At 34.5% G+C, this 115,343-nt stretch carries 99 protein-coding genes, 2 pseudogenes and 2 riboswitches (2 of these 103 cut by a window edge); of the genes and pseudogenes, 81 read left to right on the top strand and 20 right to left on the bottom strand.

The features are described from left to right. Nucleotides 1-445 carry the 5' portion of an AmmeMemoRadiSam system radical SAM enzyme gene (gene amrS / locus QE109_RS06255; RefSeq protein WP_281093562.1) on the bottom strand. It extends 395 nt beyond the left edge of the window, so 445 of the gene's 840 nt are visible here — the first part of the coding sequence; it begins with the start codon at nucleotides 443-445; its stop codon lies off the left edge, out of view. A gap of 134 nt (nucleotides 446-579) precedes the next feature. Here amrS and QE109_RS06250 point away from each other — a divergent pair, with 134 nt between their 5' ends. From QE109_RS06250 to QE109_RS06215, 8 genes are all read left to right on the top strand, one after another. Next, nucleotides 580-2,067, top strand: a complete 1,488-nt coding sequence (locus QE109_RS06250) for a UDP-N-acetylmuramoyl-L-alanyl-D-glutamate--2,6-diaminopimelate ligase (protein ID WP_281093561.1) — start codon at nucleotides 580-582, stop codon at nucleotides 2,065-2,067. A gap of 12 nt (nucleotides 2,068-2,079) precedes the next feature. After that, on the top strand, nucleotides 2,080-3,942 hold the full coding sequence (asnB, locus tag QE109_RS06245) for an asparagine synthase (glutamine-hydrolyzing) (protein WP_281093560.1): 1,863 nt from the start codon (nucleotides 2,080-2,082) through the stop codon (nucleotides 3,940-3,942). Beyond that, nucleotides 3,939-5,171 carry a carboxylate--amine ligase gene (locus QE109_RS06240; protein ID WP_281093559.1) on the top strand — a complete coding sequence of 411 codons (1,233 nt, stop codon included), beginning with the start codon at nucleotides 3,939-3,941 and terminating at the stop codon, nucleotides 5,169-5,171. Before asnB ends, QE109_RS06240 begins: the two co-directional genes overlap by 4 nt. A gap of 54 nt (nucleotides 5,172-5,225) precedes the next feature. Continuing rightward, nucleotides 5,226-6,269, top strand: coding sequence for a lipid II:glycine glycyltransferase FemX (locus QE109_RS06235; protein ID WP_281093558.1), 1,044 nt, complete (start codon nucleotides 5,226-5,228; stop codon nucleotides 6,267-6,269). A gap of 27 nt (nucleotides 6,270-6,296) precedes the next feature. Beyond that, a complete protein-coding gene (locus QE109_RS06230; protein WP_281093557.1) occupies nucleotides 6,297-7,484 on the top strand; it encodes a C39 family peptidase in 1,188 nt (395 codons plus the stop codon). Next, the gene (gene cuyB, locus QE109_RS06225) at nucleotides 7,477-8,184 is read left to right on the top strand and encodes a cysteate racemase (protein WP_281093556.1); all 708 of its coding nucleotides are present in this window, start codon (nucleotides 7,477-7,479) and stop codon (nucleotides 8,182-8,184) included. Before QE109_RS06230 ends, cuyB begins: the two co-directional genes overlap by 8 nt. Nucleotides 8,185-8,262: 78 nt before the next feature. Next, on the top strand, nucleotides 8,263-9,222 hold the full coding sequence (locus QE109_RS06220; RefSeq protein ID WP_281093555.1) for a D-2-hydroxyacid dehydrogenase: 960 nt from the start codon (nucleotides 8,263-8,265) through the stop codon (nucleotides 9,220-9,222). 64 nt (nucleotides 9,223-9,286) lie between these two features. Continuing rightward, nucleotides 9,287-10,648 carry an aldehyde dehydrogenase gene (locus tag QE109_RS06215; protein ID WP_281093554.1) on the top strand — a complete coding sequence of 454 codons (1,362 nt, stop codon included), beginning with the start codon at nucleotides 9,287-9,289 and terminating at the stop codon, nucleotides 10,646-10,648. Between the two features lie 68 nt (nucleotides 10,649-10,716). Here the strand turns inward: QE109_RS06215 and QE109_RS06210 are convergent, their stop codons facing one another. The 3 genes from QE109_RS06210 to QE109_RS06200 form a co-directional block, all read right to left on the bottom strand. Next, on the bottom strand, nucleotides 10,717-11,169 hold the full coding sequence (locus QE109_RS06210; protein ID WP_281093553.1) for a MarR family winged helix-turn-helix transcriptional regulator: 453 nt from the start codon (nucleotides 11,167-11,169) through the stop codon (nucleotides 10,717-10,719). 63 nt (nucleotides 11,170-11,232) lie between these two features. After that, nucleotides 11,233-11,925: a response regulator transcription factor gene (locus QE109_RS06205; protein ID WP_281093552.1), complete on the bottom strand. Its 693-nt coding sequence runs from the start codon at nucleotides 11,923-11,925 to the stop codon at nucleotides 11,233-11,235. 26 nt (nucleotides 11,926-11,951) lie between these two features. Next, entirely contained in the window at nucleotides 11,952-13,391 is a 1,440-nt protein-coding gene (locus QE109_RS06200; RefSeq protein WP_281093551.1) for a sensor histidine kinase, read from the bottom strand. Between the two features lie 235 nt (nucleotides 13,392-13,626). Between QE109_RS06200 and QE109_RS06195 the strand changes: the two genes are divergently transcribed. After that, nucleotides 13,627-16,329, top strand: coding sequence for a phosphodiester glycosidase family protein (locus QE109_RS06195; protein WP_281093550.1), 2,703 nt, complete (start codon nucleotides 13,627-13,629; stop codon nucleotides 16,327-16,329). A gap of 83 nt (nucleotides 16,330-16,412) precedes the next feature. Here the strand turns inward: QE109_RS06195 and QE109_RS06190 are convergent, their stop codons facing one another. The 3 genes from QE109_RS06190 to QE109_RS06180 are packed head-to-tail and all read right to left on the bottom strand — an operon-like array spanning nucleotide 16,413 to nucleotide 20,718. Next, the gene (locus tag QE109_RS06190) at nucleotides 16,413-18,818 is read right to left on the bottom strand and encodes a glycoside hydrolase family 2 protein (protein ID WP_281093549.1); all 2,406 of its coding nucleotides are present in this window, start codon (nucleotides 18,816-18,818) and stop codon (nucleotides 16,413-16,415) included. Further along, nucleotides 18,815-20,161 carry a glycoside-pentoside-hexuronide (GPH):cation symporter gene (locus tag QE109_RS06185; RefSeq protein WP_281093548.1) on the bottom strand — a complete coding sequence of 449 codons (1,347 nt, stop codon included), beginning with the start codon at nucleotides 20,159-20,161 and terminating at the stop codon, nucleotides 18,815-18,817. The genes QE109_RS06190 and QE109_RS06185 overlap by 4 nt, the downstream gene beginning before the upstream one ends. 14 nt (nucleotides 20,162-20,175) lie before the next feature. Then, nucleotides 20,176-20,718 (bottom strand): TetR/AcrR family transcriptional regulator, encoded by a 543-nt coding sequence (locus QE109_RS06180; protein ID WP_281093547.1) that lies wholly within the window; start codon nucleotides 20,716-20,718, stop codon nucleotides 20,176-20,178. A gap of 126 nt (nucleotides 20,719-20,844) precedes the next feature. On the opposite strand from QE109_RS06180, the gene QE109_RS06175 reads away from it, so the two are divergent. The 9 genes from QE109_RS06175 to QE109_RS06135 all read left to right on the top strand — a co-directional run bounded on the left by QE109_RS06175 (nucleotide 20,845) and on the right by QE109_RS06135 (nucleotide 30,807). Beyond that, nucleotides 20,845-21,942: a hypothetical protein gene (locus tag QE109_RS06175; protein WP_281093545.1), complete on the top strand. Its 1,098-nt coding sequence runs from the start codon at nucleotides 20,845-20,847 to the stop codon at nucleotides 21,940-21,942. 2 nt (nucleotides 21,943-21,944) lie between these two features. Beyond that, a complete protein-coding gene (locus tag QE109_RS06170) occupies nucleotides 21,945-23,378 on the top strand; it encodes a protein kinase domain-containing protein (RefSeq protein ID WP_281093544.1) in 1,434 nt (477 codons plus the stop codon). 13 nt (nucleotides 23,379-23,391) lie between these two features. Continuing rightward, nucleotides 23,392-24,066 carry a vWA domain-containing protein gene (locus tag QE109_RS06165; RefSeq protein ID WP_281093542.1) on the top strand — a complete coding sequence of 225 codons (675 nt, stop codon included), beginning with the start codon at nucleotides 23,392-23,394 and terminating at the stop codon, nucleotides 24,064-24,066. Between the two features lie 5 nt (nucleotides 24,067-24,071). Further along, nucleotides 24,072-25,520: a PP2C family serine/threonine-protein phosphatase gene (locus QE109_RS06160; protein ID WP_281093541.1), complete on the top strand. Its 1,449-nt coding sequence runs from the start codon at nucleotides 24,072-24,074 to the stop codon at nucleotides 25,518-25,520. Between the two features lie 162 nt (nucleotides 25,521-25,682). Beyond that, nucleotides 25,683-26,135: a MarR family winged helix-turn-helix transcriptional regulator gene (locus QE109_RS06155; protein WP_281093540.1), complete on the top strand. Its 453-nt coding sequence runs from the start codon at nucleotides 25,683-25,685 to the stop codon at nucleotides 26,133-26,135. A gap of 88 nt (nucleotides 26,136-26,223) precedes the next feature. Then, nucleotides 26,224-27,453 (top strand): aminopeptidase, encoded by a 1,230-nt coding sequence (locus QE109_RS06150; protein WP_281093539.1) that lies wholly within the window; start codon nucleotides 26,224-26,226, stop codon nucleotides 27,451-27,453. A gap of 22 nt (nucleotides 27,454-27,475) precedes the next feature. After that, on the top strand, nucleotides 27,476-28,042 hold the full coding sequence (locus tag QE109_RS06145) for a hypothetical protein (RefSeq protein ID WP_281093538.1): 567 nt from the start codon (nucleotides 27,476-27,478) through the stop codon (nucleotides 28,040-28,042). A 220-nt stretch (nucleotides 28,043-28,262) separates the two neighbouring features. Continuing rightward, entirely contained in the window at nucleotides 28,263-29,939 is a 1,677-nt protein-coding gene (locus QE109_RS06140; RefSeq protein WP_281093537.1) for a 2-oxoacid:acceptor oxidoreductase subunit alpha, read from the top strand. Beyond that, nucleotides 29,926-30,807 carry a thiamine pyrophosphate-dependent enzyme gene (locus tag QE109_RS06135; RefSeq protein WP_281093536.1) on the top strand — a complete coding sequence of 294 codons (882 nt, stop codon included), beginning with the start codon at nucleotides 29,926-29,928 and terminating at the stop codon, nucleotides 30,805-30,807. The genes QE109_RS06140 and QE109_RS06135 overlap by 14 nt, the downstream gene beginning before the upstream one ends. A gap of 7 nt (nucleotides 30,808-30,814) precedes the next feature. Here QE109_RS06135 and QE109_RS06130 read toward each other — a convergent pair whose 3' ends face one another. The 3 genes from QE109_RS06130 to htpG form a co-directional block, all read right to left on the bottom strand. Next, the gene (locus QE109_RS06130) at nucleotides 30,815-31,510 is read right to left on the bottom strand and encodes an LrgB family protein (RefSeq protein ID WP_281093535.1); all 696 of its coding nucleotides are present in this window, start codon (nucleotides 31,508-31,510) and stop codon (nucleotides 30,815-30,817) included. A gap of 2 nt (nucleotides 31,511-31,512) precedes the next feature. Beyond that, nucleotides 31,513-31,875 (bottom strand): CidA/LrgA family protein, encoded by a 363-nt coding sequence (locus QE109_RS06125; protein ID WP_281093534.1) that lies wholly within the window; start codon nucleotides 31,873-31,875, stop codon nucleotides 31,513-31,515. 135 nt (nucleotides 31,876-32,010) lie between these two features. Beyond that, nucleotides 32,011-33,888 carry a molecular chaperone HtpG gene (htpG, locus tag QE109_RS06120; protein WP_281093533.1) on the bottom strand — a complete coding sequence of 626 codons (1,878 nt, stop codon included), beginning with the start codon at nucleotides 33,886-33,888 and terminating at the stop codon, nucleotides 32,011-32,013. Between the two features lie 250 nt (nucleotides 33,889-34,138). Between htpG and QE109_RS06115 the strand changes: the two genes are divergently transcribed. The 3 genes from QE109_RS06115 to QE109_RS06105 all read left to right on the top strand — a co-directional run bounded on the left by QE109_RS06115 (nucleotide 34,139) and on the right by QE109_RS06105 (nucleotide 37,085). Beyond that, entirely contained in the window at nucleotides 34,139-34,765 is a 627-nt protein-coding gene (locus QE109_RS06115) for a CBS domain-containing protein (RefSeq protein ID WP_281093532.1), read from the top strand. 112 nt (nucleotides 34,766-34,877) lie between these two features. Further along, nucleotides 34,878-35,825, top strand: coding sequence for a YbgA family protein (locus QE109_RS06110; protein ID WP_281093531.1), 948 nt, complete (start codon nucleotides 34,878-34,880; stop codon nucleotides 35,823-35,825). 105 nt (nucleotides 35,826-35,930) lie between these two features. Then, entirely contained in the window at nucleotides 35,931-37,085 is a 1,155-nt protein-coding gene (locus QE109_RS06105) for a GGDEF domain-containing protein (protein WP_281093530.1), read from the top strand. Nucleotides 37,086-37,198: 113 nt separating this feature from the next. Here QE109_RS06105 and QE109_RS06100 read toward each other — a convergent pair whose 3' ends face one another. Continuing rightward, complete coding sequence (locus QE109_RS06100) at nucleotides 37,199-37,894, bottom strand: TIGR01906 family membrane protein (RefSeq protein ID WP_281093529.1); 696 nt, start codon at nucleotides 37,892-37,894, stop codon at nucleotides 37,199-37,201. 146 nt (nucleotides 37,895-38,040) lie between these two features. Here QE109_RS06100 and QE109_RS06095 point away from each other — a divergent pair, with 146 nt between their 5' ends. The 5 genes from QE109_RS06095 to QE109_RS06075 all read left to right on the top strand — a co-directional run bounded on the left by QE109_RS06095 (nucleotide 38,041) and on the right by QE109_RS06075 (nucleotide 47,241). Then, on the top strand, nucleotides 38,041-41,361 hold the full coding sequence (locus QE109_RS06095) for a PD-(D/E)XK nuclease family protein (protein ID WP_281093528.1): 3,321 nt from the start codon (nucleotides 38,041-38,043) through the stop codon (nucleotides 41,359-41,361). Nucleotides 41,362-41,363: 2 nt separating this feature from the next. After that, nucleotides 41,364-45,014 carry a UvrD-helicase domain-containing protein gene (locus tag QE109_RS06090; protein ID WP_281093527.1) on the top strand — a complete coding sequence of 1,217 codons (3,651 nt, stop codon included), beginning with the start codon at nucleotides 41,364-41,366 and terminating at the stop codon, nucleotides 45,012-45,014. A gap of 13 nt (nucleotides 45,015-45,027) precedes the next feature. Next, nucleotides 45,028-45,813: a 3'(2'),5'-bisphosphate nucleotidase CysQ family protein gene (locus QE109_RS06085; protein WP_281093526.1), complete on the top strand. Its 786-nt coding sequence runs from the start codon at nucleotides 45,028-45,030 to the stop codon at nucleotides 45,811-45,813. A 22-nt stretch (nucleotides 45,814-45,835) separates the two neighbouring features. Next, entirely contained in the window at nucleotides 45,836-46,528 is a 693-nt protein-coding gene (locus tag QE109_RS06080) for a YjjG family noncanonical pyrimidine nucleotidase (protein WP_281093525.1), read from the top strand. A 62-nt stretch (nucleotides 46,529-46,590) separates the two neighbouring features. Next, nucleotides 46,591-47,241 (top strand): HutD family protein, encoded by a 651-nt coding sequence (locus QE109_RS06075; RefSeq protein WP_281093524.1) that lies wholly within the window; start codon nucleotides 46,591-46,593, stop codon nucleotides 47,239-47,241. 85 nt (nucleotides 47,242-47,326) lie between these two features. Here the strand turns inward: QE109_RS06075 and QE109_RS06070 are convergent, their stop codons facing one another. The 4 genes from QE109_RS06070 to QE109_RS06055 all read right to left on the bottom strand — a co-directional run bounded on the left by QE109_RS06070 (nucleotide 47,327) and on the right by QE109_RS06055 (nucleotide 50,973). Beyond that, nucleotides 47,327-49,090 (bottom strand): ATP-binding protein, encoded by a 1,764-nt coding sequence (locus QE109_RS06070; RefSeq protein ID WP_281093523.1) that lies wholly within the window; start codon nucleotides 49,088-49,090, stop codon nucleotides 47,327-47,329. Beyond that, nucleotides 49,074-49,763: a response regulator transcription factor gene (locus QE109_RS06065; RefSeq protein ID WP_281093522.1), complete on the bottom strand. Its 690-nt coding sequence runs from the start codon at nucleotides 49,761-49,763 to the stop codon at nucleotides 49,074-49,076. The genes QE109_RS06070 and QE109_RS06065 overlap by 17 nt, the downstream gene beginning before the upstream one ends. 120 nt (nucleotides 49,764-49,883) lie before the next feature. Continuing rightward, on the bottom strand, nucleotides 49,884-50,393 hold the full coding sequence (locus QE109_RS06060; protein ID WP_281093521.1) for a DUF4342 domain-containing protein: 510 nt from the start codon (nucleotides 50,391-50,393) through the stop codon (nucleotides 49,884-49,886). A gap of 103 nt (nucleotides 50,394-50,496) precedes the next feature. Further along, nucleotides 50,497-50,973, bottom strand: a complete 477-nt coding sequence (locus QE109_RS06055) for a UBA domain-containing protein (RefSeq protein WP_281093520.1) — start codon at nucleotides 50,971-50,973, stop codon at nucleotides 50,497-50,499. A 440-nt stretch (nucleotides 50,974-51,413) separates the two neighbouring features. On the opposite strand from QE109_RS06055, the gene QE109_RS06050 reads away from it, so the two are divergent. Continuing rightward, nucleotides 51,414-52,559, top strand: coding sequence for an MFS transporter (locus QE109_RS06050; protein ID WP_281093519.1), 1,146 nt, complete (start codon nucleotides 51,414-51,416; stop codon nucleotides 52,557-52,559). A 14-nt stretch (nucleotides 52,560-52,573) separates the two neighbouring features. Here QE109_RS06050 and QE109_RS06045 read toward each other — a convergent pair whose 3' ends face one another. Then, the gene (locus QE109_RS06045) at nucleotides 52,574-53,110 is read right to left on the bottom strand and encodes an HD domain-containing protein (protein ID WP_281093518.1); all 537 of its coding nucleotides are present in this window, start codon (nucleotides 53,108-53,110) and stop codon (nucleotides 52,574-52,576) included. 78 nt (nucleotides 53,111-53,188) lie between these two features. Between QE109_RS06045 and acpS the strand changes: the two genes are divergently transcribed. From acpS to QE109_RS06005, 8 genes are all read left to right on the top strand, one after another. Then, a complete protein-coding gene (gene acpS, locus QE109_RS06040; RefSeq protein WP_281093517.1) occupies nucleotides 53,189-53,563 on the top strand; it encodes a holo-ACP synthase in 375 nt (124 codons plus the stop codon). A gap of 140 nt (nucleotides 53,564-53,703) precedes the next feature. After that, complete coding sequence (gene alr, locus QE109_RS06035) at nucleotides 53,704-54,876, top strand: alanine racemase (RefSeq protein ID WP_281093516.1); 1,173 nt, start codon at nucleotides 53,704-53,706, stop codon at nucleotides 54,874-54,876. 111 nt (nucleotides 54,877-54,987) lie between these two features. Continuing rightward, entirely contained in the window at nucleotides 54,988-55,344 is a 357-nt protein-coding gene (locus tag QE109_RS06030; protein WP_281093515.1) for a type II toxin-antitoxin system PemK/MazF family toxin, read from the top strand. A gap of 58 nt (nucleotides 55,345-55,402) precedes the next feature. Beyond that, on the top strand, nucleotides 55,403-57,568 hold the full coding sequence (locus QE109_RS06025; RefSeq protein ID WP_281093514.1) for a DUF5693 family protein: 2,166 nt from the start codon (nucleotides 55,403-55,405) through the stop codon (nucleotides 57,566-57,568). Further along, a complete protein-coding gene (csaB, locus tag QE109_RS06020) occupies nucleotides 57,561-58,646 on the top strand; it encodes a polysaccharide pyruvyl transferase CsaB (RefSeq protein WP_281093513.1) in 1,086 nt (361 codons plus the stop codon). The genes QE109_RS06025 and csaB overlap by 8 nt, the downstream gene beginning before the upstream one ends. A 10-nt stretch (nucleotides 58,647-58,656) precedes the next feature. Further along, complete coding sequence (locus QE109_RS06015; protein WP_281093512.1) at nucleotides 58,657-59,406, top strand: WecB/TagA/CpsF family glycosyltransferase; 750 nt, start codon at nucleotides 58,657-58,659, stop codon at nucleotides 59,404-59,406. A 42-nt stretch (nucleotides 59,407-59,448) separates the two neighbouring features. Further along, nucleotides 59,449-60,600: a 30S ribosomal protein S1 gene (gene rpsA, locus QE109_RS06010; protein WP_281093511.1), complete on the top strand. Its 1,152-nt coding sequence runs from the start codon at nucleotides 59,449-59,451 to the stop codon at nucleotides 60,598-60,600. A 171-nt stretch (nucleotides 60,601-60,771) separates the two neighbouring features. After that, nucleotides 60,772-63,240 (top strand): Lon protease family protein, encoded by a 2,469-nt coding sequence (locus tag QE109_RS06005; protein ID WP_281093510.1) that lies wholly within the window; start codon nucleotides 60,772-60,774, stop codon nucleotides 63,238-63,240. 29 nt (nucleotides 63,241-63,269) lie between these two features. Here QE109_RS06005 and QE109_RS06000 read toward each other — a convergent pair whose 3' ends face one another. Beyond that, on the bottom strand, nucleotides 63,270-63,842 hold the full coding sequence (locus QE109_RS06000) for a 5-formyltetrahydrofolate cyclo-ligase (protein ID WP_281093509.1): 573 nt from the start codon (nucleotides 63,840-63,842) through the stop codon (nucleotides 63,270-63,272). Nucleotides 63,843-64,030: 188 nt separating this feature from the next. On the opposite strand from QE109_RS06000, the gene ftsE reads away from it, so the two are divergent. The 43 genes and pseudogenes from ftsE (at nucleotide 64,031) to QE109_RS05785 (ending at nucleotide 110,181) form a co-directional block, all read left to right on the top strand. Then, a complete protein-coding gene (ftsE, locus tag QE109_RS05995; RefSeq protein WP_281093508.1) occupies nucleotides 64,031-64,717 on the top strand; it encodes a cell division ATP-binding protein FtsE in 687 nt (228 codons plus the stop codon). Next, nucleotides 64,701-65,600: a permease-like cell division protein FtsX gene (gene ftsX, locus QE109_RS05990; protein ID WP_281093507.1), complete on the top strand. Its 900-nt coding sequence runs from the start codon at nucleotides 64,701-64,703 to the stop codon at nucleotides 65,598-65,600. Before ftsE ends, ftsX begins: the two co-directional genes overlap by 17 nt. A gap of 10 nt (nucleotides 65,601-65,610) precedes the next feature. Beyond that, on the top strand, nucleotides 65,611-66,750 hold the full coding sequence (locus tag QE109_RS05985; protein ID WP_281093506.1) for a murein hydrolase activator EnvC family protein: 1,140 nt from the start codon (nucleotides 65,611-65,613) through the stop codon (nucleotides 66,748-66,750). 10 nt (nucleotides 66,751-66,760) lie between these two features. Beyond that, nucleotides 66,761-67,975 carry a S41 family peptidase gene (locus tag QE109_RS05980; RefSeq protein ID WP_281093505.1) on the top strand — a complete coding sequence of 405 codons (1,215 nt, stop codon included), beginning with the start codon at nucleotides 66,761-66,763 and terminating at the stop codon, nucleotides 67,973-67,975. A gap of 62 nt (nucleotides 67,976-68,037) precedes the next feature. Beyond that, entirely contained in the window at nucleotides 68,038-68,253 is a 216-nt protein-coding gene (locus QE109_RS05975; RefSeq protein WP_281093504.1) for a hypothetical protein, read from the top strand. 139 nt (nucleotides 68,254-68,392) lie between these two features. Next, nucleotides 68,393-70,375: an excinuclease ABC subunit UvrB gene (uvrB, locus tag QE109_RS05970; protein WP_281093503.1), complete on the top strand. Its 1,983-nt coding sequence runs from the start codon at nucleotides 68,393-68,395 to the stop codon at nucleotides 70,373-70,375. Between the two features lie 36 nt (nucleotides 70,376-70,411). After that, nucleotides 70,412-73,228: pseudogene (gene uvrA / locus QE109_RS05965) on the top strand (excinuclease ABC subunit UvrA); the annotation flags it as partial. 382 nt (nucleotides 73,229-73,610) lie between these two features. After that, a complete protein-coding gene (uvrC, locus tag QE109_RS05960) occupies nucleotides 73,611-75,527 on the top strand; it encodes an excinuclease ABC subunit UvrC (RefSeq protein WP_281093501.1) in 1,917 nt (638 codons plus the stop codon). Between the two features lie 238 nt (nucleotides 75,528-75,765). Next, nucleotides 75,766-76,251 (top strand): annotated as a pseudogene (locus tag QE109_RS05955) (NADH-quinone oxidoreductase subunit NuoE family protein). A 9-nt stretch (nucleotides 76,252-76,260) separates the two neighbouring features. Further along, a complete protein-coding gene (locus QE109_RS05950; RefSeq protein WP_281093500.1) occupies nucleotides 76,261-76,626 on the top strand; it encodes a (2Fe-2S) ferredoxin domain-containing protein in 366 nt (121 codons plus the stop codon). A gap of 31 nt (nucleotides 76,627-76,657) precedes the next feature. Next, entirely contained in the window at nucleotides 76,658-78,454 is a 1,797-nt protein-coding gene (gene nuoF / locus QE109_RS05945) for an NADH-quinone oxidoreductase subunit NuoF (protein ID WP_281093499.1), read from the top strand. A gap of 41 nt (nucleotides 78,455-78,495) precedes the next feature. Next, entirely contained in the window at nucleotides 78,496-80,244 is a 1,749-nt protein-coding gene (locus QE109_RS05940) for an NADH-dependent [FeFe] hydrogenase, group A6 (protein WP_281093498.1), read from the top strand. A gap of 222 nt (nucleotides 80,245-80,466) precedes the next feature. Then, nucleotides 80,467-81,099 (top strand): dTMP kinase, encoded by a 633-nt coding sequence (gene tmk, locus QE109_RS05935; protein ID WP_281093497.1) that lies wholly within the window; start codon nucleotides 80,467-80,469, stop codon nucleotides 81,097-81,099. A gap of 64 nt (nucleotides 81,100-81,163) precedes the next feature. Further along, complete coding sequence (locus QE109_RS05930; RefSeq protein WP_281093496.1) at nucleotides 81,164-81,511, top strand: DRTGG domain-containing protein; 348 nt, start codon at nucleotides 81,164-81,166, stop codon at nucleotides 81,509-81,511. A gap of 38 nt (nucleotides 81,512-81,549) precedes the next feature. Beyond that, nucleotides 81,550-81,996, top strand: coding sequence for an ATP-binding protein (locus QE109_RS05925; RefSeq protein WP_281093495.1), 447 nt, complete (start codon nucleotides 81,550-81,552; stop codon nucleotides 81,994-81,996). 24 nt (nucleotides 81,997-82,020) lie between these two features. Further along, complete coding sequence (locus tag QE109_RS05920; protein ID WP_281093494.1) at nucleotides 82,021-83,256, top strand: [Fe-Fe] hydrogenase large subunit C-terminal domain-containing protein; 1,236 nt, start codon at nucleotides 82,021-82,023, stop codon at nucleotides 83,254-83,256. A 12-nt stretch (nucleotides 83,257-83,268) separates the two neighbouring features. Beyond that, the gene (locus QE109_RS05915) at nucleotides 83,269-83,601 is read left to right on the top strand and encodes a DRTGG domain-containing protein (RefSeq protein WP_281093493.1); all 333 of its coding nucleotides are present in this window, start codon (nucleotides 83,269-83,271) and stop codon (nucleotides 83,599-83,601) included. Then, a complete protein-coding gene (locus QE109_RS05910; protein WP_281093492.1) occupies nucleotides 83,601-84,302 on the top strand; it encodes a PHP domain-containing protein in 702 nt (233 codons plus the stop codon). The genes QE109_RS05915 and QE109_RS05910 overlap by 1 nt, the downstream gene beginning before the upstream one ends. 2 nt (nucleotides 84,303-84,304) lie before the next feature. Next, nucleotides 84,305-84,853, top strand: a complete 549-nt coding sequence (locus QE109_RS05905) for an ATP-binding protein (protein WP_342637114.1) — start codon at nucleotides 84,305-84,307, stop codon at nucleotides 84,851-84,853. Between the two features lie 70 nt (nucleotides 84,854-84,923). Beyond that, on the top strand, nucleotides 84,924-85,094 hold the full coding sequence (locus QE109_RS05900; protein ID WP_281093491.1) for a hypothetical protein: 171 nt from the start codon (nucleotides 84,924-84,926) through the stop codon (nucleotides 85,092-85,094). A gap of 22 nt (nucleotides 85,095-85,116) precedes the next feature. Further along, complete coding sequence (locus QE109_RS05895; RefSeq protein WP_281093490.1) at nucleotides 85,117-85,845, top strand: class D sortase; 729 nt, start codon at nucleotides 85,117-85,119, stop codon at nucleotides 85,843-85,845. Nucleotides 85,846-85,935: 90 nt separating this feature from the next. Then, nucleotides 85,936-86,017, top strand: a riboswitch (cyclic di-GMP riboswitch). Between the two features lie 60 nt (nucleotides 86,018-86,077). Then, nucleotides 86,078-86,158: riboswitch (cyclic di-GMP riboswitch) on the top strand. Nucleotides 86,159-86,170: 12 nt separating this feature from the next. Then, a complete protein-coding gene (locus QE109_RS05890) occupies nucleotides 86,171-86,962 on the top strand; it encodes a transglutaminase-like domain-containing protein (protein ID WP_281093489.1) in 792 nt (263 codons plus the stop codon). Nucleotides 86,963-87,149: 187 nt separating this feature from the next. Then, entirely contained in the window at nucleotides 87,150-88,997 is a 1,848-nt protein-coding gene (typA, locus tag QE109_RS05885; protein ID WP_281093488.1) for a translational GTPase TypA, read from the top strand. Nucleotides 88,998-89,132: 135 nt separating this feature from the next. Beyond that, nucleotides 89,133-89,516 carry a hypothetical protein gene (locus QE109_RS05880; RefSeq protein ID WP_281093487.1) on the top strand — a complete coding sequence of 128 codons (384 nt, stop codon included), beginning with the start codon at nucleotides 89,133-89,135 and terminating at the stop codon, nucleotides 89,514-89,516. A 3-nt stretch (nucleotides 89,517-89,519) separates the two neighbouring features. After that, nucleotides 89,520-91,451, top strand: coding sequence for a DUF5702 domain-containing protein (locus tag QE109_RS05875; RefSeq protein WP_281093486.1), 1,932 nt, complete (start codon nucleotides 89,520-89,522; stop codon nucleotides 91,449-91,451). A gap of 131 nt (nucleotides 91,452-91,582) precedes the next feature. Then, nucleotides 91,583-92,176, top strand: a complete 594-nt coding sequence (locus QE109_RS05870) for a hypothetical protein (protein WP_281093485.1) — start codon at nucleotides 91,583-91,585, stop codon at nucleotides 92,174-92,176. Between the two features lie 76 nt (nucleotides 92,177-92,252). Then, entirely contained in the window at nucleotides 92,253-92,963 is a 711-nt protein-coding gene (locus QE109_RS05865) for a protein kinase domain-containing protein (RefSeq protein ID WP_281093484.1), read from the top strand. A 70-nt stretch (nucleotides 92,964-93,033) separates the two neighbouring features. Then, the gene (locus QE109_RS05860) at nucleotides 93,034-93,189 is read left to right on the top strand and encodes a hypothetical protein (protein ID WP_281093483.1); all 156 of its coding nucleotides are present in this window, start codon (nucleotides 93,034-93,036) and stop codon (nucleotides 93,187-93,189) included. A gap of 296 nt (nucleotides 93,190-93,485) precedes the next feature. After that, nucleotides 93,486-94,343, top strand: a complete 858-nt coding sequence (locus QE109_RS05855) for a Rossmann-like and DUF2520 domain-containing protein (protein ID WP_281093482.1) — start codon at nucleotides 93,486-93,488, stop codon at nucleotides 94,341-94,343. Next, on the top strand, nucleotides 94,315-95,145 hold the full coding sequence (panB, locus tag QE109_RS05850; RefSeq protein ID WP_281093481.1) for a 3-methyl-2-oxobutanoate hydroxymethyltransferase: 831 nt from the start codon (nucleotides 94,315-94,317) through the stop codon (nucleotides 95,143-95,145). The genes QE109_RS05855 and panB overlap by 29 nt, the downstream gene beginning before the upstream one ends. An 8-nt stretch (nucleotides 95,146-95,153) precedes the next feature. Beyond that, nucleotides 95,154-96,011, top strand: a complete 858-nt coding sequence (gene panC, locus QE109_RS05845; RefSeq protein WP_281093480.1) for a pantoate--beta-alanine ligase — start codon at nucleotides 95,154-95,156, stop codon at nucleotides 96,009-96,011. 3 nt (nucleotides 96,012-96,014) lie between these two features. Next, nucleotides 96,015-96,398, top strand: a complete 384-nt coding sequence (gene panD, locus QE109_RS05840; protein ID WP_281093479.1) for an aspartate 1-decarboxylase — start codon at nucleotides 96,015-96,017, stop codon at nucleotides 96,396-96,398. A 72-nt stretch (nucleotides 96,399-96,470) separates the two neighbouring features. Continuing rightward, the gene (gene murB, locus QE109_RS05835; protein ID WP_281093478.1) at nucleotides 96,471-97,373 is read left to right on the top strand and encodes a UDP-N-acetylmuramate dehydrogenase; all 903 of its coding nucleotides are present in this window, start codon (nucleotides 96,471-96,473) and stop codon (nucleotides 97,371-97,373) included. Between the two features lie 198 nt (nucleotides 97,374-97,571). Continuing rightward, nucleotides 97,572-98,294 carry a PHP domain-containing protein gene (locus QE109_RS05830; RefSeq protein ID WP_281093477.1) on the top strand — a complete coding sequence of 241 codons (723 nt, stop codon included), beginning with the start codon at nucleotides 97,572-97,574 and terminating at the stop codon, nucleotides 98,292-98,294. Nucleotides 98,295-98,305: 11 nt separating this feature from the next. Beyond that, the gene (rapZ, locus tag QE109_RS05825) at nucleotides 98,306-99,166 is read left to right on the top strand and encodes an RNase adapter RapZ (protein WP_281093476.1); all 861 of its coding nucleotides are present in this window, start codon (nucleotides 98,306-98,308) and stop codon (nucleotides 99,164-99,166) included. A gap of 3 nt (nucleotides 99,167-99,169) precedes the next feature. After that, complete coding sequence (locus tag QE109_RS05820; protein WP_281093475.1) at nucleotides 99,170-100,141, top strand: gluconeogenesis factor YvcK family protein; 972 nt, start codon at nucleotides 99,170-99,172, stop codon at nucleotides 100,139-100,141. Between the two features lie 146 nt (nucleotides 100,142-100,287). After that, complete coding sequence (locus QE109_RS05815) at nucleotides 100,288-100,710, top strand: NUDIX hydrolase (RefSeq protein WP_281093474.1); 423 nt, start codon at nucleotides 100,288-100,290, stop codon at nucleotides 100,708-100,710. After that, nucleotides 100,711-101,658 (top strand): DNA-binding protein WhiA, encoded by a 948-nt coding sequence (whiA, locus tag QE109_RS05810; protein WP_281093473.1) that lies wholly within the window; start codon nucleotides 100,711-100,713, stop codon nucleotides 101,656-101,658. Between the two features lies 1 nt (nucleotide 101,659). Beyond that, nucleotides 101,660-102,874 (top strand): ABC transporter substrate-binding protein, encoded by a 1,215-nt coding sequence (locus QE109_RS05805; RefSeq protein ID WP_281093472.1) that lies wholly within the window; start codon nucleotides 101,660-101,662, stop codon nucleotides 102,872-102,874. A gap of 9 nt (nucleotides 102,875-102,883) precedes the next feature. Further along, nucleotides 102,884-106,357 (top strand): DNA polymerase III subunit alpha, encoded by a 3,474-nt coding sequence (locus QE109_RS05800; RefSeq protein WP_281093471.1) that lies wholly within the window; start codon nucleotides 102,884-102,886, stop codon nucleotides 106,355-106,357. Between the two features lie 20 nt (nucleotides 106,358-106,377). Next, on the top strand, nucleotides 106,378-107,337 hold the full coding sequence (gene pfkA, locus QE109_RS05795; protein WP_281093470.1) for a 6-phosphofructokinase: 960 nt from the start codon (nucleotides 106,378-106,380) through the stop codon (nucleotides 107,335-107,337). A gap of 39 nt (nucleotides 107,338-107,376) precedes the next feature. Beyond that, the gene (pyk, locus tag QE109_RS05790) at nucleotides 107,377-109,137 is read left to right on the top strand and encodes a pyruvate kinase (protein WP_281093469.1); all 1,761 of its coding nucleotides are present in this window, start codon (nucleotides 107,377-107,379) and stop codon (nucleotides 109,135-109,137) included. Nucleotides 109,138-109,152: 15 nt separating this feature from the next. After that, nucleotides 109,153-110,181: an aldo/keto reductase gene (locus QE109_RS05785; protein WP_281093468.1), complete on the top strand. Its 1,029-nt coding sequence runs from the start codon at nucleotides 109,153-109,155 to the stop codon at nucleotides 110,179-110,181. A gap of 152 nt (nucleotides 110,182-110,333) precedes the next feature. Here QE109_RS05785 and QE109_RS05780 read toward each other — a convergent pair whose 3' ends face one another. Then, nucleotides 110,334-110,795: a DMT family transporter gene (locus tag QE109_RS05780; RefSeq protein WP_281093467.1), complete on the bottom strand. Its 462-nt coding sequence runs from the start codon at nucleotides 110,793-110,795 to the stop codon at nucleotides 110,334-110,336. 9 nt (nucleotides 110,796-110,804) lie between these two features. Then, complete coding sequence (locus QE109_RS05775) at nucleotides 110,805-111,221, bottom strand: DMT family transporter (RefSeq protein ID WP_281093466.1); 417 nt, start codon at nucleotides 111,219-111,221, stop codon at nucleotides 110,805-110,807. A 146-nt stretch (nucleotides 111,222-111,367) separates the two neighbouring features. Here QE109_RS05775 and QE109_RS05770 point away from each other — a divergent pair, with 146 nt between their 5' ends. Further along, nucleotides 111,368-112,054, top strand: coding sequence for a Crp/Fnr family transcriptional regulator (locus tag QE109_RS05770; RefSeq protein WP_281093465.1), 687 nt, complete (start codon nucleotides 111,368-111,370; stop codon nucleotides 112,052-112,054). A gap of 70 nt (nucleotides 112,055-112,124) precedes the next feature. On the opposite strand, the gene QE109_RS05765 is transcribed toward QE109_RS05770, so the two are convergent. Further along, on the bottom strand, nucleotides 112,125-113,432 hold the full coding sequence (locus QE109_RS05765; RefSeq protein WP_281093464.1) for a GerMN domain-containing protein: 1,308 nt from the start codon (nucleotides 113,430-113,432) through the stop codon (nucleotides 112,125-112,127). A gap of 192 nt (nucleotides 113,433-113,624) precedes the next feature. On the opposite strand from QE109_RS05765, the gene QE109_RS05760 reads away from it, so the two are divergent. Together QE109_RS05760 and QE109_RS05755 are read left to right on the top strand one after the other, a co-directional pair. Next, nucleotides 113,625-114,740, top strand: coding sequence for a coiled-coil domain-containing protein (locus QE109_RS05760; protein ID WP_281093463.1), 1,116 nt, complete (start codon nucleotides 113,625-113,627; stop codon nucleotides 114,738-114,740). 5 nt (nucleotides 114,741-114,745) lie between these two features. Then, on the top strand, nucleotides 114,746-115,343 hold the 5' portion of the coding sequence (locus QE109_RS05755) for a cell division ATP-binding protein FtsE (protein WP_281093462.1). It continues 77 nt past the right edge of the window; only the first 598 of its 675 coding nucleotides appear in the window; its start codon is at nucleotides 114,746-114,748; its stop codon lies off the right edge, out of view.

Raw genomic sequence — 115,343 nt, 5'->3', positions numbered from 1 at the left:
TCACCATGACATTGATAAGGCCCTCGGTTTTTGCAAGTTTACATGTTTCAAGCATGTACTCATACCAGATGGTGGGTTCGTTGTAAGTGTAGGCGATGCCTATAGACCCGTTTTGTTTTGCAAGCGTGACAATTTCCTTTGGAGATGTAGTCCTGACATTCCCATCAAAGCTAACGAGGCTGTGATTTTGGCAAAAGGAGCATGTAAGGTTACATTTGGATGTCCCAATTGAAAATATCGTAGAGTCGGGATGAAAGTGTGCAAGGGGCTTTTTTTCGATAGGATCGTAAGCATAAGAAACGACTTTTCCATAGCTTAGCGTATATAGTATGCCCCCATGATTGACCCTAGCTTGGCATTTTCCCAACTTACCATTTTCTATAATACACAGATGCGGACAAAGTTCGCATTTTATACGCATATGACCTAAAGATTTCCAATACATTGCGGTCGGATTGGTTTGCATAATTATAACCCCTTTTAATAGTGTAAAATGTTATTTTAACTTGCATTTTCAAGGCTTCTATGACAAGATATATGTATTGATTGACTTTTGAATACAAAGGTATGGAGGTGCAAATGAGATTACTTTCTTGTGTGCAAGGACTTGAATATAAAATTATAAAAGGTGACATAGATAATGATGTAACGGGTGTAGCTTTTGATTCGAGAGAGGTAAAACCTGGTTATATTTTTGTAGCGGTTAAGGGGTTCAAAGTTGATGGCCATGACTATGTGAAAAAGGCAATAGAAAATGGTGCATCTACAGTTATTATTTCAAGGCCTATCGATATTGATTATATCACCCATCAAGCGATAATTGAAGTAGCTGACACGAGAGTTGCACTAGCATATATTGCATCAAGATACTATGGTGAACCCACTAAAAAGATGAATGTGATTGGAATTACAGGTACAAATGGTAAAACTTCTATAAGTTATTTTATAAAGAGTCTATTAGATACCCTGTCAGCAAAGACAGGCGTTATAGGAACAATGGGAACTTGGATCGGGAATCAAAAGATTGATACCCCCAATACAACACCAGAATCATTAACCCTTCAACAGATTGCCTCGCAGATGGTTGAAGCTGATGTAGAGTATTGTATCATGGAAGTTTCGTCTCATGCGCTTGATTTGCATAGAGTATCTTTTTGTCACTTTGATAGTGGTATTTTTACAAATTTAACGCCAGATCATCTTGAACTCCATAAAGATATGACGCAATATTATAGAGCAAAAGAAAAGTTGTTTTATATGACGGAGAAAACAAATATTATCAATATAGATGATCTTTATGGTAAAAAAATGTATGATACTTTGCAAGAAAAAAGTGATGTTCAGTGTCTTTCTTACGGCCTTAAGTCAAATGCTGATGTTTGGGCAAAGGATATCGAATATACTGCAGAGTACTCACTTTATACAGCAGTTACACCTCAAGGTGAAATTCCCATTAGAGTGAATATTCCAGGTGAAATCTATATTTACAATACGCTCGCTGTAGTAGCGTGGGCTATTTCAGAAGGGATTGAACAAAAGGTTATATCTAGTGGGATTGAAGCACTAAAAGGTGTAAAAGGTAGATTTGAAACCGTATATCAAGACAATGATTATAAAGTTGTAGTGGATTTTGCACATACTGAAGATGGACTCGAAAAAGCACTAGATACACTAAGACAATTTGTTAAAGGAAGATTACTACTCGTATTTGGCGTATATGCAGCTCCAGGATTGATTGGTCTTGATAAGAGAACTGCAATGGGTAAAGTCGCAGCGCAAAAATCAGATTTTGCTTTTATTACTTCAGATAACCCTAAAGAGCAAGATCCAGTACAGATTATAGAAGATGTAGTGACATCGTTTAAACAGTATAGTAAAAACTATGTAACTGTAGTTGATCGCAAAGTTGCCATCGAAGAAGCACTTGAATCGATGAAACCTGGTGATGTATTGTTGATTGCTGGAAAAGGACACGAAACTTCACAAGTTGTAGGAAAAGAAGATATCCCTTTCAATGAAGCAGAAATCGTAAAAAGTAAAATGAAAGTTATTCGTAAAGATAAATAGGAAGGTGAATATATGTGCGGTTTTGTAGGATATACACATGTTGATAAGATAGATGGCGTTGAAGTACTTAGAAAAATGACAGATGCAATATCTCATCGTGGGCCAGATAGTGATGGCGCTTATAGCGATGGTAACGTATCACTTGGTTTTAGAAGATTGAGTATTATTGATTTATCTGACGTAGCAAAACAACCAATGTTTAACGAAAATGAAGATATAGTACTTGTTTTTAATGGTGAAATCTATAATTATCAATCTCTTAGAGAGACACTTGTTGAAAAAGGGCATCAATTTCATAGCCATACAGATAGTGAAGTAATATTACATGGCTATGAAGAATATGGTGTAGAAATTCTCAACAAGCTCAGAGGGATGTTTGCATTTTCAATTTGGGATACTAAGAAAAAGAAGTTGTTTATAGCAAGAGATTACTTTGGGATAAAACCACTTTATTATACGCAAAATACTAAAGATGGTTCATTAATATTTGGTTCAGAGATTAAATCGTTTTTAGAGCATCCGAAGTTTATCAAAACATTAAATAAAAATGCCTTAAGACCCTATTTGACTTTTCAATACTCTTCTATGGAAGAAACTTTTTTTGAAGGTGTGTACAAGTTGAAACCAGCTCATTACTTAGTCTTTGAAGGTGATCAGCTCTCAGTAGAAAAGTATTGGCACAATGATTTTAAGGTTGTTGAAAATGACTTGAAATCAAATGTTGAACAGATTAAGCAGATTCTTAAAGAATCAGTAGAATACCATAAAATCAGCGATGTTAAGGTGGGTTCTTTTTTATCAGGCGGTGTAGACTCTAGCTATATTACAGCGCTACTTAAACCCAATAAAACGTTTTCAGTAGGTTTTCAGGAGTATGAAGCGATGTTCAACGAAACCAAATTGGCCGCAGAACTATCAGAGATGCTTGGTATCGAAAATCACAGTAAAATTATTACAGCAGATGAGTGTTTTGATGCATTGCCTAAGATCCAATACCATATGGATGAACCACAGTCGAATCCATCTTCTGTGCCGTTATATTTTTTAGCAGAGCTTGCAAGAGAGCATGTTACAGTAGTACTTTCAGGTGAAGGTGCAGATGAGATTTTTGGTGGCTATCCTTGGTATCAAAATTCACCAGCAATTGATACCTATGAAAAAGTGCCTTTTGGGGTAAGGAAGGCTGTTTCTGGAATCACTAGAAAATTACCACAAAATAAAGTGACCCGATTTTTAACAAATGGTGGCTTATCAGTTGAGGAAAAATTTATCGGAGAAGCAAAAGTCTTTGCAGTAGAAGATGCTATGGCAGTGTTAAAACCTGCTTATAGAGGTGGTCCTACTGTTAGAAGTATTACTCAGAATGTCTACGATGAAGTGAAAAATGAAGATGATCTAACAAAGATGCAATATTTAGATTTACATTTGTGGTTACCTGGGGACATCCTTTTAAAAGCAGATAAGATGAGTATGGCGCATTCGTTAGAATTAAGAGTGCCATTTTTGGACAAAGAAGTTATGGAATTTGCCTCGACGCTTCCAAGCAACCAACGTGTAAATAAAGAAAACACTAAGTTTGCACTTAGAGTTGCTGCCAATGAAGTGTTGCCTGAGGCGTGGGCAAAACGACCTAAACTTGGTTTTCCAGTTCCAATTAAATATTGGATGAAGGAAGAAAAGTATTATCAGATGATCAAAGAAGAATTCTTAAATCCTGACACGGCTGAGTTTTTTGATGTAGATTTGTTACTTCACTATTTAGAATCACATTACAAAGGCGAGAAAAACTATCAAAGATACATCTGGACTGTTTATGTATTTTTAATTTGGTATAAACAATTTTTCGGCAAAACTAATTTAGGAGTAAAATCATGATGAAAGATTTTCTACCCGTGATCTTAGGAACCGATAGCAATGCATATGGTATGGCTAAAGCTTTTCATATGGCATACGGCATAAAGAGTTTAGTTGTTGGCAAAGGAGAATTGTTTACTACTTTTGGTTCGCAGATCTTAGATCTAAAGATTGTTAAGGAACTTGGTGAGCCAGATAAGTTCGCGGAGGTACTAAACGAACTTGCTGCAGATCTAAAAAAACAATATAAAAACTTGATACTCGTTGCAAGTAGTGATGGGTATGTTGAGTTAATTGTGCATCATAAAAAGCAACTTGAAGGCAATTTTATCGTTCCGTTTATTGATGAAGATTTGATGTTAACTTTAAATTCAAAAGCTGGTTTTTACGAAACATGTGAGGCCCAAGGTCTAAATTACCCGAAAACGAAAGTGATTGGTAAATCTCAACTGCCTCAAATGAGTAAAATTATAAGTTCATTAGACTTAGGATTTCCAGTAGTGCTTAAACCCTCGGATAGCATGCGTTATTTTGAGGCAAAGTTTCAGGGCAAGCAAAAAGCATATATAATTGAAAATGAAGCAATTTTAGCGGATACGATTAAGAGCATTTATCAGTCGACGTATGATGCTGAGTTAATCTTACAAGAGTATATCTCTGGAGATGATTCCTCTATGCGCGTACTCAATTGCTTATCAGGTCCTGATGGAAAAGTAAGACTTATGTGTTTAGGTCAACCACTACTTGAAGATCCAACGCCAACTTTAATCGGAAATTACACTGCAATTATTGATGCCTTTGATACTGAGATTTTTGCAGAGTATAAATCATTTTTAGAAGGCATTGGTTATATTGGATTTTCTAATTTCGATATGAAATATGATCCTAAAACTGGAAAATATAAAGTGTTTGAAATCAATTTAAGGCAGGGAAGAAGTAGTTTCTTCGTAACAGGAAGTGGTTATAATCAAGCCGCGTACCTTGTGGATGCTTTTGTTTATCAGTCAAAGTATGAAACCGTTTATGCTGATAAACCTCATCTTTGGTTGGGGATTCCTAAACGTGTACTTAGAAAATATTTGGATCACGCCAGTCTTAAGCATGAAGTGAACAAAAGAATTGATAACAATCAAACAAGCAGTACACTATATTATGCAAAAGATAGAGACATAAAAAGAAATCTAAGAGTTTTTAGATATTATAGACGTTATATCAAAACTTTTGAAACCTATTTTGTAAAAAAAATATAATTTCAATTAGTAGATAACTATAGTTAAATGATAAAGCAATAAAGGAGGCAGTGAATGCCCATATTAGATTACACTGATTCAAAAGCTGTTGAAAAGTATAATCGCTTTGTAAGAGAATCAGACTATGCAACAGCAACTCAAGATATTAACTGGGCAACTATTAAAACAGGTTGGGACAGTGCACAAATATATATCGAAAAAGAAGGTGAGATTGTAGGTGCTTTCTCACTTGTTATCAAAAAAATGCTTGGATTTTCTCTTCTTTACGCGACGAGAGGTCCTGTTTGCGATCCCTATGATTTGGAAACCTTACAGTTACTTATCAATGAGACAAAAGCTTTTGCCAAACGGAAAAGAGCTTTTGTTTTACGTTTTGACCCAGAAGTGAAATATGATAAAGCACTAATCGAAAGTTATGAGGAACTTGGTTTAAAAGTACGCGGTCGAGGAGTCGATAAGAATGCCTTGGTTCAGCCGATTTATAACATGATTCTCAATCTTGAAAATGATACTGAGGAAACATTGTTGGCAAGATTTAGTCAAAAGACGAGATATAATATCAATTTGTCAAGGCGCAAAGGGGTCGAAGTATCCTATCATACTTCAGATGAAGCGCTTAAGATTTTTTATGAATTATATGAAATAATGTCAGTAAGAAATCGATTGGTGATTAGAAGCTATGCCTATTTTCAAAATATGATGAGGGCTTTTGAAGGCAACATAAGAATTTATCTAACAAAGCATGAAGACGATTATCTATCAGGTGCTATTGGCATCATGTATGGTGATAAACTTTGGTATATATATGGTGCGAGTTCCAATGTGAAAAGAAATTTGATGCCCAATTATCTCATGCAGTGGGAGATGATTCGCTGGGCTCTTGAGAACAATATCACTAAGTATGACTTTGGTGGTGTTTTTGAACTTGATAATGAGGATGGGCTCTATAAGTTTAAAGAAGGGTTCTGTAGAGAAGAAGGTGTAACAGAGTTAATTGGTGAAGTAGATAAGATTTATAACCCAATTATTTATAATTTGTTTACAGAGGTTTATCCGAAATTACAAAAAATTAAGATCAAATTACTTCGAAAAGGCTAGTTTGAGTATTGACAAGGAGATTGAAAAATGAGAAGAAGAAAAAGTAGGCTGCCAATAAAACCTATTTTGTTAATAGCAGTTTTGATAGTTGTAGGAATGATGATCTTTAACAGTGGTCTACTTGTGGATATTGGACTACTAAAGGGAAATATACCTGATGATATTGGAATTGATCCAAATGATCCGCGTGTAATTGCAAAAGTTGATGAAAGTATAGACCGAAATGCGGTGAGAGATGTTGTCAATAAATTAGTTGACCTAATTACAGGTCGTGTGGAGCAAGGAAGGGTAACTGTAGTTGCTGAAGATACCAGTAGAGATTTTAAACTAGCTGGGTTTAAATTTGAACTTCAAGATGCAATAACAAAAGAAGTATTAGAGACGCTTGTGACCGGTGAAGATGGAACTGCAACGTCTCAGCTTATTGATTTTAAGCAAGCCTATAAAGTTGTACAAATAGAGGCGAGTGCACCATATGTAGAGAATAACAGTGAGATTATCATCGAGATGTCATCACCAATTATGGAGCTACATTATGATCAAGTTGTTGAACCTTTTGTATTAAATTATTCATTAAATCAAGAGGGTATTGTAAAAATTGATGAATTAAAATTAGATGTTCCAGTTTTACTTCAAAAACCAGAACTTCCAAATGGATGCGAGATAACAGCGTTGACTTCACTTTTAAACTTCGCAGGTTATGCCATAGATAAAGTGACTTTATCTGACAATTATTTACCAATGGAGCCATTTTATAAAAAAGACAATAAATTATATGGTGCAGATCCTAACGTTGCGTTTTCAGGAGATCCTAAAGATCCGGGTGGTTGGTTTGTTTATGCAGCACCAACTGTGAAAGCAGGTGAAGATTACATTAGGTCAGTAGCGGGGAATCACGAAGTTTTGGATTTAACTGGAAGTACCAAGGAAATGATTATGTCATATGTTGAACAAGGAAAACCAATTGGAATATGGGCAACACGTGATTTGAGTTTGGCAAATTTTGGTTATGGCTGGTATTTAGAAAGTACAGATACATTTTTTAATGCAGCAACTAATTTACATTGTATGGTAATCTATGGCTACGTTGGAGATAAGCTTTATGTGATGGACCCACTTGAAGGAAGCATGATATATGATGCAGATACACTTTTTAAAAGTTATGAAAGTTTGGGAAGTAGAGCGATGTTTGTTAAGGAGCTAAGAAATGAGTAAATATGATCTTGGTGTTATTGGAGGCATGGGCCCAATGGCCACGTCGATGTTTTATGAACGTATTATCGAAAGAACACAGGCAAATTGTGATCAAGAGCATCTAAATTTGATTATTTTCAATCATGCCACCATGCCAGATCGAACTAAAGCAATTTTATCTGGCGAACACCAGTTATTTTTAGAACAAATTGCATCTGATTTACATGCAATGGAGTCCTTAGGTGTTAAACATATTGCAATTCCATGTAACACATCCCATTATTTCATGAAGCAGATGAAAGCGATGACGCATCTCAATATTATAGATATGGTGGAAGAGACCGTATGTGCTATAAAGGAGAAATTTGGAACCGGGGCCAGAGTTGGCATATTAGCAACACATGGTACTATCTTTACAGGCACATATGAAAAAGCATGTATTGCAAACAATCTCATTTATGTTAAACCTAATCCTAAGATGCAAGACCAAGTGATGAAAGTGATCTATGATATAAAAGCTGGTAGTTTTGCAAATGTACATGACTTTGAATCTATAGTGATGTCAATGGTGGAAGATGGCAATTGTGACGCAGTTATTTTAGCCTGTACCGAGTTATCTATAATTCAGTTAGGTGAAATTGCTTCTACTTACTGTGTGGATGCAATGGATGTACTTGTAGAAAAGTCAATAGAGTATTCTGGAAAACAATACAAACGATAAGTTGTGACAATTTGAATGAGACATTATACAAACCCTGGCAGCTTGTCAGGGTTTGCTGTATATAAGAAAGGAGCTATTATGAAAATTGTAGTACTTGATGGTTTTGCACTTAACCCGGGTGATTTATCTTGGGATGCCCTCATGCCACTTGGAGATGTGACGGTTTATGAACGTACCCATAAGGATGAAGTTCTTGAACATGCAAAGGATGCTGACATACTTTTTACGAATAAAACACTATTGAGGGAATCTCAAATAGAAGCACTCCCAAATCTAAAGTATATTGGTGTGCTTGCAACAGGATATAATATTGTTGATGTAGACTATGCAAAAACGAAAGGAATTGTTGTAACGAATATTCCGACATATGGTACTAAATCAGTCGCTCAGTTTGTCTTTGCACATCTTCTTGAGATTTGTCATCATGTAGCAGAACATTCAGAATCCGTAAGACGAGGAAAGTGGAACAGAAATGAAGATTTTTGTTATTGGAACCATCCCCTTATTGAACTAGATGGCAAAGTAATGGGGATTATTGGTACAGGTAGAATAGGACTTGAAACAGCTAAAATTGCCAGCGCTTTTGGAATGAAAGTTATCGCTTATACACCTCGTCCTAAAACTGAACTAGAGGGTGACTTATTTAAATATGTCTCACTTGATGTTTTATTGAGTCAATCAGATGTGATCAGTTTACATTGCCCCCTAAATGATGAAACAAGGGGTATGTTAGATGAAAATGCGTTTAAGAAAATGAAAGAGGGAGTTATCATCATCAATACTTCTAGAGGACCATTAATTGATGAAAATGCTTTACTAAATGCGCTTAATAGTGGCAAAGTATATGCTGCAGGGTTAGATGTACTGGCTAAAGAGCCGCCAAAGGATCATAATCCTCTTTTTGAACTCAATAATTGCAACATCACACCTCACATTGCTTGGGCACCACGAGCTGCTAGAGAGCGTCTCTTAAACTCAGCAATTGAAAATTTGAAGTCTTTCTTAGATGGAATTCCTTTAAATCAGGTTAACTTGTAGAAATTAGGGCATATATTGATTAGAATCTCTAGTCTAACTGGACTTAATCATAAGGAGGCAAATTGTGCAAAAATTACTAAAGAAACAAAAGGAATTATTTAGAAGTGGTAGGACAAGACCCATTCCTTTTAGGATTGAACAATTAAATAAACTAAAACAAGCAGTTATCCAATATGATGAAGCATTAGTCGTTGCTTTAAAAAAAGATCTCAACAAGCCTGAATTTGAAGCCTATACAACAGAAATTGGATATGTATTACAAAGCATAGATCATACTGTAAAACATTTAGAAAAATGGTCAAAAGAGAAACATGTTAAGGTTCCTTTTTTTGTGTTGCCAAGCACGAGTAGTATCCGTTATGAGCCTTATGGAACTGTGCTTGTAATTGCGCCATTTAACTATCCATTTCAATTGCTAATTGAACCACTAATAGGTGCAATAGCAGCAGGCAATACCGCTGTTTTAAAACCTTCAGAATATACACAAAATGTAGAAGCTGTAATTCTTAAAATGTTTAGTGAATTTTTCGATGAGGATTATATTGCAGTTGTAACTGGAGGTCGCGAAGTAACAACTGAATTAATTCACTCTAAATTCGATTATATCTTTTTCACCGGCAGTCAAAACGTAGGAAAAGTAGTGATGAAAGCAGCAGCTGAGAATTTAGTGCCAGTTACACTTGAATTAGGGGGAAAAAGCCCCGTAATCGTGCATGAAGATGCCAATATACAAGTTGCTGTTAAACGAATCGTATGGGGAAAATATATCAATGCAGGACAAGTATGCGTCGCTCCTGACTATATCTATGTTCACAAATCAATTGAAGCTGAATTTATCTCGGAGGTTTTAAAAACAATTATTGAATATTATGGTCCATTACCACAGAATAGTCCTGATTACTGCCGAATCATTTCACAAAAACAGCTAAGCAGATTGATCGATATCATTGATCAGAACAAAGTAATTCATGGTGGACAGTATGATCTTGAACAATTATATCTGGCACCAACTGTTATGACTGGTGTGACTTGGGATGATGCTATCATGCAAGATGAAATTTTTGGACCTGTTATGCCGATTATGACTTATGATTCAATCGAAGAAGTCGTGGACATTATTACCTCTAAAGATAAACCTTTAGCCTTCTATGTATTTTCAGAGTCTGAAATAGTACAAAATTATTTGATAGACCAAATTCCATTTGGAGGTGGTTGTATCAACGACACGATTCTTCATGTAGCATCACCTCATTTACCTTTTGGTGGAATTGGTACATCGGGAATGGGGAGCTATCATGGTGAAGATAGTTTTAGAACTTTTTCACATCAAAAATCAATACTAAAACACAACACTAAAATTAACCATGGGTTGATGTTTCCGCCATATGGGAAGAAAATCAATCTAATCAGAAAGATATTCAAGTAGAATTCTAGTTACGCAAAAACGAGCAGTTTAAATGTGAATTTCACACTTTAAAACTGCTCGTTTATAGTTTAGACTTTCTTTTCTTTCGGCGCTGTGATGCCTTCATCAAGTATTTTATTAAGAACTTTATAAAGCACATGTGCATCTTCTGGATCTACATGAAGACATTGTATCAATTGTTCAGGAACTTTAATGGCTTCATCTCGAAGTGCCCAGCCTTTATCTGTTAAAGTAATAAAGACATTGCGTTCATTATCTTTACTCCTGGTTCTATTGATTAGACCATGTGATTCTAGTTTTTTCAAAAGTGGCGTTAGTGTACCAGAATCAAGATAAAGGCGTTCGCCTAATGATTTTACATTGATGCCATCACTTTCCCAAAGTGCCATCATTGTGATATATTGCGTATAAGTTAATCCGAGTGGATCGAGGAAAGGTTTATATAAACGAGTGACTTCTTTTGAGACTGCATATAGTGGAAAACATAATTGGTTTTTTAATTTAAGCGCATCATAATTCATAGTATACTCCTTCTGTAAGAGACCTTACATAAAAATTGTACACAATTTAATTGCGACTGTCAATCATATGATTTTATAACCAACACCCCAAACGGTTTCAATTAATGGCGTATTAGGTGATAAAGCTTCAATTTTTTCACGAATTCGTTTTACATGGACTGTGACTGTAAAAGCATCTCCTAAAGAATCGAATTTCCAAACGCGTTCATATATTTCCTCCTTAGCAAAAACTCGGCCTCGATGTCTAGAAAGTAGGAGTATAATATCAAATTCTTTTGGCGTAAGCTCTAATGTTTCACCTGCAACTGAAAATGTTTTGGTCATTTCGTTGATCATAAAATCACGAATGATAATATTACTATCTTCAAAATTTGAAGAAGCTGCATTTTTCATTTTGCTATAGCGACGGAGTTGTGCTTTTACTCTAGCGATGAGTTCATTGGTACTGAATGGCTTAGTCATATAGTCATCTGCTCCAACACCTAATCCTAGTACGATATCCATATCTTGATTTTTAGCGGAGACGATGATGATCGGGATGTCTTTTAAAGATTGAATCTTCTTGCAAATATCAATCCCATTTCCATTTGGAAGCATTAAATCGAGAATTATGAGTGAAACACCATCAAGTAACGGTATGATACGTGTGATATCTCCAGTATTTTCTATGACAACTTCATAGCCGTTGATTTCTAAATAATCGCGCTGCAACCTAGCGATACTTTTATCATCTTCTATAACTAGTATTTTTTCCATGAGAACCTCTTTCCAAAATTGTTTTGTTAATGTATGTTTTCATCATATGCCTTTAATCTAAGTGATATCGTTAGACCGTTTGAATCATTACCAGAGGCACTTATTTTTCCGCCGTGCGAAGCGATGATTTCTCTACATATGCTCAGGCCAATACCACTTCCTTTTATATCTAAGTTTCTAGATAAATCTGATCTAAAAAAACGATCAAAGATTTTGGTTAAATCCTCATCGGTTACACCAATCCCATTGTCAGAAATGTTGATAAAAACACCATCATCGTCTTGATTTGCTAAAATGATGACTTCAAGCGGCTTATTGCTTCTATACTTAATCGAGTTTTCAATAACGTTGATAAAAACGCGCATGAGTTTTTCAGGATCAACATGTATCTGAGTATCCTTAATAATGAAATGTAACGACAGTTTGCCACCAATTTTTGCAACATCACGTTCTAGTTCATCTACACAATCCGTTAAGAAGTCTTTTAAGTTGACGACTTGTTTATTAAGTTTGATGCTATTGGTATCAAAACGTGTAATATCAAATAAGTCGTTGAGTAAACTTTCAATCATATATGTCTTAGAATCTATGGTTTCGAGGTATTCTCTTTGAGTTTCTTCTGTCCGAGCCACACCATCCTTCAATCCTTGTACATAACCTCTGATGGAGGTTATGGGTGTCCTCAAATCATGAGAGATATTAGCGATCAATTCTTTTTTTTCAAGTTCTAAGATGTGTTGCTTTTCCATAGAGTTCGCAAGTGATTGACGCATACTTTCTATACTTTTAGCCAAATCATGAAAATCGTCTTCATCTTCATATGATAATTTCGAGTTAAGATTACCGCGTCTTATCTCGTTTGTTGTGTAAGTGAGTCGTCTGATTGCTCTTTTGATTGGGTTTGATATCCAAGCGAGTAAAATGGTTAACAATAATAGATTAAAAGCGCCATATAGGAAAAAAAACACTTTTTCAAACCCTTTATATGCAACTTCAAGTCTTGAGCTATCTATTTTCAACATCACATCAATTGTGCCTGTTCCTGGTATTTCATAGTGATGATGATTTAATGCATACTGAATCTTTGGTTGATCAGTGGTCATACTTCTAAAGAGTAATCTCTCAAGAAAACTTAGGTTTTCGATCTCATCATTGTATGTTGTAAATTGTACTATACTGTTGTCTTTAACTTCAACGCTTAGAAAGGTTGAACTGAAGTGATCTAATGCATCCTTTTGAAAGTTTTCAGTTAGAAAGTACTCGGGCGAATTATTGTATGGATCAACATAATTTTCAAAATCAGCTGATATATTAGAAAAATTGTCGAAAATGTCATAGTAAGTATCAAAAAAATGAACGAAGTTAAAGTTTTCACTTAAAAAATTATTTGTGATAAATAAAGTGAAAATTGCAGGTAATAAAACCAATAGAATTAAAGAAATGATAAATTTTGTTCTAATTTTCATTCTAAACCTCATAATATTTGTTCATCAAAAAAATTCGTTTTAATTTGATGTTAGTACTATTATAACGTATATCCTGTTAAAATGTGAAATAACGTTTTTATAAAGAAATATGAATGGATTGTATTAGATTTGTCATGTTATTTTAATTCAATTATCATTGTGATGCAATCTGGTTGGTGTATAATGATGTGGAATATGGCACATTATGTATTGATTAGACAGATAGGAGCGCATCATGAAGAGAAATTTCAAAAGGAAAGTTAGTATAGCACTATTGGCCATGTCTATGGTGCTAACAACAGTACCAAGTGCTGCATACAATAAAATAACAGAGATAAAATCTGCCCCAGAAGCATATGCAGACGGCGTGACACATGAAAATATAAGGGTTTTTACAGATGAAGGTTGGATCAACATGAATGTCCTTAGGATTGACTTGGATAAAAATGTTGAAATGAATGTTTTAACAGATACAGTGCTATCTAGTCGTGATACGTTGACTAACTTAGTTAAGAAGAATAACTCGGACAAGACTGTTGTCGCTGCAATCAATAGTGACTTTTTTGATACTAACAACAGCACAACTATGGGTAACTTGGTTAAAGACAATCAACTATTAAGTACTAGCGTTGGATATGCTGATTTTGCTTCATTCAGTATCAGCTCTTCGGGAGTCCCTTATGTTGCTTATGTTAATACACCAACCAACACAGTGAGTAATGGTACTTATACTAAAAAACTTAGCTATATTAATAAACCTTATTTGGCTTATAATAGAACAATTATGTTTGACAAGTATTTTTCTCCAGTCTCATACGGAAAATATTTGGGCGTCGATATTCTTGAAATATTAGTCGTTAATGATGTGATTAAAGAAATTAGAAGAGCAGGCGAAAATTTCAAAATGCCTGAAAATGGTTATGTTTTAGCATCAGTGGGAACTGACATAGCTGAAATGAGCAAAAATTTTAAAGTTGGCGATGTGCTATCTTTGAAAAAAGATGTAAACTTTAGATTCGTTGACCTTAGTATCGGAGGAGGTGCACAGCTTGTTAAAGATGGTAAAGTTGTAAGCGCTTTTTCTCAGAATATTACGGGTTTGCACCCAAGGACGGGGTTAGGGATTACTAAAGATAGAAATCATCTTATCTTAGTGACAATTGATGGAAGAACAAATTCTTATCGCGGTGTATCACAGACTGAATTTGCCAACATACTAATCGGTCTTGGCGCATATGAAGCGATTAATCTCGACGGTGGCGGTTCAACTCAAATGGTTACTACTTCACCTTGGACGACGCAGATTAAAACGATGAATTATCCTTCAGACAAAGTAGAGAGAAAGATGTATACAGGTCTTGCAATAGAAAAAGTTTTAGTTGATAGCCCAACGTTAAGGGCTACAAAGATTAATTTATCTAATTCAAAAATGCTCATAGGTTCAAAAGTTTCTGTAGCACTAAATGGAAGTGACACGAACTATAATCCTGTAACACCAAAAGTTTCTGATGTCGTGTGGTCAGTAAGTGGCGTTACTGGTACTTTTGAAAATGGTTATTTTATACCATCAAGTGCTGGTAAGGGCATAATTACGGCTATTTATAATGGCATGTCAACAACTCAAAGTATAACGGTTAATAACAATGGTGTAAAATTAGTTGTGTCTCCTAGTATTTTGAAAATTGATGCAGGTCAAGAGAAAACGATGACTTTCTCTGTGATCACAGAAGAAGGTAACACAATAGCGTTATCACCGCAAGCTGTGAAATCGACAGTTCCAACATCAATTGGCACATATGACGCTTTGAAAGGTACTGTAAAGGCGGGAATTGAAGTCACTCAAGGGTATATGACTTTTGAATTTGACGGATTGGTAACTTATGTTCCAGTAGGTGTGGGCATTGATAAACAGTTATATTACGATTTTGAAACACCAACAGCAACGTTTTCAGGTTATCCTGCTTCAGTAGTAGGAGCCTATAGCGAAACCGTCAATAATGCCAAGTTTAATAAATCGGCTTTTATGTCATATGATTTTAGTAAATCTACTGATACTCGGGCTGCTTATATGATTTTTAACAAACCGGCTATTCTACCAGTGGATACACAAGGTATAGGGGTTTGGGTCAACGGAGATGGTGGCAATAGTCACTGGCTACGTGCTAAAGTGATTGATAGTGAAGGTGTTGCAACTAATATCACATTAGCAAGTAGTGTTAATTGGCAAGGTTGGAAATATGTGTCGGCAGATTTGCCTTCTGGTTTAAAAGCACCGTTTACACTTGAAAGAATATACTTGGTTGAGACAGAAGCAACTAAGCAAGATAGTGGTTATATCATGTTTGATAATGTGGAAGCAATAACAAGTGACGCTTTGACAGTAAGTACACCACAAGAAATCAATCGCGTCAAACAAGCGCTTGACTATAAGTTACCTGCAGATTTAGCCAATTCACCTGCCCAGTTAACAAGTTATATTTATAAAGCAGATAACTCTAAAACAATCGATGCAATAATGAAAGCTAGTAAATTGACATGGAGTACCAATAGTGGGGCGTTCTCAATTGCTGAAAAATCAGATGCTTTTGTTATAAAAGTTAACAATAAAAATGGTTATATTCGTAAAAATGACTATTCACAATGGATCAAAATATTAGATTTTGTCAAAAAATACGAAGGCAAGAAACCTGTTGTGTTCATGATGAATGATGTGTATATATTCAACGATTCACTTGAGTTAGACTTATTTATGACACAACTTCAAACCATAAGTGATAAAGGGAAAGATGTTGCGGTAATTTTTCCAACTGCAAATGCTACTTTTAATGTTGGGAAAACAAATGGTGCATATTTTATTAAAGTACCAAAATCATCTGAAAAAGCTTTGTATTTAAATCTAGGCATAAAAGATGGAAAAATTTATTTTGAAGCGAAGTAAAAATAATTAAAAGAGCGATGAAAGACAGTTTGTGAATATTTCACTTTACTGTCTTTCATCGCTTTTTCTTATGATAAATTCATTTAGTTTACGATTAGATCTAAGTTTGCTTTTAAGCCATTGTCAAGAGCTACTTCTATTTGCGCAACCCCGCTTGAACCGGTTGTTTTAACCCAGAAGGCTCTACTTCCAGCAATTAAAGGAAAGGTAGAGGGTCCAATAAGCTCGAGTGGGCCCTTAATATTACAGGTTGCAATATGATTGGCATAAGAAAGTGTAGAACCGTGCTGATCAACAAAAGCAAGTGAGATTCGTGTGACATCATATGTTTCGTCTTCATAGAGCTCTGTTTTGTCAGCAGTGATCTTAAGCTCGAACACATCAGAGGATGATTTTATGACCTTAGTAACAACTTCTTCATCAATGATACCGTCAAAACGGTAAGTTTTTGATTTTTCTCCCCATCCAGCAATATATTTACCATACAAATCTGCTGCATCAGCAAATGACATTTTATATTTAACAAATAACATCCCCATTTGTAGTTTGTCAATAATAGGAAGCTGCCCGCCGTATTTTAAAAAATGAAGTAGTATTCTCTTGATGGTTTTAGCATCTTTTTCTGAGAATCTTTCATTTTCATACAGTAAGTTGCCAATAAGATCATCTACTATTATAGGCGGATGTGGCAATGCGCTAAATTCATCTTTATCTGGATAAAATGTATTGATGTAAATATCATTTCTATACACCTTTACACTGTCACAGTTTGTTAAAACTACAATTTTGCCTAATTCGGATGCATCATAATCGCCAATTGAGAAATTTGATGCAACTGTTAAATAAGGCATCTTGCTTTGCTGTGACGCATAGACCCCAGCAGCATATTTGGGGTTCCTAAACATATCTAAGACGCCGTGATAGCAGATTTTATCACCGCTACCAAAGTCTTTATGAGTATTGTAATCGAACATACACCATCCGATAGCACCACTTATACCAGTCGTGCTATATGCTGCATTTAGAACACGTGCATGTCTTAACGCATGTTCAATTTTTTTTGCTTCAGAATCAAAAGATTTTGTGGGGAACATATGACCGTTGTGCTCAGTAACAAGGTATGGCATTTTGCGCTTTGCAATTTTTTGTGGTTGATCTAGTGCTTGATTGTTACCTCGGTGCAAAAAGTCGTTATAGGTGTAAACATCTTCAAGAATCTCACTCCCAGCAAAGTTACGGACGCCACCAGTTGCACGTGTAGCATCAAGTTTTTTCGCTAGTGAACTGGTACTTGAGTAAAATTGATGATTATCTTTAGACTCATTTATGCGAGTCCCCCATAAAATGACGCTAGGATGGTTCCAATCTCTACGGATCATTTCTTCGAGACTATCTACAGCAAGTTTTTGCCAAGCAGTGTCTCCGATATGCTGCCATCCTGGTAGTTCTTCTACGACTAAAAGTCCTATTTCATCGCAACGATTCAGAAAATGTCTAGAGGGTGGATAATGAGATGATCTTACGACATTTACCCCAAGCTCAAATTTCAACATATCTGCATCGGCATACTGTGCGCCTTGCGGCATGGCATAACCAACATATGGATAGGACTGATGGCGATTAAGCCCTCTCAGTTTTATTTTATTACCATTGAGATAGAAACCATCGTTTTCAAATACAGCGGTTCTAAATCCGACTTTTGTAGTGAATGAATAGGTAGGTACTTGTTTTGAAGATAAAGTTATTTTTAGCTCATAGAGCTTGGGTGTTTCTAAAGACCACTTTGTGATCTGCTTTTGTACGCCAAGATGTACTTGGTTATCAACGAGTTTTAGCTCTGAAACCGTATGTTTACTTAGGCACTGTTTCTGATCATATAGTTCAATTGTTACTTCATCCGTTGGCACTGTTGACTGTGTAACATCAAAATAAACATCCAAGTTAAAATTTTGTTCAAGTAATGGCGTTTCCACTTTGATATTTCTAAGTCTTTTTTTATGCTGAACCTGGAGCTGCACTTCTCGATAGATGCCACCATAAGTAAGGTAATCTACAACATATCCAAAAGGTGGAATATCATCACGTTCTCTAGAATCAACTTTTAGAAAAAGCCAATTATCTTGCCCTACAAGACCAGCAGCTTGTAAATGCAATAATCCTTTGGGTAGATTTATTTCAAAAGGAGTGTATCCACCGAAATGTTCTCCCAAAAAAGTCCCGTTAAGATAGATTTCTGTATATGCCATTACACCTTCAAAATAAACGGATATTTCTTCATCAGTATCAAATTCGAGGTGTGGTAATTTGATTTTATAGCTACTCACAAACTGATAGCTGTTTTCATCAAAATAATGGTAGGGCAGTTCTTTATTGGTGTGTGGAATACGAATTGATTCAAAAGAATTGATATCCTCAATATTGATTAAGTCATTTTCTTCAAAACTAGGTTTAAAAAGCCAATGATTGTTTAATGGAATTCTTTGTATCATACTTCCTCCAAATTATTTTTAAGTTTAATCTCAGAAACGATTCTTGCGTAGAATGCACTGTCGATTTTATACATTTTCATATAGACAAATAAGCTTGCCATCAAACCAAATATTGGCAAGAGGAACATCAAAAAACGCAATCCGTTTAAAGTAGAGAGGGTTTGAACTTGATCTCTTTGAAAATTAATCACATTTAATCCAATCCCGACAATAAATGCACTGAGTGCCGATGCGGATTTTACAACAAAAGTTTGTACTGAAAAAACAACACTTTCACTTCGAATCCCTAGCTTCCATTCACCATATTCCACAGTATCAGCTAGCATAGCAGTTGTTAAGATGTTCATAAGACCTAGTCCTACAAAGATAAAGAAACCACTTCCGAATAAAAATGGAATTGAGAAAAAGCCTAGTTGACCGGCTAAATAGAGTCCGAGGTACCCCATGGTTGATGCAATAACACTAAGACCAAAGATTTTTTTTCGTGTGAGAAAGCGGCTCAAAAGTGGGAAAGAAAGCATAGCTAGAATTTGTGCGATACCAGCAACACCAGCAAATACACTATATAAAACTTCATTTTTCACGTCATACTTAAAAAAGTATATGCCAAGTGTTGTGGTGATATACATTGAGATATTGAAGCAGACAACAGTAATCATAACCACAAGCAATTGGTCATTTTGTATCAATAAGTGAAATAGTCCTTTGATGGTTAATTTTTCTTGCTCTACACTGATGTGTTCTTTAACGTTATTAACCATTAAACCAATTAGTAACACAAATATTACAGATATACCAATAGCAACTAAACTATAGCCCTTTTGGTCGTTACCAGCACCAAGTAATTTAACAAGTGGTACAGTGCCAACAGTTATTAGAGTAAAGCCAATACCAGCACATACTCTTGCAACAACAGCTGTATTTTCCCTTTCTTTTTGATCTATGGATAAAGCGGGAATCATGGACCAGTAAGGAATATCCATAAGTGTATAAGTTATACCCCATAGGATATAAAGTGCACTTACATAAAGTTTCAACATTTGAGGCGATAAGTCAGGAACTGTAAATAGGAGTACAATAACACTTGCATTGAGTATTGTACCAATTAAGATCCAAGGTCTAAATTTTCCAAACTTAGATCTTGTATTTTCTACAATCATCCCCATGATAGGATCGTTGAAGGCGTCGAAAGCCCGAGCAAATAGAAACAAGGTTCCTAAAAATAAAGCGTCAATCCCCATGATATCGTTTAAAAAAAATAAAATGTACCCTGCAACAAAACCGTAAACCAAATCCTTTCCTAGCGCACCTGCGCCATAAAACACACGTTCTTTTGTTTTCATAAGTCCCCCATCATTTATTTATTTAATAAACCATTAAAAACCACTTCTATACATGCTCTCATCTGCTCTTGTGGATACGGATCATCAGTGAGTAGCAACTGCTTGTAAATCCCCAAAAAAATAGTTTTAAATAAAGATTTTTCAATAGGTTTTACGTAACCTTTAGAGATACAAATCTCTAATAAATCTATAGTTTGTTCCCAATTGTTTTCAAGATGGCTTTCTATTTTAAGATACTGTTCTGGATAGACCATCTTGATATCAGCAAAATGATGATAATTGAAAACTTCAAAATCAGGATAGACTTCAAGAATCGCAAGTAATTTCTCTACATCATTTAAATCTGATCGATAAAAGACTTCATTTTCTTTTACTTTTATTGAGTTGAAAACACTTTCAATAATCGCGCTAAAAATAGCTTCCTTGCCACTGTAGTGCTTATAAAGTGTCTTTTTGCTAATTTTCAAGTCTTTGGCGATGTCATCGAGTTTAAATGAAATTCCTTCAAGGTTGAAACGCCGTATTGCATAATGCATAATTTGTTCTTTTTGATCCATTGGTAGTCCTACCTTTCAATTGTTTGGAAACTCAAAACTGTTTTTCAGTTTCCATCGTATCAGAAAATTCTATCAAATTCAATTGTAAAGTAAGGATTTGATTAAAAAACTGTAAGAAAATATTAAGTGAATACTAAACTAAACCATGTGGAAGCAAAGTCAGTTATTGCATATAGTAGAGATAGAAAGATAAAGCGAGGTGATCAAGTGCTAAGTTTAAAACCTAAACAGATGACAGATGATGAAATTGTCCAGAAACTGAAACAGGTACTAAATGAATGCGATGCAATAGAATTAAAAACTAAAAAATTCGTCGGTTTACTAAATGATTTCATACCGTATAATAACGGACTTAAAATTAGATTAGAGTTACTTGGAAAAGGCGGCTATATTGAGAGGCTTCAAAAATTAAGTATAGAAGCCAATAATCAAGCTAAGATCGAAAAACTTGCTCTAGGCTTTACTAAAGAGTATGGCTTTATATATGACGAAACACTCGAAACTTTTGAGTTATTGATTAGAGCGATGGCATTCAAAGCGACAAAATTAAATAATTCTGGATTAAAGATCGTAAGTTCAGTACAAAATGCACAAGGAAATTTTTCTAAAAAGCACCTTGCAAATGAAATGCCAAGATCAGTAGTTACTAGTGATTTAACTCTGGAAAAGTCACAAAGTCATAATATAAATAATAAAACTCCACAACCAACAAAACAGCTTAGAAAAAGAAAGTTTGTAAGAAATAAAATGAATTTAGGATTGTATTTAATGCTGCTTTTAGCAATACCTGTAGGGTATTATATCGTGCAGTCTAAATTTGGTAACGTAAAAGAAATCATGGCAATTTTGAATCAATATTTTACTTGGCCAATTTACAACAATTCTAATACGATTACAATATTTTCTATTATAGCGGTAGTGAGCATAGTTCCATTTATTGCTAAGCGATTTTTTAAATTAAATATTCTTGGTTTTTATCCTTTGATTATGTTGCTGATTCAAGTCGTTTTAATCACTGTACAACCAAGAGTCCCCGAGCTCTATTTGTATCTTCAATTGATTCTTGGTGTAATCGTGTTTATATCTTATGCAATTTTAGGTTTCTATAGTATGAGGCTACCTAAAGGTGCGAGGGAATATACAGCAAGTAGAGCAATCATTCCATATTACTTAGTGACGGGAATATGGTTTGTCAGTCAATATATCGTATTAACGAAGGTGTAAAGATGAAAATTATCGATCAATCTAATAGCTATTATAAAAGTAAAAAAACAAATGCTAAAAAGCAAAGTGAATCAAAACAGAAAACAGAGGAGGTAAGAATGTCTGATGTACTTATAAGTGGCGACTATGTCTCAAATGGCGAAAGAAAACTAAGAGTCTTAAAAGAATTAGGAGGAGGTGGACAAGGAAATGTCTATCTTGTAACCGACAACGGCGAGCAATTTGCATTAAAATGGTATAACAAGCAATCTTCAACTACTGAGCAGTACCATGCCATTGAGATGTTAGTTGAAAAAGGTGCACCAAGTGATAAATTTGTTTGGCCTTTAGCAATTGTAGAGGGTGAATCAAAAGATAATTTTGGCTATATCATGCCTGTTATTGATACGAAGCGGTATACTAAGCTATCTCATTACTTTAGTGGTGAGATAAAGTCGAAAAGATTTGAGCCAATTATAGATGCTTGCATCAGAATGGCACATGGTTTTTATGAGCTACATTTATCTGGACTGTGTTATCGCGATATTTCTTTTGGTAATCTCTTCGTTGATTTTGAAAATGGCGAAGTTAAGATTTGTGACAACGACAATGTCACTTTTGACAACTTGACAAGTTCTGAAGATATATGGGGAACACATGGTTTTATGGCACCTGAAGTTGTAAGAGGTGAAAAACCTCCTAGTTCACAAACAGATTTGTTTTCATTATCAGTTGTACTTTTTAGGATGTTACACTTGCAACACCCGCTTCAAGGTCAGAAAGAATACGACATTGAGATTGTAGACTATGATGCACTTGTAGATTTATATGGACATAATCCTATATTTATATATGATCCAATTGATGAAACCAACAGGCCAGTAAAAGGAAAAAAAGATATGGCCCAGGCTTACTGGCCATATTATCCAAATTTTATTAAAGAACGTTTTATTGAAGCTTTTACCAGTGGATTACACGATCCCAATCAACGGATCGTAGAAAGCATATGGGTAAAAGAGTTAGCGACACTACGCGCTTCGTTGATGTATTGTTATAACTGCGGGGAACAACTTTTTTATGATAAGACAAGATTAAGTTATGCAGACCACTGTCCAAAGTGTGGTAGCGTAGTTGACACCCTACCACCTCGTATGAAAATTGGAGATAAAATTGTGATGCTTAACCATGACACAGTCTTATACAATAGCCAGATTAGCAATCTAGACCCGATGGATTATGAGAAACCATATCTTAAAGTTGAGGTTCATCCGAGACATCCAGAAGTGTGGGGAATAAGAAATTTATCAGATGATGTTTGGCGATATGAATTAAACGACGAATCTATCAAAGAAGTTTTTAAAGAGGGTATAATCCCTATTAAAGATGGGCTTGAAATATATTTCGGAAATCAAATAGGACAACTTAAAACGGGTACAAAACTCGCAATTAAAAAATAAGGAGGCAATAAAAATGGTTGAAAGAGATGGAAAAATGGGAAATAGAGATTTACACTTGTTCTTTTTAATAGACGCTTCAGATTCAATGAGTTATGGCGGTAAGGTGGAAACTTTAAATAATGCCATCAGAGAAGCGATTCCACATATAAGAGAAATTGCCAGAGAGGCAGAAGGTGCAATCAAAGTGCATGCTCTCTCTTTCTCTACAGGAGCAAGATGGGTGACTAAGAACGTAGATGTGAGAGATTTTACTTGGGACAATATCACGACTAAAGGCGTGACTGATATGGGCCGTGGGTTTGAATTACTTGCTGAGAAGCTTTCAAGTGATTTTCAAGGAGAAAGGGGTTATCAGCCAGTGATGATCTTATTGTCGGATGGTATGCCAACAGATGACTATGAAGCTGGGCTGAAAAAGCTTAAAGCAACTAAGTGGGGAAGCAAAGCTATTAGAATCTCGATTGCAATAGGATCAGAGACAGATATGGACGTACTCCAAGATTTTATAGGCGATAGTTTTAGAGGAGAGTTAAAACCTTTAAAAGCAAAAAATGCAGCTGAACTAAAAAATTATATTCGCTGGGCCTCAACAGCTGCATCAAATGCTTCCATTAACCCCACAAAAGGAATGTTACCTCCACCACCTACTGTAGAGAGTCAAGTTGAAGTTGAAGAGATTGATTGGTGATGATGATGCGTTTTATGAATTATGGTGCCAGTGTAACTGGCACCAAACACATAAAAATGAATAAAGTAAATCAAGATGCGTTTATATATAAAGATATTGATAGTGGTATCCAAATGATGGCGCTTAGTGATGGACACGGGGCGCCACAGCATATGTATAGCGATGAAGGCGCAAAGTATGCAGTAGAAGTTGCTCTTGATGCAATTGGAGGGTATTTCGAGTTTTGTCACGGGGACATCACATTATCTGAACTAAAATATGATTTTGAGGAGCGCTTATCAATTGAGATTCAGACAAGATGGTTAAACAAAATCATGCAAGATCCAAAGTTTGAAACACCAATCCAGTATGGATGTACCTTGCTTGTTGCTATAAGAACAAATGATTATCTTATTTTTTTACAAATAGGAGACGGAAAAATAGCAATGGTTTATGAAGATGGCGTTGTTTATTTTCCAATGCAAAGAGACTTAAGATATGAAGGTAATGTAACTGCATCATTGGTTCAAGAAAATGCTTGGCTAGAGATGAAAGTTAAAGTGTTACCCATAGAAAAAAGTTTGAATATGATTATTTTAGCTTCTGATGGTGTTGAAAATGCATATCCACATGGCTATTATGATGATGCAGACTTTTATCTTAATCTGGCAAAAGAGCAAGATCTAGCGAACAATCTTGTGTCGCACCTGCAAAAAGCAGCATATTTTTCAAAGGATGATACCACTGTTGTTATTTGGAAAAGTGTTGAAAATCAACTTTTGGAAATTGATCCTGAACAGCAAAACATTTGGATTGATGCGAGTCCAGAAGATTGGATCCCCCTTTCTAACTTGGTGACCAATGAGCTTCACAAAAGAATAGAAGTGGGTTTGAAATTGGTTGATTTTTTTGATGAACAACAGGATGTTCTACCTGCAGGTGCAACACTAAAAACTTTTTTGTATGATCAGAAAGAAAATAAATTTCAGTTTATACCCAATAGTGATATGGAAAAAATAGGTTTTGTCAGAATCAAAAAAATACTATCACTCGTAACAGGTGTCCAGATAGAATGTAACAATAGAGCCGATTTAAAGCGTACGCTCATTGAGCTTCAAAAAAAAATAAGATATGATCTAAAACAGAGCAAATTTCTAATCGATAAAAATGATGCCTTAATGCCAGTAGTTTCTCTTAGTGGTGCAAATGAAAAATTTGAAATTTTTTACAACTCTGAGATTAGACTGCATCAGATTATGCCAATTGTAAGCCAATATGATCCAATTATTGGTAAGATTGTTCAGCATCCTAAGCGGCAAGCTGTTTGGGGAATCGTCAATGAAACAGGTCATACCTGGGAAGTTTACAGTCAAAAGTATGAGTTAATTCCCCCTGGAAAAACAGTAACTTTAAGAAGCCAAATGACAGTGTTTATCAACGGCATACCAGTTCAGTTTTGTATTCATTACCAATAACTTGTGTTTTTTAGCCATTTTTGCTGAAAATACAAGTTTTTTTGTGTTTTTTTAAAAAAAAGTGATTATTATTATTGAATAACGGATATCTTGGTATATATATAAAAACCGACAGAATAAATAGTGTGCATAGGAGAGCTAATTATTAAATAAGTGGAAGGAGTGAAAAAATTGAGAGAGGAAATCGTGGAGCGTATATTGAGTGATTTTTTAATTTTGATACCGTTGCTTAACAAAAAACTACTCAGGGAGAATGAGCTATATAAACTAGATGATTTGTACCCATCACATGTTCAAATTCTTCTACTATTATCAAAAAACAAGCAATTAACGATGTCAGAGATCAGTAAAGAAATACACGTTATTAACTCAAATTTGACACCATTGGTGGATAAGTTAATTAAGCTTGGGTACTTAAAGAGACAACCATCAAAAAAAGATAGAAGAGTGGTGCATATTTCATTGACAGCAAGTGGAAAAAAACAAGTTGAAAAACACAAGGTTTATGCAGTAGGATTCTTGGAAGAACAGTTCGAAAAGTTAGATGAAGATAAACTAAAAGCTTTAGAAGCTCACTTAAATGGGATTAACGATATCTTGGAGATTCAACTTTAACAAACTTTTAATTTGTAAAAAATGGATATTGTGTGATACGATGAATTAGGATGAAGTTGTCCTAATTCTTTTTTTATGAGGTGGTACTATGCAAGACTTAAAATTGAAAAAATACGCAGAGTTATTAGTAAAAACAGGCATTAATCTAAAGAAAGATCAAATTTTAGTAGTACGTTCACCAATTGAATGTGCTGAGTTTGCACGCGAAATAGCTGAAATTGGTTTTGAAGCGGGTGCAAAAGATGTAGTGATCAGCTGGAGTGATGAAATTTATTCTAGAATAAGATATTTAAAAGCATCAGAAGAATTATTTGATGAGTTTCCATCTTGGCAAAAAGAATTTTACTTATCTTATGTAAGACAAGACGCTGCTTTTTTAAGCATATCAGCATCTGATCCGGAAAATTTTAAAGATGTAGATCCAGTTAGAATTCAAAAATTTTCGCGTGCTTTTAATGCCGAAGTGTCAGAATATAGAGATAGATTAATGAACAATGAAAACGTATGGTGTGTTGCATCAGTGCCAACGCCTGCGTGGGCAAAAAAAGTATTTCCTGATTTGAGCGAGTCTGAAGCAGTAGACAAACTTTGGGATGCAATTTACGCTTCAGTTAGGGTCAATGAAGAAGACCCTGTAGCAGCTTGGAACGAACATAAATTAGCGCTTAAAAAGCAAATGAATTATTTAAATCAAATGAATTTTAAATCTCTCCACTATACAAACGATTTAGGAACTGATTTGCATATAGAACTTCCAGAGGGCCATTTATGGCTTGGAGGATCTGACTTAACACCCGATGGACATGAGTTTATCGCCAACATGCCTACAGAAGAAGTCTTTACTGCGCCAAAACGAGATGGTGTTAACGGAAGAGTTGTTAGTTCAATGCCTCTTAATTTTAATGGTAGCCTAATTGATGGCTTTGAATTAACATTTAAAGATGGAAAAGTAGTTGATTTTAGCGCAAAAGTAGGATACGAACAGTTGAAGAGACTACTAGAAACGGATGAGGGTTCAAGTTATCTCGGTGAAGTAGCACTTGTTCAATATGATAGCCCGATTTCTAATATGGGGATACTATTTTATAATACACTATTTGATGAAAATGCATCGTGTCACTTGGCTTTAGGTAAAGCCTATCCTGTATGTTTAAAGGGTGGCGAGAATATGGATGCTGATAGTTTATCTGCGCACGGCATTAACAATTCTATGACACATGAAGACTTTATGGTAGGCACCCAAGATTTATCAATAGTTGGAATCACACAGACAGGTGAAAAAATTCAAATTTTTAAAGATGGTAATTTTGCTTTATAAAGTAAACAGTTGAGAGGTTTTAATGAAGCGTCTAAGAAAGTACTATCAAGATATTTATAAGTACGAAGAAGCAGACAAATCATATGTTATCAATGTGTCTTTAGATGCATATGAAGATGTTTATGATGAATGGGATGCTTCTCCATTTAAAAAAAGAGATATTGAAGATGAGTTTGATGACTTTATAAGAGATTCATCTTCTGATATACCTTTGAAATATGGTTTGTTTATTGATCTTTTTTTACCTCAAGGAGAATACAGCGAAAAAAAAGAAAAAATGCTAATTGAAGCATATGAAAACTTTTACCAATTTAAGTTTAGACGTGAATTGAAAATCAAACAAGGGTTACACCGTAAAGTAATTAACTACTTAGTTTTAGCAATCATATTTTTGTTTTTTGGCTATTTTTATAGCCCAAGTATGGAAAATATATTTTTAAAGATAGTAAAAGAAGGTATTTTTATAGGAGGCTGGGTATTTCTGTGGGAAGTTTTTACGTTGCTTTTTATAACGATTTTTGAGGAAAATAGGGAAGTTCGAATGATTAAGAGGCTTTTGTTAGCTCAACTGCGATTTATTTATAGGTAACTTAATATCTCTTATAGCTGGTTTTTAATAAAATTCTACCTGAGTTTTTTAAAAACCAGTTTTTTATTTACAGGAATTTCAAGGTATTTATGAGTTGGATTACATATTAAATATGAACATTTCGTAAAGCATGTGTTTTTTTATGTTTTTATGGTATATATGCAATATCAATATTATTAAAGGATGGGAAGTGCATAAAAGCCACCCAGAAGGTGAAACTATGAAAAAAACAATTATTGTCGCTGGCGCAGCAGGTGAAGGCATCAATACTGTTGAGCTATTTATCGAAAAAATACTCAAAAAATCAGGGTATGAAATATTTTCTTATAAAAATTACATGTCTCGCGTCAGAGGTGGATACAATTATTCTACCATTGTCGTGAGCGATGAGCGTGTATTCGCAACTGTAGAGGAAGCGGATATTTTTATCGCATTAAATCAAGAAGCACATAACAGTGCGCAGGTACAACTTGCTAAAGGTGGTTTGTTAATCACTGAAGAAGAAATTTCAGATCAAGCTAAAATAGAAAATGTCCTTAGTTTTACAAAAGAGAAGTTTCCAGAAGAAATTAAGGGGAAAAATGCTTTTTCTATGGCAGCAGTTGGGGTTGTATTAAAACATTTTGGTGTTGAAGCAGATTTGTTTGAAGATGTGAGCAATAAAAAATGGAAAGATGAAGTTAATCGCGAAAATCAAAAGGCGGTAGCTTGGGGATATGAGCAAATCAAATCGGAGTTAGTGCCAAAAGTAAATCACCAAAAGCGCATGCTCGTCGGTGGTAATCAAGCGGTAGCTTTAGGTGCTTTAAGTGCTGGTTTAAGTTTTTATTCTGCTTATCCAATGGCACCGTCAACTGGAATTATGACTTTTTTATCAACCTATGAAAAAGAGATGAACATTATTGTTGAACAAACAGAAGACGAAATAGCGGGAATTATGGCAGCAGTTGGTGCTTCTTCAAATGGCGTTAGAGCCATGACAGGTACTTCTGGTGGTGGCTTTGCACTTATGGTTGAGACTATAGGTTTTGCTGCAGTAAGTGAAACCCCTATCGTTATCTGCAATGTTCAAAGACCAGGTCCTGCAACTGGTTTGCCAACTAGAACTGAACAAGCAGATTTAGCTTTTGTTGTAACGGCTTCACAAGGAGAGTTTTCGAGAATTGTATTAGCACCATTAACGGTAGAAGATGCTTTCTATGTTACACATAGGGCATTTAATCTTGCAGATAAATATCAAGTACCTGTAATTATATTAACAGATCAACTTTTAGCGGATTCAACACAAAGTATTCCAAGTTTCGAAACTAAGGATTTAACGATTGACCGTTATCTTAAGACCGAGATAGAAGCAGATTATAAGCGATATGATTTTGATAACGTATTTGGAAATCGAAAATATCCTGGTATAGATGCTGAGACACTTGTTATGACAGATTCTCATGTTCATGATCCTTATGGACATGTTACTGAGGAAGAAACTGCAACGATTGCACTCAAACAAAAATTTCTAAAAAGAACAGAGGCAATCAAAGCAGAAAGTAAAGCCCCTCTTTTTAAGGGCGTAGAGGATTATAAAACATTATTTATTACTTGGGGGTCAACTTATGGTGCACTGAGTGAAGCTGTTGATGCGCTGATTCTCAAAGGCGAAAAAGTTGCACTTTTGGCATTTTCAGATGTATTTCCAATTAAGAAAGATGTTTTAACGCCTTATATTAAATCAGATACTATGATCATCAATGTTGAGGGAAATGCAATGAATCAATTTGGGATGCTACTGAGAATGGAAACTGGTGTTATGTTTAACCAATCTATTAACAAGTATGATGGGCGCCCATTTACTGCAAAATTTATAGAATTAGAATATGAGGTGATCAAAAATGGTCAACGTTAATTTAAATGTCGTAAAAAATGAAAATCCATTTGTAACAAACAATCCAACAAGCTGGTGTCCAGGGTGTGGTAACTTTAGTATCTTAGATAGCATCAATCAAGTTTTACATGATGGGGGGTTAACTCCACAACAAGTATTGATGGTCTCTGGTATTGGACAAGCTGCCAAATTGCCGCATTATATTAATGCGCATGGCTTAAATACTTTGCATGGTAGAGCAGTGCCTGCAGCTATGGGAGCGCAAGCTGCAAATAATAGCTTTAAAATGATTATTACTTCTGGAGATGGTGACACTTACGGTGAAGGTGGTAACCATTTTATGCACAATATCAGAAGAAATTTAGATTTAGTACACATAGTCCATGACAATCAAGTTTATGGCTTAACAAAAGGACAGGGATCACCAACTACTGCTCTTGGTCAGAAGACAAGGCTACAATTTGATGGTATGAGACATGAACCACTTAATCCTGTTGCACTTGCAATCTCTCTCGGATGTAGTTTTGTCGCAAGAAGTTTCTCAGGTAATCCTAAACATCTTCAAGAAATGATAAAAGCTGCAATGCAACATAAGGGTTATGCCCTTATAGATGTAATGCAGCCATGTGTTTCATTTAATCATGTAAATACTTTTAAATGGTACAAAGATAGGGTATTCAACATTCCAGAGTCTCACGATCCAAGAGATAAAACAAAAGCGTTTGAACTCGCACAAACATTTGGTGATGAAGGTATACCAATTGGAATTCTTTATACCAGTGATAAACCTACTTTTATGGATCAATGTCCTCATATCACTAAACCACTGGTTTCATATGAGAGAACGCCACATGATGTGGATTGGTTAGTAAATCGCATGTCAGAGTAGTTGCAAATCAAAAAAACAAAGCAAATAACGGGGGCACAAGTATGATTGTTAGAAGACCAGCAAGTCCGATAGCAGTACTGCTTAGTGCCCCTTCTGTTTCACCAAGTTCAATTGCTTTAGATGTACCAACGCCATGCGAAGAGGTACCAATGCCTACACCAACAGCGATTTTGTCAAAACTAGGAAACCATTTAACAAATAGCGGTGCGACGAGTGCGCCAACAATTCCAGTGATGATTACCATAACTACTGTAATCACTGGATTTCCGCCATTGATTTCTACAAGTGATAATGCCATAGGTGTCGTAATGGATTTTGGCACTAACGAACGCATCATCATTTCATCTAGTCCAAGCCATTTACTTAAAAATATTATTGTAAAAAATGATGTGAGAACACCGCTGGTAATCCCCACTAATAGGCTGATAAAGTTAGTTCTTATGATATGTCTTTGTCTATAAAGCATCATACCTAAGGCAACTGTTAATGGGCCAAGAAAATAGTGGATCCCATCGCCTCCGATTTTATAGTGTTCATAAGGGATATCAAAAATAATTAGAAAGGCGACGATAAATATAACTGCTATAAGAATTGGATTGGCAAGGACACTTTTTGTTTTGTTTTTTACAAAGCCCCCCAGTGCATAACCTAAGATACTGATGAGTATCCCAAATGCCGGTGTTTCTGTTATATTGAGCAACATATTTAGACCCTCTTTTTCTTTCTTTTAATGAGTGCGTGAGTAACCCACATGGTCACAAACATTGTAACGATAGTGGAAACGATAGCGATGGCGATGACTTTAAACATGATGTTTGCAGTCATTCCTGAAATTGCAAGGATACCAACACTTGCAGGAACAAAAAAGAATGAAATGTTATTGAGAAGTAAATCGCTGATTTCTTTAACTTGTTGTTCTTTTATAACACCTGTTGTAAGAGCGATGGCAAACAAGACCATCCCCATAATTGCACTTGGAATCTGAACAAAAGATGAAATCAATCGACTTAGCAAATCTCCTGTAATCCAAAATCCCATTATAATACCGAGTTGATTAATAATTTTCATTTTAAAACCTCTTCTTTTTTGATGGTTTTACATTAAACTAGTTTTTATCATAAATGAAACTGATTATTTGTGCAAGAGATTACATAAAAAAAGTGGATACTCTTTTTAGAGTATCCACTTTTTAAGACTATTTTTTTAGATAAGTTTTAGGAGCAAAGTGTTGCTTCTGTTGATGAATTTTGTCATCGCTTCACTAGACAGTGGTGCATGGCTGATCATTGCAAGATCATATAACTGTTCGCAAATTAATGATTTTGTTGATGCTTCAATTTTATCATTTTCAATGAGATGCTTAACTAAAGAATGCTTTGTGTTAAGAATCAATGTCGTTTCTGTCTTAAACATATTTGGATCAAGTCCATTCATGCCATACATACGCATCATATCTTGCATTCTTCTTGATTCTTCAGAAAGTACGATCATAGCGGACAAAGATTCAGACTTCATTGGCTCAAGCTTCATTTTTAAGTTTTCTTGTCCAAGTGCTTTGACAAACATCTCTTGTAATTTCTCAGTCGCTTCTTTTTTCTCTTCTTCATTCATTGTTTCTGCTTCTACTAGGTGTTCATTAATATCAGCATCTATACGGACAAAAGAAACACCTTCTTTTTTTGACTCAATCATAGACATAAATGCAGAATCAATACCATGCGAGAGTATAACTGCATCGAGGTCATGATCTTTAAAAAGTTTGATATACTGTGCTTGTTGAAGTACGTCAGACACATAAAATACCTTGTTTTCATGCTTATCGGCTGCAGCAGCGAGATATTCGTCAAGTGTAACATATTGATCGTCTAGATTCTTGTAAAGGTAAATGTTTTCTACAGTTTCAAAGAATTTTTCATCTTTTAACCCACCAAATTTAATGAAAGGACTGATATCATCCCAGAAGTTTTGGAAAGTTTCACGTTCAGTTTTAAATAGACCAGTAATTTTGTCAGCAACTTTTTTACTAATGTAATTAGAAATTTTTCTTACAAAGCCATCATTTTGAAGAAAACTTCTTGAAACATTCAAGGGAAGATCTGGACAATCAATGACACCTTTAAGTAAAAGTAAAAACTCTGGTATCACTTCTTTGATATTATCTGCAATGAAAACCTGTGAATTGTATAGTTTAATTTGACCTTCAATAGTATCAAACTCTGTATTTAATTTTGGGAAGTATAAGATCCCCTTTAAATTAAATGGATAATCCATATTGAGATGAATCCAAAATAAAGGTTCTTTATAATCCTTAAATGTGCTTTTATAGAATTCTTTGTATTCTTCGTCAGTACACTCTGATGGAGATTTTACATACAAAGGTGTCGTAGTATTAAGTGGTTTAGGTTCTTCGATGATAACGTTGCCTTCGTCGTCTTTAGACGGTTCTTTACCTACGACAGTTAAATAGATTTCATAAGGCATAAATGAACAATATTTTTGAATGGTACTTCTAAGTGTATATTCGTTAAGAAATTCTTTTCCATCATCACTGATATGGAGTGTGATTTCAGTTCCTCTTGTCTGTCTATGTCCTTTTTCAAGTTCAAACTCCGTACCACCATCACATCTCCATATAGCAGGTTCAGCATTTTTTTGATGAGATAGAGTATGGATTTCAACGGTTTCAGCCACCATAAATGAAGAATAGAAACCTAAACCAAAATGTCCAATAATTTGTTCTTTATCGGATTTATCTTTATATTGAGCAAGAAAATCCTCTGCTCCTGAAAAAGCGATTTGGTTGATGTATTTTTTGATTTCTTCATCCGTCATACCGATACCGTTATCGCTAAATGTAATGGTTTTAGCTTGCTCATCCAAAACGACATCAATTTGGAATTTTGTGTTTTCATCAATAGTCGCTTCATTCATCATGCTAAGTTGCTTTAACTTTGTGATTGCATCGCTTGCATTTGAGATGAGTTCTCTAGCAAAAATATCATGATCAGAATACAACCATTTTTTTATGATAGGGAAAATATTTTCGCTATGGATAGATAAGTTACCTTTTTCAATTGACATATGCTCACTCCTTTATAGTATTAATTATTATGAACTTGATTAATTGTACTTACAAAAATATGATAATTCTGGGGTGACAAAAAGTCAAGGATAAATTAGCACTCAACGCAAAAGAGTGCTAACAAATGCTGTTTTCATTTATTTTTTATAGAAAGAATGATATAATTGTTATGGTATAAATAATTTGGGCATATATATTAATGAGTAATGCTAAGTTAGTAAAATATCATATTTTGAAAGGGGAAACAACATGAGAGTAAGAGCAATCATGACACCTGCTAAAGAATTAAAAGTTCTTCAACCAACTGATTCTGCCAAAGATGCGATTCAACTTATTGAAGATAATGGATTTCTGTCATTACCAGTTGTGGAGAACAAAATATTCGTTGGATTTTTGTCGAAACAATTTATCTATGACACCTTTTTCAAATCAGGAAACAATGATATCCAAACATTTTTAGAAAAACCAGTGGGCGAATTTTTATTTAATAAAGTTGATGCAGTGACACCAGATTTACTCATCGAAGAAGCAGCAGATATATTTTTCAAAAACAAGAGAAGATTTATCCCCGTTGTAGGTGATCAGAATGAGTTCTTGGGCATTGTTACTCAAAACTCATTGTTTGGCATTTTGACTAAAATTTATGGATTACACGACCCTAAAATCTCTATACTCACTGACGATTTCAAGGGTGTTTTAACTAAAATCGCAGAAACAATCTCTAAAAATGATGGCAACATCACCAATATTGCGCTACTTGACACTGAAGTTATGGGAATTCAAGAAATTTCTATTAGGCTAGAAGGAAAAGATATTGATAGGATTGTAAAAAAACTTGAAGAAAAAGGTTTTAAAGTAAGGGAATTTGTAAAGTAAAATAAAATGGACACTTTAGAGGCAGTCGTAACAATCGTATACGTTTCTAGATCTTGTATCTAAGAGCGTACAAGTTATGACGCCTTTTTTTTAGTTGTGAGCAGGAGGCGTTATGAAAGCGAAAATTTTATGTAGTGCATGCCTTACATTTTGTAATTGTAGATACGATGGCAGTGTAATTAACAACAAATTGATAGATGCATTAAAACCTTATGTGGATTTCGAGATGGTTTGTCCTGAGATGGCAATTGGTTTACCCTCTCCAAGAGAGACCATAAGAATCGTTACCACTAAAGGTGAAAAGCAATTGATGAGTTCTTACGCTGGTATAGATTACACTGAGAAAATGAATGAATTTGTTGATAATTATATCGAAAAACTTGATGTTACTAATTATGATGGCGTTATCTTAAAGTGCAAATCACCAACTTGTGGTATAAAAGATGTCAAACATTATGGATCTGTTGGCAAGACGCCTATGCTTCAAACAAAAACCAGTGGTTTTTTTGGAGGTGCTTTAAAAAGTCAGTTTAAAAGTCTTGTAATTGAAGATGAAGGTAGATTGAATAATATAGACATTAGAAATCATTTTTTAACCAGTGTTTTTTTACACTATACATTGAGAAATGTATCTAAAAAACCATCTCTGTTAGCCGGCTTGGTTAAGTTTCATAGTCAAAACAAGTACTTGTTAATGGCCTATAATCAAAATGCACTGAAAAAACTAGGTAAAATCGTGGCAAATCATGATCACTTAAAAGATGAAGAGGTATACTTAGCATATGTAGAAGAAATGAGTTCAATTTATAAATCTTCACTTAATCCAGGAAAAAATATCAATATGTTATTGCATGTCTACGGCTATTTTAAAAATGATCTAAATGAAGATGAAAAACAATTTTTTCTTAAACAATTAGAATACTATAAAGAAGGTTTTGTTGGATTTGATTCCATATTGTTACTATTGAAATCATGGGTTATAAGATTTGAAAATGCATACTTAATGGAGCAGACTGTTTTCAATACGTTTCCACTTGAGCTTACAGCAGGAAATGACTAAATAAAAAAATAGGACTTTTGGCTTATTTTTTAGAAACGACGTAGCTATTTTGACTCATTGATGTATAATTAAAAATAGCGTGTTATCTGAAAATGAGGTGAATTTGTGACTAAGTTTTTAAAGCCATACATCATACTATTGTCTTTATTTGCAGCTGCTTTAGTGTATAGTAGTGCAATGGGGGCAACTGAATTTACAAGTCCTAGTTTTCTGGTCTTATTAGCTGCACTGATTTATTCTGAAGTAGGCTATATTAGCTATGGTGGTTCGTATAAAGCGACATTGACGATGCCACTAGTTACATATGGCATGTGGTCTCACAATGCTATTAGTATTTATTTGGCAATAATAATTTATAATTTTGCCTATCGATTGCTTGTAAAATTTAAAGAAAAAAATGAAGAACAGCTCATAAATTTAAAATATGTATTCAATACAGCATTGCAAATTATAATGGCATTTTTTACTTTAAAACTAAGCCTTCTATTTCATTTTGATGCAAATTTGAAATCTTTAGTTTTGCTTTGGACAATGAATTTTATTTTAATAATTTCTAATAGTTTAGCAACGACAGCAGTAGTTTATTTTTCAGGTGCAAAAACAGCTTTTAAAGAGTTCAAGCCTTTATCATATCTTCATCTTGTGCATTATTATACTTTGATCACTGCGACCGTTTACTTGTTTTCAGTAGCATATGGATTAGAAGGCTTGCTACTCGGTCTGGTACTTGTGCTTTTTACACAGACGACTACATTATCTAGAAGTAGTTCAAAGGCAATCAATGATAGATTGATTTTAGATAAACTAACCGGTGCATATAATAGAGCTTATATGGAAGAAGTGATTTCTGGAAATATAAATAAGAAAAAGCCTTTTACTTTAACTTTTATTGATTTAGATGATTTTAAAAGTGTGAATGATGCATATGGTCATATCATTGGTGATAATTTGCTAGTAGATTTTGCCGCAATTATTAAATCGATGATGGGAAAAGATGAAATGCTATTTAGGTATGGAGGAGATGAATTTTGTGTTTGCTCACCGGGTTCAAATTCCATTAAGCAGATGAAAAAAAATGTTGATGAACTCGTATTTGTCTTTAAGATAGAATCTCAAGAGACGATGATCCAATATCATATTTCTTCAGGAGAATACTACTATACTGGTAAGGATGAATTGTCATTTCAAGATGTTATCACATATGTTGACCAACATATGTACCGTAAGAAAAAAAATAAACAAAGTAAACAAATCGTATAATGCGATTTAAACGTAAAAGAAAGGAGCAGTTCATATCTAATTAGATTTGAACTGCTCCTTTCGCTATTTAGTTATAGTATTTCATTGACTGTAAATCGGTGTGAATTAATAATTCAACGATTCAATAAATTTCTAGGCGCAAAATAACCAGCTGTAAAATATACGGCTAAGATGATACTAACACTGGTTAACCACTTTGACACAAAAGTTATGAAGAACTCAAGTGGCATAAGCATAATAAGGCGGTCTGTCTTTGGGTCTAATAGCCATAAATCATTTGTAAAGAAGATTTCATGAAATTTTCTAAAAGCCCAATCAAAATCAATAAAGTAAAGAGAAATTAAACCACATAAAGCTACGATAGTCATAAAGAATGCATACTTAAAGGGTCTAAACAAATCTTTTATCAAATGAGTGGCATTATCTCTACCATTCCACCAAAGCAAAATGATACAGAGTAGCATAAGGATATTCATCCAGACTAAAAAGCTTCTAGCCGCCTTAACAAGAACCTGAATATCATGTAAATGCTGTATTTCTTTGTCGTTATAAAATTGAACCTCATTTCCGTTAACTGATTCTTTTAATGTGATGTCTCCACTGCCATTATCAATATAAGAAACCAAAGCTTGTGTTATACGATTTAAAGCAGCATCGTCAATTCCAATTTGTTCATGTACTTTTAGCTCGCTGAAAAGTTTATAATAATAACCTTCATCAAAAGCAAGAAATTGAAACGGCAATAAAAAAGCATCTAACATAAGGACTATGCCTATAATAACAATTAGTGTGGTCTTAAATATCTTCATAATTCCCTCCACATATGTGATAGTTAGATTATAACGGATACATCACTTAAAGTATAGTCATAATGCGTATTTTCAACGCTTTATCGCCTTGATGTATCGTTCCTTTAGTGGTAAAATATAGTAATTAAGCGGATTCTGGAGGTCATATGATTCGAATTCTTTATGGAAAAGCCAAAAGTGGTAAAACGCATCATATTTACAATGAAATCGCAAACGCACACCAAAAAAAACAAAAAATAATATTGATTGTTCCTGAGCAGTTTACATTAGAAGCAGAAAAGCAACTTATAATGCATATGCAAAGTGAAGGTTTTATTGGTATAGAGATTGTAAGTTTTAAAAGAATAACACATAAAATCATACAAGAAGTTGGTCGGCCCAAAGGGATCGCAATTGACGACGTTGGGAAACTAATGTTATTACGACGCATCTTTATTAAAAATCAAAACCAGTTGGTGCTTTACAAACAAGCTAATACAAAAATGGGTTTTTTGACGAAATTTCACGATTTAATCAAAGAGTTAAAGCAAAATAGAGTAACACCAGAACTTTTGCAAGAAACGACTAAAGGTTTTGAAGAATATCCAATTTTAAAAAACAAATTAGAAGATATAAGGGTTATATATCAAGCATATGAAGCTCTTAAGTCTGATCAATATCAAGATGAAGAGGATTTTTTTGAATTTGCACTTGAACATATTGAGCAATCCGATCTGCTTAGAGATGCTGAGGTGTGGATTGATGGTTTTGATAGCTTTACGCAGCAAGAGTTTGAACTTATGGAACGTATGAGTTTTGTTTGTAACAATATTACACTATCATTATGTTCTGACGGTGATATGTCCTCACAAGTTTTTAGGCATACCAATTATGCCTTCTCGAAATTTGTGGCAATTGCGGAAAGAAGCAAAGTAGCACTTCAAACAGTTTTGTGTGAAAGAAAACCGGCCTCAGTGGCAATTAATCATATTGCAGAAAATATCCAAGCATACCCTTATAAAAAACTTGAAGGCAAAGTTGATAATATTCAAATTTTTGCAGCTGAGAATCAGATGTCAGAAGTAGAGTTTTGTGGCGCCCAGATATTAGAATTATTACGTACGGGTCAGTACCAATGGAAGGATATTGCCGTTATATCAAATGACATTGAGGGGTATAAAACTAATATTAAGCGCATTTTCGATGAAATGGACCTGCCATATTTTATCGATGATAAAGTCAATGTTTCAAGTAATCCACTTATCCATACAATTAAGGCCTATGTAAAATTGTTCGCTGAGGGGGTAAAGCCTGAAACTTTAATTGCTTTCGTAAAACCTGGATTTATTTCAAATGATAATTTGCTATCAGCCGATTTTGAACTTTATCTCACTGCGAAAGGGATGAATTTGTCTAAACTTCAAAATCAAATAATGGATGACGAGGATCAAGTTCTGTTAATTGACCAAATTAGAGAACGTATTTTTAATGTTATTTACCCGGAGCTAAGGCATCAAAAAGTTAGAGTGCGCACAGTTGTAGAGAAAATTTATATGATGTTATGTGCATTTGAAATTCCAGAGAAAATTGAACAATTTATTTCAAAATTCACATCGGATAGAAAAATAAATGAAGCGCAGCAATTTACACAGATTTGGAACAAGACCATGGATCTATTTGATCAACTTATTGAACTCATGGGAGATGAAGTTGTCATTTGGGATGATCTCTATGAGATGCTTGAAGCTGGATTTGATGCTATAGAAGTAGGGATACTCCCACTAGAAGAAAATCAAGTGTTGGTAGGTTCCTTAGACCGATCAAGATCACATCCAATTAAAGTGATGTTCTTCCTAGGATTTAATGATGGTATAATCCCTGAACTTGCAAATGATCAACAGTTATTACTAGACGCTGAAAAGGCACTCTTTAACGAAAAGGGTGTTAAGATCGTAGCTGATAGTATTATTTTTGCAGATAAAGAGATTTTCAATATATATTTTGGATTAACAAGGCCAATGGATCGGATCACATTTAGTTATGCAAGGGCCAATGCAGAGGGTAATGCACTTAGGCCGTCTTATCTCATCACAAAGTTGTTAAAGATTACAACCAATCTTAAAGTGATTGATGAACGCGTTATGAATGTTGATGTTCCGTATACCATTTCTGGAAAAAAAGCAACGCTTAAGCATTTGTCGATGTCATTACGCCGACAGTTAGATGGATATCCAGTTGATTCAATTTGGTCAAGTGTTTTTCTATGGTATTGTTCAAATGAGAATAGATATGCTCAGTTAATTGTAGAAGGTCTTGCACACTCCAATGCCGTGTCACAGTTAAGCCGCGAGATGGTTGAAAGAGTATATGATTTACCTATTAAATCAAGTGTTTCAAAACTTGAAGAGTTTGTTCAATGTCCTTTCAAATATTTTGTTGATGCAGGCCTTAAACCAATAGAAAACAGACGATTTGAATTAGGGGCACCTGATATTGGTGTTTTATTTCATAGTGCACTTGAAAAATTTGGTAAGGAAATTTTTGCAAAGCATCTGGATTGGCAAACGCTATTGCAGCCTGAAGTCAATGAGTTGATGACCAATATTATAGATGATATGACAAACTATGAAATTTATCATTCTAGATTTCAATATCAATACCTGATTCAGAAGTTAAAACGCGTCTCTCGAAAAGCTGGCTGGTTATTGACCCAACAACTGCAAAGTGGTTTATTTGAGCCAACAGCTTTTGAAGTTGCATTTGGCAATCGCGCTGGGGCTGTACCACCGATAGTAGTCCAGCTACAAAATAATGAAACGTTGTTAATACAAGGTGTAATCGACCGAGTTGATAAAGTTACTATAGATGATGAACACTATATAAAGATTATTGATTATAAATCTGGTAGGAAAGCACTATCGCTTTCTGATATTTATAATGGTCTACAAATGCAACTTATGGTTTATCTAAAAGCATGCCTTGATAACCCACAGTATTTTTCAGCTGAACAAGTTTTGCCAGCAGGTGCATTCTATTTTAGAATAGATGATCCCATGATTGAAAGTACTGAACAAGTTGCAGAGCGCATTGCTGAGAAGATTGCTTCAGAGCTTAAGATGGATGGATTTTCACTTGAGAGTGCTAAAGTTTTGAAATCACTGGATACTGAACTCTATGAAAAAAACCATTCTAATGTGATCCAAGTGAAATTAAAAGTGGATGGTGATTTTACAAAAGATTCAAAAGTGATGCCACTAGAAGCATTTGAAGGAATGCTTGAGCATGTCAATGAAACCATTAGCACAATAGGGGCGGAGTTGTTAGATGGCAAAATAGATATCTCTCCGTGCAAATCTGATGGTTTTGTAAGTTGTCAATACTGCGATTTCAAGGCGATTTGTCAGTTTGATAAGCGGTTTGAAGGAAACAAATATAGAAATTTCAAATCGTATTCGCATGTAGAGATTATAGAAAGGTTCAAGGGATAATCATGGCTAAGTGGACTTTAGAACAAAAAGCAGCAATTGAGATGAGAGGTGCTAACTTACTTTTGTCTGCAGCAGCAGGTTCGGGAAAAACTGCTGTACTAGTTGAGCGCATTACGCAATTGATATTGAGACGTGAAGTGGAGATTCATAAATTGTTGGTGGTAACTTATACCAACGCTGCAGCAAGTGAGATGAGAGGTCGAATTGAACAAGCTCTTTCAGACGTAATTGAAAAAAATGAAGGAGACTCAGTCTATCTTAATGAACAAATCAAACTTCTCAATAGGTCTAGTATCAAGACTTTTCATGCCTTTTGTTTAGATGTGATAAGAAACAATTTTCAAAAGATTGATTGTGACCCTGGTTTTAAAATGTTGGGTGAACCAGAACGACTCATCTTAGTTCGCCAGGCGATTGAAGAAGTGCTTGAAGACGCTTATGAATTGAAAAATCCGGATTTTTTAGCATTTGTTGAAGCGTACTCTGGCAACAGAAGTGACGAAAAACTAATTGAAATGATTTTGCAAATATATGGGTTTATTCAAAGTCAGCCTCATCCTAATCAATGGTTAGAAGCCCAAATTTCTATTTTTGAAAATAGAGATCATCCAATGCGGAAAAAATGGATTGATTTGATGATGTATTATTTTAAAGAAAAAATTAATAGTGGTATATCACTTCTCGAATATGCGCAATCGCTTTGTGTTTTGCCTCAAGGACCTGAACCCTACTTAGTTACACTTGAGTCTGATATCAAGAAATTAAGTCAATTGCTTGAAGCTTCAGAGGATATCGTTGCATTTGAACAAATGATTTTGAACCTCAAATTTGATCGTATTGCAAGTATTAAGAAAGGCGAAAGAGAATTATACGACGAGTTGCTGATAGAAGAAGTAAAATCAAATATTCGTGATAAGATGATTAAAAAGCAAGTGGTAGAAAATATCAAAGTGTTTTTTGATTATAAAAGCATAGGTGAGTTTGATTCTGAACTAGATGTGATGACACCTATGATCAATCAACTTAGCCAACTGACAATCGCTTTTTCAGAGCGGTATCAAATGCTTAAGAGAAAAAGAAACTTGATGGATTTTAATGATTTAGAACATTTTGCTATTCAGATTTTAGAAGATGAACTAATCAGTCAAAGTTATAGAGACCGATTTGAATATATATTTGTGGATGAGTACCAAGATTCAAGCGGCATTCAGGAACATATTATTCAGAGTGTATGTAGACCAACTAATCTTTTTATGGTTGGCGATGTGAAGCAAAGTATCTATAAGTTTAGACTTGCTGACCCAGAATTGTTTATCGGTAAGTATAAAGCCTTTACAAAATTTGAGGATATAATAAAAAAGCTTGATCATAATCCAAATGAGTATGATCAACTTGATGCTGATGATGTACTTTTAACCAAGGTAAATGAGCATATTGCAAAGCACGGTTCACCAACACATATAAGGATCGACTTAAGAAAAAATTTTCGTACTCGAGGCGATATTCTGGATAAAGTAAATAAGGTTTTTCAAGAGATAATGTCGGATGATTTAGGTGAAATTACCTATGATTCAGATGCAAAACTATATCCGGGGATGCATTTTGAGCCATGTTCAAGTCCATTTATGGAAATAAACCTAATATCAAAAATAGATATTGGTGATGCTTTTGATGATGAATATGACGAAAGTGATATTTCTGAGGATGATGACGACGAATTTGTGGAGGCATTAAAAACTGAAGAACTAGAAGCAAATGCAATTGCTAATGTGATAAAAAAGCGTCTAGGAAGTGCAGTCTATCATCCTAAACAAGGAACGGTTAAGCCTTGCTCTTATCGTGACTTTGTTATTCTACTGCGAAGCTCGCGTTCATGGACACCTACTTTTGAGCAAGTTTTTATGGAGGCAGGTATCCCACTTTATGCTGATAGTAATTCAGGATACTTTGATGCACTTGAGATAAAATTTGTTATGGCACTTTTGCGGATCGTAGATAATCCATATCAAGACGTACCGTTACTTACCGTTTTAAGATCCCCAATTGTTGGACTGAGTATTGAAGAAATCATATGGATTAAATCATCGGTAAGTGAAAAACAGCACTACTACAAACGTATATTTGCTGCCATTGAAAATGAATTAATTCCTATGGAAAGTAGGCAAAAACTAATCGATTTCGTTCGTATGATCGATGATCTAGTTATGAAATCAAAGTATTTACCACTTGACGAGTTAGTATGGGAAGCAATTGGACAATCCAATTTTTTCTATTATGCATCAGCGATGCCAGGTGGTGTTTCTAGGCAAGCTAATTTAAAGCTATTAGTAGATCGTGCAAATGAGTTAAAGAGCTCCAGGATTGTTACACTAGGTCATTTTATCGATTTTATTGATAAAATGAACATCGGCAGTGGTGACTTAGGTGTCGCCAATGTAATTGGAGAAGATGAAGATGTTGTGAGGCTCATGAGTATTCACAAATCAAAAGGACTTGAATTTCCAATTGTAATAATGAGTGGATTAGGAAGAAAATTTAACTTTATGGATGCACAAGGTGATTTGATGCTACATAAGCATTTGGGAATTGGCCTAAGCAAAGTTAATAGCGAGATGCGTGTTAAGTCTAAGATATTACCTCAATTTGCCATAAGAGAGCAACTTAGACGAGAGACTTTATCTGAGGAAATGCGTGTCCTTTATGTTGGCTTAACTCGGCCGGTAGATCAGTTGATATTATTTGCAACTGTTCGAGATGTGCAGAAGAAACAAAAACATTGGGAGAGAGCGACAGATATGCTTTCACTTATCACCGCAGGTGGCTTTATAGATTGGATTATGACCAGCCTGATTAGCGATAAAGAGGTAAAAATTAATTATCTCGATCAACAAAGATTGGCAAAAGCAACTATTGAAGAGGAATATAAAGAGAAAAGTCAAATCGAAAAATTTAGAGTAATGGTAACTACTCCAAGAGATGAATTAGTTGAGACATCTAAAAAAACTGCTTATTATGAGGAAGTAGATAAGAGATTATCATTTGAACCTGTTCACAAAATTAGTGAATATAAGCCAATAAAAATTTCTGTTTCAAGCAAAAAAAAGGAAGGCGAACAAGAAACATTTGAGCTAGCGAAGATGTATGAAGCGCCTAAATTTCTATCTGAAGAAGTTGGTATTACACCTGCAAAGGTTGGTTCTGCTATGCACTTAGTTTTAGAAAAGATTGACATCAATATGAGTGCTGATAAAAATCAAATTGCTACCTTTATCAATCAATTAGTGAATCAGAATTTGATTGAGTTGCCCATTGTAGATAAAATTGATATCACTAAGATTCAAAATTATCTAAATTCAGAGTTTGTGAGTAGGTTGCGTTTAGCTTCAAAAATCTACAGAGAAACGCCTTTTGTGCTTAAAGAAGATGGTCAGTTGATCCAGGGAATTATCGATATATATTTCGAAGAGCATGATGATTTAGTGCTTGTGGATTACAAGACAGATAGAGTTACACATCAAACCATTGATTCAGTTTCTAGTAGGTATAAAATTCAATTAGATTTATATGAAAAAGCACTTGTCGAATTATCTGGAAAACAAGTCAAACAAAAGTATATTTATTTTACCAGTATTGATTATCTATATGAGATGTGATGAGGGGGATGATATGTTGAAAAAAGAATTGGAAGCAGCATTATATGCTGCAAAATGCGCAGGAGATAAAATACTGGATGTGTATGCTAAAGATTTTTCAGTGCTTTATAAACTCGATCAATCCCCAGTGACAGAAGCTGATGTATTGGCAAATCAAGTTATTTTGGATATACTTGAAAATAATTTTCCAGAAGATGGTTTTTTATCTGAAGAGGTTGTGGATGATGCCAGCAGGTTTGTTAAGCGTAGATGTTGGATCATAGATCCACTTGATGGCACAAAAGAGTTCATTAAGAAAAATGGTGAGTTCTCAGTTAGTATTGGACTGGTTGAGAACAATCAAGTGATTTTAGGTGTTATATATATTCCAGTTAGAGAACGATTTTATTATGCAACCAAAGATCAAGGTGCTTTTAGGCTTGAGGATGGAGGTGTGCCTGTCAAACTCTCTGTTTCAAGTCGAATAAAGCCATTTAATTTATTAATCAGTAGGTCACATCCATCAAAGAAAACTTTAGCTTTGCAGAAAGCGTTTGCTAAAGATATTTTAAGTGTAACTGAAATGGGAAGTGCAATAAAAGGTTGTTTGATTGCCGAGGGCTTATATGATGTTTATTATAATTTTGGTCGATCGATGAAGTGGGATACATGTGCTATGGAGTGTATTGTACATGAAGCGGGTGGCATTATGAGACGACTTGATCATCAATACATTGATTATAGTGAGGAAGATATGCATAATTATGGTTTCTATATTATTAACCGCATTGAAAATGAAATAGATATTTCAAAAATTTAGCAATTGGCTTTTGGAGGCGTACGTGACAAAAAAATATGAAGTATTATTATTTGATTTAGACAATACACTTTTTGACTTTGAACATGCTGAATACAGTGCGCTACAAAAAACTGCTGAAAAATATGGTGGTGAGATAGCATTTGAAGAATTTGAAGCAATGTATCATGCTGTTAATAAGCCGTTATGGGGAGCTCTAGAACGAGGAGAAATTACAAGTGACATAATTAAGACTGAAAGGTTTGTTCAATTGGTAGATCGCCTTGGTCTATATTTTGATCCGATAGATATTAGTCAATATTATACAAAGCGTTTAGGAGAAGGAATACAAAAAGTTCCATATGCTCAGGAACTATGTACAAATCTGAGTAAAAAATATAAATTGGTTGCATTGACCAATGGTATACAGTCTGTTCAAGAAAATCGACTTAGACTGTCTGGTTTATATATATTTTTTGACGCAATTATTATCTCGGAGGCAGTAGGGTTTAGTAAGCCTGACGAGAGAATTTTTACAGAAGCATTATCGCAAATTGGACACAAAGATCGAAATACGGTTCTGATGATAGGTGATTCTTTAAAAGCTGATATTGCAGGCGCTTTTAATGCTGGAATTGATGCTTGTTGGGTAAACTTGAAACTAGCTTCTCAACCCAGTGAACAGAACTACAAAATGATGGTCCATAAACTAGAAGATTTAGAGGCTATATTAAAATAAAGATTTGAATTTTGTCTTTAAAAAGGTACAATAGCATTAGATTGTACTTTTGGAGGCAAAAAATGCAGTATCAAATTATCAAAAAAAAAAATTATGAGAGCAATACATGGACTCACGGTGAAACGACTCAATTAAAAATTTATCCACATGATGGTGATTATAAAAACAGAGATTTTTTATGGAGAGTTAGTTCGGCGACAGTAACTAAGGAACTTTCGGATTTTACAGTTCTTTTTGGGATTAAACGCTGGATTATGCCTTTTGATCATCAATTACACTTATCACATCATCAAAATGGAAAGCCAATGTATAGCATCACACTGAATCCTTATGAATCTCATTGTTTTAAGGGTGACTGGGAGACAAAAAGCAAAGGAATTGCAAGAGACTTTAACCTTATGTTAAATGAAGGTGCGTATGGCATACTAAACGCAGCTAAAGTTTCTGAGGATGGTAAAGAATTAGGTAGTATTTTTCCAGAAGCATTTGATGAGAGGCTACCACTTGCAGATCACAAGTTAACACTTGGAATCTATTCAAGAGAAGGAAATATCTCTTTGAATGTTTCAGATACTATGAGTATCTTGTTACCTTGTGAAGATTTATTATTGTTAGATTATACTTTGGTTGAAGTTGATGAGATAAAAAAATATCGACTTAAACATAATGGTGTAAATTCATCTCAAGTGGTTCTATTTGCTGTTACTTATTAAAATTTGAGATGAAAGTTAATTGATACAGATATAGATAAAGATAAATCCCATGACTAAGATAGTGTATCTTGGTCATGGGATTTTTTTAGGATGTTTTTCCGAATTCATCATCTTGCAGTTCTTTTAGGGGCTCTTCCTCTAGGATATCAGTAACTGGTTCATCAAGTATAGGTAAAAAAATAGTAAAGGTAGTTCCTTCGTTAAGTTCACTAGCAACATGAATTGTACCACCATGCTGTTCAATGATAATTTTGGCAATTGATAAACCAAGTCCAGTTCCACCGTGCTGATTTTCTCGCATTTTTGTTCTGGATTTATCAGCTCTATAGAAGCGATCAAAGATATTTGGAAGATCCTCTTTAGAAATTCCGATGCCATTATCGGAGAGTACTATAATTGAGTGTTTTTCTGAACGTCTTAATGTAATTTTGATTTCTCCAGAATCGGGGGTGTACTTGATAGAGTTATCTATAAAGATTCGAAATGCTTGTTTGAGTTTGTCTGCAGAACCGTGGATGAAAATGTCTGTTTCAAGTGTGTCAATAATTTGATGTTGCGTGTCAATCAATCGTGTTTCCTTGACAATCTCTGTTACCAAGTCACTAAAACTAAACTTGGTAGTATCCATTTTGAGTGTTCCTTTATCATTTCTAGCAATAAACAATAAACTTTCAACTAGGCTGTGCATATTGTCCGTTTCACCGAGAATTGCTTGAATACTTTCTTCTAAGATAGCAGGGTCATCTTTTCCCCATCTGTTTAACATACCTGCATATCCCTTGATTACTGCGATAGGCGTACGTAATTCATGAGACGCATCTGAAACAAATTGTTTTTCACGTTCATAACTTTTTTGAATGTCAGTTAACATTTGGTTAAAAGTAAGTGCTAAGTCTTTGAGTTCGTCTTTTGTACCACTTACATTGAGCCTAGTACTCAAATTGTTTGCCGACATATCTTTAACTTGATCTGTCATAGTCACAATTGGCTTAAGATGTTTTTTCGCCATTTTTGAAGCTGAACGTATGGAGGATAAAATCAAAACAAAGCAAAGTACAAAACCAATAGGAAAAGTAGCTTCAATATTATTGGTTTGCTCTTGCATATTTGATTTTAACGCAATATAGTACATCGTACCATCTTCAAGCAAAATAGAATCTGTTTCAAACAAGGTTGGAAAATTTGGAAAATCTCTTAAATTATATTCTGAAATCTGCATAGCTGTATCAAAATTTACTGGGTCATCAGTATTTGAAAAGATCTGAATATGTTGGCTATCATATACATAATAAGAAAGCGTATGAAAATCTAGATAATCAGTAATTATGTCTGCTTGATAATTTTGTTCTTGAGACATAACTTGACCGATATACCTTATATCTTCTTTTATCGTTTGCTGTGCATCGTAAAATAAATAATATGAGAATGAGATATATACAAAAAAGAATAAAAATGCGATTAAAAAAACAAGTCTTATAGCATAACCAATGGTGAGTTTAAACGTGATATTAAACCGAATCAACGAGACAAAACGATCGTAACTTACTGAAAAATAAGACTGACCTGCTTTGCGTTTATCTCTTTCAGCCTCAATGTGTGCGATTCTTTTTTTAGTAACTTCATCTTTAGTAAGTTTAGGTTTCTTTTGAACCTTTGGTGGTGTAGTTACTATTGAGGGTTGAACTGGTGGTTTAATGGATTTTTCTGTTATAACTTGTTTCATCTGAGTTTTAATAACTTTTTTAGCGGGATTTTTAGACTTTGTTGCAGATGTTTCCCTTGGTTTGTCTCTTCGCTTTGAATGCTTTGTTTCTGTTGAATTTATGGTTTCTTTACTTATGATCTTCATCTTTAAATAGGTAACCTACCCCTCTAACCGTGTGAATGAATTTTGTGTTAAAACAATCGTCAATTTTGCTACGCAAATAGCGAATATAGACATCCACTATCTTTGTTTCACCAAAATAATCATAGCCCCATACTTTGTCCAAAATTTGTTCTCTTGTCAAAGCGATGTTTCTATTTTCAGCCAAATAATGAAGTAAATCAAACTCTGTTTTAGTGAGTTCTATTGGTGTCTGGTCATAATATGCTATATATTGATTGTAATCAATTTTGAGACTGCCAGACAAAAACAAGTTTGTATTCACAGGGATTTGCATGGTGACTTTTCGAAATATACGTCGAATTCTTGCTAGGAGTTCTTCAATTGCAAATGGCTTAGTCATATAATCATCAGCGCCAAAATCAAGTCCCATGACTTTGTCCATGGTATCATCTTTTGCAGTTAACATGATAATAGGAACTTCAGAGTTGAGTCTGATTCTTCTACATACTTCCATGCCATTGAGTCCAGGAAGCATAATGTCAAGTACAATTAGATCAAATCCAACTTCTAGTGCTTTTTCGAGCCCCGTTCTGCCATCATTTGCGGTTTCAACAGTAAACCCTTCGTGTGTAAGTTCCAGTTCTATAAATCGTGCAATCTTGATATCATCTTCAACAACCAAAATCCTTTGCATTTTCTACCTCCAAAGTTTCATTTCTATATTCATCTATATTACAACTATAGCATTTCAATTGGCTATTTTAAAGTAAAAAGAGAGAAACCGATGGCTTCTCTCTGAGTGTTTGATACCCTATTACTCCATACGATCTTCATTTTCTTTAGGAGCTTCCTCTTTGTCTTCGCCGAAATGGAATGTTTTATCGAAATTCACATTTTTTCCTTCGTTGTCTAATATGGAAATTTTATATCCAAATAGATAAGGTACGATCAATAGAAACATTGATACTGGCATAGTAAAAAGGATGAGTAGTGCTGCAATAGTTAAAGGAATATCTAAGACACGTTTACCTTTATTGCCTACTACGAAACTAGTTTTATGCATTTTAGCAAAGAATTTTTTCATATCGTCAAAGAAATCGTTGTTCTGTTTTTGATTTCTTCTTTGACCTGAACGTGGGTGTGGATGTGGTGGTCTATTAGGTTTAGGACCGGGTTTTGAATATGCTGTTTTATTTGAAGCCTCTAGATAGATAAGTGCTTCTACCATATCGCCATCATGCATCTCAAGTGCATCTTTAGCTTCTTTATAACTTATGTTAGCTCTTTCCATGAGCATATCGATTTTTTCTAAACTTACTGCCATATTATGCCTCCTATAATATTTAATTGACTTACGCCTTAACTTAATTTATTTTAACAAATATTCATTAACTCATCACCAAAGAATGGTTAGAATTTGGATAGAATTAATTGTTTTGATCTGAATTAGGTGTATGTTCCTTAATCCAGTCGCTTATATCAGTAACTTTGCCATTGTTCTTTTTAAGTTGCATTTTAATACCGAAGAAAAATGGCAGAACGAGTACGATTACTGAAAATGGCATTGCGAACACCGCAAAAATCAAAACCAATAGTAGTGGAAGTTCAAGGTGAACTTTATCTTCTTTTTTCCAAAGTACTTTGATCAACATAGCCTTCTTGAGTAGTTTCAGTGCTTGTTTTCCCCAGAATTTAGCTTGTAGCAATAGGGTTTCTTTTTTTGCTTCAAAAGCAGCCTTTTTTGCCTTTGAATCATCTGATTGTGATTTTGCTTGTTGTTGTTCAATTTGAACAATTGCTTCAACTACATCGCCGCCACATGACTCAAGCATTTCTTTCGCTTCTTTATAACTTACTTTAGTTCGCTCGATTATTTTTTCAATATTTTCAAGTGTAACTGACATTTTAATTCCTCCTTATTTTCGTTTGATTTCAAGTTACTATGATTTGAGTTTATTATATCTACTCTACGTTAATACGAAACCAATGAATGGTTAAAAAACAGATAGAATCAACTTAATAACACATGAAAATAATTGTTAAGAAACCGTAAGCGACATTAATGAATGTTAACAGTTTTTCTATTGACGATATAGTTCACAAATGATAATATCAATATCGTTGACAGGTTAATAAGATTGAATTGCATATAGATTTACATTTATCCCCCCTTTTTTAATAAATGTAAATTGTCAATTCCGACGCATTGGATGCGTCTTTTTTTTTGATTTGTCATGGTAAAAAATGGGATATTGACTTTGCTTGTAAAAAGAAATAAACTTTAACTGCACATCTACTTCAGCGATTAAGCCATTTATGGTTTAAGGAAGGATTGGTCAAAGTAATGGAGAATAATCGTTTAATTATTTGGGGAAATTATTTTGGGTTTATGGTCATGGGGATGATCGTCATCTCTTTTGGCGCTACAATGCCATATATAAGAAGAGAATTCACATTGACCTTTGAACAAGGTGGGTTAATATTGGCAATATTTTCTGCGAGTTATTTAATAAATGGGTTGATCAGTGGGATTTTAGTGGATGGTATAGGCCACAAATGGGTGCTATTGATTGGAAATGCAGGCTATATATTGGGGTTATTAATTTTAGCTTCTTCTAACTGTTTAGTTACAATATATTTTGGTGTGTTGGTATTAGGACTTGGATGGGGATTTTGTAACTCAGTTGTAAACATACTAGTGAATGATTCAAGCGAAGGGGATTCAAAAGCCATGAGCTTACTTCATATGTCTTTTGGCGTGGGCGCTTTTGTTGTTCCATTGTTATTCAATGGTCTTTTAATGATAGGCTTCACTTGGAAACACTTGATGTTTATTTTAGCACTCATGGCTTTGATTGCAGAAATTATAGCTATCAAAATGAAAATTCCATTTATTAAGCCAATGAGGCAAAATGATAATCACCGAATCAAATTGCCTTGGCGCTACATTATCATATATATGTTTATTTTATTTTTCTATGTAGGGGTTGAGAACGCTTTTAGTGGTTGGATGGTAAGTTATCTTGAAACTGGACTTAATTTCTCGGAAGGTTTTTCTCAAGGGCTACTGTCGACGTTATGGTTAACCATGATATTCGGGCGATTTGCAACAGGAACCTTTGGGAGAAAGATGGATAAAGCAAAGTACCTTGTCTGTGTCAGCTTTACAGCATTTTTGGGAATGTTTATATTTTGGTTAAGCACTTCTGAAGTTTGGATAGCCCTTTCTGTTATATGTATAGGTCTATCACTTGCGGGCATTTATCCACTGACGATAGCTGATGCCAATCGACATATCCGTGGATCAGGCGTAGCAACCGCAATTGTCATCTCAGGCGGTGGTATTGGCGCTACTATCATGCCGTATTTAACTGGTAAAGTTGCAGATCGATATGGGGCGATTGCCATCATAAGCTCAATATTGGTTTCAATCGTGTTTATGTTTTTCTTTACGGCTTTGAACTGGAGACAACAAAAAACACGAATCTAATCTATATCCTAGAATTAATGGTTAAAAACAATTGCGATCTGGTGTTCAAGTTCAGCATATAGGGGATGATCAGCAATAGGTCTTAACAAATCAAGAATTGCAGTATAATACCATTTTTGGTCTTCATAGCCAGCATTAAATTTATCCCATAAGGGTTCACCTAATCTGTCTAGATGCCTATAAATACTTTTTATATTTGTTAGCTTGTCTACACATACAATATAGAGAACATCCATAGGTGCTTGAGATAAGTTTGCAAGATAGTTTAGTTTTCGTTTTTTCCAAGAATCCTCTTTATTGGTTTCTGAACAGTATTTGACATATAAAGCCACAATTGGTCCAAATTCACGTTTGATATCTTCAAGTGTCAGTGGTGTGTCTTCTACTGTATCGTGTAAAATCCCAGCGATGATAACTTCATCTGATAAGTTGTGTTTGGCTAAAGTGATACCAACTTCAATAGGGTGTGCTACATAAATATCTTGATCAAGTTTTCTGATTTGTCCCTCATGGGCTTTAATTGCAGTGTGTATAGCATTATAGATTAGCATAGGTTCTCCTTGAATTTTGATTTTATTTTATCACAAAATGTGAAACAGTTACTAACAATTATTTTAGAGGTGTATGTGATGATTTATGGAAATGGTGTTGATATTGTAGAGATTAAAAGATTTAAAGAGATATTAGAACGAAATCCAAGATTCTTAACGCGAAATTTTTCTGATGATGAGAATCAGTTGTTTAAAGAAAAACAAATGAAAGTTGAAACTATAGCAGCAGGTTTCGCAGCAAAAGAAGCGATATCAAAGGCTTTTGGTACTGGCATAAGAGGGTTTAATTTAATTGATATTGTAGTTCTAAGAAATGAAATGGGTAAGCCAATTGTCGTTTTAGAAGGAAATGCGAAGACTATTGCAGAATCTTTGGGAATTACTGCCATAGAACTATCGATTTCACATTCTAAAGACTATGCTGTAGCGTTTGCCATCGCCCTTAGTTTGTAAAAGATAAATTTAATATAGTATTATTTGCAAAAAAGCGGTAAAATAAACAAGGTATTTCATACTATGATCAACAAAATGGCGTTTTATAGACTTAAGTGACAAGATGCGATTCTTCAAAATAAAATGATGGAGAAATGTTTATGAATACATTGACAAGACCAGTCTGGGCTGATATTAATCTCGATCATCTAGCACATAATATGGTGCAGGTAAAAAGGATTACAAAAGAAGGTACTATAATTTCTGCAGTTATTAAAGCCGATGCGTATGGACATGGAGCACTTCAAGTGGCCAAAACCCTTCTTAAAAATGGCGCAGATCGTTTTGCTGTTGCAACTTTATCAGAGGCACTACAACTTAGAAGTGCTTTTTCGGAAACTGAAATTATGGTGTTAGGCTATACACCTGATGAGTTAATCGAAGATGCAATTAAAATGAGAATTATTCAAACAGTATATTCTTATGAACAAGCTTATGCTTTTAACAAGGCTGCTGAAAAGTTAGGATGTAAATTAAAGGTTCATATAAAACTCGATACAGGTATGAGACGCATCGGTATGGAGATTAATGATCAAACTGTTTTAGATATTTGCAAAATTGCAGAGATGCCGTACCTGACAATTGAAGGGATATTTACTCATTTTGCAGTTGCGGATGAACTTGATAAGACTTTTACACATCATCAAGTTCGTTTGTTTCAAGATATGATTAAGCGACTAGAAAGTAACAATGTAATTATACCGATTAAGCATGTATGTAATAGTGCAGGTATTATTGATCTTCCTGAATATCACTTTGATATGGTAAGAGCAGGAATCATGCTGTATGGGCTGTATCCTTCTAATGATGTGAAAAAAGACCGTGTGGAGTTAAGACCAGTAATGTCTCTAAAAGCTAAAGTAGCACATGTAAAAACTGTTGAGTCAGGTGAAGGCGTAAGTTATGGTCTAAAGTTCATTGCACCTCAACCAACTCAAGTAGCAACGTTGCCGATTGGTTACGCTGATGGTTTTACAAGGCAACTGACTGATAAAGCAATAGGGATCATCAACGGTGTGATCAAACCAATTATAGGTAGAATTTGTATGGATCAATGTATGATGGAGGTAAATGATTTAACAGTAAATGTAGGTGATACTGTTACTTTATTTGGTGAAGCTGACGCAGTACAAATTCATATTGATAGGTATGCTGAAATTTTGGGTACAATAAACTATGAAATTGTATGTATGATAGGCAAACGTGTTCCAAGACGATATATCTTAGATGGAAAGGCGTTTGAAGTTGTAGACATGATTTTGAGGCAAAAATAGAGTTCTTTGTGGTAGAAAATATAATTTTATGGTATCATTAAAATTATTGGTGAATACACCTACATGTGCTTATGGAGAATAAGTACTATTTGAATGGAGATGATTTAGGAAGTGAATATTAAACGAGGCGATGTCTTTTTTGCGGATTTATCTCCTGTTCGTGGTTCGGAACAGGGTGGACAAAGACCTGTATTGATTATACAAAATGATATTGGTAATAAATATAGCCCGACTGTAATTATAGCAGCAATAACCGCAAAGATTGCCAAAGCAAAGCTTCCAACACATGTTGAAGTTGGTGCTTCACAGGTTGGTTTGCTAAAAGATTCAGTTGTATTATTAGAGCAAGTTAGGACAATTGACAAAACAAGATTAATTCAAAAGCTGGGACAACTTGAGGGTGATGTGATGTTACGTGTTGATAAAGCACTTGTGATCAGCTTGGGTTTATATGATGACGCTACATAATGCCTGTATATTTATATGCAGGTTTTTTCATGATAATCACAAATAGTGGAGGCATTACTTGAAAAAGAAACTATATTTGGTAATTTTATTAATTAGCGTAATTGCAACCGGTGTGTTGCTTTACGGTCGCATAGATGTAGAAAGGCAAACGAAAAGTGTTGAAATTCTTGCGGATTACGAAGAATTTGCGATAATGGCAAATCAACAAGGAATGACTGAATCAGAACTTTTTACTGTGCTTAAAGATGCGGGTGTGACAGGGGTTGTATTAAAAGAAGAAACACTTTATAGTATGGTGGATGAACAAAAACCACTTGAATACAGTTTGTATAAAAATCTTATAAAAGATTTAGATTGGAAAGAGAATTATGGTCCAAAGGCACTTGAATATCTAAATAGTGATCAAACGGGTGACTTTGATATTGTTGTGAGGACTTACGATTCTTCTATTTATGATTTTTTAAAATCGGGAATTGAAGCAAGATATGATTCTGAATTTTATCATTTTTTTGACGAAGGATCCGTTAAAACGATTGTTCTAAAGGGAACAATTAAGGATATTTATTTTACTGAAGATATGAGATACAAAGATTATCTATCACGTGGAATAAAATTACCAAGAGAAGCCGTATCATCAGTGATTGAAGATATTGGTATGGGATATGATCCTGTTAAAGTGAACAATGTTCTTAATACTGGATTAGATGTAAACTTAAGACCAAGTAACTATGATAAATACAATGATAAACTCGTGGATGCTTATTTTAATGAAGTGGAAAAGTACGACGCAATGCCTAATGTCATTATATTTAATGGTAGAGAGGTCATGAGTTATACCGCTGAAAAGGGTAATTATTCTCAAGAATTGTATGATAAATTAAAAGCGCTTAATCTTCCAATAGGAATGGTTGAAGCTGCAGATCAACTTGGATTTTCAGAACAACGTGGTATTGATACTTTAGCTAAAGACTTAGATTATAATGTCGTGAGAGTATTCCCGATGATTGAATACATTCAACAGAGGTACAATTACCTTGGCTATTATGAAGGTGCTAAGGAAATCGAGAATACATTATATCGTGCAATAACAGAGAGAAATATTAGAGTCATTTATTTTAGACCCTACAAAGATAGTAAATTCACTTATTATACGGACTTAGATGAATATAAGAAAACCTTTGATGGATTGGCGACTCGATTGGAAGCACATCATATAACAATTGGAAAACCAAGTGTTATGCCATATCATAATGCCTCTATTTACTTGGTGATCCTATCTGCTTTTGGTCTTTTGATATTAGGATTAATTTTATTAAAACTCGTTTTTGATATAGCTGAGAAATTTGAGTGGATTCTATTTGCTGTTGGTTTACTAGGTATTGTTGCAATTAATTTTGTTGCGCCCAATTTGAGTATTGAACTCTTTGCGTTTACAGCTGCCAATGTATTCCCAATACTTGCGATTTTATTCTTAATCGAGTTTGTTAAGGACATGATGTTGAGTAATAAAGTATTTACACTTAAAGGTATAATTGCTAAGTATGCAACTGCGTTAAGTGTTGCTGTTACAATGTGTTTACTTGGTGGACTATATGTTGCGAGCTATATCTCTAGAGCTGATTATTTACTTGAAATTAGTTACTTCAGAGGTGTTAAGGCGAGCTTACTTCTTCCAATTTTTGCTTTTGTAATCATCTATATAATAAAATTGGGCTATAAGCGTCAAGTAAGAGAGCTTGACGAGAACACTTATTTTATTGATGATATAAAACGTTTTCTTACGGAAGATGTAAAGTTATATTATGCTTTAATTGCGGTAGCGCTAGCTGGTGTTTTCTATGTTTACCTAGCGCGTTCAGGACATGACACTAATATTGAAGTGTTGGATATAGAATTGATTTTTAGAAACTTTTTAGAAGATGTAGTTTTAGCTAGACCGAGGACTAAAGAAATTTTCTTAGCATTTCCTGCGCTCTCAGCAGGTATATATTTTGCTGCAAGAGGATATAACAAACTTTTATTCCCATGTTTGTTTGGTGCTGTAATTGGATTGACATCAGTGGTGAATACATTCTGTCATTCAAGAGCACCAGTATATTTATCAACAGTAAGAGAACTAACATCACTTGCATTTTCACTAGTGATTGGCATAGTGGTCATCGTAATATTGGATTTATTAAATAAAGTATATGTGTCACATTTTGGGAGTAAAAAATATGAATAAAATAGTTATTTCTGGGTTTTATGGTTTTCATAATATTGGTGATGAAGCAATCTTGAAAACACTAACACAGCAGTTAAAGAAACTAGATCCAAATGTTGAGATTACTGTTTTGTCTCATAGCCCAGAAGAAACGATGTTAAAATTTGGAGTCAAAGCCATCAATAGACGTGATGCCTTTAAAGTATTCAATGCAATTCGAAAATCAAAGATTCTGCTAAGTGGTGGAGGAAGTTTGCTACAAGATGATACAAGTGCTAGAAGTATACACTACTATCTTGCTATTTTGAAAATGGGTTTATTTCTTAGAAAAAAAGTATTTTTGATAAGCAATGGAATTGGCCCATTAATTAGAGACAGTAATAAACGTAAAGTTGCTAAGATTTTAAATAAAGTTGATCATACAACGGTAAGGGATGACAATTCAAGACAGCTCCTTGAAGAAATTGGTGTAAAGCCATCAAAAGTTTCAGTATCTGCAGATTTAGTCATTGCGATGGATATGCAGCCAAAAGACGTTGGTGAAAAAATTCTAAAAGAGTTAGGCATTATTGATGACTCGAGGAAACGTCTTGCAATAGCAATAAGACAAAAAGACTTTAGAACTGAGGAAAAAAGAGCACAGTTGATAAAGCTTGCTAATGAACTTGCAAAAAAACACTCTGTAATTTTTATCCCTTTTTATTATAAGAATGATACTAAAATTTATGAAGACATTCATGAATTTACCGATTCACATGTGTATTTTATTAACAATAAATATAACTCTGATGAGTTTATGAGTATACTTCAAAATATAGATATGTTAGTTGGTTCTAGATTGCATTCGCTAATCTTCTCTTTAGTCGCTGAGATTCCATTTATTGGAGTCAGCTACGACCCTAAAATTGAAAACTTTATGGATATGATTTCTATGAAACCAGTATGTAGTATGTCTACATTTTCTTCGGAGGTCATAATAGATGCAGTTGAAGCATTGGAAGATCAATATGCAGTTAAAAAGTTGGAAGTTTTAGAAGCAAAGAAAACCTTGAGGAAACGATTGGATATAAACGATATCATGCTTAAAAAGGTACTTTAATGGAGGAATTATGGCAATTGAAAAAGCCGCATCAACTGTGAAAATTTTCGGTGTACGTTTTGATAATGTAACCTTGGAAGAGGCAAATAAGAAATTTATTGGATTTATGGGCAATGAGAGATTAAGAACAATTTATACACCAAATCCTGAAATCGTCATGATGGCACAAGAGGATGATGAGTTTAAGGTGGTTCTTAATGAAGGCGATTTAGTTATCCCCGATGGAATCGGTATTGTACTTGCATCAAAAGTACACCATTTGGGGCTAAATGATCGGGTGCCTGGCATTGAGTTAATGGATTTAATGCTTGAGTATTGTAACAGAGCCGGTAAATCAATTTTCTTATTTGGTGGAAAACCTGGAGTTGCTGAAATGGCAGCTGAAAATATTAAACTAGCTCACCCGAACTTAAATATAGTCGGCACGAGAGATGGCTATTTTGAAACCGGTAAAGAACTTAAGATATTAGATGAAATCAATGAAAAAAAACCAGATATATTGTTTGTAGCACTTGGTGCTTCTAAACAAGAAAAATGGATCCATAGATATAAGAAAACAATAAATGCAAGTGTTGCCATGGGGGTAGGTGGTGCGCTGGATGTTTGGGCAGGTACTGTGAGACGAGCACCAGTTATCTTTCAAAAACTCGGACTTGAGTGGTTTTATCGTTTGATAAAGCAACCGACTAGGTTTAAAAGAATGCTTATTTTACCTAAATTCATGTTGAAGGTACTTTTCACAAAACACATTGAAGATTAATTAGTTAAGGTTGAATTCAATAATTAAATGGAGGAAAATCTAATGGAAAATCAAACTATGGGAGAATTACTAAATCAATATGGTACTACAGAACGTTTGTATTCAGGTGATGTTGTAGAAGGAACTGTCATATCATCTAACTCAGATGAAGTGATGGTCAATATCAATTACATGGCAGATGGAATTTTGCCAAAAGCAGAGATTCCTGATGGCAATCCAATTGATTTTAAGGAAGGTCAAAAGATTAAGGTCTATATCTTAAAATTAGACGATGGCGATGGTAATGTTTTGTTATCATTAAAAAAAGCATTTGAAATAATCGTATGGGATGAATTTCAAAAGTTATTTGATGGTCAGATTACTTTTAATATTAAAGTTAAAGAAGCCGTTAAAGGTGGTGTAGTAGGCCTCTATAAAGGTGCATCGGTTTTCATACCAGCATCACAGTTGGCGCTTTCATATATTGAAGATTTATCATCTTATATAGGGATGACATTAGAGGTTGAGTTATCTGAATATCAAATGGCAACTAAAAAAGTTGTCGCGTCTCATAAGAATGTACTTAAAAGACAATTAGCAGCTCAAAAGTCAGATCAACTATCTAGGATCAATGTAGATGACCAACTCACTGGTACTGTTGTTCGTTTAGCGGATTATGGTGCATTTGTTGACTTAGGTGCTATAGATGGTTTAATTCATGTTTCTCAGATGTCATGGCGTCGTGTGAAAAATCCATCTGAGATTTTAAATGTAGGTGATGTAGTTGATGTGATTGTACTTAAAGTAGAACGAGAAAAAGAAAAGGTTTCACTAAAACTCGCTCAGGTACAAGAAAATCCTTGGGAAACAATTTCGACAAGATATGCAGTTGGTGATGTTGTTAAAGGAAAAGTGACACGTTTGATGAATTTTGGCGCTTTCGTTGAAGTTGAAGAAGGCGTAGAAGGCTTAGTGCATATATCAGAGTTATCTGAGAACCATGTCACAAGACCAAATGAAGTTGTGCAAGTTGGTGATGAAATTGAAGTCATGGTTCTAGAACTTGACGTTGATAATCATAGAATGTCATTAAGTTTGAAAGCTGTTACTGGCATGGATTTAGAAGATTATGAAAGCTTGATGCCGGAAGAAGACTCTGCTCCTGCAACATTATCTGATTTGTTTGGTGATAAACTAAAAAACTTAAAATTTTAATTTTTTGAAAAGCTGTTGATCTAATCAACAGCTTTTTTTAACGGCTTATAATTTTGGTAAAAATATGTAAATTTCATGACTGAAGATTTTTTGTTATTAGAGTATAAAAAAGGGTAACAAATAGATATGACAATACTTATGATAAAATATATATTCTACAGGAGGCCTTTAATGGACAATCTAAGATTAAAACCTGACCAATTGACGAACAAATGCGCTTCAGAGTCTTTTGAGTTTAAAACAACTGAAGAGCTAAGCCCAATTCGAGGTATCATAGGCCAAGATCGGGCTAAGAATGCACTAGAGTTTGGACTTGGAGTTACTCGAAAAGGCTATAACATATATGTATCTGGACAATGGGGCACGGGTAGAAATAGTTTTGTTAACATGCTGACTGAAGAACAAGCCATTAAACGATCTGCACCAAGCGATTGGTTATATGTCAATAATTTTAAAGATCCATACCATCCCATAGCGATAAAAGTAACTAATGGGCAAGGAAAAAATATCATTAAACAAGTAGATCGCTCTATTCGTTTTTTGAGAAGAGGTATTATTGAGATTTTTTCCAGTAGAGATTATGAAAATGCAAAGCAAAAATTAGTAGAAGAATATAATATACAGTCCAATAGTATCGTTGACAAGTTAAACGAACTCGGTAAAAAGTATGGTTTCTTATTTTCATTAACTGAGAAAGGCATAGTAAGTATCCCATTAAAAGATGGAAAACCAATGAACGAAGAAGATTATCATAGCATCTCTCAAAAGGAATATGAAGTTTTGATGAGCAACTCTCAAAAGTTGAGTTTGGAAACCATTGATTTATTCAACAAGCTAAGAATTGAAGAGGAAAACCTAAGAAACAAACTCAAAAGTTTAGATGAACAAATGGTAAGACATCTTGTTAAGTTTCACTTAGAGAGTATCAAAGATAAAAACAAAGACAATGAGGATATTAAGCACTATATTGATTCAATAGAAGATGATATCGTTGAAAATTTGGAGGCATTTAAAGAAGTAGAAGAGGATGATGATGAAAACAATCCATTGGCATTATTTGCGGCTTCTCAACATAACCCTGAAACATTTTTTGAGAGATATCGAATTAATTTATTTGTAGACAATAGTGAGGCGAAAAGAGCTCCTGTTATATTTGAATCCAATCCAACTTACTATAATATGGCTGGTAGTATAGAATATCAAAATGAAATGGGTGTAATGAAGACTGATTTCACTATGATTAAGCCAGGTGCATTGCATCGTGCAAATGGTGGTTACTTAATTCTACTTGCAAAAGATATTTTAAGTAATCCATATTCTTGGAAGAGTCTGAAAAGAAGTCTTTTAGATGAGTCTGTAACCATTGATTCACGTGCTGCCTCAGCTGGTGCTCTTGTGTCTCAAACTATTAGACCGCAAGCGATTCCAATAGATGTAAAAGTGATCATAATAGGAGATTATTATACCTACTCCATTTTAAACGCATACGATGAAGAGTTCCAAAAATTGTTCAAGGTTATGGTAGACTTCGATGTAGAGATGGATCGAAATAAGGAAAACATCGAAAAGTTTGCTCGATTTGTATCAACAAAATGTCAAATGGAGGGTCTAAGTCATTTTACGCCTGATGCGGTGGCACTTCTAGTTGAGCATGCAACTCGTTTATCGGATGACCAAAACAAGCTGACAGCACATCTTAAAACGTTAGGAGACATCATCATAGAAGCGGATGCATGGGCTAATTATTATAAAGAAGGTACAGTGACACACGAACATGTCCAAAAAGCCTTAGAAGAGAGAAAATTACGAGCAAACAAATATGAAGAGAATACAATGGATTTATACAAAGAAGGTGTCTATTTAATTGATGTTAATGGCTTTAAAATTGGAGAAATTAATGGACTTGCAGTGGTTGGATCGGGCCAGTATTCTTTTGGAAAGCCTTCTAAAATTACAGTTTCAACCTACCAAGGTCGTCAAGGCATTATTAATATTGAACGTGAGGCGAGAACAAGCGGAAAAATTCATGATAAGGGCGTTATGATATTGACGGGCTATCTAGGAAAAATGTTTGCTCAAGACAAACCTTTAGCATTGACTGCAAGTATTGTTTTTGAACAACTGTATTCTGGAGTGGATGGAGATAGTGCATCTAGTACAGAACTCTATGCTTTGATCTCGGACTTATCTGGTGTTCCAATTAATCAAGCAATTGCAGTGACTGGTTCTGTTAATCAGCGTGGTTATATTCAACCTATCGGCGGTGTTAACGAGAAAATTGAAGGGTATTATAAAGTTTGTAAAATTAAGGGGTTGAACAATGAACAAGGTGTTATTATCCCTATTCAAAATGTTAAAAATCTAATGCTAGATGATGAAATTGTCAATGCAGTTCGCAATAAAACCTTCCACATTTGGGCGATTTCACATGTTGATGAGGGCATTGAGATACTAACCGGTCGCAAACCAGGAAAACGCACAAAAGATGGTAATTTTGAGAAAGGTACAGTATATGCAATGGTAGATCAGCGTTTACAGCACTTAGCAAAAGAATCCAAAACAAAAACAAAAGAGACTCCAGTTACTGAAAAAACAACTAGAGCCTCTCAAAAAAAAGTAAGTAAGTCTTCTGAGGAATAGGATCGTACCATTTGCTTACTTTCACTTTTTCAATGGTTAAATATTCGTAGTCCTGTTTCTGTGAGGAGGTGCGTAATCGGTTGATCATACGATTCTACTTCAAGTGATTCAACGACTTGTAATTCAAAGGCGATTCCTATCTTGGGAATCGTCTTTTCAATTTGACTGAAGAAACGGTCATAAAATCCTCCCCCATATCCAAGCCTAAAGCCTTTTTGATCAAATGCTACGCCTGGCGTTAGAACTAAATCTATATCCTTGAAATTAATCTGTGGATGTAGTTCAGGATTGGGCTCTAAAATACCATAAGTATTTTTAATAAGTGAATCAAGAGACTTAACAACATGAAATGTCATTTTTTTAACCGCCATATCAATGTAAGGTAAAACCAAAACTTTTCCTTCTTTAAGGATCATTTCATTTATAGCTTGCATCTCTATTTCATCTCTAAAACTTACAAATGAAGAGACATGGTGACTATTTTTAAAACACTGCATATCAAATAACTGCTTTCCAATCATTTGTTCTGCCTTTGTTCGTGATTGTGGTGCTAGATCTGCCCTTTTTAAAATAATTGCTTTCCTAAGTTGGCGTTTGTCCATTTCGTTCACCTCGGTGTAATATTTATTTAATAATTATAATCAATTATACTATTAAAATTGCATAGAAGTATAGGTATAATGGATATAGGGTTTACGAAGTGGTCTATAATGATTATAATAATATCAGAGAACCGATTCTGTAAACGTTAACAGCCTAATCCTTTATGCAAACTAAGTAGGAGAAATATATGATAGAGTTTCAAAATGTTTCAAAAAAGTATGATAATGGTGTTCAAGCGCTCGATCGCGTCAATGTTAAGATAGATAAAGGTGAGTTTGTGTTTATAGTGGGTCCCAGTGGTGCTGGTAAATCGACTTTTATTAAAGCCGTCCTAAAAGAAGTGAACGTGACTACTGGCAATGTGGTCGTAGATGATATGGATATTACAAAGTTGCACAGACGACGTGTTCCGTATCTCAGGCGTAAAGTAGGCGTCGTTTTTCAGGATTTTCGTTTATTGCCAAACAAAACAGTTTATGAAAATATTGCTTTTGCAATGGAGATAACTGGAACACCACATCGAAATATAAGAAAGCAAGTACCAATGATTTTGGCATTAGTTGGGTTAACAGGTAAGGGTAATTTTTATCCTAACCAATTATCAGGTGGAGAGCAACAAAGAGTTTCAATTGCAAGATCAATTATCAATAACCCACCTATATTAATAGCTGATGAACCTACTGGTAACTTAGATCCAGATACATCATGGGAGATTATGAAGGTGCTTAGAACCATAAATCGTAGGGGAACTACGATTCTTATGGCAACTCATGATAGAGAAATTGTCGATATTATGAAAAAACGCGTCATTGCCCTAGAAAACGGACAGATTGCAAGAGATGACAAAGTAGGGGTGTATGGCTATGACGATTAAACCGATTTTTACGTTAAAGGAAGCAGTTAAAAGTTTATGGCGAAATAGATTGATGAGTATTGCTTCAATATCATCTGTTTCTGCAACTTTGATGATTCTTGGCATTATTTTCGCAATTATAATTAACATCAACGCCATGGCGCAATCTGCAAAAGACCAATTTGATTCAATTCAAGCCTATTTAGTTGATGATTTAACTTCTGAAGAAATTACTAAAATTAAAGAAAAGATTGAATCTGTTGATGGTGTTATGTCAGTTTCCTATGAAAGTAAAAGTGACGCACTTAAACGTATGAAAGAGTCTTGGAAAGATAACGCATACTTATTGGAAGGGCTTGAATCTAACCCTTTACCAAGCTCATTAATTATTTATCTTCGTGATATATATTACTCGGGTGAAGTTCTATCAGAGATAAAAGATTTAGATGGAATTGAAGAGATCAAGTCTTATCAAGATATAGTTGAGCAACTTCTATCAATCACTGAAGCTGTGAGAAAAACTGGTATTATCGTTATATTTGTGTTAATTGCGATTTCCACATTTATCATTCACAATACCATCAAGTTAACAGTTACATCTAGACATAGAGAAATTAATATTATGAAGTATGTTGGTGCAACCAATTGGTTTATACGTTGGCCATTTTTAGCTGAAGGGACATTGCTTGGATTAATTGGCGCTGGAATCTCAGCAGGGTTAATGAAAATCTCATATGATTACGTTTTTAATATGATGCATTCGGACTTTTATGTTCTAGTTTCTGCATATGTGATCCCACCAGAAAGTATAATGAAAGATGTTATATTTCTATTCTTGATTATTGGTGCGGGGATAGGTGCTTTAGGTAGTATCTGGTCTATGAGGAAGTATCTCAATGTTTAGGAGGACAATGATGAAATCAGAAAGAATGTTACCTATTTTCTCATTGTTTCTAGCCTTTGTTATGATAATAACTGGGATTACTTTTGCAAACGATGAACTGAAAAAAAGGGAGCGAGAACTTGAAGAACTCAACCAAAAATTAGAGGCTTTAGATGCCTCAATAGATCAAAACAAGAGTCTTCAATCTCAAACGAATCAAAAAATAAAGAACGTCGAGTCTAGTATAAAAACATTGGAATCCGAGATTGATCAATTAACAATAGAGATTTCCAATACTGAGGATGAAATTGTTAAAAAATCTGATGAGCTAGAAGACGCTAAAATGAAGATTGCAGAAAAAAATGATTTATTAGATGATCGTCTAAGGGTTATGTATAAAACGGGCTCTATTGGATATTTAGAAGTGTTATTTGGCGCTGAGGATTTTACTGATTTGCTCTCAAGGATTGACATGATACAAATGATCGTAGTACATGATCAGAATTTAATTACATTTTTGAAAGAACAAAGAGATATTATAGAGGCAAAAAAGCTTGAATTAGAATCTATAAAGACTGATTTAGAAATCTTAGTTGATTCTAAGGTGAATAAACAAGATGAAATGACTATTGCATTAAGAAACCTAATTGCATATAAAGAAGAACTAAAAAATGATGAAACTGCTATGACTGAACTTGAAGATGAAATGCTAAATCAAGCAGATCAAATTACTGAGATAATCAAGAATTTAGAACTTGCAGCGACATACGTTGGCGGTGAAATGATGTGGCCTGATCCTGGGCACTATTCAATCAGTTCTTATTTTGGCAATAGATTACATCCGATTTCTAAAGAATATACCATGCATACAGGTATTGATATAGAATCTCCAAGAAAAACGCCTTTTGTTGCAGCACAAACAGGCACTGTTATATTTGCCAACTGGTTCGCAGGATATGGAAAAGCGATAATCATCGACCATGGTGGCGGATATACAACGCTTTACGGTCATCTTGATGTGATTAGTGTGAGTGTTGGGCAAGTGGTAAAAAAAGGTGAAACCATTGGACAAACAGGAAATACTGGTTATTCAACTGGACCTCATTTGCATTTTGAGGTGAGAATGAATGGAGAATATGTTGATCCATTAGATTATGTTAAAGGAAATTGAGGTGTATAAATTGAAGAAGTTTAATGTCGTTATGCTAAGTATTTTTTTGGTTGCAATTACAGGAATATCAACATTTTTTGTAACTACGTTACTACAGGTTGATACAGGTGATAAAGTAGTTATAAGTCAATCTACTCTGGCAGATTATCAAGAAACGCTTGATCAATATAGAGAAGTTGAGGAATTGAAAAATTATATAGAACAAAACTATTATAAAGAAGTATCTGATGAAACGATGATTGAGGGGATGAAAAAAGGAATTTTCGACGTATTGAATGATCCTTATTCTGTATATATGAACAAAGATGAGTTTAAAGATTATATGGAATCATCTTCAGGTGAATATCCTGGAATTGGAATCTATTTGGCTCCTAATGACGATAAAGAGATAGAAATAGTCGCGCCAATTGAAGACACTCCAGCGGATAAGGCGGGGTTAATTGCAAAAGATTTAATCATAGGTGTAAACGGTGAAACAGTAAATGCTGATCTGATGGACGAAGCAATTGCTACAATTAAGGGTGAGCCTGGAACACCTGTAACGCTTACTATTTACAGACCATCAAATAAAGAAAAGTTTGATGTCGATATTGTTAGGGAATGGATTGATATTAAAGTTGCCAAATCGAGAATGATTGATAACAATATTGGATATCTTAGACTTACTATGTTTGATGAGCATGCTGCGGCAGAGTTTACAAAGCATATGGATGGATTGATTAAAGAGGGTGCAAAAGGCGTCATAATTGATTTGAGACAAAATCCAGGTGGTTACCTTAGTCAATGTGTTGATATCGCTGATAGCCTTCTGGGTAAAGAATTGATTGTTTATACAGAAAGCAGAAATGGTGATAATGAAGAATATTTCTCAGATCCAAACAAATATAATGTTCAGCTCGTGGTTTTAGTTGATGGTGGTTCTGCAAGTGCCTCAGAGATTTTGACAGGCGCACTTAAAGATCATAATAGTGCTACGATAGTTGGAACCACTACATTTGGAAAGGGAATAGTTCAAATCGTAAAACCATATAACGAAGAAACTGGTTTTAAATTGACGACTTCTGAGTACTTTACACCTAATGGAACTAATATCCATGGTATAGGAATTGAACCAGATGTAACTGTTGAATTAGATGAAGCGTATTATGAACTAGAGAATCCAACAGACGCAGATGACAATCAACTTCAAAAGGCTATTGAAGTGATGCAAGGTAAACTTAAGTAGTTGGTATGTAATATGTCTGATTTCGCTATTTATATTTTTACACAATAGACTGGAGGTAGGCCATGGACACCAAAGTTTATAAAGAGGAAGCTGAACAAATCAAAGCCCTTATAGATAAGTTTAATTTGGGTCAAGGCTCTGAAAATCCTGAAGAAATGATTGAAACTGAAAGTTCAGATGATTATTCGAGCGATCATTCAGTTGTATGGGTACTCATTATTATTGTTGTATTGATTATAGGAAGTATTGCTGGTTTGACTTATTGGATGTTAAATTAAATTTTGAATAGTAAAAATGAGTTTTAGGGTGCTGATAAACATTGTGTTTTTCAGCCCCTTATTTTTTATTAGAACATCTATTTGACGAGTGAGGAGAAAAGTTTTATAATATAAAAAGAACAAGTGTTCGGAGGTGGAAATGAGCCAATTTAAGATTAAGTCGGAATATGTGCCTACTGGTGATCAGCCGGTGGCAATTAAGGAAATAACGACTCGCATTAATCGTGGAGATAAACACAATATATTACTTGGTGTTACTGGATCTGGTAAGACTTTTACTGTAGCTAATATTATCGAAAAAATCCAAAGACCTACACTGATAATCGCACATAATAAAACGCTTGCAGCCCAGCTTGCTTCAGAGTTCAAGGAGTTCTTTCCAGATAATGCAGTTGAATTTTTCGTTTCTTATTATGATTATTATCAGCCAGAAGCTTATGTAGCTCATTCTGATACTTATATTGAAAAAGATGCTTCTATCAATGAGGAGATAGATAAGTTGAGGCATAGTGCAACGTCAGCTCTATTTGAGCGGAAAGATGTGATTATTGTTGCATCTGTTTCGTGTATATATGGTCTTGGTGATCCAATTGATTACTCTAATATGACACTTTCAATAAGACCTGGCGTTCAAAAGTCAAGAGATGAGATCTTGAAGCGACTAATTGAAATTCAGTATATGCGCAATGATTTAAATTTTACGAGAAACACCTTTAGGGTAAGAGGCGATATTATAGAAGTTATGCCATCTTATGAATTTGAAAGGGCATATAGAATTGAATTATTTGGTGATGAAATTGAACGTATTGCTGAAGTTAATGCGCTTACTGGTGAAATACTTGGATACAGAACACATTTAACAATTTATCCTGCATCGCATTATGTTACACCTAAAGATAAATTAGAAAAGGCAATTGTTAAAATAGAAGCAGAACTTGAAGATCGAATTAAATATTTTAAAGATAACAACCAACTTATTGAGGCACAGCGCATTGAACAAAGAACACGATATGATATTGAGATGCTAAGAGAAGTGGGGTTTTGTCAAGGAATCGAAAATTATTCTAGTGTACTTTCAGGAAGACCGCTTGGGAGTAGACCTTATACTTTGATTGATTATTTTCCAGATGATTTTTTACTTGTAGTAGATGAGTCTCATGTGAGTATACCTCAGATTCGTGCGATGTACGGTGGAGACAGGACAAGAAAGCAATCTTTGGTTGATTATGGGTTTAGGTTACCTTCTGCGATGGACAATAGACCGCTTAATTTTGATGAGTTTGAAAATTTGATTCCACAGTCATTGTATGTAAGTGCAACACCTGGTCCGTATGAAAAAGAACATGGTGGGCAGGCTGTCGAACAGATTATTAGACCAACTGGCCTACTAGATCCAGTTATTGAAGTAAGACCAATCAAAGGTCAAATTGATGACCTCTTTAGTGAAATAACAGAAAGAACTATAAAAAACGAGCGTGTTTTGGTCACTACACTCACTAAAAAAATGGCAGAGGATTTAACCGATTATTTTAAGAAACTTGATATAAAGGTAAGATATATGCATTCAGACATCAAAACACTTGAGCGCATGGAAATTATTAGAGATTTTAGGAAAGGTGTATTTGATGTATTGGTGGGTATCAATTTACTCAGAGAAGGTTTAGATTTACCAGAAGTTTCTTTAGTTGCGATTTTAGATGCTGATAAAGAAGGCTTTTTAAGATCAGAGACCTCCTTAGTTCAGACGATAGGAAGAGCTGCAAGAAACATAAATGGTAGGGTAATCATGTATGCTGATCGTATTACTGCATCTATGAAATACGCTATTGATGAAACTGATAGACGTCGTTTAATTCAACAACAATATAACGAAGAACATAACATTACACCCAAAGGTATTATTAAAGGTATTCGAGAGGATATTAAAGCCACAATGGCTGCTGAAAGTATTGATGAGTACCATGTCGATAAAATTAAAGCAATGAATAAAAAAGAGCTTAAAGAGTATATCGTTCAATTAGAAGAAGAAATGTTTGCAGCATCAAGAACTTTACAGTTTGAAAGAGCAGCAGAACTTCGTGATATGATTGTAGAATTAAAAACACTAAAAGTTAAGAACTAATCTTGCTTTTTTAAATATTCCATAATGAGGTTATATATGAGTAAAAATTCAATTTTTATTAAAGGTGCTAAGGAGCATAATTTAAAAAATATCGATGTTACAATTCCCAGAGACCAACTAGTAGTTGTTACAGGACTAAGTGGTTCAGGTAAATCTTCTTTGGCATTTGATACAATCTATGCTGAAGGACAAAGGCGATATGTTGAAAGCTTGTCTTCATATGCACGCCAGTTTTTAGGTCAAATGGAAAAACCTGATGTCGAATACATTGAGGGGCTCTCACCAGCAATTTCTATAGATCAGAAGACCACCAGTCGAAATCCGCGGTCTACTGTGGGAACTGTGACAGAAATTTATGACTATCTACGTTTACTATATGCAAGAGTTGGCACACCCCATTGTCCAGTTTGTGGCATAGAAATTTTACCACAGTCAGTGGATCAAATTGTAGATCATGTGATGCTTTTACCTTTAGGCACGAGAATGCAAGTACTAGCGCCTATGGTAACAGGGAAAAAAGGGCAGCATCAGAAATTGTTAGAGGCACTAAAAAAAGAGGGCTATGTACGCGCTAGAATCAATGGCGAAACACTTGATTTGAGTGAAGAAATAATACTTGAGAAAAATAAAAAAAACACCATTGAAGTGGTTATTGATAGAATTATAATCAAAGATGAAATCCAGCAGAGACTTACTGATTCTATAGAGACGGCTCTTAGATTGTCTGAGGGTGTAGTCATCATTAACTTAATCGAAAAAGAAGATTTAACTTTTAATACTAAGTTTGCTTGTGCAGAACATGGTCAAGGGATTGCGGAGATGGAACCGCGTATGTTTTCTTTCAACGCACCATATGGTGCATGCCCTGATTGTAATGGACTGGGTTTTACTAAAAAGGTGGATCCAGAATTACTTGTACCGGATGTAAAATTATCGGTAAGTGATGGTGCTCTTTTACCAATCGCCAATAGTGCCGAGGGTACTTTTTATGTGAATATGATTCATGCGCTTATTGAAGAGGCCAATGCTTCCATAAATACACCATTCAAAGACTTGCCTACAAGAGTGAAAAATGAAATCTTTTACGGAACAGGCGATCGCAAAATCAAATTCCAATATGATAGTAAATACGTTGGTCAAGCGGAATTTAATCGTCCTTTTGAAGGTCTTGTTAATAATTATGAAAGAAGATATGCAGCGACTAATTCTGAGTATATTCGTTCTAAAATAGACGAGTTTATGAGTATGATTGAATGTAGCTCGTGTCATGGCAAACGTTTAAAAGATGAAGTGCTGGCTGTAACTATAGGTGGAAAAAACATATGGGAAGTGACTTGTTTATCCGTCAAAGATGCCATTATATTTTTTGATAATTTAAAATTAGATACAATGAATCAACAAATCGCTGAACAGATATTAAAGGAAATCAATGCGAGGTTGATGTTCCTTAAGAATGTTGGACTTGAGTACTTGTCACTATCAAGGACTGCCAGTACACTCTCAGGTGGTGAATCACAACGAATCCGATTGGCAACGCAGATTGGATCAGGATTAGTAGGTGTACTTTATATTTTAGATGAACCCAGTATAGGACTTCATCAAAAAGACAATGAAAAGTTATTAAAAACATTGAGAAATTTAACAGACCTTGGTAACACATTGCTCGTTGTGGAGCATGATGAGGATACCATTAGACAAGCTGATTATATTTTGGATTTAGGCCCTGGTGCTGGCGAACATGGTGGCTTTATCATCGCTGAGGGTACTATAGATGAGATCTTATCAAATGATGCGTCAATTACGGGTCAGTACCTTTCAGGTGCAAAGAAAATTCTATTTCCTTCAAAACGAAGGACAGTTACAGATAAAAGCATCAAAATTCTTGGTGCAAATGAAAATAACTTAAAAAAAATTGATGTTGAAATTCCATTAGGTGTTTTATGTGCTATAACTGGTGTATCAGGGTCAGGTAAAAGTACACTGATCAATGAAATCTTATATAAAACATGTGCTATTAAAATCAACAAGAGCCGTATAAAAGCTGGAAAACATGATGATGTTTTAGGGCTTGAGCATATTGACAAAGTCATAGAGATTGATCAGTCACCAATTGGCAGAACACCTCGGTCGAATCCAGCAACCTATACAGGTGTATTTGATCATATCAGGGATATTTTTGCGCAGGTTCCAGAAGCAAAAATGAGGGGCTATCAAAAAGGTCGTTTCAGCTTTAATGTAAATGGTGGAAGATGCGAGCATTGTAAAGGTGATGGTATCATAAAAATTGAGATGCATTTTTTACCAGACGTTTATGTCCAGTGTGATGTATGTAAAGGAAAAAGATACAATAGAGAAACTTTAGAGGTAAAATATAAGGGAAAAAATATTTCGGATGTGCTAGAAATGACAGTAGAAGAAAGCTTAGAATTTTTTACGAATATCCCAAGAATTAAAAGAAAAATTAAAACCCTTAATGAAGTGGGGCTTGGTTATATCAAATTAGGACAACCGTCTACACAACTTTCAGGTGGAGAAGCACAAAGAATAAAGCTTGCTACAGAATTAAGTAAAATTAGTACTGGGAAAACTTTATATATACTTGATGAACCTACTACAGGCCTTCATACTGCAGATGTTCATAATTTGATCCATGTGATACAAAAGTTAGTAGACGCAGGTAATACTGCAGTAGTTATTGAACATAATTTGGATGTTATCAAATCTGCAGATTATATTATCGACTTAGGTCCAGATGGTGGTGACAATGGCGGTGAAATCGTTGCATTTGGCACACCAGAAGAAGTTTCACGAGTTAAAGGTTCATATACTGGCGAGTTTCTAGTTAATATGCTGACAGATGATTATAGAGAAGTTACTAAAAAAGAGAAGAAGACCACAATAAAAGCAGCTAGTACTACTGAGGAAAAAACAATCACGGAGAAAAAAACTAGAACTAAATCAAAGTCAAAAAAAGAGACTACTTAAGATGAATGAGTTTCTTTGACAATGCTTTTGAAGAAATAGGATTTAATGCTATTTTCAACATATTATGAGAGATGCAAATCTATTAATTATAGAATACAATTGATTTTTAAAGGCAATGTTTTCTATACTAGTTTTTGTAACTCTCATTTTATTATTAATTATTGACATATTCTGCGCAGTTGAGAATGCTGAATTGACATGTTATGATTAAGTTGATTTAATTCAAAATAACGATGATAGATAAGGATAGATGATGGACGGTCAAGGCTTTCAAGTTAAAGATCATATAAAAGAACAACTAAAGACGCTACCACACTTACCAGGTATATATATTATGAAAGATGTACACGGTGAGATTATATATGTAGGAAAGTCAAAAAATTTAAAAAATAGAGTTAGCTCATATTTTAGAGGGTTTAATTCTCATATGCCCAAGGTTCAGACCATGGTGATCAACGTTCAGGAGTTTGAGTATATTATCACTGATAACGAGATGGAGGCTTTAATACTTGAAGCTAACTTAATAAAGAAGAATCTTCCAAGGTTTAATATACTTCTTAAAGATGATAAGATGTACCCTTATATTGTTATTTCCATTGGAGAAAACTTTCCACGAGTTTTTATGACTAGACAATTGCCAAAGGGTAACTATAAAGTGTTTGGGCCATATACAAGTACTGAACAAGTTAAGTTGACGCTTGAAGTTATTCAGACTATTTTTCCAATTAGGGAATGTAGTAAGAAAATTACTGACAAAATTGATAGACCCTGTCTAAATTACCACATAGGCCGGTGTGCAGGGGCATGTAATCATATGATTAGTAAAGACGACTATAATGTATACATTCAAAAAATCATACGATTTTTAGCGGGTGAAAAGCAATGGTTGATCAATGAACTCAGTGAAAAGATGCAAACTGCTGCTGAAAAAATGGCATTTGAAGAGGCTGCTGAACTTAGAGATAAGATTGCTGCCCTAAAAGCACTCAATGAAAAACAAAAAGCTATTCAAAACAATGGTAAAAATCAAGACTATATTGCAACCTATAATTTTGAAGATCGTGCATGCGTCATGTTATTTCAAGTTAGAAATGGAAGAATCGAAGGAAGAGAGGCATTTAATTTAGCAAATGCAGACTCAACTACAGCGTCCGAAATTATAACTTCATTTATTATGCAGTATTATTCTGGATCTGATCAAATTCCTTCAGAGATATATCTCTCTGAGAATATTGAAAATATCAACTTATACAATGAGTGGCTTACAAAATTAAGTGGTTATAAGGTGAATTTTTTAGTCCCTTTAAAAGGCGAAAAGAAAAAAACGATAGACTTAGTTGCTAAAAATGCAAAAGAATATATTATGAAATTCCAAGATAAAATTGAAAAAGAAGAAGCTTTTAGAAATAAGGCAGAATTAGAATTAAGAGAACTCCTTGGTTTTCCCGAAAATATACCACTCAATCGTATTGAAGCCTTTGATATATCTAATACCTCTGGTGTTTATTCTGTTGGTAGTATGGTTGTGTTTGAAGGTGCAAAGAAAAAGAGAAGCGACTATCGAAGATACCGTGTAAAGACTATTGAAGGACCAAATGACTACGGGTCAATGCAAGAAGTTGTGTATAGAAGATATAAACGTGGACTTGAAGAATTGAAGCTTGCTGAGACATCAGGAGTTGTTAGTGAAAAGTACAATGCAATGCCAGATTTAATCTTGATTGATGGTGGAAAGGGACATGTGAATGCAGCTCTTGAAATTTTAAATGCACTTAAGCTATATATTCCTGTTGCTGGTATGGTAAAAGACGATTTTCATAAGACTGAAGATCTTTTCTTTAACGGAGAACGATGTGGGCTAAAAGATAAAAGAAGTGCCTTTAAACTCGTCTATGAAGTTCAAGAAGAAGTACATCGATTTGCAATTGAGTATCATAAATCGTTGAGGTCTAAAGAGATGACCCACTCAATACTGGATGAAATTGAGGGAATTGGTGAGAAAAGACGCATCGAGCTTTTAAAACACTTTAGAACAATTGATCGTATAAAAGAAGCTAGTGTTGAGGAACTGCTCGCTGTTAATGGTATAAACCACAAAGTAGCAGAGTCGATTTATGCTTATTTTAGAACACCAACAAGTGAAGTTTTTGATTTTGAATCAAACTAAAGAAAGAGCTTATTTGCAATGCAAGTAAGCTTTTATTTACCAATAAAATTGTTAAAAAAAAAACATAAAACATAAAAAGCTTAAGTGTATACTTTGTGAACAATATATGTTATAATTCTTTTTGGAATGGGTTAAGGAATTAACAAACTGGTTTAAACCTATTAAATCACTAGGGATTAGACGTTTTGATGAACGTAATAGTTAATCGAAAAAGCAATCGATAAGGAGGAACTTTTTAATGGCAAAGAACTTTTTAACTGATGAAAATTTTGAAAAGCTTCACAAAGTAATTGAAGAGCATAAAGACATGCAAGGTCCTTTAATGCCGATATTACACGAAGCACAACATATTTTCGGTGCAATTCCAATTGAAGTGCAAAAGGTTATTTCTGAGAAGCTCAACACACCATTAGCTGAAATATATGGTGTTGTGACATTCTATTCACAATTTACACTTGAACCTAAAGGAGAATATCTGATCTCTGTATGATTAGGTACTGCGTGCTATGTAAGAGGTGCACAACAATTAATTGACAAAATTTCAGAGATGACAAATGTTTCTGTGGGTACAACTTCTCCAGATGGAAAGTTTTCATTAGAAGCGACTCGTTGTATAGGTGCATGTGGATTAGCACCAGTTTTAACTGTTAATGAAGATGTATATGGTCGTTTAACTGTAAGCGATATTCCTGGCATCATGTCTAAATACCAAAGCGCTAATTAGGAGGCAAGAATGAAAACTTTAGCTGAATTGACTCAATTACGTGATGAAGCTCTTAAAAGAGTGGATTTAAGAAAAGACAGAAAAGGTACTAGAATTGTTGTTGGTATGGCAACTTGTGGCATAGCTGCAGGCGCTCGTCCAATCTTAGCGGCACTTATGGATGAAGTACAAAAAAGAGGTTTAAAAGAAGTTGAGATTACTCAAACTGGTTGCATCGGAGTATGTAGACTTGAGCCACTAATCGAAGTATATAAAGAAGGCGAAGATAAAGTGACTTACGTGGAATTAACAGAAGAAAAAGCGCGTAGAATTATTGCAGAACACATCGTTAATGGCAATATCGTGAAGGAATTCACTATAGGCGCTACTGAATAATTTAATGTAAACCAATTTAGGAGGTAATTCAATGGATTTCTATAGATCACATGTCCTTGTGTGTGGTGGTACTGGTTGCGTTTCTTCAGGATCAGCAACTATTGAAGATATGTTTAACGACGCTTTAAAAGCAAAGGGCTTAGAAAAAGAAGTAAAAATAGTTAGAACAGGATGTTTTGGACTTTGTGAAGCTGGTCCAATCTGTATCGTGTATCCAGAAGGTTCTTTCTATTCTAGAGTAGAGCAAAAAGATGTTGAAAGAATTGTTGATGAACATCTATTAAAAGGTAGAATCGTTAAAGATTTATTATATGTTGATAAATCAGCGAATGTAACTGAAATTCAAACATCTATTAATGATGTTACTTTTTACAAAAAACAAAAAAGAGTTGCACTTAAAAACTGTGGTGTAATCAATCCAGAAGTTATAGATGAATATATTGCATTTGATGGATACCAAGCTTTAGGTAAAGCATTAACTCAAATGACACCAGGCGAAGTTATCGATGAGATGAAAAAATCTGGTCTTCGTGGCCGTGGTGGTGGTGGATTCCCTACTGGACTAAAGTGGGAGTTCGCAGCTAAGTCTGAAGGCGACATTAAATATGTAGCTTGTAATGCTGATGAGGGAGATCCAGGTGCATTTATGGACCGTTCTGTTTTAGAAGGAGATCCTCATGCAATCATCGAAGCTATGGCAATAGCAGCATATGCAATTGGTGCTGAGAAAGGATATGTATATATCCGTGCTGAGTATCCAATCGCTGTTAAACGTCTTGGAATTGCAATTGCACAAGCAAATGAAATGGGCTTATTAGGTAAAAATATATTTGGTACTGACTTTAACTTTGAAATGGAAATCAGACTTGGTGCTGGTGCGTTCGTTTGTGGTGAAGAAACTGCGTTAATCGCTTCAATTGAAGGTGAACGTGGTATGCCTAGACCTAAACCACCATTTCCAGCTCAAAAAGGAATTTTTGGTAAACCAACAATTATCAATAATGTTGAAACTTATGCTGTTGTACCACAGATCATTTTAAATGGTGCTTCTTGGTTTACTTCATTTGGTACTGAAAAATCTCCTGGAACTAAAGTTTTCGCTTTGGGCGGAAAAATTAACAATACTGGTCTTGTAGAAATTCCTATGGGTACACCACTTAGAGAAGTAATCTTTGATATCGGTGGCGGAATTCCGAATGGTAGAAAATTTAAAGCAGTTCAAACTGGTGGTCCATCAGGTGGATGTTTAACTGAAGCTCACTTAGATACACCAATCGATTTTGATACACTTACTGCACTTGGCTCAATGATGGGTTCAGGTGGTATGATTGTTGTTGATGATACAAACTGTATGGTTGACTTCGCTAGATTCTTCTTAGATTTTACGGTTGATGAGTCTTGCGGTAAATGTGTACCATGTCGTGAAGGTACTAAGAGAATGTTAGAAATTCTTGAGAAAATTACTTCTGGTAATGGTACTTTGGAAGACCTTGATAGACTTGAAGATTTGGGTCATTCTATCAAAGATTCTTCACTTTGTGGACTTGGTCAAACCGCACCAAATCCAGTATTATCAACTTTAAAATACTTTAGGGATGAGTATATTGCTCACGTCGTAGATAAGAAATGTCCTGCAGGTATGTGTCAAGACTTATTGTCTATCGTTATCACTGATGGATGTATCGGTTGTACAGCTTGTAAAAGAGTTTGTCCAGTTGATGCTATTAGTGGAGAAGTTAAGCAAAATCATGTTATCGATCAAGCAAAATGTATCAAATGTGGCGCTTGTATTCCGAAATGTCCTAAGAAAGTTATTGTTAAACAATAAGATTAGGCCAATCCAGATTATATGAAAGAGGTGTACTTATCGTGAGTAATGTAAGTTTATCTATAAATGGTATTCAGTATGAAGTACCAAGTAATTTAACAGTATTAGAAGCGGCAAGAACAGTTGGAATTGATATTCCTACACTTTGTTTCTTGAAAGATATCAACGAAGTTGGCGCGTGCCGTGTATGTGTTGTTGAAGTTGAAGGTGCTAGAGCACTTCAAGCTTCTTGTGTACTTCCAGTTCGTGATGGTATGGTTGTAAACACTAACAACACTAGAGTAAGAAAAGCTAGAAAAAATACAGTAGAGCTTTTATTAGCAAATCACAATAGAGAATGTACAACATGTGTAAGAAGCAAAAACTGCGAACTTCAGTCGTTGTCTGAAGAATTAAGCATCAGAACAATTCCTTTTGAAGGCGAAAAAAGAATTCCTTCTTTTGACGATTTATCACCTTCAATTGTTAGAGATTCAAGCAAATGTATCCTTTGTGGACGTTGCGTAAGTGCTTGTAAAAATGTTCAAGGGATCGGTATTTTAGAATTCTTAAATAGAGGATTCAAAACAACTGTTGGACCTGCATTTGAGATGAGCATGAGAGATGTTCCTTGTATCTATTGTGGTCAGTGTATGGTAACTTGTCCAGTAGGTGCTTTAACAGAAAAATCTGCTATTCATAAAGTTTGGGAAGTACTTGAAGACAAATCAAAACATGTTATCGTTCAATCTGCACCAGCTGTTAGAGCGGCACTTGGAGAAGAGTTTGGTTATCCAATCGGTACTAATGTAACTGGTAAATTAGCAACAGCACTTAGAAGACTTGGTTTTGCCAAAATCTTTGATACAAACTGGGCTGCTGATGTTACGATCATGGAAGAAGGAACAGAGTTATTAGATAGAATTCAAAATGGTGGCGTGTTACCAATGATTACGTCTTGTTCACCAGGTTGGGTAAGATATATTGAATTCCAATATCCAGAATTGTTACCACATTTATCAACTTGTAAATCACCACAAAATATGTTTGGTGCATTAGCTAAAAGCTATTATGCAGAAAAACATGGTATCGACCCTAAAGATATCGTAGTTGTGTCTGTAATGCCATGTACTTCTAAAAAATCTGAAATCGTAAGACCAGAACTTGAAGTTGATGGTAACAGAGATGTGGATATCTCTATTACAACGAGAGAACTTGCACTTATGATTAAAGAAGCTAGACTTGAGTTTGATAAGCTTGAAGATGGCACATTCGATCCATTTATGGGTAACTATACTGGAGCAGGTTTAATTTTTGGAGCTACTGGTGGTGTTATGGAAGCAGCGATCAGAACAGTTGCAGACGTATTAACTGGAGAAGATCTTGAGAACGTCGACTATACTGCAGTTCGTGGTGTTGAAGGGATCAAAGAAGCTACAATTAATGTTGCAGGTATGGACATCAAAGTTGCTGTTGCGCACAACACAACTAATGCTGGTATCTTACTTGAGAAGATCAAGAACGGCGAAGCAGATTACCACTTTATCGAAGTTATGGCTTGTCCAGGAGGCTGTGTAAACGGCGGTGGTCAACCGATACAACCTGCTAACGTTAGAAATGTGATTGACATCAGAGCTGAAAGAGCAAAAGCACTTTACTCTGAAGATGCTTCTAAAGAAGTTAGAAAATCACATAAAAACCCTGAAATCAAAAAATTATATGATGAATACCTTGGTAAACCAAATAGTCACAAAGCGCATGAATTACTTCATACGCACTTTGTTGCTAGAGAAAAGTTTCCATTAAAATAAGGTGATTCATTAAATTTCAATTTTAAGAATTATAAAAAAGGCGTTTCACGAGTAGATAATGATCTGCTCGTGAAGCGCCTTTTTTTGTTTCTTTTGATGAGGTTCAAATGTCTGGTTTCAAAAACATGAAAAATAGTTTAAAATAGAATCAGTGACCAATCAGATTATTAATAATGACCATGACAACTGGATTAACTTATTTACAAATAAGGAGAACAACTGATGACATTAAATAGACCACTTGTAATTTCCATCGAAGGTGGAGAAGGTTCAGGAAAATCAACAATTATAGAGAAAATTGCAGAATACTTTATGAAAAGAAAATTGGATTTTATTATCACTAGAGAACCCGGTGGTGTTAGAATCTCTGAAGAAATAAGAAAGATAACACTTGATCAAAAATATAATGAAATGGATGCAAGAACGGAGGCTTTGTTATTTACTGCAGCAAGAAGACAACACTTGATAGAGAAAGTATTGCCAGCACTTGACCTTGGGAAAATAGTTATTTTTGACCGATTTGTAGATTCATCTTTAGTTTATCAAGGGTATGTAAGAGGGATTGGTATTGATGAAGTCTTTCAGATGAATCAATTTGCAATAGAGGGATTTTTACCAGACCTGACGTTGTATTTGGATGTTGAGCCGAAAATTGGTTTGGATAGAATTTCTCAAAATCCTGACCGAGAAATCAACAAGTTGGATCTTGAGGGATTACAATTTCATGAGAAGGTCAGAAAAGGTTATCTTCATTTGCTTGATTTATATCCAGAGAGAATCGTTAAAATCGATGCCAATGAAGACCTTGAAAACGTGCTTTTAAGTGTAATAAAAGAAATTGAACTCCGTTGTTAAAGGTGTTATAATGTAAGTATTGATTGTTAAATAATTAACTTTTGATTACTTATAGGAGGCAAAAATGCACTTAAAATACATTAGGGAAATAATAAAAGCAGATGTATTGGCATACGAACCTGGGCTAGAACTTGAAATCAATACAGCATTTGGATCTGACTTAATGAGCGATGTACTCGCTTATGTTGAGGAAGATACTTTATTAATAACTGGATTGACAAATCAACAAGTTATTCGTACTGCAGAGATGCTGGACCTAAAAGCAATTTTGTTTGTTAGAGGCAAGAAACCATGTAATGAGATGGTTGCTCTAGCTGAAGATAAGCAAATATTACTCATGTCAACTCGAGAGTCATTGTTTACTGTATCTGGTGTACTTTATGAAAATGGACTGAGAGGCATTACAATATAAGTTTTCGTAACGCATCAGAGGTGAGAGGAATTTTATCTATGAATTCATATTTTAAAAATGAAGAAAATTTAGCGATGAAGTTGCACTATGACATACTCAAAGATGATTTTTCAAGAGCTGGTGAAGCTTCAAGCAAAATAAAAAATATGCTAAGACAATTGGCGATTGATGCCAACATACTTAGACGAATAGCAATAGCAACTTATGAAGCAGAGATAAATTTAGTGATACATTCTATGGGGGGAACAATTGAAGTTTTTATTAAACCTGAATGTGTTGAAATCTATATAGAAGATCAAGGCCCTGGCATAGAAAATGTCGAACTTGCAATGACTAAAGGCTATTCTACAGCAACTAATGTTGCGAGAGAAATGGGATTTGGAGCAGGTATGGGGTTACCTAATATGGAAAAAGTAAGTGACGAGTTTGTCATCGAATCTACACTTAATGTTGGAACGAATATTAAAATGGTAGTTAATTACTAATCATCCCTCAATATGGAGGTCAAAATGAAAGAATATTGGCATTCGGTAGTGTTAGAAAAAGACTACTGCAATGGCTGCACACATTGTCTAGATCGTTGCCCAACTCAAGCGATTCGTATTATCGATGGGAAGGCGAGAATCATTCAAGATAGATGTATAGATTGCGGTGAATGTTTAAGAGTTTGTCCTTATCATGCGAAAGGTGCTTTGGTAAGTTCGTTAGATGTGGTTAAAAACTATAGATATACGGTTGCAATCCCATCTATTTCTTTTTATGGTCAATTTCCAGAAGAATATGAAATGAATACTGTATATAATGCTTTATTGGACTTGGGTTTTGATGAAGTTTATGATACTGCACATGCTGCAGAACTTTTAGCTGTTTATGAAAATCACCTTTTAGATAAGGCACATGTCAATAAACCGCTTATTTCTACTTACTGCCCTGTTATTACACGACTGATACAAATTAAATACCCAGCTCTTATTGAACATATTATCAAACTTGAAGCGCCTATGGAGATAGCTGCGAGGCATGTAAGAAAAAGACTGATCAGTGAAGGGTATCTAGATGAAGAAATAGGGATTATTTATATTTCACCATGTCCAGCTAAAGTCACAAGTATTAAGAATCCAATTGGAATTGGAAAGTCTAGTATAGATGAAGCCGTTTCAACAGAAGAAATATACTATAAAGTGATGAAAATCATTGATAAAGTGATTCCGAAAGTATCGATTCAAAGATCCACTGGAAAGGGTATTGGCTGGGCCCGAGTTGGAGGCCAGAGCTACGCCATGGATATAGATGACTATATAGCCGTTGATGGCATTGATGAAGTTATCAAAGTATTGGAGTCTATGGAGATTGGGAAGCTTAACTCCCTTGAATTTTTTGAAGGGTATGCGTGTGTCAACGGCTGTGTAGGTGGACCACTCAATGTTGAAAATACATTTATCGGAAAAAATAGAGTTAGAAAACTAACAAAAAAATACGGTATGGACCGTACTGTGGATATAGATATTGAGTTATCTCCAGAAACGATGGAGTGGGATACACCGATACAACCAATGCCTATATTTAAATTAGATACTGATTTCAAGCGTGCTTTAGAAAAAATGGCGAAAATTGAAGAATACACTCAAATGCTGCCTGGTATAAACTGCGGGGCGTGTGGTTCACCGAACTGTCGTGTACTGGCAGAAGATATAGTAAATGGATATGCCAAATTGGAAGATTGCTTATTGTTAAATAAAAGATAAGGTGGTATGCGTATGCAAGTTAAAACATTAATTGAGAATCATGGTTTTTCACATTTATCAGGAAATGATCTAGATAGAGAAATTTCCAATGTTTATTCATGCGATTTATTAAGCTGGGTCATGGCAAAAGGAAAGCACGATACCGCTTGGATTACGGTTCAAACACATAATAATATTTTGGCGGTTGCTTCCTTACTAGAATTTGCTTGTATTATTATTCCGGAAAATATATCAGTGGAACAAGAAATTATAGATAAAGCGAATGAACAAGGTGTAGTAATGCTTTCTACACAATTAGAAGTATTTGAAATTTTCAAGATTTTATATGAAGCTGGTATAAAGTAGTGAACCTATTCTATGATTTACACATACACACTTGTTTATCTCCTTGTGGTGATGATGAGATGACCCCAAATAATATTGTCAACATGGCTTTTATTAAAGGGTTAGATGTAATTGCTGTGACTGATCATAATTCAGCGGGCAATGTTGAGGTTGTAGATTTCTTAGCTAAAAAACTTGGGATACTCTTAATTCCAGGAATGGAAATTCAAACGAAAGAAGAAGTTCACGTTTTATGCTATTTTCCGAGTATTAAAAATATAAAATTATTTGAAGCTGAACTTGCTCGATACAAAACCAATATTAAAAATAATGCAAAAATATTTGGAAATCAATGGCTAATGGATGCTGAGGATCAAGTGATTGAAGAGGTTGATATTGCATTGATGATGTCGATAAACATATCGCTAGAAGATTTAAAGAAGATGGTAATTCAATTTGGAGGTACAATTGTACCTGCACATGTTAACAAGTCATCTAATAGTATCATAGTCAATTTGGGTTTTATTCCAAGTGAACTTAATGTTCACACCGTAGAAATCCACGAAAAAAGTCCTCTTAATGAAAACTTGTTGAGTGGATTTAAAAGCATTTTCAATTCTGATGCACATTATTTAAAAGATATACATGAACCTATACACAGCTTTGAATTAGAAACGAAAAGTTGTGAAGCAGTCATTGATTATTTAGCGGGGAAGGTTTAATTATGAGAGAGCTTTCATTACACATACTAGATATTGCTCAAAATTCTATAAAAGCTGAGGCAGAATGTTTGAGAATTGCAGTGATTGAAAATCTAGAGACAGATCGATTGACGATAAAGATTAAAGATGATGGCACAGGGATGGATTCTGAGACAGTACGTAGAGTTATTGATCCCTTTTATACGACAAGAACGACACGTAAGGTTGGACTTGGTATACCGTTATTTAAGCTTTCAGCTGAGCAATGCAGTGGTTACTTTGAAATTAAATCACAACTGGGTTCGGGAACTGAGATTACTGCAGTCTTTCAACATAGCCATATAGACAGAGTACCACTTGGGGATATGCCCGAAACGATTATCACCATTATTAATGCATGTGAACATATGGATTTGGTTTATACACATACGTATAATAATGAAACTTTTACGTTAAATACTAAAGAAATTAAGAAACTACTTGATGGTGTTCCTATCAATAATCTAGATGTAATCAAATGGTTAAGAGAATATATTTCAGAAGGATTAACAGAAATTATAGGCGTACATTAATGTATGCCTATTTACTTTATATTTGAGATTATGTTATGGTTATTTAATAAAGAGAACAATGAGGTGCGCTTTGAATTTAAAAAAAATGGGTATAAAAGTATTAATTGTTACCATAGTCCTGCTATTTGTGACGAATGGTATACAGATGGATCAATACGTGAGAATTGCTCTAGGCGTGTTTGGAATAGGTTCCGGCATAATGTTGATGTTTCTAGACAGTTATAGGCATTTTGGTGAATAATACAAAGTGAAAAGAGGAAAATATGACAAAGTGGAAGAAGTGGTTATCGACGTTATTAATCATTGCAGGGATTGGCATTATGGCTTTTCCTATTGGCAATAAGCTTTACATTAATTATTGGAATCAAAGGCTGTTAGCGGCATATGATAATGAATTGATGCTTAATGAAGAAGCACCTCCAATGGCGGAGTCTGATTTTTTAGCACTTCAAGCAATTTATGAAAATAATGATGCGTTAAATGAGACCTCAAATGAGGCTGAAACTACAGAAGTTGAGAATGTTGAAAACACTACGGAAAGTACGACAGTTGTTGAAACTACTGAAGCCGCAACAGAAAAGCCCAAAACGGTGGATAAAAGTGTCATTGGAAAAATTAAAATTTCTAAGATTGATCTAATTATGCCAGTTCTTATGGGTGCTACAGAAAAAAACTTAAATAGAGGTGCAGCAGTTATAAGTGGAACTTCTGATTTTGGAGTAATTGGCAATGTCGGTATTGCGGGGCATAGAGGTCGTTCCTACGGGATCTTTTTTAACCGTTTAGATGAAATTGAACAAGGCGATATCATAGAAGTTACGACAAACAATACTGTTTATAAATATACTGTCTATGAAACCTTAATCGTTGAACCTACAGAAGTTTCAGTACTTTATAGAAATGATAAAGACAAAATTTTAACACTTGTAACGTGTGATCCTGTAAAGAATCCTACACATCGATTAATCATACACGCTTTACAAAATCCATAAAATTTCGTAACAGTAACGTAATTTTACTTTTCCAAAAGTATGTTATACTATAAGAGAATCAGTAATTGTAACTGTGAAGAGATACTCTTTTCACGATAAAGGCAAACCACTGGAAACGGTGGGACGCAAAGCTATAGGGCCTTTTTTAAAAAATGGCAGCCTAGCCACCGAATGAGAAGATTTTCTATTTTTTGAAAAGCTTCAATAATTTCATATTGTGATGAGTAACTCTCACCGAAAATAGCAAACCATTGGAAACGATGGGACGCAAAGCCATAGGGCCTTTCGAAAGAATGGCAGCCGTGCTACCGAAGGGAGAGCTTTTATGAAAAAAATGATGAGTCTTGCAGTAGCTTTGTTATTGCTAATTGGCACTTCAACACAATCATTTGCTTCTTCTCAAGTCATCCAACCAGACATCGAAAACGGTGTAGTTAAAGTTCAACTTGAAGATACAAGCAGTGCAAAAATTCTATTGTTAGTTGAAAAAGATGGTGTGAGATATACTTACCCAATCGTTGATAACGATATTAATCAGTTTCCGCTTCAATTAGGAAATGGTGATTATACAGTTAGAGTGATGCAAAACACAACTGGCAATAGTTATAAAGAATTATCAAAAGCCAATGTAACTTTGGATTTAGTGAATAGCAATAGTGTCTTTTTAGAGTCAATACAAGATATTGAGTTTTCTGATTCATCTTTAGCTGTTATTAAAGCAAAAGCATTGACAAAAGGTTTAATAAAAGATGAAGATAAAGTTCAAGCAATTTATAATTATGTAACCAAAAATTACAAGTATGATTACGATAAAGCTAAAACAGTAACAAGTGGTTATTTTCCAAATGTGGATACAATTTATACTTCTAAAATCGGTATATGCTATGACTATTCTTCGTTAACAGCAGCGATGTTAAGAAGTGTTGGTGTTCCCACAAAACTTGTTAAAGGCTACTCAACACCTACAAAAGAGATTTATCATGCATGGAATGAAGTCTTTGTAAGTGGCGAATGGAAAGTGGTTGACACCACAGTTGATTCAGCTTACGTACAAGCAAAAAAAAGCGTTTCGATGTATAAATCATTTAATGATTATAAAGCATCTAAAATATACTAAACTAGCAGTTAATTAATCTCCTTCCCCTAACAATTTGTGCCATTGTCATATCTTGATATGACAATGGCTTTTTTTTAAAAAAGTTTTTTTTATTATTTATCAACTTTTCATATCTTTTACCTTGAAAATGGTATAAAATTAAAAGGTTGAAAATATCGTTTCTTTTTATGTAAACAGGAGAGTTTAAATGTCAAATATCAAAGGCATCATCAATATTGCAGTGATTGCGCATGTCGATGCAGGAAAGTCTACATTAGTAGATGCATTCCTTAATCAAAGCAATGTATTTAGAGCAAATGAAGTTGTACCAGATTGTGTTATGGACAGTAATGATTTAGAGCGTGAACGTGGCATTACTATATATTCTAAAAACTGCTCAATTATGTACAATGGATACAAAATAAATATAGTAGACACACCAGGCCATGCTGACTTCTCATCAGAAGTTGAGCGTATTATGAAAACTGTTGATACAGTGGTTTTATTAGTTGACTCTAGTGAAGGACCAATGCCTCAAACACGTTTTGTACTTAAAAAATCTTTGGAAAGAGGTTTAAAACCAATTCTTTTCATCAATAAAATCGATAAGAAAGATCAAAGAGCGGAAGAGGTAGTTGATCTGACTTTTGACCTATTTGTAGAACTTAATGCAGATGACCAACAACTTGACTTCCCAATTGTATATGGTATTGCCAAAGAAGGCATTGCAAAACGTACAATGGAAGAGGAAAGCACTGACTTATCACCATTGTTTGAAACTATCTTAAGCCATGTTGAACCATATGCTGTTTCAAAAGAAGAACCTTTGCAATTACAAGTATCGTCACTTGATTATGATGATTATGTGGGAAGACTTGGAATTGGTCGAGTAGTTAGAGGGACAATTAAACAAGGTGAACAGATCGCAGTAAGTAAACGTGGTGGCACAGTTGAAAAAGCTCGTGTTTCAAAATTATACGTCTACGAGGGGCTATCTAGAGCAGAAGTACAAGAAGCTTATGCTGGCGATATGGTTGTAATTGCAGGAATTGATGATATATCAATTGGTGAAACTATCTGTAATCCAAGTTTTATTGATCCGATGCCTATGATCGTAATTGAAGAACCAACTTTATCAATGAATTTTCTAATCAACGATTCACCTTTCTGTGGCAGAAGTGGTAAATTTGTTACGAATAGACATTTGAAAAATAGACTGGATAAAGAACTCGAAGTAAACGTAGGACTAAGAGTAGATGCACTTGATTCTGTTCAAGATGGATTTAGAGTTTCTGGAAGAGGAGAGTTACATCTTTCTATTTTACTAGAAAACATGAGACGTGAAGGATATGAAGTAGCTGTTTCAAAACCACAAGTGTTGATGAAAAATATTGACGGTGTTAGATGTGAACCTGTTGAGCGCGTTATAGCTATTGTACCTGATGAGTATTCAGGGTCTGTAATTTCTGAACTTAGTATCAGAAAAGGTTTAATGGAGACGATGCATGCTGAAGATGGTTATACAAGAGTTGAATTTGTTGTACCAACGAGAGGGCTTTTGGGTTACCGTAGTGAATTTGTAAACGTAACAAGAGGCGAAGGTGTATTGATTCGCTCATTCTATGAGTTCCAACCGTATAAAGGGGAAATTCCAAAACGTGCTAATGGCGTCTTAATTTCTCAACAAGGTGGCGTTGCAATGTCTTATTCACTCTTTAATTTATCTGATCGTGCTACGATGATGATCGATGCGGGTACAGAAGTTTATGAGGGGATGATTATCGGTATCAATTCTAGAAGAGATGATATGGTTGTTAATCCAACTAAGAATAAGAAATTAACAAATACGCGTGCTTCTGGATCTGATGATGCAATAAAACTTTTACCACCTAAAATCTTTAATATGGAAGAGGCTTTGACTTTCATTGAAGACGATGAGCTACTTGAAATCACGCCTGACTCATTAAGGATGAGAAAGAGACTTCTTAACGAAACGGATCGTTTAAGAAATAGAAATAAAGTTTTTAAAGAACAAGAAATTGTTGAAACTGTATAATTTATAGATAAATACTAGCATCCAAATAACAACTTGTTTTTGGATGCTTTTTTTTATGCAAAAAATGTTAAATATTGACATTATAAATAAAAAATGTTAATGTTGTATAAATCCCATATATTAGGAGGTATTCCTTTGAACGCTTTAGAGAGTGTTATTATAATACCGATAATCTTAGTGATTATATTATTTATTTTCTCTTTATTTTCATTTGCAACACAATTGAATTTAGATGAGATGAACTTTTCAAGATATTTTTTGATGAATACTTTAGAAGATGCATCAATAAATACACTGACGACTAAAAACGAATATCCAGTTATACATAGAGATTGGTTGTTTTATCAAATTAATATTTTAGAGAATACAAGTACCATTAATAATCAATTCACACTACCAAGTCGTGAAGATTATTTTAATAATAAAGGTGATTGGCATATTGTACGCTACAATAGGACGTTCTTAGCACTTGCTAACGAAGCGAGTCAAATATTTCTAAGAGAAGACTCAAAGGAGTAAAGAATGGATGATAAGGGCAGAAAGAGGGGCGCTTTTAGATATACATGTGATGATCAAAGAGGTGGTATTTCCATTTTACTCGTGATTATTTTACCTGTGATTATATTGGGGTGTGTGTTAACATATTCTTTACTACAATTGATAGAAAATGAAAATGAAATGCAAAAGTTAGCATATGCCTCAAGTGAATCATATTTATCTAGGTATAATGGATTCATTTTTAATGAGTTTGGAATTTTAGCAAATACAGAGGACTTGTCTTTTGAAAATTTAACAAAACAATATGCTATTAAGAACAAATTGATCACTAATCTTTCGGACATAACAATTGAAAGCCATAGAGATACTCTAACAGATCCAGAGGTATTTATAAACGCTTTAAACAATGCAGCGGTTGTTGTCGTTACACAGTCAGCTCTAGAAAAAGGTTTTGAGATATTTGAGCAAAATAAACAACTTGCGAAATTTAAAACTTTGATGGATCGTTTGAGTCATACCGAAAAAAAACTTGAAAAATACTTTGAGAAGAATGAAATCAATCTGTTGAAAATGTCTTTATTAGATGCAAAATCAGTAGATATGCTTGGAAATTATAAAAATTCAATAAAACAGTATCTAGAGAAACTAAGTAGAGAGTTTGAAGCTGATATGAGAATTCTAATGAATCAACTAAGTGAAGTAGTAGATATGGAAAAAAATGAAGCAATTAGCACAGTATTCTATAACCAAAAATATGAGGAGTTTATCAATATAGAAGATTCATTTTTAAAATGGTGTAAGGAAATTTCTGATGAACTGGAAGCTGTCGACAAAATAGAAGAAAAGATTAGAGTTATTGAGATGGATATTACTATTCTTGAGTTTGAATTGACTGAGATTCAAAGTGATATTGAAAAGTTAGCTTCCGAAGAAGACGTTGAAAATTTAAATGAGTTTGAAATTGACAATTTACATTTGATTAAGGAACAGCTAGTATCTTCAATTGATGCTTATAATGCAGACATTGAGAGGCTTTTAAATGAAGTAGACTCAGTAGTTAAAATGGAGATCAAAGAGACCGGTAAAAGTATCTATGAAAGCATTTTAGATGCACTTTACAAGCTTGAACAAAATTTTTCTGGAATAGAAATAGGAGATAAAAAATTAGAGATTCCAGACGCCTTAGATCATACAAAAGACACCTTTCATTTTGAAAGCGAATTATTTAGTCAAAAAGTATTGATTTCAGAATATCTATTAACCGTTTTTAAAAGTTACGATCGCAACTGTCCTAGAAAATTTGAATTTAATGATCGACTAACTACTGAAAGAACAATTAATGGTGAAATTGAATACATTATTACTGGTGAAAGTGAAGAGCAAAACAGTATGTCTAAAATTCGTTTATCAATTATTGCACTTAGAATCCCATCAAATTTACTAAGCTTAATGCAATCGTCAGATAAACTAAAACAATTGGGACAATTGACAGTCGCGTTACCTCAGCCATGGCGTGCAATCGCTTTTAGTAGTGGAATTCTACTTTGGTCTACTGCTGAAAGTTATACCGATGTTAATGCATTGTTAAAAGGTGAAGGTGTTGCAATGATAAAAAAATCAACCGATTGGCGAACGGATATAAAGGCATTACTTAAAGCTGACTCAAGTTCACAAAAGTACTCGTCAATAAAAGCAGATGATAAGGTGAAAAATAATATGAATTCAAATTTATATTACCAAGATTATCTAAGGGTATTGTTATACGTTCAATCATTTGAAAAGACAATTAAAAGGACAATGACTCTTTTTGAATTAGAGATAAACCAAAGTAGTGAGGCGCGTTATACTTTATCAAACTTTTCAAGAGGTCATATCGTTACAATAAAGTGGAAAGATTCAGGACGATTATTATCAAGGATGCATCAATTAGGTTTTTTCAATTCAATTGACCCATAAGAGAAATCATTGAAACTACATTTTGATAACACACCATGCGTGTAATCTAAGTGACAATAAGTGTGACTATTTTATGAGAGGTGAGTTATGAGGAGTGAGTCATGTGTATTCTCAACAGAAAATCAAAAATGATGAAAAAGGATGAAGGTGGATCAATCGCACTTGAGGCTATCGTAACATTTCCGATAATGATGATTATAATGATCACTCTATTTGGAACGTTAATATCTTATTATGTTGATGAGAGAGTTACTTGGAGTGCATTAAATACTAGAGATGAAATGAGCCTTTATAGTATGCCCTTCATGGGGCATGAAAAAATAATTCAAGAAAAGATTAATACAAACGTTCTTAATGAGTTGTCAAAAACAATTTTTAAAAAGGAAATTCATAATAAAGGTATTGAAAATCTTGTTAAAATTATAAGTACTAAAATTGAGTTTGATGGATTTGGGTTTGCACAATTTGAAATTAAGTATCAGTATAAATTGTTATCACTTAATAGAGTGAAGCAGATTTATATACCATTAAGTGCTGCTGCAGTTTCTGATGGTGAGCAATTTAAAGAGGCAACTGTTTATATAACCACTTATGGCGAAAAATACCATAAAGCAGATTGTTTTCATCTTAGAAAAAGTAAATTTGGTATCGTCATCAATCTTGCTAAGGAAAAAGGATATACAGCTTGTAAAAATTGTTATGATTTTGTTGCTGAAGAACGGTAGGAGTCAAATGTGAGCTTTGTGAAAATCGTTTTTCATATTGTTGTTTCATAAATTTGATATTAAACGGAGGCGAATATTGATCACTGAAAGTAAGGTTTTAGATATTTCACTTGGCGAGTACAAACGCTCGAAAATAACACCTCAAGTTGAGCTAGTGGAATTTATAAAAACAGGATTTAAATTTATATGCAAGACGACAAATGTAAAAGAGGGATTAGATGAACTTACTATACTAAAAAAACTTAACCAATCGAATTGCAATTGTATTCCAAAGTTAATTGATTATAAAATGACGCATCAGTCACTGAAAATTTACACGAATAATATTGATGGTATTACATTTTCTCAATTAATTAAGAGTAAAATGAAAAAAAACGCTTCATTGCAAAATTTAGAGCTTATTTTGTATAATGCAATTAAAGCGTTAAATGCAATTCATACTGAAGGTGTATTGCATCTTGACTTGAAACCAGAGAATTTGATTATTGATAGGCACTACAATGTGTTTATAATTGATTTTAGTACATCTATCTTTACTGAAAACAGGCAACAGCTAAATCATTTTGTAGGCAGTTGGGGGTACATCTCACCTGAGATGATGTTTTTAACTGATAAAGTTGATGAATCGAGTGACTATTTTAGTTTAGGAAAAATTTTATTAGAGTTAATAGGTAAACAATATAATCTTGTTTCCTATGAAGTTTTCGAGAAAATATTAGCAATGACCCATATTCAGCAAGAAAAAAGAAAAGAAATTATGAAAGATTTTATAAAAACACTTGCATAATTACCAGCCATACAGTAAAATTACATTATAGGATAATTGTATACAATAATGCTATTGATGGAGGCTGAGTATGAAGGATATCGTTAAGGGTAATCAATTTGAAGTGAAATTTTGTAAACGTTGTGGCGATGAAAAAAAGGTGAACAAGTATAATTTGTGTAAATCATGTGAATCAGAAGTTGATCATGAGTATGCTATGATGTATGAAACAAAAACAAAAGAATAATTATTAAATGCTATTGTGAAAACTTTTGTATTCATAGTAGCATTTTTTCGTTTACAGAAATGACACAATTTTTTCTTAATTTATAATATGCTTTGTGCTATAATGTTTTTGATAGTACCCGTAGGGACTATACATGATGATTCAAGAGTATATTACAACTAAAGTTGTTCAATAATTTATTACAGCTCAAAGCATTTGCATGAGACTGAAAGATTAGATTACAGAATTTGTAGCTCTTTTTGTCTTGTGCAAAAAGGGTTTTTTATTTTTTTGACCAATGGGAAATGGAGCTTGATATGACTATAGGATTTATAGGTGCTGGCAAAGTAGGTCAATCGCTAGGCTTGTTATTTAAAGAGCAAGGGTATAGTATATCTGGATATTATTCTAGACATGGTAAAGCACTTGTGCTTGATCAACGGCTATCACAAGTTGATATATATACCGAGCTAGACAAACTTGTAGGAATTTCAGATGTGATTGGAATTACAGTTCCAGACGACCAAATAGATAGGGTTGTATCTGAACTTGAAACCCAAGGCATTGATTTTTCTGAAAAGTTTTTTTTCCACTCTAGTGGTGCGCATACGGTAGAGTCTTTAAAGAAGTTGAGTAACCGTGTGTTTTCTATTCATCCACTAATGGCTTTTCCTAATGTGGTATCAGATCTGCGAAGTTTTGATAATATCTATTTTGGTATTGAAAATTTAGATGTTTTTATTGAATCGGGACTCAACCTAAAAATAACTAATTATTTTGGCATTCAATCTGAACTAAAATCAAAATATCACGCTGGAGCTGCAATCATTTCAAATTACCTAGTCGCTGTAATTGATTTTGGATTAAGCCAGTTTATGGAACTTGGACTTGATGCTGATGAAGCACAGAAGGCCATATGGCCGCTCGTTTCAAACACTCTGGATAACATCAATATACTAGGGACAAAAAAAGCACTCACTGGTCCCATTGTTCGAGGCGATGTCGGTACTATAGAGGCACATTTGAATGCGCTAAGTAAAGATTTAGTGCCACTATATAGAGCACTTGGGCAATATACCTTGCAAATGACAAATCATCAAAAGTTAGTTCATAAGAAGCTAGAAAAATTACTCGAGGAGGATGATTATGACAAAGATCACAACATCAACTTTTAAGGCTCACAAAATGAACAATGAAAAAATAACAGTATTAACAGCATATGACTATTCAATGGCATCTTTACTAGATCAAGCTGGAATAGAGTGCTTATTAGTGGGTGATTCTCTAGGTATGACCATGCTCGGCTATGAAGATACCCTTTCTGTTACTATGGAAGATATGCTTCATCATACTAAGGCTGTAAAAAGAGGAGCAAAATCTGCGATGGTTGTTGCAGATATGCCTTTTCTTAGTTATCACATCAATGATGAAGAAGCCGTGCGAAACGCAGGGCGATTTTTGAAAGAAGCAGGCGCACATGCTATAAAACTTGAAGGTGGCATTAATATTAAATCACGTATACAAGCAATAGTTGCAGCGCAAATCCCTGTTATGGGACATTTAGGACTAACGCCGCAATCTGTCAATATGTTTGGTGGTTTTAAAGTACAAGGTAAGTCAGAAAAACAAGCACGACAATTAATCGAAGAAGCAAAGATGCTAGAAGAACTTGGTTGTTTTGCAGTTGTTCTCGAATGTGTCCCTGCTAAATTAGCTAAATTAATTTCAGAACAATTGACAATACCGACCATTGGTATTGGTGCTGGAAATGGTTGCGATGGTCAAGTTTTAGTGATTCAAGATATGCTCGGAATGTTTACCGATTTGACACCGAAATTTGTGAAACAATATGCTAATTTAAAAGCAAGTATAATAGAAGCAGCAACTCTATATGCTAAAGAAGTAAAAGAGGGTAGTTTTCCAGAAGAAAAGCACACTTTTAAAATAGATGATGACGTTATAAATAAGCTTTATTGAGGTGATAAATGATAACAGTAAAAACCATTAAGGAATTAAGAAGTATTATAGATTTACAAAAATCAAATGGAAAAACAATTGGTTTTGTACCAACGATGGGCTTTTTACATCAAGGGCATCTATCGCTGATGCAAACATCAAAAGAAAAGTCGGATTTCACAGTAGTAAGCATCTTTGTCAATCCAACTCAATTTGGTCCTAAAGAAGATTTAGCAACCTACCCTAGGGATTTGGAAAGAGATCAAGCGTTATGTGATTCAGTTGGCGTTGATTTAATCTTTGCACCTGAAGTTTCTGAAATGTACCCTGAAGGATATTCAACGTATGTTGACTGTGAAGGTAATATAACCAAGCAACTTTGTGGTGCGTCAAGACCATCACATTTTAAAGGTGTTACGTCAGTTGTTGCAAAACTATTTAATATTGTGCAGCCTGATTTTGCTTTTTTTGGGCAGAAAGATGCACAACAAGTAGCCGTAATTGAAAAAATGGTGAGAGAACTCAACTTTTCAGTAAAGATTATTCCTTGTCCAATTGTTAGGGAAGAAGATGGCCTTGCGATGAGCTCTAGAAACACTTATCTTGACACTGAACAACGAAAAGAAGCTTTAGTTTTAAATAGAGCATTAAAAGAAGCTAAAAAACTAATTGAAAATGGAGAGAGAGAAGCCGAAATTCTTATTCAAAGATTGACTCAAGTTATTGAAACGAGTAAATCTGCTATAATAGATTATATTCAAATAGTGGATGTTCGTTCTTTAGAAAGCATTTCTAAAATAGAGGGTGAATTTTTAATAGCGCTTGCCGTAAAGTTTGGTAGCACAAGGCTAATTGATAATTATAGAGGTCGAGTAGGAGGACAATAATTAATGTTATTAACGATGTTTAAAGGTAAAATTCATAGAGCAACAGTAACAGAAGCAAATCTTAACTATGTAGGAAGTATCACAATTGATGAAGATTTACTTGATGCGGCTGGAATCTTACCAGGAGAAAAAGTTCAAATTGTGAACAATAACAATGGTGAAAGATTGGAAACTTACACAATCGCTGGTAAACGAGGTAGTGGTGTAATTTGTTTAAATGGAGCAGCAGCAAGAAGAGTACAACCTGGTGATGTAGTTATAATCATTGCATATTGTTTGATTGATGCCAATGAAGCAAAAACATTTAAGCCAAATGTAGTGGTATTAGATCAATCAAATAAAATTGTTGAAATAGACCATGTGGAAAAGCATGGTGATATTAAATAGTTTGTTTGTAAGCTTATATGTTTTATGTTAAAATGTTAAAGGTTAAATACAATGTAATTTTGGAGATATAAAATGCTATTTAAAGCACTTAATGAGATTTATGCGAATCATGAAATTCTGATAGATGAGCCAATGTCCAACCATACTTCATTTAAAATTGGCGGAAAAGTTAAAGCGTTAGTGATACCTAGTGATTTTAAGCAAATTGAAAAAACAATTGATTTATGTCATAGACTAGAACAGCCTTTTTTTATAATGGGTAATGGTTCTAACATATTAGTTGAGGATTCAGGTATTGATGCTTTAATCATTAAAATTTCTGATGCACTTAGTAAAGTGTCAATTGAAGATGATTTAGTTATTGCTGAAGCCGGCGTACTTTTATCAAAACTTTCTAAGGTCGTTTTGAGAGAATCATTACAAGGTTTTGAATTCGCATCTGGTATTCCAGGTACTTTAGGTGGCGCAATTTTCATGAATGCTGGTGCATACGGCGGTGAGATGAAAGATGTAATTGAATGGGTAGATGTTATGACGATGTGTGGTGAGGTATTACGTGTTGATCGAGACCATCTGCAGTTTGGTTATAGAACAAGCATCGTTAAAGATCGAAATTATATTGTGTTGCGAGTGGGAATTCGTTTGAAAAAGGGCGATCTTCAAATGATCAAAGAAATTACTAATGAACTCACTAAGAAAAGAGTGAGCAAGCAACCACTGGAACTACCTAGTGCTGGTAGCACATTTAAAAGACCATCTGGTTACTTTGCCGGACAACTTATTGAAGAAGCGGGTTTAAGGGGCTTAAGGCATGGAGATGCTCAAGTTTCTGAAAAACATTGTGGTTTTATCGTTAATTTAGGAAATGCAACGTGTAAAGAAGTTATGGAACTGATTTCGGTAGTTCAAAAAGTTGTATTTGATACTTTTGATGTTGAACTTGAACGTGAAGTAAGAATCTTCGGAAAAGAATAATGGACCTATATATATAAAGCACTGACTCAATTATGTTTAATTTAAATTAAGATATTGGGGCTAGTGCTTTTAATTATTATGTTATAAACTTCATTGATAGAAGTATCAATTTAAAAAAATGATCTCATAAGGATAAAAAAAATTAAAATTAAAAAAGAGTGGTATAATTATCATGAAGAGCATCTAGGAGGTGGATTGATGATTGTAAGAGCTGATTATCACATGCATACAAAATTTAGTGGCGACAGTAAAAATGAATTAGAGTCTATCGTTAAGAAAGCGATAGAAATTGGACTTGAAGAGATTGCTATCACAGATCATGGTCCTGCTCACAATGGATATGGGATCAAGAAAGAGAACTATCCGATATTAAGAGCAGATATTGATAAATTGAATTTGAAATACCCTCAGATTAATATTTTACTCGGGCTAGAAGCCAATATACTTGGCATAAATGGTGAAATTGATATCGATGAAGAGATGTGGCAAATGATCGATTGGGTTAATGCTGGCTACCATTTTGGGAGCAATTTAAAAAAAGATTATAAAATCCATATCTATAATATTTTGAGTAAATTTTCGAAACATTTCTATGAAAAAGCGAAAAAAATCAATACAATCGCCATGGTTACGGCAATAGAAAAAAACAAAATAAATATGGTTACACATCCAGGAGCTAAAGGACCAATCGACATTGATGCAGTTGCAGAGGCAGCGGCAAATAAGGGTACGCTTCTGGAAATCAATAATTCGCATGGACATTTGACAATAGAAGAAATAAAAGCAGCAATGAAATATCCTGTAAACTTTGCGGTGTGTAGCGATGCGCATGAAGTTAAGAATGTAGGTTCTGTAAGCAATGCCTTAGATCGTGCTTATATCGCTGGCGTAGATAAAACTAAAATATACAATGTAAAATAAGGGAGATTTAAGTGAATTTCATTATTATTTCAGGCCAATCGGGAGCAGGTAAAAGTCAAGCAAAAAAAGTTTTTGAAGACATAGGGTTTTATTGCATAGATAATTTACCGCCTTCTTTGATTCCAAATTTTATAGCGTTGCTTGAACAAAACTCCGAAAACATTAATAACGTTGCACTGGTTATCGACATAAGAGGTGGTAAGTTTTTTAAAGATTTAGAGGATAACTTGACCTTGTTGAAACAAAAAGGTTATCCATATCAGGTCTTTTATTTTGAAGCAGATGATCAAGTCATTCTAAAACGGTTTAAAGAGACGAGAAGAACACATCCACTGGATCCCAATGGAAGAATCGAAGATTCAATCCAATCAGAGAAAAAGCTTCTTGCTGCTTTAAGGGCAAAAGCTGATTTTGTAATCAATACCAATACGACAACACAGTCACAGTTAAAAAATACTATATCAAAAGCACTTGAGTTATCTGAGCATCATTTACCGCTTCATTTGACTTTTGTATCATTTGGATTTAAAAAGGGATTGCCTCAAGATGCAGATTTTTTATTTGACGTAAGGTTTCTACCGAATCCTTATTATATTGAAGAGTTAAGGGCATTAACGGGTAACGAGATTGAAGTAAGTAGCTATGTTATGGGCTTTGATGAAAGCAAGGAGTTATTGTTGAAATTGACAAATTTACTTGACTTTATAATTCCCAATATGATAAAAGATGGACGCTCACAACTTGTAATAGCCATAGGTTGTACTGGTGGTCAACATAGATCGGTTACGTTTGCCAATGCACTAACTGAGCAATATCAAAAAAATGGCTATTCTTCAAATGCAATACACAGAGATGCTAGGAAGGAAGGATAAACCATGGTCAAAATAGTTGCACTTGGCGGTGGTACGGGCTTATCAATACTCCTTAGAGGTTTAAAAGAAGTTTCTACCAATATAACGGCAGTTGTTACTGTTGCTGATGATGGTGGAGGTTCTGGTGTATTAAGAGAAGATTTGGGTATGTTGCCCCCGGGTGATGTAAGAAACTGTATACTTGCCCTTGCTAATAAAGAACCTATTTTACAGGATTTATTTCATTATCGCTTTCAAGATGGTAGGCTAAAAGGCCAAAATTTTGGAAATCTAATGATCGCTGCAATGGTAGGCATATCAGATAGTTTTGAAGAAGCGATAAAAAAAATATCTGATATTTTTGCAATTACAGGTGAGGTTTTTCCTGTTTCAGAGGAAGATATTGTACTTTATGCTAAGCTAGAAGATGGAACGACAGTTGTAGGAGAGTCCAACATACCTCATGAAGCCGTAAAAAGAGACATAGGAATAGAACAAATATGGATTGAACCCAAAGATGCTAAGACTTATGATATGGTCGTAAAACGCATTTTAGAAGCTGACATCATCATATTAGGACCTGGGAGTTTATTTACTAGCATTATACCAAATCTTTTGGTTGAAGAAGTTGTAAAAGCAATTAACCAATCTTCTGCACCAGTTTTTTATATCGTCAACATCATGACACAACCTGGCGAAACAGATGGATTTTCCGCAGCTCAGCATGTATTAGCACTCAAACAACACACGAAAATTGAAAAACTTGATTTTGTTGTCGTGAATACTGGGGAGATATTAGGTGATGTGCTCGAAAGATATGAAAGAGAATCAGCTTATCCAGTAGCGCTTCAAAAAGAGGATTTTGATATCCTAGAAAATATGGGGATCAAAGTAATCAATGATGATTTTGTAGAAGAAAAAAAAGGTTATGTAAGACATGATGCCTCTAAAATAAGCAAAAAATTATTAAGACATATTGAGAGGGTATACAGATAGTAGAGGGCGATTTTAGAAGGGGTCTAAAGCCCTTCTTTTTTTAATTTTGAGTGCGATTAATAGCTCATTTTTGAGCTTTTTAAGCTTAAAACCATATGTTTTATGGTATACTATAATATGCGCATAAAAGTTAAAAAGGTGATTTTATGAAAAGAGTATATAGTTCAGGTGGCGTGGTTTACATCGGCAACAGTATTCTTATGCTACAAAAAATAAATGGTGATTGGGTATTGCCAAAAGGAAAAATTGAACAAGGTGAGACGAGTGAAGAGACTGCGGTTAGAGAAGTTAAAGAAGAGGCGGGGATTAAGGCTAAAGTCTTAACGCCAATTGGTGAAACTTCTTATCGTTTTAAGAATTACTGGTCTAATAATCATATTATTGAAAAAAAAGTATACTGGTACCTTATGAAAGCAATTCATACGAATGCTCATCCGCAACGTGAGGAAGGCTTTATAAGTGCAAAGTTTATACATCAAGACAATGTGGTTGAATTGGCCAAATACGATGATGAACGAGATATTCTCGTTAAAGCTTTAGAAATAATAAGAACTTTCGAGGAAAATTAAATGTCATTTTCATCTAAATCAAAAAATGAACTCACAAGAATAAGAACTGAAGGTAGGTGCTGTAATCGTGCTGTCCTATCAGGCATTATAAGAGTAAGTGGTGCGCTTGAATTCGGTGGTTATAATGCTATGAATTTAAGAATTGTAACTGAAAACCCAGCTGTGGCACGTTTGGTTTTTATTTTGCTTAAAAAGACATATAAGCTACATACTGAGTTGATCATGAAAGAAAATAAGGTACTTAACAAACACCATTCTTATGAGATGTTTATCGAAAAAGCAAATGACATCCTGACAGATTTAGGGATACTTAAATTTGATGGAGAAAGTTATACATTAAATGATCGAATGCCCAAAGAAATCATCAAAAAAAATTGTTGTAAAAAAGCATACCTGAGAGGTATCTATTTGGGAGGTGGCTCACTTAGTGCTCCTGAAAGAAGTTATCATTTAGAGTTGATTACTCATAATGAAGTATTTGCAAATGACCTTATTAATTTTATAAATGATAATTACGATCTGGGAACCAAAGTCACTACACGGAAAAAAAATTATATTGTTTACTTAAAGGAAAGTGAAAAGATTGTTGATTTTCTGAACATAATAGGGGCTCATCAAACTTTATTAGAATATGAAAATATACGTATCGTAAAGCAGATGAGAAACAATGTTAATCGAGTGGTTAACTGTGAAACAGCTAATCTCACTAAGACTGCAGATGCTGCATATGAACATATTCAAGCGATTAATTCTATCGAAATGAGTGTCGGTCTTGATTATCTGGATGATAAGTTAAGAGAAATTGCAGAAGTTAGAGTTGAGAACCCAGAAGCAACTTTGAAAGAACTTGGAGAAATGATTGTACCACCAATAGGAAAATCAGGTGTTAATCATAGACTCAAAAAAATCATGGAACTAGCGGATCAAATAAGTAAGAGGAAGGGTTAACATGAAGAGATTACTTGCGTTAATACTAGTAATGCTATTTGTAGCTACAGGATGCGACTATGGCAATGATCAGGAACAAAAACAGTGGGAATTAATTGAACAAAGTGCGGAAGCGTCAACTGTAACTATAGCTTTGCAGCATTCTAATGCGAAAGTCATTGATTGGCTAAAAGATGATTTTGCAAGCTACTTAAGCACAACTTACGATATTAAGCTGAAAGTAGTTGAACAACCCTTATTAAAAACGCTTGATGAGTTAGCCTCAGATAAAGCAAATGAAGTTGATTCGGGTGAATATGATATTATTATCTTTGAAAAAGACGGTTTTAAGAATGCGTATAACAAGGGCTTATTATATGGTCCTTTTACTGATAAAATACCAGAAGTTAAAGCTTCTATTGATACTGCTGCATTAAACTATATATACCGCGAAGGTATATCAACTCAAGGCTATATTGTGCCATATGGTAGAAATCAACTTAGTTTCATTTATAATCAAGATGTTTTTTATGAGAAGCCAACGAGTTATGATGAATTTTGGGGATTAATCAAAGAGTTTAAAGGTCAATTCACATATCCAAATCCTATGACATCTATAGAAGGTGAAGCCTTTGTATTAAGTGTTATTGGACAATATATGGATATAGAACCCTTTATGTCTGGCACAATTGATCAAACTAAATTTCTTAATGCAATTCAACCAGGTTTAAATCAATTAATTGCACTCAAACCAGACCTTAAAGACAATGGATCTGTTTATCCAGAATCGACTCAAGCCTTAGATGACTTATTTAACAATGGCGCTTTGATGATGAGTTTAAACATGGACTATAATTATGCTACAGATAGATTAAAAGAATATGAGTATCCAGAAAACGCTTCTACTTTTGTTCTAACTGATGGAGTCGCTACTTTTACAGAAGGAGCTTCTATAGCTTTTAACTCGCCCAATAAAACAGGTGCTATGGTTGCATTAAATGCATTGTTGGGTTCAGAAATGCAAGCTAGTAAATTTAATCCTAAATCTTGGGGGAGTTTACCTATTTATTCACTTGAGATTACACCAAAGACTACTTTAGATACACTTAAGTCAGTAAAATTAAAATCCACGACCGTTAAATATAGTGACTTCCTAGAAAGTGTGATGACAGAGTTTTCACCAGAAATGAGAACGATCATTTTGAAGCAATGGCAAGCACAGGTTTTGGGGAAATAAGGAGAAAACATGGGTGCTAACGGATTTGTGCACTTACATTTGCATACAGAATTTAGTTTGCTTGATGGTTTTGCAAGAATTGAGAAATTATTTGGTAAAGTAAAAGAATTAGGAATGGACGCCGTGGCAATTACTGACCATGGCGTTATGTTTGGTGTAGTTGATTTTTACAAAGCAGCTAAGAAAAATGGTGTGAAACCAATAATAGGCTGTGAAGTTTATGTTGCACCAAGAACAAGATTTGATAAAGAGGCTGGTATTGATAAAAATGCAGCCCATCTAGTTTTGTTAGTGAAAAATGAGACGGGTTATAAAAATCTCATTAAGTTAGTATCAGCAGGCTATACTGATGGCTTTTACTACAAACCCCGGATAGATTATGAGCTACTAAGTCAACATACCGAAGGACTAATTGGATTAAGTGCATGTTTAGCTGGAGATGTTCAACGTTTATTACTTGAAGGTGATTTAATTGGGGCTGAACATATGGCTTTGCGTTTGAGTAATATGTTTGATAAAGGTGATTTTTACTTAGAACTTCAGGATCATCAGATGCAGGAACAAAAATTAATTAATAGACGGCTTGTTACTTTAAGTGAAAAAACGAATATTCCACTAGTTGCAACCAACGATGTTCATTATTTAGAAAAAGAGGATGAGGCCGTTCACGATATTCTACTCTGTATTCAGACAGGTAAAGTACTCAGTGACCGAGACCGAATGAAGTTTCCGACTAAAGAATTTTATTTAAAATCTCCTGAGGAAATGTACGCTCTTTTTTCTGCACGAACCGACGCGCTTGAAAACACCGTAAGAATTGCCGAAAAATGTAATTTCGATTTTGATTTTTCTAAAACACATTTACCTGAATATACCTTAGAAGGTAAGAATGGTCAACAAATGCTGATTGATCTTTGCTATAAGGGTCTTAGACATAAGTATGAAGCATATGAAAAGCATATTGAAAGGCTCGAGTATGAGCTAAATGTAATCCATCAAATGGGTTATGATGATTATTTCTTAATCGTTTGGGATTTTATCAGATATGCTAAATCAAAGGATATCGCTGTAGGCCCTGGTAGAGGGAGCTGTGGTGGTAGTATAGTCGCGTATGTACTTGATATTACTGAAGTTGACCCAATTAAATACGATTTGATCTTTGAGCGCTTTCTAAATCCAGAAAGAATAACGATGCCAGACATAGATATTGATTTCGAGGATGAAAGGCGATCTGAAGTAATAGATTACGTGGTAGATAAATACGGTAAAGATAGAGTCGCTCAAATCATCACTTTTGGTACTATGGCTGCAAGGGCAGCGATACGAGATGTTGGTCGAGTGATGGACATGTCTTATCAGGAAGTCGATAAAATAGCCAAAGAGATTCCCATGGAATTAGGGATGACTTTAGAAAAAGCGTTGAAAAAAAATACGAAGCTAGTTGAATTAGTGGAAAGTTCAGCTGAAGCTAAAGCGCTTATGGAAGCTGCTATTAAGTTACAGGGTGTACCTCGCCACGCATCAACACATGCTGCAGGTGTGGTGATCTCAAAAAATCCTGTAGACACTTATGTACCTCTATATGTTCAAGAGGGAGGAATTTCAACCCAGTTCAATATGGTACTGCTTGAAGAACTTGGAATGTTAAAAATGGATTTTTTAGGCCTTAGGACATTGACAGTTATCAAAAATGCATTACAATTAATTGAAGAGGGACAAAATAAAAAAGTCAGGCTCGAAGATATCCCACAAGATGATCCATTAGTTTATGAGATGATTGGACGTGGTGATACCTTAGGACTTTTTCAATTAGAATCTACTGGATTCAGGCGGTTTATGAGAGAATTAAAACCGACTGGGTTTGAAGATATCATTGCTGGGATATCTTTATATAGACCGGGACCAATGGATTCAATCCCCCTGTATATTCGAAACAAATACGATACAAGCCAAGTTGTATATAAGGCAGAGCTATTAAAACCTATATTAGAAGTCACTTATGGCTGTCTTGTTTATCAAGAACAAGTTATGAGAATCGTTAGAGAACTTGCAGGATATAGCTATGGTCGAAGTGATATTGTTAGACGTGCTATGAGTAAGAAAAAGATGGATGTCATGGAAAAAGAGCGCGCATATTTTATCAATGGAAAGATTGATGAAAACGGTACCATCGAATTACCTGGGTGCGTTAGAAATGGCGTTCCTGCAAATATCGCTAGCGAAATTTTTGATGATATGGTTGATTTTGCAAAATATGCATTTAACAAATCTCATGCAGCAGGTTACGCAATTATTGCATATCAGACTGCTTATCTGAAGTGTCATTTTCCAGTTGAATTTATGGCAGCTTTGATGACGAGTGTAATGGGAAGCCAATCGAAACTAGCACTTTATATTCAAGATGCTAAAGAACATGGTATTAAGGTTCTCCCCCCAAGTGTTAATAAGTCTTTTCAAGGATTTACGGTGGAAGATAGTGCAATTCGTTACGGTCTAAATGCGATTAAAAACGTAGGAAGAGGTGTAATTGAGGCTATCATTGTTGCGCGTCGAGAGAGACCTTTTAAAGGGTTTTATGATTTTTGTGAAACTGTAAACGCTTCAGAACTTAACAAAAAAGCCGTTGAAAGCTTAATTAAGGCAGGTGCATTTGATGAACTTGGTCATTTGCGATCTCAGTTGCTCGCAATTTACGAAAAGACAATCGATGGAATCCATGCAATTAAAAGAAAAAGTGCAGAAGGACAATTTTCTATTTTCAATATGGAGTTACCTGAGATTACTTCTGAAGAAATGGGCAATAAGATGCCAAGTATCCCTGAATTAAGGACTCAAACATTATTGCAGTTTGAAAAAGAAATGTTGGGTATATATTTGACGGGACACCCACTTGATAAACATAAGCAACTTTTAGAATCCTTAACAACTATGAATTTAGCAGAACTTAAGGAAGATGCGGCAGAAATTGATACTACTTTGAAAGACAATATGAAGATAATCACTGGTGGTCTTATCGTCGCAAAAATTGATAAAATAACAAGAAACAACAGTAAAATGGTATTTTTGACAGTTGAAGATTTATATGATCAGATTGAAGTTATTGTATTTCCAAAAACTTATGAGAAAGTACAAGCTCTAATGGTAAAGGATCAAGAAATTCTGATTCAGGGTAGATTGCAACTAAAAGAGGATGAACCACCCAAAATTATAGCAGAGAAGATTAGTCCGATAGAAGGTTCAGAAAAGCCTCAAAAGTTTTTTGTTCGTTTTGAAACGGAAACTAGAGAATCAATGGAGACTGTACACAAGCTATTGAAGATTCATGAAAAAACTTACCTGAGGAAAGGTAGAAAATCGGATGTCATATTTTATATTCAAGATAGTCAAAAAAAACTTAAAACAAATTGTCATATTGTAGTAACAGAAGAAATAATAAAGAAAATTGAAGGTATTGTCGGTTTGGGAAATGTGAAACTTGGTTAATACCAAAAGGAGTGAGAACTTTGAAGAAAATTGGTGTACTAACAAGTGGTGGCGATGCACCAGGTATGAATGCAGCCATAAGAGCTGTGGTTAGAACTGCCATATATCATGGGTTCGAGGTAGCAGGAGTTTATAGAGGCTATCAAGGTTTAATAGAAGGCGATATCGAAAACTTAAATATAACTTCTGTAGGTGATATTATTCATCGTGGAGGTACGATGCTAAGGACCGCAAGGTGTCTTGACTTTAAAACTGATGAAGGGTTTAATAAAGGTCTTCAGATGTTAAGAATGTTTAAAGTTGATAGCCTTGTAGTTATTGGTGGAGATGGATCTTTTAATGGCGCTAAGCGATTGGCTGAGGCTGGATTCCCTACAATTGGTATTCCAGGTACCATAGATAATGATTTAGCTTATACGGATTATACTTTAGGTTTTGATACGGCACTTACCACTGTTGTTAGTGCAATTGGTAATATAAGAGATACATCATCATCCCATGGAACGGTGAATATCATTGAAGTCATGGGTAGAAATTGTGGTGACATTGCACTTTATGGTGGTCTTGCAGGTGGTGCTGAAGCTGTGATTATTCCAGAACTCGATACAGATGTAGACGAACTTTGTCGAACGATCATTCGTGGCAAAAAACGTGGAAAATTGCATAGTATCATCTTGCTAGCGGAAGGTGTAGGTAAACCTTATGAACTGGCAGAACAAATTAAAAGTAAAACCAGCTCCGATGTAAAGGTTAGTGTTATAGGCTATTTACAAAGAGGTGGAACCCCAACACCAAATGATCGAATCTTAGGATCGAGAATGGGGGCACATGCTGTAGAATTACTTATGGAAGGGCAGTATGGAAAAGCGGTAGGTATTAAAGGTAATCAAATGATTGCACTTGATTTTGATGAAGCTTTAAATATGAAGAAAGACTATGATAAAGGTATATACGAATTGGCAAGAATTTTGGCAATTTAATATATGGGTAATTTTAAAGGACTTATTAGGAGGAATTTTATGTTAAGAAAAACCAAAATCGTTTGTACGATTGGACCAGCAAGTGAACCAAGAGAGATTTTCAAAGAGTTAGTAAAAAGTGGTTTAAGTGTAGCAAGATTAAACTTTTCTCATGGTAGCCATGAAGAACATTTAGCACGTATTGAAATGATCAAAGAAGTAAGAGAAGAATTGGGTGTTCCTGTAGCAATCTTACTAGATACAAAAGGTCCTGAAATTAGAACAGGTAAATTCAAAGAGCCAGTATATACATTAGTAGAAGGTCAAGAATTCACTTTAACAGTTGAAGAGTATCTTGGTGACCAAAACAAATGCCAAATCTCTTATGTAGGATTGCCACAAGATGTTGTTGTTGGCGATAAAGTGCTTATCGATGACGGTTTAATTGAGCTTGAAGTTTTATCTACAACAGAAAAAGAAATTAAAACAAAAGTACTTAATGGTGGTGATGTAAAAAACAACAAGGGAATCAATGTTCCTGGTGTTAAAATCAACTTACCTGCAATTACTCAAAAAGATATTGATGATATCGTCTTTGGTATAAGAAACGGTATTGATTTTATAGCGGCTTCATTTATCAGAAAAGCAGGCGACGTTTTAGAAATTAGAAAAGTTTTAGAAGATAACTTTTCACATGAAATTCATATTATTTCTAAGATTGAGAACCAAGAGGGCGTTGATAACTTAGAGGAAATTCTTGAAGTTTCTGATGGTTTAATGGTAGCACGTGGTGATCTTGGTGTTGAAATTCCTACTGAGTTTGTACCAATCGTTCAAAAGAAAATGATTGAAATGTGTAACAGAGAAGGAAAACCAGTAATTACAGCTACTCAAATGTTGGATTCTATGATGCGTAATCCTAGACCAACAAGAGCTGAAGCAACTGACGTAGCAAATGCAATCTACGATGGTACGGATGCGGTTATGCTCTCTGGTGAAACAGCAGCTGGTAAATACCCACTTGAGTCAGTTAGAACAATGGCAAAAATTGCACATGCAGCAGAACAAGCTTTAGACTATAAAGAATTACTTCAAAAAAGAGTAGCACTAGCTGATGAGAAAGGTGTAACTTCTGCAGTAAGTCATGCAACCGCAAATACAGCTTTAGAGCTTGAAGCAACTGCAATTATCACTGCTACATCATCAGGTTTTACTGCTAAAAGAGTTTCTAAACTTAGACCTAAAGCGCCTATAATCGCATGTACAATCACAGAAGCATCTTGTAGAAGAATGAATATGGTATGGGGTGTGTTCCCAGTTGTTATAGGTGAAGGAACTTCTACTGATAAAATCTTTGATATGTCAGTTGAAAAAGCTAAGGAAAAGGGATTTATTAAAGATGGTGACCTTGTAGTTATCACTGCTGGTGTCCCTGTAGGCGTTTCTGGCGCGACAAACATCATGAAGGTACAATTGGTTGGCGAAGTGTTAATCAAAGGTACTGGACTTGTTAAGGACTTTGTAAGAGGTAAAGCATGTGTAGGAAGTACTCCGGAAGAATTAGAAGGTAAATTCATGCCTGGTGATATTTTGGTTTCAACTTCAACAGATAAAGATATGATGCCATATATCCAACAAGCATCTGGCCTAATCGTAGAAGAGGGTGGTTATACTTCTCATGGTGCTATAGTTGCACTTAGTCTTAAAAAGCCATGTGTTGTTGGTGCACAAAATGCAACTGAGCTCTTAAAAGACGGTACTGATATTACACTTGATTCAGCTAAAGGAATCGTTTATGCTGGAAAGGCAAGAGTACTCTAATTATTAGGAGGCATCATGAATTACAGAGAGCTTGGATTAACTGGACTTAAAATTGCCCCAGTAGGTTTTGGAGGCATACCGATTCAAAGACTTGATCAGGAAAATGTAAACCTATTAATTGAAAAGCTGTATTCCGAAGGATTGAATTTTATCGATACAGCACGTGGTTATACAACCAGTGAAGAGATGATTGGTAATGCCATGGTACCGGTTGGGCGTGAGCACTTTGTCATTGCAACAAAATCAATGGCAAGGACATATGAAGATATGAGAGCCGATATTGAAAAAAGTTTAAGTAATTTAAAGGTTGATGTAATAGACCTCTATCAATGTCATAATGTTAAAGACATTGAACAGTATGCCTTGGTGATGTCTGAAAATGGTGCATATAAAGCTCTTTTAGAAGCAAAAGCAGATGGAAAGATTAGGCATATTGGCATCACTGCACATAGTGCTGATTTTATTAATCAGATCATTCAGGAGATGCCATTTGAAACCATTCAGTTTCCATATAATATTGTGGAACGACATGGAGAATCACTATTTAAAGTTGCTGCTCAAAGAGGGATTGGTGTAATTGTCATGAAACCTCTTGCAGGTGGCGCAATTCAAAATGGGACTTTGAGTTTGAAATTCATTCTATCAAATCATGATGTGAGTGTTGCAATTCCTGGGATGGATCATGTAGATCAAGTCGCTGAAAATGCAGCTGTTGCCAATATGAAAATTGATTTTTCAAAGGAAGAGATTCTTGAAATGAATGAAATTGTAGCTGCTTTAGGTGAAGCGTTCTGTAGAAGGTGCGGTTATTGTTTACCTTGCCCTCAAGGGATTGATATTCCAACACAGTTTTTGATGGAAGGCTATCTTACACGGTATCATCTAGCAGAATGGGCAGTTACGAGATATGAGGGGCTAGCAGTAAAAGCAGATGCCTGTGTCTCTTGTGGCAGCTGTGAAACGAAGTGTCCTTACAATCTTCCTATTGTGCACATGCTTAAAAATGTGGTTCATCAGTTTGATCTTGCTAAAAGTATAAAGTAAGTATAATTTACGGATCTAAGTAAATAGTTAGAGTGGGGATCTCATGATCCCCACTCTTTTTTGTTTTGACTATACTTTGTTTATAAATTCGGCTCTATAATTAATGTTGTGGTGAGTTTTACCCCACACCAATATTTTTATAGAGCCTTTTCTTATAAAACATTATTAACTTTTGATACTTTTAAAGGCGTAGGTGAGGATTGTATATATAGACCTGTTAAAACGATTACGAGTCCAATTATGGTTTTGAAGTTGAGCTGATTAAATAGAAAATAGTCTAATATAAGGCCCATGGTCATTTGACCAAGAAAAGGCAAAATCGAAATGTGAAGTGCAGTTATCCTTGAGGAATAATAGTTCATCAGTAAGATCACAGAAAGTCCTAAAACACCACCTAGATAATAATGCCAAGGAACCTGACCAAGTTGATAAACTGGTGTGCTTGAATTTAATACTAAATAAAACATAATACCTACTATAAATGCGGAGAAATAATGAAACAATGACACACGAAATGTCCCGAGTTGTTTTGTGTTCTCACCATTGATAATCGGAACCACGGTTACCAAAACGCCTAATGAAATTGCAAATAAATAGATGATAAATGATGACATATATTCCTCCTATAGTACCATAATTGTCAAACCAACAATCATGATTCCAACTCCAACACATTGTTTTTGTGTTGGTTTTGTAATGCTTTTGCCTAACAGGCCCCAGTGGTCAATTGCCAGAGATGTAAGCACTTGTCCAACCAATGTAAAAGCAATCATTAAAGTAACACCAATAGCGCCAATTACAACGTTATTCAGAATTATTGTTAGTGAACCTAATATACCAGGTATAAAATGTATTGGCTTTAGTTTTACATGTGTTAGTTTGTCTCTTATTGCAAAAACAATAATACCAAAGAAAATCAACCCAATACCATGATATACAATGTTGCTAAAATAGGTATTCGTTGCACCACTTAGCAAACCATTAAATGTAACCATGATTGATAAAATCAGTCCAGTGAAATAAGCTAGCGATTTAGCCATATGTACCTCTTTCTTTAAATCTATTAAAAAATTAGTAACACAGTATGAAACTGTTATGTATATAGTATAAAGGGTTGAAGCACTAAAAAATATGACATATGTCATGTTTTAAGATATAATTATTTCTATTAAAGCGAGGTGGTGAAATGCAAATTACTGAAAATAAGAAATATTTAGAGTTACTGATCATGAAAAATAAGATAGATGAAATTTTGCCATTTGAAGTATTGGAATCTGCAGAACTTTGTAGATATTCAAGAGATGAAGATATATTAGTTGCGAATTCAGATATGCCATATTTTTATTTTTTTGTGACAGGAAAATTGAAAGTATTCCAAATTCACGAAAATGGAAAGGCTTTCTTGATTCAGTTTTATAGCTCTTTTGATTCGTTAGGAGAAATTGAACTTGTAAATAATGTGAAAGCTTCTTGTTCAGTTAGTGCAGTTCTTCCATCTGAACTAATTAGAATCCCAATTGAAGTATTGAGACAAAGGGCAATTGATTATCCACCGTTTCTTTGGTATGTCTCAAAATCCTTAGCGACAAAATTACTTTATGCAGATCGACACCATTCATTGAATTTGCTATACCCAGTGAAAAATAGATTGGCAAGTTATCTTATGGCACATGAGATTAAATCTGATGAAATTGTATTAAAAGACTCTTTACAAGACGTCTCTGAATTTATAGGGACGACATATCGCCAATTACATCGTGCTTTCCAACAATTAGAAAAAAATCAAGTGCTAAAGAAAACAAAGAAAAGTATCAGTGTTTTAGATCTCAATAAATTAGAATTATTAGCGGGTTCAATCTATGAAGAAAAGTAAAAAAAAGCGGAATCAGCCTAAGTATAGAGCTGTTTTCCACTTTTTAAAGTTGAAATATTTGATATACATGTTAAGGTTCTAAGTTAATGTATTGATCTGCAGAAACTGGTGAAGTGAAATCAACTTGTGAATTTGATATGTTAACACCATTGGCTTGAATTTGCAGTGTGTTTACGTTTTCTAAGCTTGTGCAACTATAGAGAAGCGCTTTAAACATTAAACGTTCGTATTCTGGATAATCAGTTAAAACTTTTGTTATATTTTCACTAAAATTCAATTGTAAATTGGAACCGTTTAAAGTATAGCCTTGTAAGGTTACTTCCTCAGGTATAACAGCGATCAGGTCACTAGAGCTTTCGGAATGTCCTTTAAGTGCCGAAATAATCTCATTGACTTGATCATCAAAATTACTCGTTGTAAGTGCAAGTGGTAGTAATAATAAATAATTTGAATCCTTGTTATAAGCCATATATGCACTATTCTCTTGAACTGATGTGAAAGTCGTCCTTAAATCAACACCAGAAAATGTTTTGTTTGATGAATCATCAAGCAAGAAGTTAACACCCTCAAGTTGACCAAGTGACATAAAAGTTTTTGAGATACTCTCTACAACAAGTGGATATTTATCTTCAAATCCAGCCAAATTAGCACTATACATATAGATAGATGCAATTCCTTTAGAAATTTTAATATTTGGTGCATAAGGTATAATTGGCGCATTTTCGTATAATCCTAACCCAGATTTAGGTCCATTGGTTAATGCTGTATAAAGTGTTCTCCAACGGTTATCAGGTGTTTTGATAATTCTTGAAATAGGCACTAAGTATTGATAATCACTTGTCGGATAATAAAGTGTCATGCCTAAATTACCAGAAGAAACTTGGTCAGTTGTCTGAAGTAAAACTTTGGAATAATTGATATTCGATGCATACCAATTATAATCATAACTTTTATGATCTTCAACAAGTTTAAAAGTATAATAACCTTCAACTTGTCCAGCTAACAAGTCTATTTTGGGTACTGAAATTCTCTTTTGGTTTTCCACATTAGAAATAGTGACAGCCTTAAAGTTGATTAGTGGTATAGTTGCTACTTTTTCAGTAGCTGAGTAGATATCAACTGAGTAGTTTGACAATAATTCTGCCGGAAAGACTGAGGTAGTGCTTTTTATATCAAAATACAACTCTGGATTAAGAATTGAATCTTGCTTCTCAGGGATAACTGTAGATAATTTGGGGGTAATGACGACTTCTTCAACGGGCTTGTCGACAATCTTTTGTGATAAATCAAGTGATAAAATATCCGTACTCAACGGGAAAGCCGTTGCCAAAATAAAGATGATAACAATAAATAGGATATTCGGTAAAATTCTGTGCAAAATAGTGCCTCCTTTCAACTCTGATTTCTATACCATTATAAGCTATTTAACAATCTTTTGCCAACGATTATTGACAAATTCATTATTTTAACATATAAATCATTCGTTTTTTATCGTTTGTTGTGAACCTTTCTGTTACAATGTCTTTAAGGATGGTCTTTTCATCGCTAAACAGAAAATATGAGGCTAATTATGAAGAAAATAAGACAGACAAAACTATATTTATGCGTAATCTTGGTAGTGGCTATAGTGGCATTTGCAAATTTAAATATGGCTTATGCTGAACCTACAGAGCAAGAGGCTAAAGATAAATTAAATCAAATAACTTCAGAAGAAGAGTTGATTATTGAGAAGTTATTTGTTTTGTCGTCAGAGATCGAGTTGCTACAGACACAAACTATTCAAATCGAAGAAAAAATAAAGACTACAAATTCTAGAATAGAAACGCTCAGTACCAATATTATTGAAATGGAGCAAAGGTATGGAGCTTTGAAGTCTAATCTCGGAGAAGTGTTGAAAATTCAGCAAAGATCAGGTGTTGCTTCAAGTGTTGAGGTTATATTTTCTTCGAAGTCTTTAAAAGATTTTATATATAGAATTAATTTATTAAGAGATTTATCAAAAAAAGTGGATGGTTTGATGATAGATACCCTTAATATCAATGTAGCTCTTGAAAGTGAAAAAGTAACTTTTGAAGAAGTAAAACTAGATTTAGAAAATCAAAAAACTGATTTAGCAAATAAAATTTCAGATAAAGCAAAGGCAAAATTAGAACTAGAGGATTATTTAGAAAATCTTAGTTCGGAAAAGTCACACTATGAAGCTTATTTAAAGTCAATCGAATCACTTTGGAATAGTTTAAAACCGCTTTTTACAAAAACAATTGCTAGTTTCAATCAACTGATACGAACTGGTGGATTACCTGAAGATACAGTAGAACTTAACTTGTCATTATTTAATACGACGGGAACCATAAGAGAGTCTAAGTTTAATGCTGTTTTAGCACTTCAAAAAGATTTTCCAAAGCTTCAGTTTGATTTTCGTAAAGATGCAGTATTGCTTGCATTTCCAGAATATGAAATAGAATTGGAAGGTAGTTTTATATTACTTGATAATCAAACCATACAATATGCTGTGACTGGAGGAACTTTTTATAAGCTCCCTATGAGTCAGAGTGCAATTCTCGATTTGTTCAGTGAAGGAGATATGATTTTTCAGTTAAAATCTTTACTTGGAAAGAATACAATTAAGAGAATTGACCAGTATGAAGATAAAATAGTGATGCAAATAACAATAAGTTTATTTTGAGGTGAATGATGATCAGTGCAATTCAGTGTGAACTAAAATATAAAGATGGAACACAGGCTTTAAAGCCTTTTGACCTTGAGATAGGGACTGGTGAAGTTGTCGTAATTTTAGGACCAAGTGGTTCTGGAAAAACAAGTTTACTCAAATTGTTTCTTGGAATTGAAGTCCCAAGTAATGGTAACATCAGTGTGTTAGATCAGCCTATGATTGCTGGTCAAGAACAAGAAATAAGAAAACTACGAACTAAACTTGGACCAGTTTTTCAAGAGTTTAGATTAATTGAAGGTAGAAGTGTCTTAGATAATGTGATGATTGGTCTGCGTTTCTTGGATTTTACACATGAGCAAATGATTTCGATTGCTACTGAATATATAATGCGGGTAGGGCTTGGTCATAAACGCGATCATACTGTTGATAAGCTCTCGTGGGGAGAGTGTCAACGCGTTGCAATTGCAAGAGCTGTTGCGAGAAAGCCTAAATTGATAATTGCTGATGAACCAACTGGTAACCTAGATCAAGAGAATGCCATCAATGTATTAAATCTACTGGCATCATTTGCTGATCAACAGACAAGTGTAGTTATCACCACACATGCAGCACATC

This window comes from Fusibacter bizertensis (genome assembly GCF_029914245.1).
In the GTDB taxonomy this organism is placed as follows: Bacteria; Bacillota; Clostridia; order Peptostreptococcales; family Acidaminobacteraceae; genus Fusibacter_C; species Fusibacter_C bizertensis.
The sequence above is the reverse complement of the archived record's forward strand: the minus strand, read 5'-3'. Positions and strand labels throughout refer to the sequence as shown.

Bases quoted from the DNA above. Each gene is read 5' to 3' on its own strand.
- ftsX (WP_281093507.1), top strand. From the start codon at position 64,701: ATGGCTATGACGATTAAACCGATTTTTACGTTAAAGGAAGCAGTTAAA.
- uvrC (WP_281093501.1), top strand. From the start codon at position 73,611: ATGATGGACGGTCAAGGCTTTCAAGTTAAAGATCATATAAAAGAACAA.
- QE109_RS05975 (WP_281093504.1), top strand. From the start codon at position 68,038: ATGGACACCAAAGTTTATAAAGAGGAAGCTGAACAAATCAAAGCCCTT.
- QE109_RS06235 (WP_281093558.1), top strand. From the start codon at position 5,226: ATGCCCATATTAGATTACACTGATTCAAAAGCTGTTGAAAAGTATAAT.
- QE109_RS05820 (WP_281093475.1), top strand. From the start codon at position 99,170: ATGGTCAAAATAGTTGCACTTGGCGGTGGTACGGGCTTATCAATACTC.
- QE109_RS05775 (WP_281093466.1), bottom strand. From the start codon at position 111,221: ATGGCTAAATCGCTAGCTTATTTCACTGGACTGATTTTATCAATCATG.
- QE109_RS06090 (WP_281093527.1), top strand. From the start codon at position 41,364: ATGGCTAAGTGGACTTTAGAACAAAAAGCAGCAATTGAGATGAGAGGT.
- typA (WP_281093488.1), top strand. From the start codon at position 87,150: ATGTCAAATATCAAAGGCATCATCAATATTGCAGTGATTGCGCATGTC.
- QE109_RS05805 (WP_281093472.1), top strand. From the start codon at position 101,660: ATGAAGAGATTACTTGCGTTAATACTAGTAATGCTATTTGTAGCTACA.
- QE109_RS05890 (WP_281093489.1), top strand. From the start codon at position 86,171: ATGAAAAAAATGATGAGTCTTGCAGTAGCTTTGTTATTGCTAATTGGC.
- QE109_RS06170 (WP_281093544.1), top strand. From the start codon at position 21,945: ATGAAAATTATCGATCAATCTAATAGCTATTATAAAAGTAAAAAAACA.
- QE109_RS06165 (WP_281093542.1), top strand. From the start codon at position 23,392: ATGGTTGAAAGAGATGGAAAAATGGGAAATAGAGATTTACACTTGTTC.
- QE109_RS06240 (WP_281093559.1), top strand. From the start codon at position 3,939: ATGATGAAAGATTTTCTACCCGTGATCTTAGGAACCGATAGCAATGCA.
- QE109_RS06065 (WP_281093522.1), bottom strand. From the start codon at position 49,763: ATGCAAAGGATTTTGGTTGTTGAAGATGATATCAAGATTGCACGATTT.
- QE109_RS05950 (WP_281093500.1), top strand. From the start codon at position 76,261: ATGAAAACTTTAGCTGAATTGACTCAATTACGTGATGAAGCTCTTAAA.
- QE109_RS05930 (WP_281093496.1), top strand. From the start codon at position 81,164: ATGCACTTAAAATACATTAGGGAAATAATAAAAGCAGATGTATTGGCA.
- QE109_RS06190 (WP_281093549.1), bottom strand. From the start codon at position 18,818: ATGATACAAAGAATTCCATTAAACAATCATTGGCTTTTTAAACCTAGT.
- panB (WP_281093481.1), top strand. From the start codon at position 94,315: ATGACAAAGATCACAACATCAACTTTTAAGGCTCACAAAATGAACAAT.
- QE109_RS05860 (WP_281093483.1), top strand. From the start codon at position 93,034: ATGAAGGATATCGTTAAGGGTAATCAATTTGAAGTGAAATTTTGTAAA.
- QE109_RS06000 (WP_281093509.1), bottom strand. From the start codon at position 63,842: ATGGACAAACGCCAACTTAGGAAAGCAATTATTTTAAAAAGGGCAGAT.
- QE109_RS06150 (WP_281093539.1), top strand. From the start codon at position 26,224: ATGCAAGACTTAAAATTGAAAAAATACGCAGAGTTATTAGTAAAAACA.
- QE109_RS06180 (WP_281093547.1), bottom strand. From the start codon at position 20,718: ATGGATCAAAAAGAACAAATTATGCATTATGCAATACGGCGTTTCAAC.
- QE109_RS06110 (WP_281093531.1), top strand. From the start codon at position 34,878: ATGAAAGCGAAAATTTTATGTAGTGCATGCCTTACATTTTGTAATTGT.
- panC (WP_281093480.1), top strand. From the start codon at position 95,154: ATGATAACAGTAAAAACCATTAAGGAATTAAGAAGTATTATAGATTTA.
- pyk (WP_281093469.1), top strand. From the start codon at position 107,377: ATGTTAAGAAAAACCAAAATCGTTTGTACGATTGGACCAGCAAGTGAA.
- QE109_RS06060 (WP_281093521.1), bottom strand. From the start codon at position 50,393: ATGGCAGTAAGTTTAGAAAAAATCGATATGCTCATGGAAAGAGCTAAC.
- QE109_RS06220 (WP_281093555.1), top strand. From the start codon at position 8,263: ATGAAAATTGTAGTACTTGATGGTTTTGCACTTAACCCGGGTGATTTA.
- QE109_RS05925 (WP_281093495.1), top strand. From the start codon at position 81,550: ATGAATTCATATTTTAAAAATGAAGAAAATTTAGCGATGAAGTTGCAC.
- tmk (WP_281093497.1), top strand. From the start codon at position 80,467: ATGACATTAAATAGACCACTTGTAATTTCCATCGAAGGTGGAGAAGGT.
- cuyB (WP_281093556.1), top strand. From the start codon at position 7,477: ATGAGTAAATATGATCTTGGTGTTATTGGAGGCATGGGCCCAATGGCC.
- htpG (WP_281093533.1), bottom strand. From the start codon at position 33,888: ATGTCAATTGAAAAAGGTAACTTATCTATCCATAGCGAAAATATTTTC.
- QE109_RS06205 (WP_281093552.1), bottom strand. From the start codon at position 11,925: ATGGAAAAAATACTAGTTATAGAAGATGATAAAAGTATCGCTAGGTTG.
- asnB (WP_281093560.1), top strand. From the start codon at position 2,080: ATGTGCGGTTTTGTAGGATATACACATGTTGATAAGATAGATGGCGTT.
- QE109_RS06005 (WP_281093510.1), top strand. From the start codon at position 60,772: ATGGACAATCTAAGATTAAAACCTGACCAATTGACGAACAAATGCGCT.
- QE109_RS05895 (WP_281093490.1), top strand. From the start codon at position 85,117: ATGACAAAGTGGAAGAAGTGGTTATCGACGTTATTAATCATTGCAGGG.
- QE109_RS06185 (WP_281093548.1), bottom strand. From the start codon at position 20,161: ATGAAAACAAAAGAACGTGTGTTTTATGGCGCAGGTGCGCTAGGAAAG.
- nuoF (WP_281093499.1), top strand. From the start codon at position 76,658: ATGGATTTCTATAGATCACATGTCCTTGTGTGTGGTGGTACTGGTTGC.
- ftsE (WP_281093508.1), top strand. From the start codon at position 64,031: ATGATAGAGTTTCAAAATGTTTCAAAAAAGTATGATAATGGTGTTCAA.
- rpsA (WP_281093511.1), top strand. From the start codon at position 59,449: ATGGAAAATCAAACTATGGGAGAATTACTAAATCAATATGGTACTACA.
- QE109_RS06140 (WP_281093537.1), top strand. From the start codon at position 28,263: ATGAAAAAAACAATTATTGTCGCTGGCGCAGCAGGTGAAGGCATCAAT.
- QE109_RS06085 (WP_281093526.1), top strand. From the start codon at position 45,028: ATGTTGAAAAAAGAATTGGAAGCAGCATTATATGCTGCAAAATGCGCA.
- QE109_RS06250 (WP_281093561.1), top strand. From the start codon at position 580: ATGAGATTACTTTCTTGTGTGCAAGGACTTGAATATAAAATTATAAAA.
- QE109_RS05815 (WP_281093474.1), top strand. From the start codon at position 100,288: ATGAAAAGAGTATATAGTTCAGGTGGCGTGGTTTACATCGGCAACAGT.
- QE109_RS06045 (WP_281093518.1), bottom strand. From the start codon at position 53,110: ATGCTAATCTATAATGCTATACACACTGCAATTAAAGCCCATGAGGGA.
- QE109_RS06135 (WP_281093536.1), top strand. From the start codon at position 29,926: ATGGTCAACGTTAATTTAAATGTCGTAAAAAATGAAAATCCATTTGTA.
- QE109_RS06115 (WP_281093532.1), top strand. From the start codon at position 34,139: ATGAGAGTAAGAGCAATCATGACACCTGCTAAAGAATTAAAAGTTCTT.
- alr (WP_281093516.1), top strand. From the start codon at position 53,704: ATGAATACATTGACAAGACCAGTCTGGGCTGATATTAATCTCGATCAT.
- murB (WP_281093478.1), top strand. From the start codon at position 96,471: ATGCTATTTAAAGCACTTAATGAGATTTATGCGAATCATGAAATTCTG.
- uvrB (WP_281093503.1), top strand. From the start codon at position 68,393: ATGAGCCAATTTAAGATTAAGTCGGAATATGTGCCTACTGGTGATCAG.
- QE109_RS06210 (WP_281093553.1), bottom strand. From the start codon at position 11,169: ATGAATTATGATGCGCTTAAATTAAAAAACCAATTATGTTTTCCACTA.
- QE109_RS05760 (WP_281093463.1), top strand. From the start codon at position 113,625: ATGAAGAAAATAAGACAGACAAAACTATATTTATGCGTAATCTTGGTA.
- QE109_RS06145 (WP_281093538.1), top strand. From the start codon at position 27,476: ATGAAGCGTCTAAGAAAGTACTATCAAGATATTTATAAGTACGAAGAA.
- QE109_RS05875 (WP_281093486.1), top strand. From the start codon at position 89,520: ATGGATGATAAGGGCAGAAAGAGGGGCGCTTTTAGATATACATGTGAT.
- QE109_RS06160 (WP_281093541.1), top strand. From the start codon at position 24,072: ATGCGTTTTATGAATTATGGTGCCAGTGTAACTGGCACCAAACACATA.
- QE109_RS05830 (WP_281093477.1), top strand. From the start codon at position 97,572: ATGATTGTAAGAGCTGATTATCACATGCATACAAAATTTAGTGGCGAC.
- QE109_RS06015 (WP_281093512.1), top strand. From the start codon at position 58,657: ATGGCAATTGAAAAAGCCGCATCAACTGTGAAAATTTTCGGTGTACGT.
- QE109_RS06070 (WP_281093523.1), bottom strand. From the start codon at position 49,090: ATGAAGATCATAAGTAAAGAAACCATAAATTCAACAGAAACAAAGCAT.
- acpS (WP_281093517.1), top strand. From the start codon at position 53,189: ATGATTTATGGAAATGGTGTTGATATTGTAGAGATTAAAAGATTTAAA.
- QE109_RS05800 (WP_281093471.1), top strand. From the start codon at position 102,884: ATGGGTGCTAACGGATTTGTGCACTTACATTTGCATACAGAATTTAGT.
- QE109_RS05770 (WP_281093465.1), top strand. From the start codon at position 111,368: ATGCAAATTACTGAAAATAAGAAATATTTAGAGTTACTGATCATGAAA.
- QE109_RS06230 (WP_281093557.1), top strand. From the start codon at position 6,297: ATGAGAAGAAGAAAAAGTAGGCTGCCAATAAAACCTATTTTGTTAATA.
- QE109_RS06200 (WP_281093551.1), bottom strand. From the start codon at position 13,391: ATGAAAATTAGAACAAAATTTATCATTTCTTTAATTCTATTGGTTTTA.
- QE109_RS05905 (WP_342637114.1), top strand. From the start codon at position 84,305: ATGAGAGAGCTTTCATTACACATACTAGATATTGCTCAAAATTCTATA.
- QE109_RS06125 (WP_281093534.1), bottom strand. From the start codon at position 31,875: ATGAAAATTATTAATCAACTCGGTATTATAATGGGATTTTGGATTACA.
- QE109_RS05780 (WP_281093467.1), bottom strand. From the start codon at position 110,795: ATGTCATCATTTATCATCTATTTATTTGCAATTTCATTAGGCGTTTTG.
- QE109_RS05870 (WP_281093485.1), top strand. From the start codon at position 91,583: ATGAAAAAGGATGAAGGTGGATCAATCGCACTTGAGGCTATCGTAACA.
- QE109_RS05920 (WP_281093494.1), top strand. From the start codon at position 82,021: ATGAAAGAATATTGGCATTCGGTAGTGTTAGAAAAAGACTACTGCAAT.
- QE109_RS05785 (WP_281093468.1), top strand. From the start codon at position 109,153: ATGAATTACAGAGAGCTTGGATTAACTGGACTTAAAATTGCCCCAGTA.
- QE109_RS06195 (WP_281093550.1), top strand. From the start codon at position 13,627: ATGAAGAGAAATTTCAAAAGGAAAGTTAGTATAGCACTATTGGCCATG.
- QE109_RS06130 (WP_281093535.1), bottom strand. From the start codon at position 31,510: ATGTTGCTCAATATAACAGAAACACCGGCATTTGGGATACTCATCAGT.
- csaB (WP_281093513.1), top strand. From the start codon at position 57,561: ATGAATAAAATAGTTATTTCTGGGTTTTATGGTTTTCATAATATTGGT.
- whiA (WP_281093473.1), top strand. From the start codon at position 100,711: ATGTCATTTTCATCTAAATCAAAAAATGAACTCACAAGAATAAGAACT.
- QE109_RS05915 (WP_281093493.1), top strand. From the start codon at position 83,269: ATGCAAGTTAAAACATTAATTGAGAATCATGGTTTTTCACATTTATCA.
- QE109_RS06055 (WP_281093520.1), bottom strand. From the start codon at position 50,973: ATGTCAGTTACACTTGAAAATATTGAAAAAATAATCGAGCGAACTAAA.
- QE109_RS05855 (WP_281093482.1), top strand. From the start codon at position 93,486: ATGACTATAGGATTTATAGGTGCTGGCAAAGTAGGTCAATCGCTAGGC.
- panD (WP_281093479.1), top strand. From the start codon at position 96,015: ATGTTATTAACGATGTTTAAAGGTAAAATTCATAGAGCAACAGTAACA.
- QE109_RS06075 (WP_281093524.1), top strand. From the start codon at position 46,591: ATGCAGTATCAAATTATCAAAAAAAAAAATTATGAGAGCAATACATGG.
- QE109_RS06100 (WP_281093529.1), bottom strand. From the start codon at position 37,894: ATGAAGATATTTAAGACCACACTAATTGTTATTATAGGCATAGTCCTT.
- QE109_RS06050 (WP_281093519.1), top strand. From the start codon at position 51,414: ATGGAGAATAATCGTTTAATTATTTGGGGAAATTATTTTGGGTTTATG.
- QE109_RS05985 (WP_281093506.1), top strand. From the start codon at position 65,611: ATGAAATCAGAAAGAATGTTACCTATTTTCTCATTGTTTCTAGCCTTT.
- QE109_RS06095 (WP_281093528.1), top strand. From the start codon at position 38,041: ATGATTCGAATTCTTTATGGAAAAGCCAAAAGTGGTAAAACGCATCAT.